Consider the following 110,900-nt stretch of genomic DNA (forward strand, 5'->3'; position numbering starts at 1 on the left):
CTGGACCTGCTGTTCCTGGCCAAGGCGATCGAGCGCATCGGTGACCACTCGAAAAACGTTGCCGAGCTCATCATTTACCTGGTCAAGGGTATCGATGTGCGCCACACCACCATGCAAGAAATCGAATCGAGTGTTTTGTAGAGTCTGAGTTATGAAAAAACTGCCACGCGTACTCATTGTCGAAGACGAGCCCGCGATTGCCGAGCTGATCGCGGTGAACCTGCGACACAACGGCTGCCTGCCGATCTGGGCAGAGGATGGTGATGCCGCACAGCGCGAATTGGACGCGGTGCTGCCCGATGTGATCTTGCTGGACTGGATGCTGCCGGGCCAAAGCGGCCTGTCGCTTGCGCGCAAATGGCGTGCGGATGCCCGCGTCAAGGGCATTCCCATCATCATGCTGACCGCCCGCGGCGACGAGCCTGACAAGATCGCCGGGCTCGATGCCGGTGCCGATGACTACATCACCAAGCCTTTTTCCACGCAGGAATTGCTGGCCCGCATCCGTGCGGTGCTGCGCCGGCGCATTCCCGAGCAGGTCAACGACAGTGTGACGATTGGTGAGCTGGTGCTGGACGCGGCCACGCACCGTGTCACGTTCCAGGGTGAGCTGCTCAAGCTCGGCCCCACCGAGTTCAAGCTGCTGCACTTTTTGATGAAGCATGCCGAGCGTGTGCACTCGCGCTCGCAGCTGCTCGACAAGGTCTGGGGCGACCATGTGTTCATCGAGGAGCGCACCGTGGACGTCCATGTCAAGCGTCTGCGCGAGGCCTTGGGCGCTGCCAATGTGATGGTGGAGACCGTACGTGGGGCCGGCTACCGCATCACCGGCCAGCCCCAGGCGCTGCAGCGCGCTTAGCTTGCAGCCTGCCTGTGATGCGGGGATACTTCCGCATTCGGGCAGCTTGCTCTTTTTTGTAGGCTGCGCTGGTCGCAGCTTTTTTTGTTTTTGAGCGTTAGGCCTGCATGCTGTTTCGCATTGTCAGTTTTTTGTTTTTTCAGGCCCTGGGCGCGGCCCTGGGCTGGTGGCTGGGGCAGTTGCCCGGCGCACTGTTGGCGGCCATCTTAGGCGCCTGGTGCTGGTTTGTGGTGGATGTGTGGCGCGGCAACAAGGTGGTGGGCTGGCTGCGGCATGGCGACGCGGACAGCGCCCCGCAGCTGATGGGCATGTGGGGCGAGGCGGCCGACCGGGCGCGGCGCCTGGTGCGCCAGCTGCAAAAGAACGAGGCGCAGTCCGATGACCGGCTGCACCAGGTGCTGACGGCCATCCAGGCCTCGCCCAATGGCGTGGTGCTGCTCGACGAGCACAGCCATATCGAGTGGTGCAACCAGACCGCGTGCGACCACTTCGGCTTCAACCTCGAGCGCGACCATATGCAGGTCATCACCAACCTGGTGCGCGCGCCGGAGTTCATCGGCTATTTCAACGCCAACAACTTCAGCAAGGATGTGGTGATGGTCAGCCCGGTAATGCGCGCGGCCAGCCCGATGCGCATGTCGGTGCAGATGTTCCCCTATGGCGGCAACCGCAAGCTGCTGCTCTCGCGCGATGTCACCTCGCTGGAGCTGGCCGATGCGATGCGGCGCGACTTTGTGGCCAACGTCTCGCACGAGATCCGCACGCCGCTGACGGTGCTGACCGGCTTCATTGAAACGCTGCAGACCCTGCCGCTGAGCGCAGAGGAGCGCACCCAGTACTTGGCGCTGATGTCCAACCAGGCCCACCGCATGCAGGGGCTGGTGGTCGATCTGCTGACCTTGTCGCGCCTGGAGGGCAACCCGCCGCCCAGCCTCAACGAATGGGTCAGTGTGGGCAGCCTGCTCAAGCGCTGCGAAGAAGATGCGCATGGCCTGGCACGCATGATCGCCAAGGATGGCGACAAGCCCTTGCAGCTGTTCTTTCCGCAAGAAGATGCCGATGCCGGCCACTACGAGCTCGCCGGTGCCGGCAATGAGCTGCAAAGCGCGCTGTCCAACCTGGTCAACAACGCCGTGCGCTACACGCCGGCGGGCGGCGAAATCCGTGTGCAGTTCACGCGCCAGCCCGATGGCTCGGGGCGGGTCAGTGTGACCGACACCGGCCCGGGCATTGCGCCCGAGCATATCCCGCGCCTGACCGAACGTTTCTACCGCCTCGACCGCAGCCGCTCGCGCGATACCGGCGGCACGGGCCTGGGCCTGGCTATCGTCAAGCATGTGCTGCAGCGCCACGGCGCGCAGCTGCAGATTCGCAGCACGATCGGCAAGGGGTCGGAGTTCAGCGTGGTGTTTCCACCATCGCGCGTGCGCAAGCAGCTGACCGAGGAGCTCGTTTAGGCGCTTTGCCGCACCGCGTTTTTGGTGACGCGCTGCAGCAAGACCAAAAAGCAGGCCGCTGCCAGTACCAGCGCATAGGCCGCACACATCCAAAAAGCGATGGGGGAGTCCATCGCCGGGCGGCCGGCGATGCCGTGGTAGGCCAGCTGAAATCCACCCCACAGGCCTACGCCCCAGAGCAGGCTGCAGTACACCAGCAAGGGCATCACGGTGATGCGGTAGCTGCGCAGCACAAAGATGGACACGGTCTGGCTGGCATCGGCCAGGTGGTAGAGGCTGACCCAGCCCAGCAGGCCCAGCGCGATGGCCGCGACCTCGGGCGTTGCGGTGTAGATGGGCACAATCCAGCCTTTGGCGAGCCAGACCAGCAGCGCCAGTGTGGTGGCCAAGCCCATTGCGGCAAACAGGCCCAGAAACACCACCTGGCGCGCCCGCGCCTCATCGCCCGCGCCGCGCCAATAGCTGGCGCGCGCGCTGGTCGCAATGGCGAGTGACAGCGGCACCATGTACATCAGCGCCGTGACATTGGCCGCAATCTGGTGCGCGGCCGACGAAGCCGTGCCCATGCGTGCCACGTAGAGCGCCATCAGCGTGAACGAGGTGATCTCGACCAGGATCGACAGGCTGGCCGGCACGCCCAGCTGCGCAAACTGCGCCAAGGTGGGCCAGTGCGGGCGCTCCAGTGGGCGCCAGATATCGGCAGGCGCATAGACGGACTGGCTGCGCAGCAGCCACCAGCCCAGGCCGCAGAGCAGGAAATTGACCAAGAACGTGGCCCAGGCGCAGCCCAGCACGCCCATCGGTGCCAGGCCCAGGCCGCCAAAGGTGAACCAGATGGACAGCGGCAGCTTGACGAGCAGGCACATGGCCTGCAGCCAGGTGACCATCTTGGGTTTGCCCAGCGACTGGCTCAAGGTGCTGAAAATGCGGAACAGCAGCGCGGCAGGCAGGCTCCAGCCGATGATGGCCAGGTAGCTTTTGACCAGCGACTGCAACTCCTGCGGCACCTCGGTCCAGCGCAGGATGGGCGCGGGATTGAACAGCACGGCCCAGCCCAGCAAGGTGGCGGCCAGGCAGATGTAGAGAGACTGGCGCAGCGATGCGCCAATGTCGCCGTGGCGGCGCGCGCCGTGCATCTCCGACCAGATCGGCATCAGTGCCTGCAAAAGGCCCATCAAAGAGACATAGACCGTCACAAAGATCGCCGAGCCCACCGACAGCGCGGCCAAAGACGCCTCGGCATGGCGGCCGGCAACGATGGTGTCGACCACGCCAAAGCCCATCACGGCGATCTGGCCGACAAACACCGTGCCCGCATGTTTGGCCAGCACCCGCATATCGCGGCCTGCCAGCAGGCGCGTCAACATCTCCCGCATACGCGCCTTCAACCCGGTTGACGACGGTAGATGACGATCTCCGCGTTCTTGTCGGTCGGGCGGGCAACGGCCGCCAGCCGCGTCCACTCAGGGCCCAGCACCTCGTTGCTCGGGGTGCGCTGTGATTCGAGCGGCATGGCCAGCCAGTTGCACGATGCGCTGGTGGGGTCGGTCAAGGTCTTGAGCTGCCAGCCGCCCTGGGCCTGCATGGCCACAATCTGCGAGCGGCTCAGGCCCCAGGCGGCCACGCAGCCGGCCGATGCGGGGGCGGGAAGCACCTTGCCCAGCGCCTGCACCTGGGCGGTGTAGCTGCGGCCATAGTCCAGCATCGGCATCCAGATGCTCATCAGCAAGATCCAGCTGAGCACGGTGCCGCCCGCAGGCAGCACCAGGCTGCGCCAGATCTCGGGCCGGTTGCGGCGCGCGCGCCAGAAGGCCAGTGCGCACCAGGCCAAGGTCGCCAGCACGGCAATGACAAACTGCGGCAGCGAGAACTGCGCGACAAAATCAGGGGCAATGCGGGCCACATTGGCCGCTGGCTTGGCTGGGGTGCCGGTGTAGACCGCCAGCCAGATCACCCAGATGGTGATGGCCGCAGCGCTGAAAAAAAGCAGGGTGAACCAGTCGATCAGCGCCGCCATGGCGCGGCGGAAGGTGGGCAGCGCAAAAGCGGCCAACGCGGCAAACGCGGGCAGGCCCAGCAGCAACGCGCGATCGGACGGGGTGGTGATGACGGTGTTGACCAGCGCCAAGGCGCCCAGCAGGATGGGCAGCCACAGATGGCGGTGCACAAAGCGCCAGTCGGCCACCTGGCGGCGCCAGATCCACAGCGACCACAGCGCCAGCGGCCAGGCCGGCCACACATACCAGACCACCAGCTCAAACAGCGGGCGCAACTGGCGGAAATGCTCGGCCGGCAGGATGCGCCATTGCCACTGGTGCAGGTAGACGGCTAGCAGCAAGGCGGCCACGCCCAAAATGGCAAAGACGCCTGCGGCCTGCAGGCTGCGCGCGCGCAGCTTGGCATCGACGGGGGTGAGCGCCAGGATCAAGGCCACGCCCAGACCCAGGCAGACCGCATAGGTGGGCGCGCCGCTCAGCGCCAGCATCACCAAGCCTACCGCGCCTATGCACAGCGGCGTGCCAAAGCGGATGGGAATACAGGCAGCCGCATAGAACACAAAGCACACGCCCGACAGCTGCACCACGTAGCTGCTGGCCTCGTGCGAGGGCTGGGCCAGGCCCAGGCAGGCAATCAGCGCCAGCAGGCCACCATCGGCCATCGCGCGCGCATAGTCAATCTCGTTGGCTTCGCCGCCAAAGGCAAAGGCCACGGGGCCCGCTCCAGGGCTGCGCGCCAGGTAGTACACGGCATACCAGGTGGCCATCAAGGCCAGCCAGAGCAGGGCGGCAAATGGCAGGCGGCTGGCCAGCTCAGGCGAGATGAAGTCGCCAAAGGCCTGGATGGCCCAGGCGCCCAGCCAGTAGGGGATCAGACCCTCGGTGTCCGGGCTCAGGCCCAGAATCTCCGGCGCCAGCCAGGGGGTCCGGCCTTCTGCCAGCGCCAAGGCGTAGCCATAGCTGGTGATGTCCAAGGTCTTCCAGGGTGCGCGGGCGATAAAGCCGGGCACCACATAGGCCAGGCACAGCAGCAGCAGGAGTGCACGCGGCAGAGGGCGTACAGCGGCTTGGGAGACGATGGCTGGGGTCGGAAAATTCACACGGGCTTACCAAAGGGAGCAAGGCTCAGCAGCTTATCAGGCCCTGCACCAGAAATGTAGGAGAACCGCGCATTGTCTGCGGGTCCGCCAAGCGGGTCAATAAAAAAAGGCAGTACGGTGTCGCACTGCCTTTGGATTGCACAGACAAAAAGGGCGCCAGGCCTTGCGGCCCGCAGCCCTTTTGCCAAGCAAATTACTTCTTGCCGAAACGGTTGCGGAAACGCTCCACACGGCCGCCCATGTTGTCCACCGACTTTTGGGTGCCGGTGTAGAAAGGGTGCGACTCAGACGAGGTATCCAGCTTGAACAGCGGGTATTCCTTGCCTTCGAAGGTGTCGGTTTCCTTGGTGTTCACGCACGAGCGGGTCACAAACTTGAAGCCGTTGGACAGGTCCACGAACAACACTTCGCGGTAGTCTGGGTGAATGCCTTCTTTCATGATTCTTCCTTAGGTCAAGTGCGGGAGCCGTGCCAAGCCGGATGCAACCTTTGCATCCCAGTAAACTGGGCGTACTTTCCGCAATAAAAGCCCTCCATTATTGCATAGGATGGGTTTGTTTTCAGCAAAACCTGGGGTTTCAGTCGGCTGATGTCCATTTGCGGGATACGCGACGCCATGGCAAAGCCTTGATGGGAAGGCCTTTAGCCCGGCTTGCGCCCCGCATGCAGCCAGACGGGCGCCATCGGGAAATCCAGCCGTCCCAGCGCCTGGGCCTCCTGGCCTGGTGTGATCGAGCCTGCCCGTGCAACCGGGCCGTGGTGTGACCTGGACGGTAGCGGGCACGCACAGGCCAGCGCAGGCATGAAAAAACCCTCCGTGTTGAGCGGAGGGTTGGCAGGCCGGTGGGCGCAGGGCGGGGTTTAGCCGCCGCGGCGCATCATGTCGAAGAACTCGACATTGCTCTTGGTCTGCTTCATGTTCTTGATCATCAGTTCCATGGACTCGATCTCGTCCATGTTGTACATGAACTGGCGCAGGATGCGGGTCTTTTGCAGGATCTCGGGCGCCAGCAGCATCTCTTCGCGGCGCGTGCCGCTCTTGTTGAGCTCGATGGCCGGGAAGACGCGCTTTTCATACAGACGGCGGCTCAGGTGCAGCTCGCTGTTGCCCGTGCCCTTGAATTCTTCAAAGATCACTTCGTCCATGCGGCTGCCGGTGTCGACCAGTGCGGTGGCGATGATGGTGAGCGAGCCACCTTCTTCGACATTGCGGGCCGCACCAAAGAAGCGCTTGGGGCGCTGCAGCGCATTGGCGTCCACACCGCCGGAGAGCACCTTGCCCGACGAAGGCACTACGTTGTTGTAGGCGCGGGCCAGGCGGGTGATGGAGTCGAGCATGATGACGACATCCTGGCCCATTTCCACCAGGCGCTTGGCGCGCTCGATGACCATCTCGGCCACGTGCACGTGGCGGGCGGCGGGCTCGTCAAAGGTCGATGCAATGATCTCGCCCTTGACCGAGCGCTGCATTTCCGTCACTTCTTCCGGACGCTCGTCGATCAGCAGCACCATCATGTGCACATCGGGGTAGTTGGCGGTGATGGCGTGTGCAATGCTTTGCATCATCATCGTCTTGCCGCTCTTGGGGGCCGCGACGATCAGTGCGCGCTGACCACGGCCAATCGGCGCGATGATGTCGATCAGGCGGCCGGTGATGTTTTCCTCGGCCTTGATGTCGCGCTCCAGACGCATCTGTTCCTTGGGGAACAGCGGCGTCAGATTCTCGAACATCATCTTGTGCTTGTTTTGCTCGGGAGGCAGGCCGTTGACCTTGTCGAGCTTGGTCAAGGCAAAGTAACGCTCGCCATCCTTGGGGGTGCGCACTTCGCCTTCGATCATGTCGCCGGTGTGCAGATTGAAGCGGCGCACCTGGCTGGGGGAGATGTAGATATCGTCGGTGCTGGCGGTAAAGCTGGTGTCGAGGCTTCGCAGAAAGCCAAATCCGTCGGGCAGGATTTCCAGAACGCCATCGGCAAAAACCTGTTCACCGGCCTTGGCTCGCTTCTTGATGATCGCAAACATCAACTCCTGTTTGCGCATGCGGCCAGTATTTTCAATTTCAAGCTCTTCTGCCAGCTTGAGGACTTCAGACACATGCAGTGCCTTGAGCTCATTTAAGTGCATGGATAGACTCCAGAACGGAGTAACTGTTAGAGGTAGGGGGGATGCAGAGCCGGTGCAATAAGCGGGAGACCGCGAAGCCGGAGACCATGCTTGATCTATTCTTGGTCGGAATACGATCGGTGATCTAAATGTCGATTATAGACAGGTTGCTGCAGGATCATCCTGCCTGAATTATCAACTATATGTATCAGGCGGGACAGAGAGCGGCTAGGATTTTTGATTTTTTTATAAAAATACAGAAAAATCAAATGCTTGAAAAATGCAAAAAGCACGGCCAAAACCGTGCTTTGTAGGCGATGGCCGCCAGATCTGGCCAGCCATGCCGGGATGCAGACGCGCTGGCTGCGCATCCAGCGGTTCGATTTAGGCCAGTTGCTCGTCCAGGAAGGCCGTCAATTGGGCCTTGTTCAGTGCGCCCACCTTGGTGGCAGCCAGTTCGCCGTTCTTGAACAGCATCAGCGTGGGGATGCCACGGATGCCGAACTTGGCCGAGATGGCGCGGTTTTCATCGACATTGACCTTGGCAATCTGCAGCTTGTCCTTGTAGCTGACCGACACTTCTTCCAGCACGGGAGCGATCTGCTTGCAAGGGCCGCACCATTCGGCCCAGAAGTCCACCAGAACATTGGTGTTGGGTTGCAGAACATCGCCTTCAAAGCTGGCTTCGTTGGTGTGCTTGATCAGGGATTCCGACATGGCAGGTTCCTCGTTAAATTTTGGGTTTTTTGGCGCCAGGGGTTGCGCCATGGACAAAAGTTGAGGCCATTGTGACAGAAAGCAAGGCCGGGTGCAGGCAGCGCGCGCCGCATCTGACGCGTTGTGGGGGCGCCAGATGTCAAGCACAATGCACTCTCAGAGGGACGAGAGGGTCCAGGCATGCACAGCTGCTATGCCGGAGTTTGAAACTATCAATCGCTGCTGCCGCTTGCAAGCGACGGCGGCAAGAGGAGAGGCCATTGGCACTGCTGAACAGGGACAGCGCGTCTGTCTATGACACACCACCGCACGGCGACTTTGTGCGCTATGTGGACCAGCTCATCGCCCGGCAGAACTCCGGTGCCGCTCATACCATGGGCAGCATGCAGCGCCCGGCGCGGCCCGGCCACGGCCAGGCGCCATTGCCATCGGCTGCATCCAGCCACGCGAGCAGCAACCCGATCGCCGACCAGGCCCAGGAGCTGCTCGACCGCATCCGCCAGATGGACCAGACGCGCAAGGGCAGGCGCCAGGGCGCGGCGCAGACGCTGACCACCACAACGCGCAGCAGTTCAGGCGCATCTACCACATCGATTTTTACCTCTGCCGGCAGTGGTACGGCCAGCAAGAAGTCGTTCAGCGGCTTCAAGCTCATCGGGGTGCTGATTGCCGCGATCCTGGGCATCATGTTTCCGCCGCTGGGCATCGTGATGCTGATTGCGGCCTTCAAAAAGGGCTGGTCCCAGAAAGACTAAGCGGCATCCCAGGGCCCGCCAGAATGCGGTCACGGTCTGGGGCGGCGGGTTGCTTGGCGGCTGTGGCTGCAAATCCTTGCATTTGTATGCATACGGTAAATGGCTGTAGGCCGGTGCACCAACTGCGCTGGCGGGCGTTGTGTATATGCTAGCCTTCGCTGCATTGATAGCTGAACCACCACCATGATTGTTGACCTGAAGATTCTCGACCCCCGCATGCAAGCGCAGCTGCCCCAGTACGCCACCCCTGGTAGCGCCGGCCTGGACTTGCGCGCCTGCCTCGATGCCCCCCTGACCCTGGAGCCCAACGCCTGGCAACTGGTGCCCACCGGCCTGGCCATCCATCTGCGCGACCCTGGTTACGCGGCGATGATCCTGCCGCGATCGGGCCTGGGCCACAAGCATGGCATCGTGCTGGGCAACCTGGTTGGCCTGATCGACAGCGACTACCAAGGCCAGCTGATGGTCAGCGCCTGGAATCGCAGCAGCCAGCCCTTTGTGCTGGAGCCGATGGAGCGCCTCGCGCAAATGGTGATCGTGCCCGTGGTGCAGGCGAGCTTTCAGGTAGTGGAAGATTTTGGCGATGTGTCCGAGCGTGGCGCCGGGGGCTATGGCTCCACCGGCACCAAATAGGCCGCCCCACCGTATTGAGACTGGCAGGGCCACGATGGCCTTGACCGCAACGTCATTTTTGTGATCTGAAAGGAGAGCGCAATGTCCCCATCGAATTCAAGCTCGCGCAGCTTGCTGCAACGCGCCAGCAAGCTGGGCCTGGCCCTGGCGGCTACCTCGGTGCTCGCCGCCTGCGTCCAGGCACCGCCCCGTTATGACAACCGCTACCCGCAAGGCCCGGCGCCCCAGCAACAGGGCAGCTACCCGCAGCAGGGCGGCTATCCGCAGCAAGCGCCTTACGGCATGGAATATGGCACCGTAGGCAATATTGAAGAGCTGCGCTCGCAGTCGCGCAGCACCTCTGGCGTAGGCGCCATCTTGGGTGCCGTGGTTGGCGGCGTGCTCGGCAACCAGGTGGGCGGCGGCTTTGGCCGCATGGCCGCCACCGCAGCGGGTGTGGCCGGTGGTGCAGCGGCCGGCAATGCGCTGGAGCAGTCGTCGAGCAGCGGCCGCAGCACCGTCAGCGGCTACCGCATCCATATCAACTTGCAAAACGGCGGCCAGCGCATTTTTGATGTGCCCAACCCCGGCGATCTGCGCCCGGGCGACCGCGTGCAGATCAACCAGGGCCAGATCTCGCGCTATTGATCGGCGCAGCGCCTGCCAGGTTTGGGTGAACCCCGATGGGCAGGCGGCTGGCGCTGGGACACAATGGCGCCGCGTGTCTCAAAAAGCGTGTACACCGCAACGGTGTGCACGCTTCTTTTGCGTGATCTTCCCTCCCGATAGTTGACCCCACCAAGGTGCCACCATGTTCCAGAAGACAACCAACACTCTTGCCGCCATGGCCGTCAGTGCGACGGCGCTTGCGGCCCTGTCGCTGCCTGCCCAGGCGGGCCCCCGGCTCGATGCCATCATGCAGGCCAAGGTGCTGCGCGTGGGCACCCCGGGCGACTACCGCCCCTTTGCAATGAAGGCCGATGGCAAATACGCCGGCCACGATATCGAGGTGGTCGAGGCCATGGCCAAGGAGCTGGGAGTCAAGGTCGAGTATGTGGACACCAGCTGGCCCAAGCTGATGCAGGACCTGCAGGACAACAAGTTCGATGTGGCCGTGGGCGGCATCACGCGCAATGTGGCGCGCCTGAGCAAGGTGCAGATGCTGCCGGGCTACGCGCCGTTTGGCAAGGTGGCCCTGGTGCGTGCGGCTGACAAGGACAAATTCACCACGCCCGAAAGCCTGAACCAGGCCAGCGTGCGCGTGATCAAGAACCCTGGCGGCACCAACGAAGCCTATGTGCTGCAGAACCTGAAGAACGCCCAGGTCAGCACGCATGACAAGAACGCCGAGATTCCGGGCCTGATCGCCGAGGGCAAGGGCGATGCGATGATCACCGAGACCTATGAGGCGCTGCACTACAGCAAGGCCGACCCGCGCCTCTACGCCGCCTACCTGGACAAGCCGCTGACCCCCGTCAACCAACTGGGCTTTATGCTGCCGGTGGACGATGCCGACTACCAGCGCGTGATGCAGTTCACCTGGGATGTGCTGGCACTGCGCGGCGTGCTGCAGCAAGAGGCGCAGAAGTGGCTGAAGTAATCAGCTAGGTGACCTCCACGCTAGCCGACAAGGCACCATAGGGCAGGGCCTGGCCGCTGTTGGTATGAAACCGAGTGGGCCAAGGCCCACTGATTCTTTGGCGGTAGGGTTGGGCCTATTCCAGCGGCTCGTCTTCGGGCGTGCACTGGCGCTTCAAGCTCTGCGCCTCATAGTCCAGCGTCTGCTTCATCGCGCCGCCCAGCAGTGCTGCATCGATGTGCAGATGAAAGTTGTCACCGGTATTGGTTTGCTTGGCCTGGGCGGTCAGCATCTTGCCGCAGGTCACCGTCCAGCTCTTGTTGTTCTTGTCCAAGAGCTTGCTGTCCTTGATGCGGCACTGGCTGAAATGCTTGGACAGGATCAGATCGGGATAGAGAAAGCCGTCCTTGTCCACCAGTTCCGGGCCGATGCAGCGGTCCTTGGTACGCGGGGCCTTGGCGGGTTTGTTACCGATGGCCGATTTGGTCTCGGTCACGGAAAAAGCGCCCGGCTGGGCGGCTTGGGCGGACAGGGCGGCCAGCAGCGCGGCACAGAGGCCGGCGCTGGCGATCCAGGTCAATGTTGTGTTCATGCTTGAACTCCTGAGCGGCGGCCCATCCACACGGGGCCGTGATCGCTTGGTTATAGCAGGCGCGCATGCGGCCTGCTGTAAAGCTGTGCGAAGCAAGGGTAACGTTGCGCATCCCTACCGCGCAGCGTTAGGCAATAGCCAGGGGCCGTGTTGGGCAGCGATTTGCAGCGATCGGCAGCGCGCCGCTCACTCGTCCTGCTTCAGTCCCTGCATCACCACGGCGGCAATCTCCTCGATGGACTTGTGCGTGGTCGACAGCCACTGGATGCCGGCGCGGCGCATCATCGACTCGGCCTCGGCCACTTCCATGCGGCAGTTTTGCAGGCTGGCGTAGCGTGAGTCGGGGCGGCGCTCATTGCGGATCTGGGACAGGCGCTCGGGTGCAATGGTCAGGCCAAAGATCTTCTTTTTATAGGGCAGCAGGGCCGGGGGCAGCTGCTGGCGGTCAAAATCCTCGGGGATCAGCGGGTAGTTGGCGACCTTGAGGCCAAACTGCATTGCCAGGTACAGGCTGGTCGGGGTCTTGCCGCTGCGGCTGACCCCGACCAAAATCACATCGGCACCGGCCAGGTCATGGTTGGTTTGGCCATCATCGTGCGCCAGGCTGAAATTGATCGCCTCCATGCGGTCGAAATATTCCTTGCTCTCGCTGATGTCGGTAAAGCGGCCGATGCGGTGGTGCGACTTGGCGCCCAGCTCGTCTTCGAGCGGCTGCACAAAGGTGGCAAACATGTCCATCACCAGGCCCTTGCAGTGCTCATGCACTACTTTGACGGTCTCCGGTTCGACCAAGGTGGTGAACACAATGGGCTTTTTGCCCTCTTTCTCGGCTGTGTGGTTGATCTGGTGCACGGCCTGGTGGGCCTTGTCGACCGTGTCCACAAAGGGCAGACGCACCGCACGGGTGGTGATGTCGAACTGCTTCATGATGGCGCGGCCAAAGGTCTCGGCTGTCACGCCGGTGCCATCAGAGATAAAGAAAATGGTGCGTTGGTGCATGGTGGTACATCGGCGGTAACGGGCGAATTCTGGCGCAGGCTGCGCACAGCTGCGTGCGGGGTTTGTCATTGTTGACCACGGTGTTCAGCAAGTCGCAAGCAAAATGGCAGCAGCACGCCTACAATGACGCCCATTATTCACATTTCCCGCATGTACTCCGGCCTACCAGTACAAATACAAAGCCAGATGTCCGAGCCCGCAGCGGCCCGGCAGGAGTCTATGCGTGCGTGCCATTGCCCCCACTGCGGCCATGGGCGCCCGAGCCAGTTTTTAACTTCCGGAGCTTCACCATGTCCAACCTCTACAGCGCGACCGCCCTGGTCGTACCGTTTGAGAACCTGAGAATGACCGACGTCGAGGTCGTAGGCGGCAAGAACGCCTCGCTCGGCGAAATGATCTCGCAATTGCCGCAAGGCGTGCGCGTGCCGACCGGCTTTGCCACGACGGCCCATGCGTTTCGCGAGTTCCTGGCCCACGAAGGCCTGGCTGACAAGATCAGCGCCAAGCTCGCGGCGCTGGATGTGGACGATGTGCGCGCGCTGGCTCAGGTCGGCGCCGAGATCCGTGCCATGGTCGAGGCCCAGCCTTTCCCGCTCGATTTGCAACAAGCCATTGCCGAGGCCTTTGTAACCTTGCAAGCGGGCAATACCGAGGCCTCCTTTGCCGTGCGCTCGTCGGCCACCGCAGAAGACCTGCCCGACGCTTCGTTCGCTGGCCAGCAAGAAACCTTCCTGAACGTGGTGGGCATCGACGATGTGCTGCACAAGATGAAGGAGGTGTTTGCCTCGCTCTACAACGACCGCGCCATTTCCTACCGCGTGCACAAGGGCTTTGCCCACGACGTGGTGGCGCTGTCGGCCGGTGTGCAGCGCATGGTGCGCTCGGATAAAGGCGCTGCTGGCGTGATGTTCACCATCGACACCGAGTCGGGCTTTGACCAGGTGGTCTTCATCACCTCCAGCTACGGCCTGGGCGAGACCGTGGTGCAAGGCGCCGTGAACCCGGACGAGTTCTATGTGCACAAGCCCATGCTCGAAGCGGGCAAGCAGGCCCTGATCCGCCGCAACCTGGGCTCCAAGCTGGTGCAGATGGTATTTGCCACGCCCGAAGAAAAGGTGGCATCGGGCAAGCTGGTGGCCACCACCGATGTGAGCCCCGAGCTGCGCAACCGCTATTCGCTCACCGATGCCGAAGTGCAAGAGCTGGCGCAGTACGCGCTGGTGATCGAGAAGCACTATGGCCGCCCGATGGATATCGAGTGGGGCAAGGACGGCACCGACGGCAAGCTCTACATCCTGCAGGCACGCCCTGAGACGGTGAAGAGCCAGTCCAAGGGCCAGGCCGAGCAGCGCTACAAGCTCAAGGGCAGCGGCACCGTGCTGGCCGAAGGGCGCGCGATTGGCCAGAAGATCGGCACCGGCCGCGTGCGCCTGGTCTCCGACATCTCGCAGATGGACCAGGTTGAAGCCGGCGATGTGCTGGTGACCGACATGACCGACCCGAATTGGGAGCCGGTGATGAAAAAGGCCGCGGCCATCGTCACCAACCGCGGTGGCCGTACCTGCCACGCCGCGATCATTGCGCGCGAGCTGGGCATCCCTGCCGTCGTGGGCTGCGGCAATGCCACCGAGCTACTCAAGAACGGCACCCTGGTGACGGTGAGCTGCGCAGAAGGCGACACCGGCCGCATCTATGACGGTCTGCTGGAAACCGAGATCACCGAGGTCAAGCGCGGCGAGATGCCACCCATCAAGACCAAGATCATGATGAACGTGGGCAACCCCCAGCTGGCCTTTGATTTTGCCCAACTGCCCAACGATGGCGTGGGTCTGGCACGTCTGGAATTCATCATCAACAACAACATCGGCGTGCACCCCAAGGCCATCCTGGACTACCCCGCCGTCGATGCCGATCTGAAGAAGGCCGTCGAATCCGTCGCCCGGGGCCATGCCTCGCCGCGCGCTTTCTACGTCGACAAGATCACCGAAGGTGTGGCCACGATTGCGGCGGCTTTCTACCCCAAGCCCGTCATCGTGCGCATGTCGGACTTCAAGTCCAACGAGTACCGCAAGCTGATCGGCGGCAGCCGCTACGAGCCCGATGAAGAAAACCCGATGCTGGGCTTCCGGGGTGCGGCGCGCTACATCTCCAAGGATTTTGGCGAAGCCTTCAAGATGGAGTGCGAAGCGCTCAAGCGCGTGCGTAACGACATGGGCCTGACCAATGTCAAGATCATGATCCCCTTCGTGCGCACCCTGGACCAGGCCAAGCGCGTGACCGAGCTGCTGGCGGCCAATGGCTTGAAGCGCGGCGAGAACGGCCTGGAAGTCATCATGATGTGCGAAGTGCCCTCGAACGCCATCCTGGCCGATGAGTTCCTGGAGTACTTCGATGGCTTCTCGATCGGCTCGAACGACCTGACCCAGCTGACGCTGGGCCTGGACCGTGACTCCGGTCTGGAGCTGCTGGCTGCCGACTTTGACGAGCGCGACCCTGCCGTCAAGAAGATGCTCGAATGCGCCATCACGGCCTGCCTGGCCCAGAACAAGTACGTCGGTATCTGCGGCCAGGGCCCTTCGGACCATCCGGACTTTGCGCAGTGGCTGGCGGACAAGGGCATTGCCTCGATCTCGCTGAACCCCGACAGTGTGATCGACACCTGGCAGCGCCTGGCCGCCAAGTAAGCGGCACTCCCCTGCCACCGCTGTGGTGGCAGGCACCCCACCAGGCGCCAAAATCAAAAAGCCAGTCAGGACCTCTGACTGGCTTTTTTGCGTTCTAAGACTGCTGCAGCCGGCCAGGCCGGCTAAAGGCTAAAGGCTCAGGCGCTCAGCTTGGCAGCAAGTGCAGCAACCTTGGCGCCCTGGGCAAAGGCCAGTTCCAGCTCGGGGGCGGAGGGCTGGCGCGAGCCATCGGCACCGGCCAGGGTGGCTGCGCCGTAGGGCGAGCCGCCCTTGGCCTGCGACAGGTCAAACTGCGAAGGCAGGCCAAAACCGGCGGGCACGATCACCATGCCGTGGTGGGCCAGGGTGTTCCAGAACGAGGTCACGGTGGTTTCCTGGCCGCCCAAGGTGCCCGTCGACGTGAACACGCTGCCGACCTTGCCCGACAGCGCGCCCTTGGCCCACAGGCCCCCAGTCTGGTCGAGGAAGCTGCGCATCTGGCCGCTCATATTGCCAAAACGGGTGGGAGTGCCAAAGATGATGGCGTCGTACTCTGCGAGCTCGGCTGGCGTGGCCACAGCGGCTGCCTGGTCCACCTTGCCGCCAGCGGCCTGGAAAGCCTCTTGCGGCATGGTCTCGGGTACGCGCTTGATGACCACCTCGGTGCCGGCGACACTGCGTGCGCCTTCGGCGATCTTGCCGGCCATAGTCTCGATGTGACCGTACATGGAATGGTAGAGAACCAGAACTTTAGCCATGGTGAATATTTCCTTTGTCGATGAAGAGGGACCGCTACAGCGGTGGGAGCGTCTCCAGAACCGGTATGCGATCCGTTCTTGGCGCCTGGATCTACTGTAGGGCGTCTGCGCCTGTTTGGGGTGCCCCGGGTTTGAACGCAGCGTTGCATGGATTTGAACAATCGCCGCCAGCCGGCATGGCGCGCCAGAGCCTTCCTGGGCTGGTGCGATCACCAGGCGCTGCGCGCCAAGAGCAGCTGGCACAGCGCCTGCACCTTGGGTGAGGCATGGCGCGTGCGCGGGTAGACCACGGAGAGCGCGCGGCTGCGGCCTTCCAGCGCGGGCAGCAGCCGCTCCAGCCGGCCATCGGCCAGCGCATCGCGCACCGCAAACCCCATCACCTGGGCCACGCCCAGGCCGGCAATCGCGCCTTCGATCAACGGGTCACCACTGTCGAATCTGATCGCGTGGGGCGCGGGCCAGTCGATGGTGCTGCCGTCGGGGTGGCGAAACTGCCAGGGCACGGCAAAACCCCGGTAGTGGTTGTAGACCGACAGGCAGCGGTGCGTGGCCAGCTCTTGCAGGTTTTGCGGCCGGCCGTGGCGGGCGGTATAGGCCGGTGAGGCGACCGTCACCCAGTGCAGCGGCGGCAGCGGCCGGCCGATCATCCGGCTGTCGAGCAAGGGGCCGATGCGCACCGCAGCGTCAAAACCCTCGTCCACCATGTCCACCAGGCGGTCGGTGAAGCTGGCCTCGATCTGCAGACCCGGGTGCTGCTGCAGCAGCTGGCCCAGCAGGGGTGTCAGCACCATGCGGCCGAGCACCGAAGGCGCCGTCATGCGCAGCACGCCGGTGGGCTCGCAGCGCCGGTCCAACAGCTGCTGCTTGGCATCGTCCAGCCCGGCGATCAGCGCGGCACTGCGGTCGACCAGCAGGCAGCCATCGGGGGTCAGCGACACATTGCGGGTATTGCGGTGCAGCAGGCGCGTGCCCAGGTCGGCCTCCAGCTGCGCAATGGCGCGGGAGATGCGCGACTGCGTGGTGCGCAGGCTGTGCGCGGCCTGGGTAAAGCTCTTGTGCTCGGCCACCTTGATCAGCATCTGTACCGCGTTCAAATCCATGGATGGCTCCGGCAAGGGTATTGATTCATTTTTGCATAAGTAAAAGATATTTTTGCTATTTATCTTCGTTATTGATTTAAATACCATGGCGCCATGACCGGTCATCACCCGCCTGCAGGCACCCAGTGCTGCAGGTTTTCTGCGCGCAGACCGCGCCGCATGCTTTTTCCCTTGTCGGAGTGATGACGTGACCCTTGAAGAACCCCTGCGCCAGCCTGCTTTGCTGCGCCATCCGCGCGCCGCGCTGGCCTTGCTGTCGTTTGCGCAACTGCTGATTGCGCTCGACGCGACGATTGTCTTTGTCGCGCTGGATGCCATGGGCCAGCAGTTGCAGCTCGATGCCCGCCACCTGCAATGGGTCATCAGCGGCTACAGCGTGGCCTTTGGCGGCTGCCTGCTGCTGGGCGGGCGCTGCGCTGATCTGCTGGGCCAGCGCCGCATGTATGTGGCAGCGATGGCGCTGTTTGGCCTGGCCTCCTTGGCTGGCGGCTTTGCGCAGCTGCCCTGGCAGTTGGTGGCAGCGCGCGCCGGGCAGGGGGTGGCAGCGGCGCTGCTGTTCCCGGCCACCTTGTCGATGATCAATACCTTGTATGCCGCAGGCGCTGCGCGCAACCGTGCGCTGGCCGTGTGGAGCATGGCCAGTGCCGGCGGCCTGGCGGCTGGCGCCTTGCTGGGCGGCCTGCTCACCCAGACCCTGGGCTGGCACTGGGTGCTGTGGGTGCTGGTGCCGATTGCCTGGCCCTGCGCGCTCGCCGCTGGCCGCTACCTGCCTGCGATGCCAGCAGTGCCGGCTGCACAGCGCCGCTTTGACCTGCTGGGCTGCATCAGCGTGACCGTCGGTACCAGCGCCTGGGTGGCGCTGCTGGTGCAGGGCCCGCAATGGGGTTGGGCTGACGGGCGCACACTGGGCCTGCTGCTGCTGGCGCTGGCCGCGCTCGGTCTATTCTGGCGCACCGAAGCGCGGGTGGCTGCGCCCCTGATGCCGCTGGCCATGCTGCGGGTGGGCAGCTTGCAGACCAGCATGCTGCTGGCCATGCTGTTCATGAGCAGCTACGGCGTGCAGTATTACTTTCTGGGTCTGTATTTTCAGCAGGTGCTGGGCTGGAGCCCGCTGCAGGCCGGCCTGGCCTTTGTGCTGCCGACGGCGGTGTGCACCTGGGGCATACGCCTGGCCGAGCGCGGCCTGGCGCAGCAGGGCACCCGCAGCGTGCTGCTGCGGGGCTGGGCCGCCGGTGTGCTGGGCATGGTCTGGATAGCTGCGGTGCTGCCGCTGGCCGGCAACTATGCCGGGCTGGTACCCGGCTTTGTGGTGATGAGCCTGGGCCAGGGTGCGAGCTGGACCGGCATGTGGGTGCTCGTGGGCCAGGGTATTGCGCCGGCGCGCCAAGGCGTGGCGTCCGGTGTGGCTGCCACCGCGCAGCAGGTGGGCGCGGCGCTGGGCCTGGCCTTGCTGGTGATGCTGGCGGCCGCGCCGCTGGCTGGGCTGGAAGGAGCCAGCGCCGAGACCCTGCGCCAGGCCAATGCCCAGGGTCTGCAGCATGCGCAATGGGGCGCGGCGGGCCTGGCCTTGCTGGCCTGGCTGGTCTGCCTGCGCATGGCCAGGCCGCAGGCCCTGTCGCGTACGGATACCCCGCCGGTGGGCGAAGGCCGTGGCGTCTCCGTCTGAGCGGGCCCTGAGCTGCTATAGCGGCTGTACCAGGTAGACGCAGCGCTGGCCGCCGTCAAGCAGGTACTCGCTGCGCTCCAGCGTGGCCAGATCCCGGACCACCTCCTGGAACAGTCCTTGCTCGGAACGGCAAAAGCCCCGGCAGCTTTGCGCAGCCGCGCAGATCGGGCAGTGGTGCTCCACCAGCAGCCAGCCTTGCGGGTGGGGCTCGACATGGGCCATATAGCCCTCCTGGGTGCGGACCTGGGCCAGCTGGGCCAGGCGCTCAGGCAGGCCGGGGGCGGTGCAGGCCTGGCGGTAGCGGCTGCGTGATTGTGCTTCGCGCTCGCTGATCAAACCCTCCATGCCTTGCTGGCCAAACAGCTTTTCGATCGCGCCAATCAGCTGCACCGTGAGCTGGGCATGGGCATCGGGAAAGTAACGCTGGCCCGCTGGGGTCAAGGTCCACAACTGGCGCGGCCGGCCCGCGCCCGCCGGCTTTTGCAGATCGGCCTGCACGAGGCCCTGGTCGGCCAGCTTGTTGATCTGCTGGCGGGCGGCCTCGGCCGTCATCTGCAGCGTGCGCGCCAAGTCGGCGGTGCTGGCCGGGGCCTGGCGCTTCAAGGCTTCGAGCATGCGCATGGTAGAAGAGGGGTCGATGGGGAGCGATGGCATTTATTTATACAAGTCATAGCTTGTTTTATTGCTGAGAGCGGGGAATTATCAAAGACAATACTTGCATTATTTCACAACCAGGAATGGCATGGCATCCTCAACTTCATCACCCCTCACCACAGGCGCCGCGCCCGTGCCCGAAGCGCCTGCCGGCTGGGCCCAGCTGCTGGGCCGGCCCCATGGCCTCAAGGCGCTGGCGCTGACCGGCGCGGTGGCCATGCATGCGATCAATGTGCATATCGTCACCACCATCCTGCCCTCGGTGGTGCAGGAGATTGGCGGCCTGGCCTGGTATGCCTGGAGCACCACCTTGTTTGTTGTGGCCTCGATCATTGGCGCGGCACTGGCGGTGCGCATGCTGGCCCGCTGGGGCGCACGCGGCGCCATGCTGGCAGGCCTGCTGGTGTTTGGCCTGGGCAGCTTGCTGTGTGCAACGGCGCCATCCATGCCGATGCTGCTGCTGGGCCGCGCGGTGCAGGGCCTGGGGGGCGGCGCGGTGGGGGCGCTGAGCTATACCTTGATCCGGCTGGTGTTTCCGCCCGCGCTGTGGCCGCGCGCGATTGGGCTGATCTCGGCCATGTGGGGTGTGGCGACGCTCAGCGGCCCAGCCGTGGGCGGCCTGTTTGCCCAGGCTGGCCAATGGCGCCTGGCCTTTGGCGCCTTGTTGCCCTTGCTGGTGCTGCAAATGCTGCTGGTGCAGCGCCAACTGGCCCCGCAGCGCCTGCTGCGCAGCACACCCGCGCAGGACGGCCGCATTGCCGGGCTGCAGATTGTGCTGCTGGCGCTGTCGGTGCTGTTGGTGGCGGCGGCCAGTGTGGTGACTGCACCGCTCTGGCAATGGCTGCTGGGCGCGGCAGGCTTGCTGGCCGGGGCGGCCGCGATCTGGCATGAGCGCCGCGCCAGCCGCCGCCTGCTGCCCCAGGGCAGCACGGCGCTCGGCCAGCCGCTGGGCATGCTGTACGCCGCCGTCGCCCTGCTGCTGGTGGGCACGATGACCGAGGTGTTTGTGCCCTATCTGCTGCAGCACTTGCATGGCTTGCAACCGTTGACGGCGGGCTATGTGACGGCTTTGCTCGCCGGCGGCTGGTCGGTGGCGTCGGTGTTGTTCTCGGGCAAAAGTGGCCGGGCCGGCAGGGCACTGATGCTGATCGGCCCGGTGCTGTGCACGTTGGCCCTGGTGGCCTTGGCGCTGACCATGCCCTGGCAGGGGATGGCGGCGCTGGTGGTCTGTGGCCTGGCGCTGGCTGTGCTCGGTCTGGGGGTGGGCATGGCCTGGCCCCATGTGCTCAATGCCATCATGCACAGCGCCAGTGCCCAGGAGGCCGACAGCGCCGCATCGGGCATCACGACGGTGCAGCTCTATGGCATGGCGGTCGGTGCGGCGCTGGTGGGCCTGGTGGCCAATGCGCTGGGGTTGACCGCGCTGGGCGACCCGGCAGCGCTGGGCCGCTCGGCGCTCTGGTTGTTTGCCGTGTTTGCGCTGTTCCCTGCATTAGCGGCCTGGTCGCTGCGGCGATTTTTGCGCCGTGCTGCAGCGCTCTGAGGCATAAAAAAACAGCGGAGCCACCTGCGTGGTCTCCGCTGTTGTGGCGGTGCAGGAGCGGCTGTTTAGCCCAGCAGCAGCGCATCATCGGCGAGTTTTTCGCCGCGCACCTTCTCGAACATCTGCAGCAGATCGGGCACGTCCATCTTGGCGCGTTCCTCGCCGCTGACATCGAGCACCACCTGGCCCTGGTGCAGCATCACGGTGCGGTCGCCCACATCGAGCGCCTGGCGCATGCTGTGGGTGACCATCATCGTGGTCAGTTGGCCTTCTTCGACGATGCGGGCGGTGAGTTTGAGCACAAAGTCGGCGGTGCGCGGATCGAGCGCCGCGGTGTGCTCGTCGAGCAGCAAAATGCGCGAAGGCTGGAGCGCTGCCATCAGCAGGCTTACGGCCTGGCGCTGGCCTCCCGAGAGCAGGCCGATGCGGTCGGTCAAACGGTTTTCCAGGCCCAGGCCCAGGGTGGCGAGCTTTTCGCGGTAGAGCGCACGGTTGGCTTGCTTGACGGCCTTGGACAGGCCGCGAAAGTTGCCGCGCTCATGCGCCAGGGCCATGTTCTCTTCGATCGACAGGTCTTCGCAGGTGCCGGCCATCGGGTCCTGGAACACGCGGGCCACTTTGTGCGCGCGGTCCCAGACGGGCTTGCGCGTCATGTCTTCGCCGTCAATGACGATGCTGCCCGAGTCGACCATCAGGTCGCCGGAGATGGCGTTCAAAAAGGTCGATTTGCCCGCGCCGTTGGAGCCGATGACGGTGACGAACTGGCCGGCGGGAATATCCAGCGCCATGCCGCGCAGCGCGCGGGTTTCGATCGGGGTGCCGGGGTTGAAGGTGATCTTGAGGTCTTTTGCGCTCAGCATGTCTCTCTCCTTGTCAGTGCTTTTTCGCAAAACGACGTTTGAGCTGGGGGATGACCAGCGCGATCGTGACCAGCAAGGCGGTGACCAGGTTCAGATCCTGGGCCTTGAGGCCGATGAAGTCGCTGTTGAGCGCCAGCGCAATGAAGAAGCGGTAGACGATGGCGCCGAGGACCACGGCCAAGGTGGCCCAAATCAGCTTGCGCGAAGGCAGGATGGACTCGCCCACGATCACTGCTGCCAGACCGATCACGATGGTGCCGATGCCCATCGAGCTGTCGGCGCCGCCCTGGGTCTGCGCAAACAGCGCGCCGGCCAGGCCGACCAGGCCGTTGGAGACCGCCATGCCCAGCAAGATCATGCCGCCGGTGTTGACGCCTTGCGCGCGGGCCATGCGGGCATTGGTGCCGGTGGCACGAATGGCCAGGCCCCGCTCAGTCAGGAAGAACCAGTCCATCGCCAGCTTGGCGAGCACCACAATCGCGCACATCAGCAGCGGACGGAACACATAGTCTTCAATGCCGGCCGGTTGCAGCTGGTTGAAGAGCGTGGGGTCGTTGATCAGCGGCACATTGGGGCCACCCATGATGCGCAGATTGATCGAGTACAGCGCGATCATCATCAGGATCGAGGCAAGCAGGTCCATGATCTTGAGCTTGACGTTGAGCCAGCCGGTGATCAGGCCAGCGACCGCACCAGCCAAGGTGGCACCGATGGTGGCCAGAAAGGGGCTGTAGCCGCCGGTGATCATCACCGCGCAGACGGCGGCGCCCAAGGGAAAGCTGCCATCGACCGTCAGGTCAGGAAAGCGCAGCAGGCGAAAGGAGATGAACACACCGAGCGCGACCAGCGCAAAGATCAGGCCGATCTCGATGGCTCCCAAAAATGAAAATAAGGTCATGGAGTTTTCTTATCAGAGCTAGTCCGGATAACAAACAAGCCCCGCTTCTGGCGGGGCTGCGTCTTGTCACCCCCTGCGCTGTGCGGGTTGCACAGCCACAGGTGAGGCGGCATCCATCACTGAATGACTTTGGCAGCCGACTTGACCAGCTCGTCGGACAGCTTGATGCCTTGCTTTTCGGCGGCACCGGGGTTCACATGCAGCTCCATCTTGCTCGAGACTTCGGTCTTGATGTCGCCGGGCTTTTCACCCTTGAGGATGCGGGCCACCATGCGGCCGGTCTGCTCGCCCAGATCGCGGTAGTTGATACCCAGGGCTGCCACGGCGCCACGGGCGACGGAATCGGTGTCCGAGGCGACCAGCGGCAGCTTGGAGTCCTGGCCGACCTTGACCAGCGCTTCATAGGACGACACCACGTTGTTGTCGGTGTTGGTGTAGATCACATCGGCCTTGCCCACCAGCGAGCGCGCTGCGCTGGAGACATCGACGGAGCGGGGCGCTGCGGCTTCGACCAAGGTCATGCCCATCTTGGGCAGCAGCTCCTTGAGTTCCTTGACCACCACGGCAGAGTTGGCCTCACCGGGGTTGTAGACCATGCCCACGCGCTTGGCGTTGGGCACCACTTTCTTGAGCAGTTCCATCTGCTTGTCCAGCGCCAGCAGGTCGGAGACACCGGTCACGTTGTTCTTCGATGGCTCCCAGCTGGGCACCAGCTTGGCGGCCACGGGGTCGGTCACCGCGGAGAACACCACGGGCACGGTCTTGGTGGCAGCCACCACAGCTTGTGCCGAAGGCGTTGCGATGGCCACGATGGCATCGGGCTTGTCACCGACAAACTTGCGGGCGATCTGCGCGGCGGTGCCAGGATTGCCCTGGGCGCTTTGGTACTGCCACTTGAGGTTCTTGCCTTCTTCAAAGCCCTCGGCCTTGAGTGCCGCCTTGACGCCGTCGCGCACTGCGTCCAGCGCAGGGTGCTCCACGATGGCCGTCACAGCTACAGATTTCTGGTCTGCTGCCTGTGCAGGCGCGATGGCCGCGATTGCCAGTGCCACTGCGCCCAAGGGGGCCCAAGCCAATTTCTTCATGCGTATATCTCCGCCAGGTTTGTTGAATAGCCTGCGGTAGTGCCCCAGAGCCACTACCGCTTCATCTGCCCCAGTAACAACAGGTGGCAAACAGGTAGCAGCAGTCTACACTCCAGCACCCATGGGATGACACATTTGTGATCTATGGGATTGCCCTAGTTGCAGCCCTGCCTGAGAAGCTGTGCTGGCTTGCGCAAGTGGCCACATGATCACAGTAATATTTCTCAAAATAGTCTTTTTGATCAATAAAAATGTGTTTGGCCGAGAAATATGCAGCGCTGTGGCAATAAAACTGTGCGTGGAATTTGGCCTGCCGCAAAGCCAGCATGCGGCGATTTCGCGCACTGCGGGTAATCACCGAGGCGCAGATTCCTGATCGGGGCCGGCCCACTGCAAGGCGGCCTTGAGCAGGTTCTGGCGCGTCGCCAGCTGCTCGAGCGACGTGCGCATCTCCGGCTCGAGCTCACTGCGGCGGCTCAAGATCGAAAAGGATTTGGGGCCGGGTCCGGCCACCATCGCCCATTGGTAGTAAGGGTCGAGCGCCACGACGTAGTAGCTGACACCAAAGGGCCCGAAGCGGCTGATGCTGAAATGCACGGGTATCGGCAACTGGTAGTGGCTGCTCAGCGCCGCGCCCTTGGCATCGACCGGCGCCATGTAATCCTGCCGGCGGTCCCAGCGGTTGGACAGGGGGTCGTACGAGGTCGCTATCACCCGCACGCCACCGTCGTAGCGCTGCAGAAACTCATAGCGCTCCCGGGTGCGCAGCGCGTCCTGCGGCTCCTCGACCTTGGCGACCTTGTACCACAGCCCCATGAAGCGCTCCAGATCGAGGTTGGCAGCCGATACCAGGGGGGCAGGGGCAGGGGCCACCGCCGCAGCATGCGATGGCGCGGCAGCCTTGGGTGCCGCAGCAGGAGGGGGGCGCTTGGCGCGTTTGCTGGATGCAGCGGGCGCCGCATCCGCCGCGGGGGCGGCCATGCTGCCACCGGCCCAGAGCACGCCGGCCAGCAGTGCGCTTACCAGCTGGAGCCAAGGATGGGTCCGAGCATTGCCCGCCGGCACCCGGCCCTGGCAGGGGCTGGGTTGAACTGAAAGGCGTGGGAAGCGTGACCAGACAAACATAGGACCATTGTCTGCACGCCCGTCAGGGCGCGCTTGTCGGCCAAGTTCGGCAATCGATCGCGGGCCGGCCCGTGTTTGCCCTGCCATGGAAACCCGCAAGAAGCAGTGCTAACGGCGGTGTTTACATGCCCGTGTAGTTGGGGCCGCCGCCGCCTTCGGGCGTGACCCAGACAATGTTCTGGGTCGGGTCCTTGATGTCGCAGGTCTTGCAGTGCACGCAGTTTTGCGCATTGATCTGCAGGCGCTGGGCGTTGCCGCCCTGGCTTTCATCTGCCACGAACTCATAGACCCCTGCCGGGCAGTAGCGCTGCTCGGGGCCGGCGTACTGGGCCAGGTTGATCTGCACCGGCACGCTGGCATCTTTCAAGGTCAGGTGGGCGGGCTGGTCCTCGGCGTGGTTGGTGCCGCTGATGAAGACGCTCGAGAGCCGGTCAAAGGTCAGCTTGCCATCGGGTTTGGGGTAGACGATGGGCTTGCATTCCGACGCGGGCTTGAGGTAGGCGTGGTCGGGCTTGTCGCGGTGCAGGGTCCAGGGCATGTTGCCACGCAGCACAAACTGCTCGAGGCCATTCATGATGGAGGCGGTGACCAGGCCCTTCTTGAACCAGCTCTTGAAGTTGCGGCTCTTGTTGAGCTCGTCGTACAGCCAGCTCTTTTCAAAAGCGGCAGGGTAGGCACTCAGCTCATCGCCCTGGCGGCCCGCGGCAATCGCCTCAAAGGCCGCTTCTGCGGCCAGCATGCCGGTCTTGATCGCGGCGTGGCTGCCCTTGATGCGGCTGACGTTCAGGAAACCGGCATCGCAGCCCACCAGCGCGCCACCGGGGAACACGGTCTTGGGCAGGCTCATCAGGCCGCCGGCGGTGATGGCGCGCGCGCCATAGCCAATGCGCTTGGCCGGCTTGATGCCCTTGGACTCGTCGCCTTCGAGGTAGTAGCGGATGTTGGGATGGGTCTTCCAGCGCTGCATCTCCTCGAACGGAGACAGGTAGGGGTTCGAATAATCCAGACCGGTAATGAAGCCCAAGGTGACCTTGTTGTCGTCCAGGTGGTAGAGGAAGGCGCCACCATAGGTGTCGTTGTTCATCGGCCAGCCGGCGGTGTGCATCACAAAGCCGGGCTGGTGGCGCTGGGGATCGATCTCCCACAATTCCTTGACGCCCAGGCCATAGGTCTGCGGGTCCTTGCCTTCGTCGAGCTTGAACTTGGCGATCAGTTGCTTGCCCAGGTTGCCGCGCGAGCCTTCGGCAAAGATGGTGTATTTGCCATGCAGCTCCATGCCCAGCTGGAACTCGCCGGTGGGCTCGCCGTTCTTGCCGACGCCCATGTTGCCGGTGGCCACGCCCTTGACCGAGCCGTCGTCGTTATAGACCACTTCAGCGGCGGCAAAGCCGGGGAAAATCTCGACGCCCAGGGCCTCGGCCTGCTCGGCCAGCCATTTGACGACAAAGCCCAGCTGGACGATGTAGTTGCCTTCGTTGTGAAAGCAAGGGGGCAGCAGCCAGTTGGGGGTGCGCAGACCGGATTTTTCGCTGAGGAAAATCATCGCGTCTTCGGTCACCGGCTGGGTCAAAGGCGCGCCCTTGGCTTTCCAGTCGGGGATCAGCTCGGTCAGCGCGCGCGGATCCATGATGGCGCCCGACAAGGTGTGCGCGCCAGGCTCCGAACCTTTTTCCAGCACGACGACGGAGACATCGCTGCCTTTTTCCGCTGCCAGCTGCTTCAAACGGATGGCTGTGGCCAGGCCGCCTGGGCCGCCGCCGACGATGACGACGTCGTACTCCATCGACTCGCGGGGACCATATTGGGCCAGTATTTCTTCGTTGGTCATCGGGGCTCCGTACAAATTCTTTTCAAGCGGGTGGCAGGCATGCGGCAGATCTGAGCCTGGGTTGCATGCAGTGCCATGGATTTTATGAGGATGTTGCAGTGCGGTAACCGCCCTGATCCTAGGGTTAGCCCTAGATTTGGGCGCTTCTCCGCTCTGATTTCTGAGACAGGGGCTTTGTGCCTGTGAAAGTCGGTGACAAGGCTGGGGCGTGGACGCCTGCCACCTCACCGTAAGATGACAGTCTATGAAAATCTTGCTGCCTGACCACAAACGCTGGGTTCATGACTCGGTGATGGACGTTCGCTGGGGGGATATGGACAGTCTGGGCCATGTCAACAACACCGTGTATTTTCGCTACATGGAAAGCGCGCGCGTGGAGTGGCTGCGCTCTTCGCGCGACACGCCCCATGGCGAGGGGCAGGGCCCGGTGGTCGTCAACTGCTTTTGCAACTACCTGCGGCAGATCGAGTACCCGGCCCAGCTCGTCGTCAAGATGTATGTCAGCGATGCGGCGCGCACCGCCTTTGAGACCTGGTACCACATCGAAAGGCAGGATGCGCCCGGCGAGGTCTACGCCAGCGGCGGCGCCACCGTGCTATGGGTGGATTTTGCGCGCCAGAAGGCGGTGGATCTGCCGGGCTGGATGCGCGGCATGGTGGAAGGCTGATAACACCGGATTTTGCTGCGTTTCGCTGGTTTGCTATGCAATATATAGCAAATCAAGACCTGTGGCAGTTTTGAGGTTGGCCGGTACCTGGCGTCATGCGATGCATCGCGCGCAGACATGAAAAAGCCCGGTGAAAGCCTTCCCTGGCGGGAAGTCTTGCACCGGGATGAACACCTCAGGGCGAATCCGCGCGGGTCAGCCCCGATCAGTGGCGCGGCAGCGCGTAGGCGATCACATAGTCGCCCCGGTCGGGCGAGTTGCGTGCGCCACCGGCCGAGACCAGCACAAACTGCTGGCCCGTCACCGGCGACTGGTAGCTGATGGGCGTGCCCTGGCTGCCCACGGGCAGGCGGGCTTTCCACACTTCCTGGCCGGTGCCGGTTTCATACGCGCGCAGGTAGTAATCCTGCGTGGCAGCGATAAAGACCAGGCCGCCTTGCGTGGCCATGGTGCCTCCGATGGTGGGCATGCCAATGGGGATGGGCAGGCCCATCTTGATGCCAAAGGGCCCCGTGTCCTTGACGGTGCCCACCGGCACTTGCCAGGCGATCTGCTGGGTCTTGAGGTCCACGGCGGTCAGCGTGCCAAAAGGCGGCTTCTGGCAAGGGATCTCCAGCGGCGACATGAAGCGCACCTTGGCGTTGATTGCGTAGGGCGTGCCATCGAGCGGCACCGGCTTGGTGATCGCAGCGGCCTCGTTGCCGTCGGACTTGGCGCCGGCGTCGGCCGGGTCGGCCTTGATCAGCTGCACTTCCAGGCCCACGCGCATGTCATTGATGAACAGGTAGTTGTTGGTCGGGTCGACCGAGATGCCCCCCCAGTTCATGCCGCCCAGCGAGCCGGGCAGGTTCAGCGAGGCATCGGTGCCCGGTGGCGTGAACAGGCCGGTGTAGCGCTTGGACTTGAACTTCAGGCGGCATAGCAGCTGGTCAAACGGGGTCGCACCCCACATGTCGGATTCGCGCATGTCATCGGCACCGATATTGGGCATGCCCACCGAGAAGGGCTGCGTGGGCGAGTAGGTCTCGCCGTCGATCTTGCCAGCGGGCACGCGGCGCTCTTCAACGGCGGTCAGCGGCTGGCCGGTCGCGCGGTCCAGCACAAAGATCTGGCCGGCCTTGGTGCCGAACACCAGCGCGGGCGTGGTCTTGCCGCCAGCACCGGGGAAGTCCACAAACGAGGGCTGCATCGGCACATCGAAGTCCCAGAGGTCATCGTGCACGGTCTGGTAGACCCATTTTTCCTTGCCGGTGCTGGCATCGACGGCCAGCATCGATGCGCCGTACTTGCGGTCCAGCGCGGTGTGCTTCACACCCCAGAGGTCGACTGCTGCGCTGCCCACGGGCATGAACACGGTGTTGGACTGCGGGTCGTAGGACATCGGTGCCCAGACATTGGGGGTCGAGCGCACATAGGTCTTGCCGTCGGCAGGGGCGGCCTGGTCCTCGGGGTTGCCCGGGTCAAAGGCCCAGCGCAGCGCGCCCGTCACCACGTCAAAGCCACGCACCACGCCACCAGGCATGTCGGTGCTGACGTTGTCGGCCACGCGGCCACCAATCACGATGGTGGTGCCCGCCAGGGTCGGGGCGGAGGTGGGGTAGTACTCGCCCTTGTCGGCGCCCTTGCCCATGCCGTTGCGCAGGTCCACGCGGCCATGGGTGCCAAAGTCTTCGCAGAAGGCGCCGGTGTCGGCGTCAAGCGCGATCAGCTCGGGCGCGACGCTGTTCATCAGAATGCGGCGCTGGCAAGCGGCGCCGGGCGCCACACTCACGGCCTGCACTGGCGTTGCGCCGGCCATGCTGGGCTGGCCGAGCGGCTGGGCCGCATCAAAATAGGCCAGGCCACGGCAGCGCATCCACTTTTTCTGCTTGGCATTGATCTCGGTCTTCCATAGCTCTTTGCCGGTGGTGGCGTCCAGCGCAATCACATTGTTGTGCGGGGTGCAGACAAAGACCTGGTTGCCAATCTGCAGCGGGGTCAGCTGGTCTTCAGCGCCGCCGCCGCCAGGGCTCACCGGCACATCGCCGGTCTGGTAGCGCCAGGCCTCTTGCAGATCCTTGACATTGCTGCGCGTGATCTGGTCCAGCGCCGCAAAGCGGGTGCCCCCTGGCGTGCTGCCATAGTGCGCCCAGTCGGCAGCTGCCTGGCCCTTGGCCACCGGTTGGAGCACGGTCGCATCCGATTTGGCCGACACCGAGGCGTGGGGCAGGAACATGCCGCCCACGGTAGCGAGGCAGGTCAGCAGCAGCAGGCCTGCGACCACGGTGGAGCCAGACTTGCCGGGCGCCTGGCCGCGCGCGCGGCGCAGCAACGGGAAGGACAGTGCCACCAGAATGCCGATACCGGCGAGCAGCAGCAGGCGCGAGACCAGGGGCCAGAAATCCAGGCCCACATCGGCCAGCGCCCAGACGGCGGTGGCCAGCAAGGTCAGCGCATAGAGCCAGGCGCCGCCGGGGCGCGCAGCGGCAATCAGCAGGCCCGAGAGGATCAGTGCAATACCGCTGATCAAAAAGTACCAACTACCCTGCAGTGCCACCAACTGGTAGCCATAGATAGCAAAGAACAGGCCTGAGGCCAGCAGGCAAAGGCCCAGGAAAAGCAGCCAGGCCTTGGAAGCCAGGCTGGGTCGCTTGTTATGTTTATCCATTGTCACTATTAGGTTATGCGAATCGCCGCATCGCCGTGGGTAGGCGGATGGCGGGCCTGGGCCGCAAAGCCTGGCAGGCCCATCGCATGGGCTGGAGAGAGGCGCGGCTTGATCTATGTCATGTCCGCGACAGCGCATTATCGGCGCGGAGCAAAGCCGGGGAGGGCGGTAGGTGCAATTTTTGCCGGCGAGCTAAGTCCCAGCACTTGCAAGCAAACACCAGTGCATCGTGGTGTGACCCAGCGACCGGTATCCGGTCGGCCCGATTAGGCTCAAGAAGCGTCGGCCTTGGGCGGCGGCGCCTGCCAGCGCGCGATAAACCAGAAATAAAAGCCCGCTGCTGCAAAGATGGCCGCCATCACGCCCAGCAGCAGCTGCATTTCGGGGTTGTGGGCATAGGGCCCCCAGATGACCCGGCCCAGCAGCACAGCCACGACCACGGCCGAAATCACTGCGCAACGCCGGTTGCGTGCCAGCACCCGTTTCTCGGCCTGCGCAATGAACAGCTCGGCGTGCTCGCCGCTAAAGCCCGCCGCGTCGAGTTTGGCCAACAAATCTTCGCGCGACTTGCCTTTGAGGATGTCGCGTGCCAGCAGAAAACGAAGAAATTTGTTGGATGCGGAATCGGCCATGGTGTGAGGAGAAAACAGCAGGAAGGAGCGTAGAGCGCGCGCAGGCGCAGGCCGCCCATTGTGCCTGCCTTGGCGAAGCCCTGGATAAAGCGGGCTTGAACCTAGGGTAAACCATGTATTTCGTCAATAGATATGTAATTTATGACTAAATGACTAGTTAAAAGGAATAATATGACGCTTTAATATATTCATTTTGACAATGCTTGGTTGTAACATTTGTCCATCATCCACCCTGATCAGAGAGCCTGACATGAGCGACAAATCCAGCAAAAAGACCGCCCAAACCTCCCCCGCCAGTGCCAACAAGGCCGCTGCTGCCGACAAGAAAGTCACGATTTTGGGCGCCGGCAAAATCGGCTTTGCGATGGCCGTGCTGCTGCAGGCAGCTGGCGGCTACCAGCTGCGCATTGCCGACCAGTCCAAGGCGCAGCTCAAGGCCGCTGCGGCGCTGGGCCTGGAGACCGTGCATATCGGCAAGGGTGGTGACCTGTTGCCTGCGGTGCAGGGTCAGTTTGCCGTGCTCAATGCGCTGCCTTTCCACATGGCCACCGAGGTGGCCGGCATCGCTGCCGCCCATGGCGTGCATTACTTCGATTTGACCGAGGATGTGCAGTCCACCCACGCAATCCGCAAAATCGCCGCCAAGGCCGGCAGCGTGCTGATGCCCCAGTGCGGCCTGGCTCCCGGCTTTATCGGCATTGTCGGCAACGACGTGGCCAAGCATTTCGACACCTTGCACGACCTCAAGATGCGCGTGGGTGCGCTGCCGCGCTACCCGCAGGGCAGCCTGCGCTACAACCTGACCTGGAGCACCGAAGGCCTGATCAACGAGTACATCAACCCCTGCGAAGCGCTGGTGGATGGCCAGCCGCTGACGGTGCATGCGCTCGAAGGTCTGGAGACCTTTGCGCTGGACGGCATCGAGTACGAGGCCTTCAACACCAGCGGCGGTCTGGGCACCTTGACAGAGACCTGGGCGGGCAAGGCGCGCAATGTGGACTACAAGTCCATCCGCTACCCCGGCCACTGCGCCATCTTGAAGATCTTGCTCAACGAGCTCAAGCTGCGTGACAAGCGCGAGCTGCTCAACGAGATCTTCGACAACGCCATTGCCGCCACGCGCCAGGATGTGATCGTGGTCTTTGCCAGCGCCACCGGCTACAAGGGTGAGCGCCTGATGCAGGAGTCCTACTCGGCCCGAATCGTGGGCACCACCGTCGCTGGCCATGCACTCACTGCCATCCAGCTGACCACCGCTGCTGGCATCTGCTGCGCGCTGGACCTGGTGGCCAGCGGTGTGCTGCCGCAAAAGGGCTTTATCGCGCAAGAGTCGATCGAGCTGGCGGACTTCATGGCCAACCGCTTTGGCCAGTACTACCGCGTGCAGGATCTGAATGCATCGCTGGCAGCCTGAGCACTGAGGGCAGGGCCGCGCCCCTCGCAGCTCGCCCGGCGAGCGGCTGCCAACTCCTGCGCAAAGGCCTGGCGACAGGCCCGGCGACCGGGCGCTCTCCGGTGTGGGGTGCATACATCTATCCGCTAAAAAATGGCTGCTTTCGTCGCTGCAAGGGGACGAAAGCAGCTATTATTTTTGTAGTTTCAGAAAGTATGTGCTGTGACTAAATGCTAGTCATCGCCCACTTCTGTACTGCGCGATAGATGACTTGTATCAAGCAATGTCTCTGCGGTGATCGATAGCGATTGCTTTGTTGCGCAAGCCAAGATAGATTGCGTCGGCTCCTCACACAAGTTGTGACGTTAGTGACCAAATAAATCGAATGGCACGGTTGCTGAAAGCGCCGCATGGTTTGTCATGCGGCTGCGTGCAGCGTTTTGCTCTTTGTGGGGCTTTTCAGTACACATGCGGCCTGCAGTACCCTGGGGAATGGGAATGCCTGGCTCAGATACCAAGGAATCGTCATATGGCAGATCACAACTCCAACGAAACGCTTGCCAGTCCGTCCCGGCGCAAAGTGCTGGCCCGCATGGGCCTGGCGGCAGGCTCGGGAATGGTCTTGTCGCTGCCGCATATCGCCAGCGCGGCAGCGACGCCGCTCAAGTGCGCCGGCGCCTATACCGACACGCTGTTCCACACCCGCAATCTGACGCAGTTTGCGCGTGAAGCCAATGGCCTGAGCCAGGGTGGTCTGCAGATCGAGGTGGTCTCCAATGCCAAGCTGATGCCGATGAACCAGGTCATGCCTGCGCTCAGCAAGGGTGATCTGGCGATCGGCGAGATCTTCATGTCGAACTTCAGCGACCAGTACCCCGCCTTTGCCATCGACTCGCTGCCCTTTATCGTGCGCAGCTTTGACGATGCCAAGCGCCTGTGGGCGGCCACGCGCGAGCCGATCGAGGCGCTGCTGAAAAAGCAAGGCATTCGCCTGCTCTACACCGCACCTTGGCCGGGTCAGGGCCTGTTCTCGCGCACGGCGGTGAACAAGCTCGACGACGTCAAGGGCCAGAAATTCCGCGTCAACAACGTCGCCTCCAAGTACATTGCCGAGGTCGCCGGTGCGACCCCGGTCGACACCCCGGCCAATGACCTGGCCAAGGCTATCCAGGCGGGCAAGGTTGATGTGATGCTGACATCGAGCACCACCGGCGTGGACAGCCAGTCCTGGAACGCGATGGGCATCTTCATCGACATGCGCGCCTGGATTCCGAAGAACCTGATCCTGATGAGCGAGAAGAGCTGGTCGGGCCTGACCGACGGCGCCAAGACGGCGCTGGACACTGCCGCCAAGCAGGCCGAGGCGCGCGGCTGGCAGTTGGCCAAGGATGCCGACGATGCCGCGCAGAAGGTGCTGGTCGAGCATGGCACCAAGATCAGCCAGCCGTCCTACGAGCTGCGCCGTGCGCTGGACTTGATGGGCGAGAAGTTCGCCCGCGAGTGGTCGTCCAAGGCCGGTGTCGATGGTGCTGCCGCCTTGCTGAACTACTACTTCCCCAAGAAGTAAACCCTTGGCATGTGCCTGCGGGCCTGCATGCCTGCCCCGGTGCACCAGAGATCAAAAAACCGCCGATGCGCCTGTCAAGGGCAGCGGCGGTTTTTGCATGCTGGCGCTGCGATTTACTTGGCGTAGATATGCGCAATCTCGGTGGCGAACTTCTGCATGAGCTGCGGGCGGCGCAGCTTGAGCGTAGGCGTCATCAAGCCGTTGTCGATGGTCCAGGGTTCGGTGACCAGGTAGATGGCGCGCGGCACCGCATACTTGGCAAGGCCCTGGCACTGCGCGGCGATGCGCTCCAGCGCGATCTTGCGCACGGCGCTGGCCTGCAGGCTGACGCTGTTGTCCGGGTCCAGACCCAGGCTGGTGGCCAGCTGCTTCCATTCTTCGCGGTTGACGACGGTGACGCAGGCGATAAAGGGCTGGTGCTCACCGACGACAAAGCTTTGCTCGAACAGCGGATCGGCGCAGAGCGCCTGCTCGATATCCGAGGGCGGCACCTTCTCGCCGGTGGCGGTGACGATGATCTCCTTGATGCGGCCCACGATGCGCACTTCGCCACCTACCAGCTCGGCCTGGTCGCCGGTGCGCAGCCAGCCGTCGTCAGTAAAGGCCTGGCGCGTGTCTTCCGGGCGGCCCCAGTAACCCATCATGATATTGGGGCCGCGTGCCTGCAGTTCCTTGTTCTCGCCAATGCGCACTTCCATGCCATCGAGGGGCTTGCCCACCGTGGATGGGTCGTTGTGCTGCAGCGAGTTGGCGGTCAGCACCGGCGAAGTCTCGGTCATGCCAAAGCCCTGCAGCACATTCAGGCCCAGGCCCAGAAAGCTGTGCGACACCACCGAGGGAATGGCCGCGCCGCCGGTCACGGCAATGCGCAGCCGGCCGCCAAACAAATCCAAAATGGGCTGGGCCACTTTTTTCTGCAGCAGCGACCAGGGCAGCCAGCGCGCCCAGCCGCCTTGCGGTGCATCGGTATTGGCCAGGCCATGGGCCTGGCAGTGGCGCGCCCAGCCTTTGGAGACGGCTGCGGCAAAGAGCGCGCGCTTGAGGGCCGACCTGGTGAGCTTTTCCTGGATCTTGGCGTAGATGCGCTCGTAGATGCGGGGCACGGACACCAGGATGGTGGGGCGGATGCTGAGCATGTCCTCGGCCAGCAGCGCGACCGAGCGGGCATAGACCACCGTGCTGGCGACTGCCATCGGCAGGTAGTAGCCGCAGCTGCGCTCAAAGGTGTGCGATACCGGCAGAAAGGACAGAAAGACATCGTCCTGCGTTGGCACGACACGGCCGAGCACCGCCTTGACGTCGCTCAGCACATTGTGGTGGCTCAGCATCACGCCCTTGGGCTTGCCGGTGGTGCCGCTGGTGTAGACGATGGCGGCCATATCCTGCGCTTCTGGCGCCTGGTGGGTCTGTGATGGGGTGCTGTTGCCATCGGCCTCGGCCAGCCAGTCCTGCAGACGGACCAGGCGCGGCAGACCTTCGCTGCTGGCCAATACCGGGATCGCTGCTTGCTGCGGGTCATCGATCACCACGCAGCGCAGCGCGGGCAGCGGCGTGCCAGTCGCCACGATCTGCTCCCAGGTCTCCAGGCGGTTGATGAGCAGCAGCGAGGCGGCCGCATCGGCCAGGATAAAGGCGATATTGCCGGGGTTGTCATTGGCATGCAGCGGCACGGTGGCGCAGGCCTGGGCCATGCCGGCCTGGTCGATACAGATGGCGTGCACGCTGTGCGTCAGCAAGGTGGCAATGCGTGCGCCTCGCGCCAGCTGCAGGCCTTGCAGCGCCTGGCCCCAGCGTGCGACCTGGGCCTGCATATCGGCCCAGCTGAACGATTGCCAGGCATCCGTTGCGCTATCAAACCAGCGGTAGGCTTCGCGCTCAGGGCTGTGGTTGCAGCGGTAGGCAAACAGCGCGGGCAGGGTGGTCAGGGCGCTAAGCTCAGGGGCCAGCGGCGCTGGAAGTTGGGCGTTCATATCTCTGTCGTTCTCCTCGGGTGTCATCATCGCATTGGCGCGCCGTGGTTTGGGCCATGTGCGGGCCGGATGGCCTGCGGGCTTGCTGCGATTTGCAACGAGGCGATTGTCTGCAGCGCGCGGCGGCAGACGCCGAAATTTGGAAGCGTATGCGATTTTTATACCTCAGGGGTATCAATATTTGATACTTCTATCGCGTGCAGAGCTTGGAATGCGCTCGTACAGGCACGGTGCAGCGGTCGCCGTTCAGCGGCTGCTGGATGGCGCTGCCCGCTGGCCTCCGCTGCTGGCAGATGCGGCATCCGGCGCCTGCTGTGACTGGTCTGCAGCGCCGGTACTGCCCGCAGAATCGGCCTGGGGCACGCCACCGAGCAGGTAGTGCAGGCACAGGGCCAGCAGTGCTGCGCCAGCGGCCCACCAGCAGGGGTACCAGCGCGCGGCGTCGCTGTAGCCGTCGGGGTTGCTATCCCGGCGGGCGTTGGCGCCTTCGCGTGGATCGCAGGCCAGGTCAAAGCGCGGGTCATGGGCGGGCCCAGGCTGCGGCTGCTCGGGCAGGCTGGGGTCGGCCCGGGCCAGCTCGGCATCGTCGATCAGTGGCGCGCGCTCCCATTGCTCCAGCGCGCGGCGTGCGGCGGCCCAGTCGGCATCGTCCACCAGCAGACGCACCAGGCTGCCGGCGGGCAGCTCGCCGATCGCGCCTTGCAAATGCTCGCCACTGACAAAGCTGGTGATGCCGTGCTGGCGCAGCACGTCTTGCAGAACATGGGCTTGTACGGCACTGGCCGGTTCATAAACAGTGCGCATCTTGGGTCTCCTGTTGCGGCTAGGGATCCTCTGCAAAATCCTCGCCCAATGGGATGGACGCGGATCGCCCGAGTCCGCGTCTACACCACGGCAGGGAGTTTTGCAGAGGGTCTCTTGGTCATGCAAATACTATAGCGTCTGTTGCTTTGTGGCTATGGCGGCATGACCTGCATCAAGCAAAAGTAGGCCGATCGGCAACCGGCCTGGTGGGCTGCGCGCTTTCCCTAGTCAGGGTGGGCAAAGCGGGTGGTATGTTGGTGCCTGGGGCGGTTTTTTTGGCCGCATTCAGAACCCGTTTTTGGAACAGGAGACTTTGGATGATGCACCCTGCTTGGCGTTTTCGTCTCTCCCCCCTCTGGCTGGCCGCTGGCCTGGCTGCTGGCAGTGGCATGGCCCAGGCCGCTTGCCTCGATGACGCCCAGGTCGCGCAGTGGCTGCAGGCCTATGAGGCCAAGCAGCCCGTGCCTTCGGCCGCCGCGATGACCGAGGCCGATGGCAAATGCAGCCGCAACAAGCTCAACGCCGCCTGGCTGGCCCAGGGCAAAAAGCCCATTGGCTACAAGGCGGGGCTGACCAGCGCGGCGATGCAAAAGCGCTTTCAAACCGACAAGCCGGTATGGGGTGTGCTCTACGAGGGCGCGCTGCTGCCCAACCGCAGCACCGTGCCTGCCGCCTTTGGCGCGCGCCCGATGTTTGAGGCGGATATGCTGGTGCGCGTCTCCAGCAGTGCCATCAACCGCGCGACTACGCCGCTGCAGGTGCTCAACAACATCGACCGCATCGTTCCCTTTATCGAGTTGCCCGACCTGGTCGTGGAGAACCCCGCACAGCTCGATGGCGCGGCCGTCGAGGCGATGAATGTAGGCGCGCGCATGGGCGTGATGGGCAACGCCATGCCCGTGCCACAGTTTCGCGCCGAGCGCTATGCGCTGTTGAATGCACTGCAGAGCATGCAGGTCGATATCACCGACCAGAGCGGCGCGCGGCTGGGTGGCGGGCGCGGCGGCGACCTGATGGGCCAGCCGCTCAATGCCGTGGTCTGGCTCGCGCAAGCCCTGCAGGCCGAAGGCCAGCGCCTCAAGGTGGGCGACTGGATCAGCCTGGGTTCGTACTCGGCCTTGATGCCGCCCCAACCCGGGCAGCAGATCCGCGTGGATTACAAGGGCCTGGTCGGGGCGCAGCCGGTAGAGTTGCGCTTTGAGTAACCAAGCTCGGCATCAGGCCTATGCGAAGGAAGGCTCTGCCAAGTTGGCAGGGCCTTTTTTCCTCGGGATGCTCTGCAAAACCCTCGCCAAGCGGGATGGACGCGGATCGGGATGAGCAGCAACGCGTCTTTTGCAGTCAATAGCGAGCTATTGACAAGGAGGACAACGTAGCGGATCGCCCGAGCCCGCGTTCAGACCACGGCAGGGAGTTTTGCAGAGGGTCCCTAGGTGACCGACATGCCCCGTTGTGAATGGGCAATGGCTGATAATCAGCCGGCCCTGTCCCCCAATTGCGCCCATGCCGGCTGGCTGGGCAACGATGTATGTCTGACGCCTCACCCCGCTCCAAAGCCCATCTCCCCGCCGAATTGTCCATGCCTGCCGATGTGATCGCCGAGCTGACTCCCACGATGCGCAGCGTGGTTGAGCGCATGGCCCGCGCCCAGCACACCCCCATGTGGGAGATGACGGTGCAAGAGGCGCGCCAGGCCTACGGCATTGGCGCCGGGGTGCTGGAGATTGCCAAGCCCGCACTCGCACGCGTTGAGGACTTGCACATTCCGGCGCGCGATGGTTTTCAGATCCCGGCGCGGCTCTACGCCGCCAGCTGTGACCCGCTGCAGCCGGTGTTACTCTTTACCCATGGCGGGGGCTTTACGATCGGCAGCGTGGACACGCATGACACGCTGTGCCGCGAGCTGGCCCACCTGGCTGGCTGCATGGTCGTCTCGGTGGACTACCGCCTGGCGCCCGAGCACCGCTTTCCGACTGCCAGCAATGATGCCTGGGATGCCTTGCAGTGGCTGGCGGCCGAAGGCATGGCGCTGGGGGCCGATACCGGCCGCCTGGCCGTGGGCGGCGACAGCGCAGGCGGCACCTTGGCGGCAGTCAATGCGATTCTCGCGCGCGATGCCGGTATCGACCTGGCCTTGCAGCTGCTGATCTACCCCGGTTGCGCGGCGCACCAGGATACGCCCTCGCATGCGCGCTACAGCCAGGGGCCCATTCTGACCAAGCCGATGATCAGCTGGATGTTCAGCAACTACCTGCGCACGCTGACCGACCGCGACGACTGGCGCTTTGCGCCCTTGCTGGCGCCGGATCTGCGCGGCCTCGCGCCTGCCAGCATCCATCTGGCTCAATGCGATTCACTGGTCGATGAGGGCGTGATGTATGCCGAGCGCCTGCGTGCTGCCGGTGTCGACGTGGACCTGCACACCTATGCCGGCGTGGCGCATGAATTTGTCAAGATGGGCCGCGCGCTCAAGGAAGCGCGGGCCTGCCATGCGCAGATGGCCCAGGCGCTGCGTGCGGCCTTTGACTGAGCGCGGCCCTGCTGCCGAACCGCCTCTAGATTGACCATATTGTGAGTACAGAAAAGACCATGAGCACCTCTTCCCAGACCCTGTTTGACACCCCCGCCCGCAGCCTGGCCGATTTCCGCTGCCGCAGCCGCCAGCGCGTGCGCTGGTCCGAGGTCGATCTGCAGAAAGTGGTCTTCAACGCCCATTACCTGAGCTATGTGGATATTGCCATGTCCGAATACTGGCGCCAGCTGGCCGTGCCTTACGAGGAGGGCATGCAGCGCCTGGGCGGCGAGCTGTTCCTGCGCGCCTCGCAGCTGGAGTTCCATGCCTCGGCACGCCTGGACGATGTGATCGACATCGGCCTGCGCGTGGCCAAGCTGGGCAATACCTCGGTGCAGTACGAGGCGGCGATCTACTGCGCTGGCACTTTGCTGGCCACGGCCACCATGGTCTATGTGTTTGCCGACAGCGCCCAGCAGCCCCAGCCGCTGCCCGAGGCCTACCGCCGCATGGTGCAGCGCTTTGAAGCGGGCGAAGAGATGGTGGAACTGAAGACCGGCAGCTGGAATGTACTGGGCCAGGAGGCGATGCGCCTGCGCATGCAGGTCTTTGTGCGCGAGCAGGGCATTCCTGCCGAGATCGAGGCCGATGCCTTTGATGTGAGTGCGCTGCATGCGGTCGCGCTCAACGGCCTGGGCATGTGCGTGGCCACCGGCCGCATGCTGCCCAGCGCGCAGGAAGAAAACCGGGCCGATGCGATGCGCATTGGCCGCATGGCCGTCGCCAAGCCGCTGCGCGGTGGCAGTCTGGGCCGCCAGGTGCTCGATGCCTTGGTCGATGCCGCTGCGCGCCAGGGCAAGCGGCAGGTGGAGCTGCATGCGCAGCGCACAGCGGAGAACTTCTACCGCCGCGCTGGCTTCAGCGTTGTGGGCGAGCCCTATGAGGAAGCAGGCATTGCCCATATCTCGATGCAAAAAACGCTGCGCTGATCAATGGCGGGCCGCTTGTCTTGCCAATGGGGCTATGCAGCGGTTTGATAACTTGACCAATAAAAAGCCGGGTCTGGTTTCCCAGACCCGGCAAGTGTGATGGTCAAGATGCGCTTGAGTAGTTGTTCCGTCATGCTTGCAGGGGCTGCTTGAACGGCTCCTGCTTGCAAAGTCCCGCAATTTTAGCAAATTGCAGCGCAAATGCCATAAAAATTCTGTAACGGCTGCCGGGGGGCCTTTTTTGACTGAGAAATTGTCGTATTTGTGATGAAGCAGACAGTTACCACTGTCGTGGGACATCACAAATAGGCGATCAGATGTCTTCCTTGAGCGTATAGGGCAGGCTCAGTAGCTGCAAGGCCGCGCCGGTGCTGCTGCCCAGGTGCAACGGCTCGCTGGCGGCCGTAATCTGCATCGATACCAGGGCCTCAAAGCCCGATGCGCTGGCAGCGGCCTGCACCACGGTGCCCACCGGCTGGCTGTCGTCGCTGGCGGCAAAGACCTCCTGGCCCGGCTGGGGCTGCGCGGCCGAGGCGAGCCGGTACATGCGGCGCTTGAGCGTGCCGCGGAACTGGCTGCGTGCGACGACCTCCTGGCCGGGGTAGCAGCCTTTTTTGAAGCTCACGCCATCGACCGATTCAAAGTTCAGCATCTGGGGCACAAAGGCATCGACCACCGGCGTGGTGATCAGCGGCACGCCCGCCTGCACCATCGACAGCTGCCAAGCCTGCGGCGCAATGGCCGGGCTGCCTGAGATTTGCGTGGGCAGGGCGCTGGCGGCGGGGGCGGCGAGCAGTGCGCGGCTCTCGCCTTCGGCGGCATAGAGGCGCACCATCGACGCATCGCCCAGCGCCAGCACCTGCCAGGGCGCCAGGCTGCGGGCCTCGGCGGGCACAGCATCACCGGCCAGGCCCAGCAGTTGCACGGCCTCGGTCGCGTCGCTCAGCTTGCACTTGGCGCGCAGCACAAACATCGACAGACGCTTGAGCGTGGCGGGCAGCACATCGCGGCTGGTGATGAGCCAGAACTCGTCTGCGCTGCGTTTGATCACGATAAAGCTGGCCTGCATGCGGCCCTTGGCCGACAGAAAAGCCGCCAGCCGTGCCTGGCCCACGGGCAGCAACTGCACATCATGGCTGAGCTGGCCCTGCAAGAAGCTGGCGGCATCGGCGCCCTCGGCGCGGATCACGCCCAAATGCTGGAGCGAAAGGTGTCCCTGTAATGCTTGAGTCATGGGGTGAATTATGATGCTCGCTCCATTGCACGGAGGCGGTAGGGTTGTGAAGCGTTTATTCAAGTTGATTGTTGTGCTGGCACTGGCCGCTGCCGGTGCGGGCTATGTCTGGCTGAACCAGCCACTGGTCCTGGGCAAAGGCGGCGCCACCGTGGAGCTGGAGATTGAGCCGGGCACCTCGCCGCGTGCCGTCGCCCAGGCGGTGCGGGCCGTGGGAATCGAGGTGAACCCCGATCTGCTGTACTGGTGGTTCCGCCTCTCGGGCCAGGACCGCAAGATCCGCGCGGGCAACTACGAGATACCCGCCGGCACGTCGCCGCGCAGCCTGCTGGCGCGCCTGGTGCGCGGTGAAGACAGCCAGCGCGTGCTGACCATTGTCGAAGGCTGGAACCTGCGCCAGATGCGTGCGGCCATGGCCAGGGAAGAGCACCTGCGCCACGACACGGCAGCGATGACGCCCGAAGAGATCATGGCAGCGCTGGGCCGGCCCGATATGCCGGCCGAAGGCCGGTTTTTCCCCGACACCTATGCATTTTCCAAGGGCAGCAGCGACCTGGCCTTGATGCGCCGCGCGATGCTGGCGATGGACAAGCGGCTCGAAGCGGTCTGGTCGCTCAACCCCTCGGACAGCCCGCTCAAGAGCCCGCAGGATTTGCTGACGCTGGCCAGCATTGTTGAGAAGGAAACCGGTAAGGCAGAGGACCGGGCGATGGTGGCGGGGGTTTTCATCAACCGCCTGCGCATCGGCATGCTGCTGCAGACGGACCCGACCGTCATCTACGGCCTGGGTGAAAAATTCGATGGCAATCTGCGCAAGCGCGACCTGCAGACCGATACGCCCTGGAACACCTATACCCGCGCTGGCTTGCCACCCACACCGATCGCCATGCCCGGCAAGGCCTCGCTGATGGCCGCCATCCAGCCTGAGAACACCAAGGCGCTGTACTTTGTCGCCAAGGGCGATGGCAGCAGCCATTTCAGCCAGAGCCTGGACGAGCACAACCGTGCGGTAAACACCTATATCCGCGGCAAGTAGTCGCGGGCACTGGCGAAAGCCGGACTGTTGAGCAAAGCCAGCCATAGCGCTGGCTTTTTCGTTTCAGCGCGGGCAGGGGGGCCGGCGTGTTATGGGCTGCCGCTGCCCAACGCCTCGGTGTAGAACGCGTAGCGCCCCCGGCCCTGCTGCTTGGCCTGGTAGAGCGCCCTGTCGGCCTTGCGCAGCAGGCCGTCCGGGTCTTGCGTGTCAGAGGGCTGGGTCAACAGGGCAATACCCACGGACACGCCGATGCTGACGCGCTGGCCTTCGATCACATAGTCGGCGCTGAGCTTGTCGATCACCCGCTGGGCCAGGCTGGCAGCGGCTTGCGCCGAGGAGGCGTTTTGCACGATGCAAAATTCGTCACCGCCCATGCGCACCACCAGGTCGGTGTCGCGCAGCAGCTCACGCAAGCGCTCGGCCACCGCGCACAACAGCGCGTCGCCAGTGGCGTGGCCGAGGGTGTCATTGACCTGTTTGAAGCGGTCCAGGTCCAGATACAGCAAGGCGCCTGCGGTGCCGCCCGGCGAGCAGATCGGCTTTTGCAGCAGACTGCGGTTGGGCAGGCCGGTGAGCGGGTCATGCAGCGCCAGGTAGGCGACCTCGGCCTGCGCACGCTTGCGGTCATCCACATCTTCGAGCACGCCCAGCCATTCGCTGATGCGCTGCTGCTCGTCCACAATGGCGGCGCCCCGGGCGCGCATCCAGCGCCAGGCGCCGTCCTGGGTGCGCAGGCGCAACTCCACATCCAAGGTGTGGCGGGGGTCCGTCAACAGCGGCACCGCCTGGTTTTGCAGCTGCGCGGCGTCCTCGGGGTGCACATGGCGCAGCCAGCCCAGCTGCAGCGCCTGCGCATCGGGCGTGCCACCCAGGGCCTGCCAACCGACGATGGACAGCGCGCGGCCTTTGGCATCGAGGCTCCACTGCACCGACGCACCGGCATGGGCCAGGGTGCGCGCGCGCTGCTCGCTGGCGGCCAGCGCAGCGGCTGCCTGCTTTTGCGCAGCCAAGGTCGACTCGATGCGCGCGCGTGCGCGGCTGAGGCTCTGGCGCAGGATCTCGTACTCCTGCACCACCAGCACCTGGCCGCCACCGGTGGCCGCGGCATAGGAGGCGCCGGTGCGCGTGCTGATGGTCAGCTGGCGGATGGGGCGCAGCAACTGGCGTGAGACCCAGGCGCACAGCAGGCCCGCAATGGCCAGCGCAAAAAGGCTGGCCAGCACGATATGGGTGACCGGTGTTTGCCAGCGGGCGTTGAAGGCTTCCAGTGGCTCACCGGCCACCACCACCCAGCCGGGCGTCTTGGGCAGCTGGTAGAAGCTGAAGATCACCTGGCCGCCATCGGCCCGCAGGGCCTCGAAGCTGCCCCGGTTGGCACCCACGGCCTGCAGCCTGGCCCAGTCGGGCACGGTGGTGCCGATAAAGCGCTCGGCCTGGGCCGAGCGCGCCAGTATCCGGCCCTCGCCATCGGTGATGGCTATCAGCACACTGTCGCTGGCCTGGCTGGGCGCGATGCTCACCATCTCAGCCGGTGGTGTGGTCAGCACCAGCACCTGGGGCGATGCAGCGCCCAGGGGCACGGCCATCGCCACTGCGGCCTGGCCGTCCTGGAAAAAAAGCTGTGAAAAAGCCGGCGCACTGCTGCGCAGCGCCTCCTGGGCCAGTGCCAGCTGCACGGGCAGCAACGCAGGCGCTGCCGTCGAGGCCATGTCCGCTTGGGTCTGGCCGGGGCGCAGCAGCACCAGGCTGCTGGGCGCGGCCATGCCGGTCAGCCGCAGCCAGCGGTCCAGCGTGCGGGGCGATGAGAAGTCGCCGTCCGCCGCAAAGGACTGCAGCATGCCGGCGCGGTTGAGCAGATCAGACTCGGCCGCCTGGCCCAGGTTGCTGGTGATGTCCAGCATGCGGTTGAGGCTGCTGTCTCGGTAGGACTGGGCCACATGCTGCACCGTGTAGATGCCCGCGGCCAAGATGGGCAGCGCTGCTGCCAGCATCAGCAGCACCAGGTAGGTGCTCAGCGAGCGCGCACCGGCCACCATGGGCTCCAAGGCAGGGCCATTGGTGTCCATTCCTTCAGCGGGCAAAAGGGTCTGGGCAGATGATGCGGGCATGGGTGGGGCTGGACCCTTTCCCACGGCGCTGGGCCGGAGGCGGACACGGGTGCAGCTGGGGGCTGGAAAGAGGCCGACTGGATTATCGGGGGTGGTCCGGGGCTTTTTCAGCGCCAGCGAGTGACTCTGACAATTGTTATAGGAGTGGTTTGCCTCTGCCTCAGCAGCCTCACGAGGGCGATGCCGGGTCTGTCACTTATTCACAACGGTCCAAGCCAAGTCAAGCCCAGTTGGAGGCCAGCATGGCCAAGCCCGCCAGGGTCAGCAGGCCCAGCACCACGCGCTTGAAGGCCACATCGCTGATGCGTTCATACAGGCGCGCTCCCCACAGCGAGGGCAGCACCATGGCCGGCAGCGCCACCGCCAGCTGCGGCAGCATGCGCTGGCTCACCAGCCCGGTGGCCACATAGCTGGCAAAGGTGACGGCCAGCATCGTGAGGTTGAAGTTCTGGATCACCTGGCGCTGGGTGTCGCGCGCCATGCCGGTGATCTGGCACCACAGGGTGGGCACCACGCCCGAAAAACCACCCAGCGCCGCCATGGCCCCACCGGCCAGCCCCGCCAGCCCATTGGCCAGCGCACGCCCAGGGCCTCGGCTGAGCCGCCCCGATGCGATGCCGCCCAGCCGGTGGGAGAAGGCCATCAGCGGGCAAAAGATGACCAGCAGCGCGCCCAGCACGGTCTTGAACAGCTGGGCATCGAGCATGGGCAATAGCTTCAATCCCAGCGGCAGGCCGCACAGCCCACCCAGCACAAACGGCCACAGCATGCGCCCGTCAAAGCCGCGCCGCACCTTGAGCGCCTGGATGATCTGCCCGCACAGGCCGCCAAACACCGCCAGCACCGCCGCGAGCGCGGGCTCCAGGGTCCAGGCCCACAGGGCCATGGCCGTCATGCTGTAGCCAAAGCCCGAGAGGCCCTGCACAAAGCCGGCGAGCGCTGCGCCCATGGCGATGACGAGGATGCTGTCCATGCCGAGAAGTCTCCGCGCTCGGGTGCAGTCCCGGGCTGATTTTTGCTGATGGAGGAAGAGGCGTAAAAAAGCGACCCGGTGGGTCGCTTCGGAAGAAGCCCGAGGGCTATCTTAAGACTTAAGCTGAGGTGCCGTAGCTGTCCAGCGGCACGCAGCTGCAAAACAGGTTGCGGTCGCCATAGACGTTGTCGACGCGGCCCACGGGGCTCCAGTACTTGGCGCGGCGCAGCGCAGGCACGGGGTAGGCGGCGGCTTCACGGCTGTAGCTGTGGCTCCATTCGCTCGCCAGCAAGGTCTCGGCGGTGTGGGGCGCGTTCTTGAGCAGGTTGTCATCCTGCGCGGCACGGCCCGCTTCAATGTCGGCGATCTCGCCACGGATGGCGATCATCGCTGCGATGAAACGGTCCAGCTCGTACAGGCTCTCGCTCTCGGTGGGCTCGACCATCAAGGTGTTGGGCACCGGGAACGACAGGGTCGGCGCGTGGAAGCCGTAGTCGATCAGGCGCTTGGCGACGTCCTCGGCCATCACGCCGCAGCTGTCCTTGAAGTGGCGCAGATCCAGAATGCATTCATGGGCCACATGGCCGTGCTCACCGGCGTACAGCGTTGGGAAGTGGGCTTCGAGGCGCTTGCTGATGTAGTTGGCGTTCAGAATCGCCGTCTCGGTGGCGCGCTTGAGGCCGGCCTCGCCCATCATGCGGATGTACATCCAGCTGATCGGCAGCACGGCGGCATTGCCCAGCGGCGCGGCGCTCACGGCGCCCACCTTGCCAGGGACACCCGCCGTGGCATGGCCGGGCAGGAAGGGCACCAGGTCTTCGACCACGCAGACGGGGCCGACGCCGGGGCCGCCACCGCCGTGGGGGATGCAGAAGGTCTTGTGCAGGTTCAGGTGGCTGACATCGCCGCCAAACTCGCCCGGTGCGGCCAGGCCGACCTGGGCGTTCATGTTGGCGCCATCCACATAGACGCGGCCGCCATGGCTGTGCACCAGCTGGCACAGCTCCTTCACCTGGGTCTCGAACACGCCGTGCGTGCTGGGGTAGGTGATCATGATGCAGGCCAGGTTGGCGCTGTGCTTTTCGCAGGCCAGTTGCAGGTCCGCCATGTCCACATTGCCGTTCTCATCGCACTTGGTGACCACCACCTGCAGGCCCACCATCTGCGCGCTGGCCGGGTTGGTGCCGTGGGCGCTGCTGGGGATCAGGCAGATATTGCGGTGCGCCTGGCCCTTGGAGGCGTGGTAGGCCTTGATGGCCAGCAGGCCGGCGTACTCGCCTTGCGAGCCGGCATTGGGCTGCAGGCTGATGCCGGCGTAGCCGGTGGCCTGGCACAGCCATTCGCGCAGCTGGGCATCGAGCAGCGCATAGCCTTGCAGTTGCTCGGCCGGTGCAAACGGGTGCATGTTGGCAAACTCGGGCCAGGTGATGGGGATCATCTCGCTGGTCGCGTTGAGCTTCATCGTGCAGCTGCCCAGCGGGATCATGCTGCGGTCGAGCGCCAGGTCCTTGTCCGACAGGCTGCGGATGTAGCGCAGCATCGCGGTTTCGGAATGGTGGGTGTTGAAGACCGGGTGGGTCAGGTAGGCGCTCGTGCGCTGCAGGCCTTCGGGGATCAGCGAGGTGCTGCCTTCGTCCATCGCCTCGATATTGGGCAGGGGCTGGCCGGGCTGGGCGAAGATGCTCCAGATCAGTTCCACATCGGCGCGGCTGGAGGTTTCATCCAGGCTGATGCACAGGTACTCGCCCCAGGCCTTGCGCAGGTTGGCGCCCTGGGCCAGCGCGCGCGCCAGGATGGCGTCGGTGGCGTCCTTGGTGTGCAGCGACAGGGTGTCGAAAGCGCTGTCATGGTGCCGGGCGCTGAAGCCCAGCGCCGCCAGGCCACGGCTCAAGATGGCGGTGAGGCGCGCCACGCGCTGGGCAATGCGCTTGAGGCCGGCCGGGCCGTGGTAGACCGCGTACATGCTGGCGATCACCGCCGGCAGCACCTGGGCGGTGCAGATGTTGGAGGTGGCTTTTTCGCGGCGGATGTGCTGCTCGCGCGTTTGCAGCGCCAGGCGGTAGGCCGGGTTGCCATGCACATCGACGCTGACGCCGACCAGGCGGCCTGGCAGCGAGCGCTTGTAGTCGTCGCGGCAGGCCATGAAGGCGGCGTGCGGGCCGCCGGCGCCCATGGGCATGCCAAAGCGCTGGCTGTTGCCCACGACGATGTCGGCACCCCATTCACCAGGCGGGGTGATCAGCGTCAGCGCCAGCAGGTCGGTGGCCACAATCGCGGCAGCCTGCTTGGCGTGGATGGCATCAACGTCGGCCTTCCAGTCGACGATCCAGCCGCTCGAGGCCGGGTACTGGATGACGGCGGCAAAGAGCTCACCGGCCAGCGCAGATTCCCATTCGTCCTTGCTGTTGGCCACCAGCACTTCCAGGCCCAGCGGCTGGGCGCGCGTCTGGATGACCTCGATGGTCTGGGGATGCAGATCGCCTGCCAGCACGATGCGGTTGCTCTTGGACTTGACCGAGCGCTTGGCCAGGGTCATGGCCTCGGCAGCGGCCGTGGCTTCGTCGAGCATCGAGGCGTTGGCGATGGGCATGCCGGTCAGGTCGCAGACCATGGTCTGGAAGTTGACCAGTGCTTCCATGCGGCCTTGCGAGATTTCGGCCTGGTAGGGGGTGTAGGCGGTGTACCAGGCGGGGTTCTCCAGGATGTTGCGCAAAATCACGCCCGGCGTGAAGGTGCCGTAGTAGCCCTGGCCGATAAAGCTCTTGAGCACCTGGTTCTTGCTGGCCAGGGCCTTGAGCTCGGCCAGCGCGTCCGCTTCGGTCACGGGCTCGGGCAGCTCCATGGGCTTGCTGCGCACGATGGAGGCGGGCAACACCTTGTCGATCAGCGCATCGAGCGAGGGCAGGCCCAGTGCTGCCAGCATGCTGGCCTCGTCGGCGCTGCCGGGGCCAATGTGGCGGGCGATGAATTCACTGGCGTTTTCCAGCGCGGCGAGGGGCTCTTTGGAGGGCATCAGCATGGTCCGAAGCGGTGTAGTGGGAGAGGGTGATGGCTGGCGCCGTATCAAAGAGCGCGGGCAGCGAGGAAAAAAGTGGGTCAGCCCGAGGGCTGGCCTGCTGGTGGCCTGCAAAATGTTCAGTGGCAGACCAGCAGCATGGCCAGGTCGTCAGGCGTTGGCGGCGAAGTCGTTGTAGGCGGTCTCGTCGAGCAGCGCGTCGAGCTGGGACACATCGCTCAGCTTGACCTTGAAGAACCAGCCGCTGTTGAGCGGGTCGGAGTTGGCAAGCGAAGGGTCATTGCGCAGTGCTTCGTTGACTTCGACGATCTCGCCGGTCACGGGCATGAAGACGTCGGCAGCGGCCTTGACGGACTCGACCACACCGGCCACATCGCCCTGGTTGAACGAGGCGCCGACTTCCGGCAGGTCGACAAACACCACATCGCCCAGCGCGTCTTGCGCATGGACGGTGATGCCGACGATGGCGGCGTTGGTGTCGGCGCTGTTGATCCATTCGTGGTCGCGGGAGAACTTGATCGTCATAGGAATACTCCAGTTTTGTAGGCGTGAATTGTGCTCGGGCGGGTGCAGAAAGCCGCACCCAGCAGCTACTTTAGCCGCGGAAATAGCGGGGAGGGACAAAAGGCATGGCTGCCACCTCGACCGGGACGGGTTTGCCGCGCACCATCGCATGCAGCTGGGTGCCGATGGCTGCGAGGGCTGGCTCCACATAGGCCATCGCAATGGGCTTGTCGATGGTCGGGGCCAGCAGGCCGCTGGTGGTCACACCCACGACCTGGCCAGCCAGGCTGCGAATCTCGACCTGCTCGCGCACGGGGATGCGTTCTTGCGCGACCAGGCCGACGCGCTTGCGCGTCAAGGTGGCCGGGTTGTCGATCTGGGCGAGCACCTTGTCAGCACCGGGAAAGCCGCCTGCGCGGGCACCGCCCGTGCGGCGCACTTTCTGGATCGCCCAGTTGAGGCCGGCTTCGGGTGGGGTGGTGGTGGCATCGAGGTCGCTGCCGTAGAGGCACAGGCCCGCTTCCAGGCGCAGCGAGTTGCGCGCGCCCAGGCCAATGGGCTGCACCTCGGGCTGGGCCAGCAGCTTGCGCGCCAGCGCCTCGGCCTCATGGCCGGCCACCGAAATCTCGAAACCGTCCTCGCCGGTGTAGCCGCTGCGGGTGATAAAGCAGGCAATGCCGTCCACGTCGAAGTCGCCACCGGTCATGAACACCGGTTGCTCGACGCCGGGCGCCAGACGGGCGAGGGCCGTGGCCGCCTGGGGGCCTTGCAGCGCCAGCAGGCCCTGGTCGGGCAGTGGCAGCACCTGGCAGCGCTGGCCGATGCGTTCGCGGATCAGCGCCATATCTGCCACCTTGCAGGCGCCGTTGACGATGACGAACAGCTCTTGCTCCGAGACACGAAAGAACATCAGGTCATCGACAATGCCGCCTTCGTCATTGAGCAGCAGGCCGTAGCGCTGCTTGCCAATGGCCAGGTCGATCACATCGACAGGCACCAGGGTCTCGAAGGCAGCGGCCGCGTCGGGGCCGATCAGGCGCAGCTGGCCCATGTGCGAGACATCAAACAGGCCCGCTGCCGCGCGGGTGTGCTTGTGCTCGGCGATCAGGCCTTGCGGGTACTGCACGGGCATGGAATAGCCGGCAAAGGGCACCATGCGGGCACCCAGCTCGATATGCAGGGCGTTCAAAGGGGTGGACAGCAGGGCGGATGCGTTGGCGGACATGGACTCTCCAGGGCAAATAACAGGGCATGCAGCCGTTGCCGGTTGCACGCTGTTTGCCCTGCTGTCCGCTTTACCTGAGAGATTCACCCGCCGCTTTGAGGCCTGGGGGCTTGCTCCTTCGGTGGATGGCGTCCAGGCGCCATCTCTCTCCAGCTGGGAACGCCGGCAGGCTCATGCTGCGCGGCGGGCGCCAGTCCTTTTGCCTGAGCGTTCAGCAGCTGCATCTGCAGTAGCCTGCGCCTTCGGCGGCCGCGCTGCGCGTTGGGAACCAACGGGGGCGACTCTCTCCTGACTGCCGCGATTCTAGCGGGAACTGACCGCCCGTGCCTGTAAAAGGCTGCGCCAACCCACAAAAAAGCCACCGGCAGGCGGTGGCTCAGCGTTGGCAGCAAGCCCGATCAGCGGTAGACCAGATCGCGCAGCCCCAGCGATATGCCCGGCACATAGGTGATCACCATCAGGCACAGCAAGATCACCGCGACAAAGGGCAGCAGGTGTTTGATGATCTGGTCCAGCGATATGCGGGCTACGGTGCAGGCGGCAAACAGGTTGACGCCAAAGGGCGGCGTGATCATGCCCAGCGCCAGGTTGACGACCATGATGAGGCCGAAATGCACCGGATCAATGCCAAAGTGCATGGCCACGGGCGCCAGAATCGGCGCCAGCACGATGATGGCCGCGCTGGTCTCGATGAACATGCCGATGATGAACAGCGCCGCGTTCACGCCCAGCAGGAACATGGCCGGGCTTTGCAGCACTTCTTCGAGCCAGTGGCCAATCGCATCGGGCACGCCTGCACGGGTGATCAAAAAGGCGAACAGGCCGGCATTGGCGATGATGAACATGATGATCGACGAGGAGATGGCCGATTTGCGAAGAATCGCGTACAGGTCCCGGATCTTGATCTCGCGGTAGATCAGCACGCCCACGACCAATGCATAAAACACGGCCACAGCCGACGCCTCGGTAGGGGTAAAGACGCCGCCATAGATGCCGCCCAGGATGATCACCGGCATCAACAGCGCCCAGCCTGCCTGCAACAAGGCCTTGCCAAAGCCCAGCCGGCCTTCGCCATCGGTCTTGCCCCAGCCCTTATATTTGCAGTAGGCCCAGACAAAGAACATCAATGCGGCGCTGATCAGCAGGCCCGGGCCAAAGCCGGCGATGAACAGCTCACCAATGGACACCTCGGCGCTCACGCCATAGAGAATCATCGGAATGGAGGGCGGGATGATCACGCCCAGCTCGGCGCTGGTGGCCTGCAGTGCGGCCGCATAACTCTTGGGGTAGCCGTGCTTGATCAGCGCCGGGATCAGGATCGCGCCAATCGCAAAGGTGGTCGCGACCGAGGAGCCCGAGACCGCTGCAAAGATCATGCAGGTGAGCACGCAGGTCATCGGCAGGCCACCCTGGACGCCGCCGACAATGCTCTTGGCAAATTCCACGAGGCGGCGCGAGATGCCACCGGTCTCCATCAGGTTGCCAGCCAGAATGAAAAAGGGAATCGCGGCGAGCGGGAATTTGTTGATCGCGCCAAACATCTCCTTGACCGAGATGAGCATGTTGGCATTGCTGGCCTGGATGCCCAGCACGGAGGCCAGGCCGATCGACACGGCGACGGAGACAGTGAGCGCAAAGCACAGCACCATCGTGGAAAGCATCACGGCGGTCATTGCGCGTTCTCCAGTTCGGTATTTTGGGGTTCAAGCAGGTTGCCGATGACGCCGAGCACGGCAAACAGCGCGCCGACGGGCACAGCCAGGTAGGCCCAGAACATGGACAGCGATTCGAGCCCGGCCATGGTCTGCACGCCGCCGCGGCGGGCATAGTCCCAGCCCCACCAGATCAGCACGGCCAGCAGCGCCAGCGTGGCGATGCAGACAAAACCACTCAGGAGGCGGCGCATTGCCGGCGGTGCCCAGCGCTTTAAAACGTCCACACTGACCATCGCGCCTTGGCGGAAGGCCATCGGGATCGCGAGAAACACCATCCAGATCAGGCTGAAGCGGATCAGCACCTCGGTCCATTCGGCGGGCTCTTCGAGCACAAAGCGGGTGATGATCTGGAACATGCCCAGCGTGGATGCGATGGCCAGCATCAGGCAGGCGCCAGCCATGGCGATGCCCGATGTCCAGCGCTCGAAAGCAAGAAAAGCGTTTTTCATGGTGACCGGGGTGGGCAGGCGCATCAAGAGCCGCCTGGCGCCACCGTCCTTGCGCGAGTTGACACAGCAACTGCTGGCGCCTGGCCGGCGTCAGCAGCGATGGGGTACCAAAGGAGGAGCTGCGCCGGAAAGGTGCAAGCACCTTTCCTGGCGCAGGGCTTATTGGAAGTTGCGGATGCGGTCGAGGTTGGCCTTGCCGAACTGCTTTTCGAAGTCGGCATTGGTCTTGGTCAAGGTGGCGACAAACTTGGCTTTGTCGACGTTTTCGACCACCTGCATGCCCTTGGCGCGCAGCTCGGCCACGCCATTGGTGTCGTCCTGGTCCACACGGGCACGGTTGGCCTTGGTGGCAGCCTGGGCGGCCTGCACAAAAGCGGTCTTGTCGTCTGCGCTCAGCTTGTCGTAGGCGGCCTTGTTCATCACCAGGATGCAGGGCGAGTAGACGTGGCCGGTCAGGCTCAGGTGCTTTTGCACCTGGTCAAACTTGGCCGAGGTGATGACGGGCAGCGGGTTCTCCTGGCCATCAACCGTGCCCTGCTGCAGCGCGGTGAACACCTCGGGGAAGGCCATCGGCGTGGTGATGATGCCCAGCGCCTTGTAGGCCTGGATGTGGACCGGGTTCTCCATCGTGCGCATCTTCAGGCCCTTGGTGTCATCGGGGCTGTTGATGGCGCGCTTGGAGTTGGTCATGTGGCGGAAACCGTTCTCCGCCCAGGCCAGGGCCTTGAAACCCTTGCTGTCGAACTTGGCCAGCAGCTCGTTGCCGATGGGGCCATCGAGCACCGCGCGTGCATGGGCCTTGTCGCGGAACAGGAAGGGCACATCGAGAATCTTGGTCTCCGGCACAAAGTTGGGGACTGGACCGCTGGAGCTGAAGGCCAGCTCCTGGGTGCCCAGCTGCACCGCTTCGATCGACTCGCGCTCGCCACCCAGCGCGCCGTTGTAGAAAGTCTGGATTTTGTAGCGGCCGCCAGTGCGCTGCTCCACCTCTTTGGCAAAGGTGTCGATGGCCACGCCCTGGTGCGAGTTCTGGGCCACCGAGATGCTGATGCGCATGGTTGTCTGCGCCAAAACAGGGCCTGCGGCCATCAGACCCATTGCTAACCCCATACCCCAGGCCAATTTCTTCATCTGCATGACGTGTCTCCCCGGCTGTGCCGAATGGTTTTGTAGGCGCCTGCGGATGCCCGCATGCGCTTTGCATTGTGGGCAAGACGGGGCCATTCGGTATTGGGGTTTTTATGATGTCAGGCAGGCGGGCTTTTCTGTTTTCTGCAGCTTTCTATCTAAGTATTTGATAAATAAATAATGTTGATGAGTAAGGCTGCAAGCAAATGTCGCCGCCTCTGTCACCGTGTGGACAGAGTGCTGGGTCTCCATCCCATCTCCCGCCACCCTGCCAGGGCATTGTGTTTGGCAGATGGGCACCCGTCAGTCTGTGTGCGGGTTCAAGGGTTGAGCGCCTGCAGGCGCTCGGCGGTGCCCACATCCACCCAGCGCCCGTCATAGCGGCTGGCGCTGCAGCGGCCCGCCTGCATCGCAGCGCGCAGCTGCTGCACCAGCGGCATCTTGGTGCCCTGCGGATTGCCCGCAGGGATATCGCAGTAGGGCGCGCTGAACAGGGTTTTTTTCAGCAGCGCGACCGAGCAGTAGGTCAGGCGCGGGCGCGGGTCGTCAGCGGCAGGGTTCTGGGCCCGGCCCTCGGCCGTCAGCACAAAGTCGCCCTTGGGGTGGTGGGACGCATTGGGCACCAGCCAGAGGTGGGCCAGGTCATCGCTGTGCGCAAAGCGCTGGCGCAGGGCCTCGTCAAACGGAAAGCCGGGGATAAACACATCGCCCGAGACCAGCCAGAAGGCATCGTCGAGCAGCGGCAGCGCGCGGCTGATGCCGCCGCTGGTCTCGATGCCGCCACCAAAATCCAGGTCCTCGCGGGAGTAGGCAATCTGCAGCTGCGCGCTGCCCAACTGGGCAAGGGCGGGCGCCGCGGGCCAGGCATCTGCCACCTGCTGGCCCAGCCAGCCGGTGTTGATCACCAGGCGCTGCACGCCGGCGCGGGCGAGCTGCTCCATGCTGTACTGCATCAGCGGTTTGCCTTGTACGGGGAGCAGGGGCTTGGGCGTATGGTCGGTCAGCGGGCGCATGCGCTCGCCACGGCCTGCGGCCAGCACCATGGCCTGGGCGCGAAAATCAAGAGGAAATGACATGGGTGATGGAGGCAAAGGGGTCGGGCGTCCAAGTGGAGAGAACCGTGCTCAACCTTTCCAGGTGAAGGGAAACTTCAGCTGTTTGAAAAAGCCATTGGGCACATAGTCGCCGAGCACGCCGTAATCTGTGGGCCAGACTTTATCGCTCTTGACGGCGGTGCCAAACATATAGTCCAGAAAGGCGAAATGGGCGGCGTAGTTCTTGTCCAGCGCCTCGGCATCCTGGCTGTGGTGCCAGTGGTGGAAGTTGGGCGTGACGATGATATAGCGCAGCGGGCCCAGCCGCACACTGACATTGGCGTGGTTGAACACCGCCTGGAAGCCGACGATGATGATGTAGGCATCGATCACTTCCTTGCTGAAGCCCAGCACATAGATGGGCGCGAGCACCAGGGTGCGGGTGATCAGCAGCTCCAGAATGTGCTGGCGCGAGCCGGCCAGCCAGTCCATGCTCTTGACGCTGTGGTGCACCGCGTGGATGCGCCAGAGCAAGGGCACCTCATGGTAGGCGCGGTGCGTCCAGTACTGCACCAGATCAGCGACGAGAATGATCAAAAACAGCGCAACCCAGAAGTTCAGATTGGCGACCCAGCCCCGGATGCCGTCATGGGCGGCCCAGCCAAAGAACTGGTGCACCATCAGGTTGGTGGCCAGCAGCACAAAGCCGACCACCATGTGGTTGACCAGAAAGTGGTGAAAGTCGGTTTGCCACTCGGGGCGGAAGACCGGTTGGTTCTTGCGCAGCGCAAACAGCTTTTCGATAAAGATGAAGATCAGCGCGCTGCCCAGCAGGTCGAGAATGAACCAGTCCAGGCCGATATAGGGTGTGTTGGTGGCAAAGCTGCCTACGGGCACCTTGTGGCCGCCCAAGAGCGCTGACAGCACCACCAGGCCAAAGGCCGAGGCGGCCAGCCAGCGCACCCGGCCCAGCACGATCAGTGCGACCGACAGGCCCCCGGCAATCACCATGCTCCAAAACAGCAGCTGGCGCATCACATCGACGTTGTAGCTGCGGCGCAGCTCAGGTGTGGTGAGGTACTGCGGAAAGTGAAAGGCCAGCACACCCAAAAAGCACAGGGCCGCCAAGATCAGCGCAATGACGCCGGCCACCATGCCCTGGCCCGCGCGCAAGGCGCCATGGCTTTCAGACAGTTCGTTGAGTCGCTTAAACATAGGTGCTTATTGACCGGTCGTATGCGCTGATCTCCAAACTCTTAGGCGCATCCAGGGCGGTCTGTTGTCGTTGTTCCAGGGCGCCACTATGCCATGGCGCAGGCGCCGGGCGCGCAGGGAAACGGGCGCACAAATGCAATAGTTTTGTTACATAAGACGCGAGCGAGGGAGTCTCTGCATCACCGCTTGCCAAGCGGCATGGATGCGGATCGGGATGAGCCGCTAGGTGTGAACTGTCAAGAGGTTGTTTGCAGATTTGAGCCTGGCCATCGGGGTAATTCGACCAATGCCGCTGTGAGGCCTGTGCCAGTTGTAGTAATGCTGCCAGCGATGTAAGGCTTGTGTTCGCTCAGCTGAATTCTGGTATGTCCAACCATAGGCCCACTCGCGCAGCGCCGATTGGATGAATCGCTCGGCCTTGCCGTTGGTCTGTGGCCGGTACGGCCTGGTGAACTTGTGCTGCACGCCCAAGGCGTTGCAGGCCGCAGCGAACTCCCTTGAGCGGAATGCCGCACCGTTGTCGGTCAGCAGGCGTTTGATGCTCACTCCAAGCCCCGCGTAGTACGCCACGGCGTTGCGCAGAAAGGCGACGGCTTGCGGCGTTTTCTCGTCCGGATGCATAGCGGTAAAGGCAATGCGTGCGTGGTCGTCAATGGCCACGAACAGTGTCTCCCATCCCGCACCATCGACCGAATCGCGCCGATTGCCTGTGACGCGGTGGCTGGGCCGAACGATGCGCCCGAGCTTCTTGGTATCGATGTGCAGCATGTCTCCAGGCGCATCGTGCTCATAGCGAACCACGGGCTCGGACGGCTGCAGATCGCTGAGTCGAGACAGGCCCGCACGGGCCAATACCCGGCTCACGGTGGACGCCGAGACGCCTGCGTAGCTGGCAATGCGCGACTGCAGCATGCGGCGTTTGCGTAGCTCAACAATGAGTAAGGCCTTGGACTCGCAGATGGCTTTGGGAGAGCAAATGGGCCTGGAGGAAGCATCGGCCAGGGCTGCTTCGCCGCCCGAGAGGTAGCGGCCCAGCCACTTGCGAGCGGTCTGTGCGGTGACGCCTTGAAGGGCTCCGGCCTGAGAGGCATCCAGGCCTTGCAAGGTCATCTGTTTGACCATCTCCAGTCTCCGGGCAAAGGTAAGTCGGGCATGCTTATGAGTGTTCATCCGGTTGGCTGTCCTGAGTGGGTTGGGTGTTTGGCGACTTCCAGTCTCTCAAATCCAACCCGGATGAACACCGGATACAACCTATTGAACCTTCACAGCTAGGCGTCGTTTGACGGCGCGCCGCAGCTATTGCCGAGGACGACAACGCAGCGGATCGCCCGAGACGGCGTTTAGGCCACGGCAGGAAGTGGAGCGGAGGGTCCGTGAGGGCCCCGCAATGCAACAACCCCCATGGCAGCGGTAACTGCCTGGGGGCTGGTGGAGAGAGGGGCTGCCGGTAAGCAGGCTCTGCCAGAAAGAGACTTCGGTAAAAGTGTTTCGATGCAGAAAGTATGCAGGCCGGTAAGGCAAAAAATATTTTGTTTTTCTGGGTTGCTCGTCTTAATATAGAAAAATATTCTAAATTTATGGCTGGTGCAGAAAATCATGCTTCTCGATACGTTGGACCGAAAAATTCTTCGCCAGCTGCAACTCAACAGCCGCGCCAGCCTGCAAGACATTGGCCAGGCGGTGGGCTTGAGCGCCTCGCCCTGCTGGGGACGCATCAAGAAGATGGAAGAGGCCGGCGTGATCCAGGGCTATTCGGTGCGCTTGTCGCCCCAGGCGCTGGGCCTGGGCGATACGGTGCTGGTGATGGTCACCCTCGACAGCCACAGCGACAACACTCTGGAAAAGTTTGGCGAGCTGCTGGCCACCATCCCCGAGGTGGTGGAGGCGCACCTGGTCTCGGGCGAGTACGACTACCTGCTGCGCGTGGTCGTCAAGGACACCCGCGACTATGAGCGCCTGCTGCGCGAGAAGCTCTACAAGATCAAGGGCATACGCCACAGCCAGTCAAGCTTTGTGCTGCGCACGCTCAAGCACGCGGATTTGCCGCTGGGGGTGTAGCGAGCCTCCTGCATCGCAAACCCGGTGCGCATAAAAAAGCCAACTTGCAGGAGTTGGCTTTTTGCTGGGCAGGTAGCGGGGTGCTTGCCCCGGCCTATAGGGAAGGGGGAGGGCAGCAAACTGGAACTGGTGGGCTTGCTTACTTGGTCAGGATCAGCTTGCCCAGCTTGGTGGTCTGCAAACGGTAGATGGCGCCGTTGTGCACGATGGATACCGCTTTGGCGCCTTGGAGCAGCTCACTGCTCTCCAGCGCGGCCGATTGCGTGGCATGGCCTTGGGACGCGCTGGCACTCTTGCTGGCAGCGGCAAGCGGGGTGGCGGGTAGGGCGATGGTTTGCATGGCAGTGCTCACAGGGATAAAACTGAAGCAAATGATAACGATTCGTATTCGTGAAGTCCAGTGTTTATTTGAAATTTGCCATGGTAAAAGGCAAAAAGCCACGGTCGCGGCGTTGGCGACGTGGCGGGGGCAGGCTTGTGCGGCCTGAAGGCGCGGATGGAGGCGCGAATCCCGGCGCGAATCCGGGCGCTTGTCGAGGCACCTATCAGGGTGCCGCCAGGCATGAAGATGCGTCAACAGGCGCTCAGGTTGGCTGCACACCCGCATCGGCCAGCAGCTTTTTCCAGATCGGTAGCTCACGCTGCCAGTCGTCCTGAAAGCGCGCCGGGCTGTCATCGGTCAAGGGCACAAAGCCGGCCACCAGTACGCGGGCATTGACCTCGCGCGTTTGCAGTGCCTTGCGCACCTGGGCGCCCAACTGTTCGACCACGGGCGCCGGTGTGCCGCCAGTGGCCGCAATGCCCAGCCAGCCGGAGATCGTGAACGCGTCTTCCTTGTGGCCTTGCTCGGCAAAGGTGGGCACATCGGGCAGCGCGGGCACGCGGTTGGGGCCGGTGAAGCTGATGGCGCGCAGCTTGCCGCTGTCGATATGCTGCTTGAGCGAGAGGATGCTGCCGATGCCCATCATCAGCTGGCCGCCCACGAGGTCTTGCACCATCGGCGCCTCGCCCTTGTAGGCGATGTGGCTCATGTCGGCGCCCGTCATGTTGCTCAGACTCGCCAGCACCAGATGGCCTTGCGAGCCAATGCCATAGCTGCCGTAGGAGAGTTTGCCCTTGTTGGCGCTGATGTAGGCGATGAGCTCTTGCAGATTGCGCACGGGCAGCTGGCTGTTGGTCACCAGCACAATCGGTGCCCAGCAGATGCGCACCACCGGCACCATGTCCTTTTGCGGGTCGTAGGAGATCTTTTTGAACATGAACTGGTTCGACAGCATCGTGCTGGTCGTCCCCAGGGTCAGCGTATGGCCATCGGCCGCTGCCTTGGCCACGGCATCACAGGCGAGCAGGCCCGCCGCGCCGGGGCGGTTGTCGACGATGGCCGGTTGGCCCAATTGCTGGCCCAGCCGGTCGCTGACGCTGCGCGCCAGCACATCGGTGGCGCCACCTGGGGCAAACGGCACGATCACGCGCAGGGGCTTGGTCGGGAAGCTGGCCTTGTCGCTGGCTGCGCGCGCGACCGTGGCGAACGGCAGGCCACTGGCAGCGGCTGCGCTGGCCAGCGCCAGGCGCAGCATCTGGCGCCGGCGCAAAGGTTTTGGGAACAGGGATGGCTGGGTGCGGGACGTCTGCATCAATCGGTGTCTCCTCAATCTAGTGATAGTTGGGGGAGGCGCTGGTGATGGTCGGTTTGCCCGCCGCTGCTTCGGCCAGTACAGGTCGCCACGGCGCTTGTCCTGCGGTCCAGTTTAGGCAGGGCAAGCGGGCTGCTGGCGTCGCTTGGGCGTCACTGCGGGTAAACCTGATCCGGTCTGCATCCGCCATGAAAAAAGGGCTCCTGCTGGAGCCCTTGCCGGGAAGGTGGGCAGTTTACTCGCCCACCTGGTCGGTGATAAAGCCGATTTTCTTCAAGTTGCTGCGCTGGGCAGCGGCCATGGCCTGGGCCACTTTCTCGTACTTCACATCACGGGCACCGCGGATGTGCAGCTCGGGCTGGGGCTCCTTGCGGGCCTCGGCCTGCATATTGGATTCCAGCTCGGCGTCGGTCACGGCCTTGCCGTTCCAGTTGTACGTGCCATCGGGCAGGATGGCCAGCTGGATGGTGTCGGGCTTGGCGTCTTCCGGCGTGTTGACGGCACGCGGCAGGTCGATGTTGACCGAGTGCTTCATCACCGGCACGGTGATGATGAAGATGATGAGCAGCACCAACATGACGTCGACCAAGGGCGTCATGTTGATCTCGTTCATGACCTCATCGGCATCGTCTTGCGTTCCAAAAGCCATGATCAGGCACCTTTCTTGAGCGGCGTGACCACGGCGCCGGGCTTGCTGGAGTCCACATTCAGGCGGGTGCCGGTCACGAAGAAGGCATGCAGGTCATGGGCAAAGCTGTTGAGGCGGTTGAGCACCGACTTGTTGCCACGCACCAGTGCGTTGTAGCCCAGCACGGCAGGGATGGCCACAGCCAGACCCAGTGCGGTCATGATCAGCGCTTCACCGATTGGGCCGGCGACCTTGTCGATCGAGGACTGGCCCGACATGCCGATGGCCACCAGCGCGTGGTAGATGCCCCAGACGGTGCCGAACAGGCCGATGAAGGGGGCGGTGGAGCCCACCGATGCGAGCACGGCCAGACCCGATTGGGCGCGCGCGGTGAACTCGTCGATGCCATTGCGCAGGCAGCGCGTGATCCAGTCGCTGACGTCCAGCGAGTCATGCAGGTGCTCGGCCGTCTTGCGGTGGTGGGCGGTGGCTTCGCGGCCTTCGATGGCCAACTGGCGGAACGGGTTGTCGCCTTGTTCGCCCAGCTTGCTCAGGCCGGCTGCGAAGTCAGCGCTGTGCCAGAAGTCCTGGGCATTGCGGGCGTACTTCTTGAAACGCATGATATCGAGCGCCTTGATGACGATCACGATCCAGGAAGCGAGAGACATGGCCACCAGAATGACGGCGACCGTCTTGGTCACGAAATCTCCCTGAGCCCAGACGTGGGCGATGCCGAATTGCGAGTCCATAACTGATCCTATTTCCGTTCGATTTAATTGAGTTCCCACTTGATGGGCACGTTGACCCACATGGGCCGGGGAGTTCCGTTGGAGGTGCCTGCCTTGAAGCGCCATTTGCGCACCGTGTCCATGGCGGCCTGGTCCAGGCGGTCATAGCCGCTGGACTGCTTGAGCTGCAGCTCCTGGGGCTTGCCTTCTTCGTCGATGTAGGCGCGCACGATGGTGGTCCCGGTCTCGCCCATACGGCGGCTGATGGCCGGGTACTGCGGAGCGGGGTTGTTCAGGTAGGCGGCATTGCTCGATGGCAGCTGGATCACCGGTGGCGGTGGAGGCGCTGGCGGTGCGGGCGGAGCCGGTGGAGGAGACGGCGGAGCGGGCGGCGGTGCCTCGATGGGCGGTGCCGGTGGCTGGGCCTCGGTGGTGCCGGTCACTGCATTGGGTGCAGGCGTCGGATCCTTGATCGCCTGGGGCTTGGGCGCAGGTTTGGGGACGGGCTTGGGCGTGGGCTTTGGCGGCGGCTTCGGTGCGGGCGGCGGCGGCTTGGGGGTCGGAGGAGGGGGCGGCGCAACCACCGGCATCGGCTCGGGCGCAATCAGCTGCACCATGACCGGTTCGGGCTTGGGCATCTCGATGGCTGCACTTTTGAGCAGGCCCGCCTGCAAGGCCCAAAGACCTGCGACGTGCGCTGCCAGCACCGAACCCGTAACCACGATATTGCGCCCCATTTTTTTGGAGGGGCTGTAAGGGTCTGGTGAGAGCATAAGGGCAATAAAAAATGCTGCAGCCTGAAGCCGCAGCACGGCATATCAATGCGTTGGTGGCTTATTTCTGAAAGACCCACCAGAGAGAGGCAGCGACCAGAATCAGGCTACCGAGGACAGCGGCGAAGAGTTCCATGCTTTGCTTTCCATGATGGTGGTGGCAAGCTGGACCGGGTGCACTGCGGCTTCATTGCGCAAGGCGGCAACCGGACGGGACGCGCTGCATTGCTCGACCACATCGCGGGCACAACCTTCGCAGCAGCCGCATTGCAGTCCAACACCCAGTTCGAACTGGATCTCATCGAACGACATCCCCGCATGCGCGTGGCGAGCAATCTCTTTGTCCGAGACTCGGCGGCAAACACAAACGATCATGGTCAGATAAGCAGCGTGGTGGCTGGCTAGTGAATAACTGATGGGGATTATAAATAAGAATTTGTCGCATTCGCAATAAACTCCTGAGCGCAATAGGGGTGCTGTGGCCCATAGGTAGGCGATAGCCTGTGTATCTGGACCAGATTGTGAGTATTTATTGTTATGAATCAATAGTCTGTGCCATCCGCTGTTGGAAGCATGCTTACACAAAAAATAGCGGGCCTTGGCGGCTTCACACAGATCTGCCAGGCCGCGACAGCGGGCGAAGAGCGGTTGAATGCTGCATGAGGAGGGCGAATGCGGGCAGAAAAGGCTCCTATCGCTGCCCGAGGAAATGTCCCTTTGCGCGCTTTGCACGGCCCTTGCCATCCATCCATAAAGGCCACGGCGCCATGGCGCAGCGCTTGGGAGGTCACTGCCTGTGAAGAAAAGGCGTAAAAAAACCAGCATGGCGGATGCTGGTTTCTGGTCTGCAGCGCAAAGGAGTGCGCTGAGGAAAGTCGGCAGGACTTACTTGACGTGCTTGCCGATCAGGCCAGCCATCTCGAACATCGACACCTGGGGCTTGCCAAACACCTTCTTGAGCTTGTCATCGGCGTTGATCATGCGCTTGTTGGCGGCGTCTTGCAGGTTGTGGGCCTTGATGTAGACCCACAGCTTGCTGATGATTTCCGTGCGTGGCAGCGGAGCGGTGCCCACAACGGCGCCCAGTTCTGGGCTTGGGGTCAGCGGCTTCATGAAGGCTGCGTTGGGGGTGCGCTTCTTTGCAGGCGCTGCGGTCTTAGATGCGGTTGCCATGTTTTGGTTTCCTTGTGTCAATATCTCTATCGCCAGCCAGAGTTTCCCTCCGCTGGTTACGGCCATGCTAACGGCAAAAAAACCGCTTTCCAAGGGAGCGGCGCATTTTTTTGCCTCGAAATGTTGCTTGTTTTAGCTTTGCTAACCTTTGTTGATGGATCAAAGCTATCAACGAGCAGCTTAGGGCGTTGATTCTTGTCAGATTGGGGCCTGTTCCCCTCGGAGCATGGTACTGGCTCCCAAGGCGGTGTCAATCGGGGTCGCGTTGCAAAACTGTCTTCCCTCTGCCACGCTGGGGCACCGGCAAGGTCGTCAGCGCCAGGCTGGAGACGGCAATGGCAAAGGCCAGCATCTGTAAGCCGCTCAGGGTTTCGCCCAGAAACACCACGCCCACCAGTGCAGTCGACAGCGGCAGCATCACCGTGAACACCGCGCTTTGCGAGGCAGGAACGACCTGCAGCCCGGTCATCCACAGCCAGACAGTGACCATGCAGGCGGCCAACGCATAGCCGACCAGCAGCAGCCAGGTGGCGCCACCCACCTGGGCAAACTCAAAATGCCAGGCCAGGTACAGGCCAAAAGGCAGGGTCAGCACAAAGCCCCAGAGGTTGATGAGCGCCGCAATGCGCTTGGGGCTCAAGCTGCTGGTGAGCTTTTTGCCGATGACCGCATAGCAGGCCTCACAGAACACGGCGCCCACCAACAGCCATTGCCCCAGCCAGTGCTTGCTCGGGTCTGTCTCGGTGACAGCGCCTGCAGCCGCGCCCGCGTGTGCGCTGGCGCCAGGCTTGGCAAAGGCCAGCAGCGCAATGCCCAGCACGGCCAGGCTGATGGCGATCATCACCCGCCCGCTGATGCGCTCCTTGAGCACCAGCCAGCTGAGCAGCGCAATGGCTGCCGGGATCGTCGCCATCGTGACACTGGCGGTGACCGCACTGGTCATCGACACGCCAGTGATCATGCACAGCGTAAAGAGGAAGTTGCCAAAAAAGGATTCGAGAAACAGCAGCCCCTTGGCCTTGGCGGGCAATGGCGCCTCTTTGGCCGGGCGTTTGAGCCAGCCCAGCATGGCCACCCCGCCAATGCCAAAACGCAGCCAGGCCAGCAGCAAGACCGGAAAAGTGGCGGCCAGCGGCTTGGAGAGCGCGACATAGGCGCCCACCAGCGACATGCTGAGTGCCAAATACAGATAGGCCAGAGGCTTGCTATGGATGCGCATGGTTGCAAAGACTAAAAGGGGAGCGGGGCGATCGGGGCAGGCGGCGCCAGGCGCAAGCAAGCTGTCATATCCGCTTTGCACAATGGGCTATGCGCATCATGCCGCAATTGGCCAGCCTCTGGCAGGCAGCGCTGCTGCAGCCTGGACAGCAGTGGTTCTGAAAACGGATTCTCATATTATGAAATATGCTGATATTGCAGTGCGTCAATATTTCTCAATACGAGAAATTGCATTTCTCAATGCGAAATAGTATTAATAGGATGTTGATTTTTAACGATTAAAAATAAGTCTTATATAAGACATAAGACAAAAATATGCGGCGAGGCAGGCGTACAGTTAAGGCCATGGACAGACGGTATCTGTCCACCGGTTTTCGATCCGTTAGTTCCACCCACTTGACCACAGGAGTCCCCCATGTCTCAGAAACTGAACCAGCAACTCAGCCGCGAACAGCAAATTGCCGCCCTTGAATTGGATTGGGCGCAGAACCCCCGCTGGAAGGGCGTCAAGCGCGGCTACTCGGCTGCTGACGTGGTGCGCCTGCGCGGCAGCGTGCAGCCGGAGTACACCTTGGCCCAGCGCGGCGCCCAGGTGCTGTGGGACAAGATCAATGGCGGGGCCAAGAAGGGGTATGTGAATGCCTTCGGCGCCATCACCGCAGGCCAGGCGATGCAGCAGGCCAAGGCGGGGCTGGAAGCGGTGTACCTCTCGGGCTGGCAGGTGGCAGCGGACGGCAACACCTCGGAGACCATGTACCCCGACCAGTCGCTCTACGCCTATGACTCGGTGCCCACCATGGTGCGCCGCATCAACAACACCTTCAAGCGCGCTGACGAGATCCAGTGGGCCAAGGGCGTGAACCCGGGCGACAAGGAGTTCATCGACTACTTCCTGCCGATCGTGGCCGATGCCGAAGCGGGCTTTGGCGGCGTGCTCAATGCCTTTGAGCTGATGAAGAACATGATTGCCTCGGGCGCTGCCGGCGTGCACTTTGAAGACCAGCTCGCTGCCGTCAAGAAGTGCGGCCACATGGGCGGCAAGGTGCTGGTGCCCACGCATGAAGCCTGCGAGAAGCTGATTGCCGCGCGTTTTGCGGCCGACGTGATGGGTGTGCCCACGATTGTGCTGGCCCGCACCGATGCCGAAGCGGCCAACCTGATCACCAGCGACCACGACGCCAACGACAAGCCCTTCTTGGTGGGCGAGCGCACGCAAGAAGGTTTTTACCGCGTCAAGAACGGTTTGGAGCAAGCGATCAGCCGTGGCGTGGCCTACGCGCCGTATGCCGATCTGGTGTGGTGCGAAACCGGCACGCCGGACCTGGGCTTTGCCCGCGAATTTGCCCAGGCCGTGCATGCCGCCAGCCCCGGCAAGCTGCTGAGCTACAACTGCTCGCCATCGTTCAACTGGAAGAAGAACCTCGACGACGCGACGATTGCCAAGTTCCAGGACGAGCTGGCAGCGCTGGGCTACAAGTACCAGTTCATCACCTTGGCTGGTATCCACAGCAACTGGTACAACACCTTCAAGTTCGCCCACGCCTATGCCCGTGGCGAAGGCATGAAGCACTATGTGGAGATGATCCAGGAGCCCGAATTCGCTGCCCGCGAGCAAGGCTACACCTTTGTCTCGCACCAGCAGGAAGTGGGCGCAGGCTACTTCGACGATGTGACCACGGTGATCCAGGGCGGGTCGTCCAGCGTCAAGGCGCTGACCGGCTCGACCGAAGAAGAGCAGTTCCACTGATCTGCGACGTCTGCATGCGCTGCAGGCGAGACGGCCTGCAGGCGCAGCAGATGCAGCAAGGCGGCACCAGGGGTGCCGCCTTTTCTTTGGCTTTTCATCCCAGAGCTGAGGCGCTGCGCAGCAGCACTGCCAGATAATCGCTGCTTGCGCATTTGCACCGCTTATCGATCACTGCCATGTCCACTACTGCCGCTGGCACCTCTGCCACGCCCGCCGAACCCGCCGCTCCCAAGATCTCCATCATCCACTGGCCCGCCAAGACCCTGGTCAATCCCGTGATCGGCAAGCCCAGCCGCCCGATCAGCGGCGATACCGAGTACCAGACCATGAATGTGTTCGAGGGCCTGGGCGGCAAGGTGAGTTCGGGCACCTGGCAGTCCAGTGCGGGCCACTTCAGCTCCAATGTGCAGGGCTATATCGAGTTTTGCGTCATTGTCGAAGGCGACTGCCGCCTCGTCGACCCCGATGGCACCGTGCACCGTTTTGGCGTGGGCGACCATTTCATCATGCCCGAGGGCTGGACCGGCCACTGGGAGGTGGACAGCTTTGTGAAGAAGGTCTATCTGGTGGCCGAGGCCTAAGAACCTGTTCAAAGTCTCTACGCAGCCGCGTTGGAGTGCAATCGGGATGAGTTCGAAGGGCTGGTTCGCAGCTTGCACCGGGGTGCAAGCAAGGGCCAGCGCGAAGAAATCGCCCGATTTCACTCCAACCCACAGGGACAGTGGCTTTGCGCTGCCCGGGAAGGGGCGCCCGGCTAGGGAGCGGTCTGCGTCGTTGCAAATCCTCGCAATAGCTGGGCTATTGCTGCGGTATTGCGCGGCTGGGCGCCCCCCTCGCATCCGATCTCGCAAAGACACTGTCGCGGCGCGAGGAGACTTTGAACAGGTTCTAAGAGCGCCGCTCTCGCGCCGCATCCAGACGATAAAAAACCGCTGTGGCCTGGGCAGGCACACAGCGGTTTTTGCTGAATGGAAGGATTCCGCTGGGGGAATTACTTCTTGTCGTTGCCCAGCTGGGGCAGCGCGTGGCTGCCGCTGGCGGTCAGCAGGCCGGTCTGGGTGTAGATGGCCAGCTTGTCGCGGGTGTCCATCAGGTCCAGGTTGCGCATGGTCAGCTGGCCAATGCGGTCGGCGGGGCTGAATGGCGCGTCTTCCACCTTTTCCATCGACAGGCGCTCGGGCTTGTAGGTCAGGTTGGCCGATTCGGTGTTCAAGAGCGAGTAGTCATTGCCACGGCGCAGTTCCAGCGTCACGGTGCCGGTGATGGCACGGGCCACCCAGCGCTGGGCGGTTTCGCGCAGCATGATGGCCTGTGGGTCAAACCAGCGGCCTTGGTAGAGCAGACGGCCCAGGCGCAGACCGTTGATGCGGTACTGCTCGATGGTGTCTTCGTTGTGGATGCCGGTGACCAGGCGCTCGTAGGCGATGTGCAGCAGCGCCATGCCGGGGGCTTCGTAGATGCCGCGGCTCTTGGCTTCGATGATGCGGTTCTCGATCTGGTCGCTCATGCCCAGGCCGTGGCGGCCGCCGATGCGGTTGGCTTCCAGGAAGAAGGCGACCGGGTCTTCGATGCGCTGGCCGTTCAGGGCCACAGGGCGGCCTTCTTCAAAGGTGACGGAGACTTCCTCGGCCTTTACGTCGACCTCGGGCTTCCAGAACGCGACGCCCATGATGGGGTTGACGATGCGGATGCCGCTGTTCAAGAACTCCAGGTCCTTGGCTTCGTGGGTGGCCCCCAGCATGTTGGAGTCGGTCGAGTAGGCCTTCTCCGCGCTCATCTTGTAGCCAAAACCTTCCTTGGTCATGAAGGCGGACATCTCGGCGCGGCCGCCCAGCTCGTCGATGAAGGTCTGGTCCAGCCAGGGCTTGTAGATCTTCAGCGCAGGGTTGGTCAAGAGGCCGTAGCGGTAGAAACGCTCGATGTCATTGCCCTTGAAGGTCGAGCCATCGCCCCAGATGTTGACGTCGTCTTCCTTCATCGCGGCCACCAGCATGGTGCCGGTCACGGCGCGGCCCAGCGGCGTGGTGTTGAAGTAGGTGATACCGCCAGTGGAGATGTGGAAGGCGCCGGCCTGAATGGCGGCGATACCTTCGTTGGCCAACTGGCTGCGGCAGTCGATCAGGCGGGCCTTCTCGGCACCGTACTCCATGGCCTTGCGCGGGATCTCGTCGTAATCGGACTCATCGGGCTGGCCCAGGTTGGCCGTATAGGCGTAGGGCAGGGCGCCCTTGTTCTTCATCCAGCGCAGCGCTGCGCTGGTATCGAGGCCGCCGGAGAAGGCGATGCCGACCTTCTGGCCGACGGGAACATGTTGCAGGATGGTTTCCATGGTGTGGCTTTTCTCTAAAAACAGGCGCTGCTGCGATGCTGTCTGAGGATTCAGTGATGCGCCAGACAAGCGGCGTGCAGCGGGAGGCGTGCGCCAGCTGGCCCGGCGCAGGCCCCAAAAATCAGGCGTAGTGGCAGATGTAGTGGTAGGCCTCGGCCACGCGGATATCGAACTTGCTGTTGGCCGGAACGCTGAACTTGTCGCCAGGGCCGGACTTTTTCCATTCGTCGCTGCCGTCGAGCTTGTACTCGCAGGCGCCGGCAACGCATTCCATGATCTCGGCAGCGGCCGTGCCAAAGGTCAAGGTGGCTGCAAGCACCACACCGACCGATTGCTTGGTGCCGTCGGCCAGCTGGTAGCTGTGGCTGACGCACTTGCCATCAAAATAAACATTGGCCTTGGTGGTGAGGCGTACGCCGTCGATGCTCTCAGTGATCATGGAAGACAACAGGTAAAAGGAGGAAAACCGCCATTGTAGGCGAGGCCTTTGCCCGTCTCTGAAACATGGTGGGGCAGTTGAGCGGCAGGGCAGGCATAAAAAAGCAGCAGTGCGTCTGCACTGCTGCTGGCTGTCATGCCAGGATGCGTGGCATGGGGAGGCGCTTGGCGCTCCGATTTAACGCCAGTGGCCGCGGTGGCCGCCCCAGTAACCGCCCACGCCAATCTGCACCGAAGGCTGCAGCATGACGGGCGGCGGCGCATAGTACACAGGCGCCGGCGCGACATAGACCGGGGGCGGCGCCATATAGACGGGCTGTTGGTAGACCGGCTGGCTGCTGACGACAACGCCGGGCTCAGGTGCCGCGGGGGCATAGTCCTGTGGAGGAGAGTTGTCGTAGGCCGAAGCGGCAGGCTGCACGCTCAGCGGCAGCCATTCGCCCGGTGCCGTGGCCGTGCGCGTGCTGTAGCGGCGGCCGGCGTATTCATACTCCACGTTATAGCCATCGGGCTGGTTTTGCGTGGTGTACTGGTTGGCGCATTGCCGCACCGTCTGGTAGCTGGGGGTGCCGCCTTCGAGCTGGTTGCCGATGGCCGAGCCGGCAATGACACCGGCGCCGGTGGCTGCTGCGCGGCCAAACCCATGGCCAATGCCGTTGCCCAGCAAGCCACCGACAACGGCGCCAGTAATGGCGCCCACGCCGGAGGTGCGCTGGCCGGCATACACCTGCTGGTCATTGCAGACGGTTTGTGGCGTGTTGACCTGGCGGTAGGCCGGTGTGACCGACAGTACCCGGCCATAGGGCTGCTCGCCCGCAGGCAAGGGCGGCTGCGCGCCGGGGGCCTGCTGCGGCAAAAAGGGATCGGAAGAGGGTGAGTAATTTTGGGCCCAGACCGAGGGGCTGGCTGCCGCCAAGGTGGACAGCGCAGCCAGCACGATCAGGCGGGCTGAGAGCAGATGTGGCATGAATGCCTCCAAAAAAGCGATAAGTTGCTGGGTGCTCAACGCGCCAGTACAGAGTCTGGGCGACACGCTTTACACCGCCTGCACAAATATCTAAGACTGTGTGGGCGACATAAAGTTCAGCATGCCCCCATGCTGCCCCGGGCGTGTATCTGCACCATGTCGCAGCGTAAAGCGCCGGTCAACACCGCCCAGACATATCCGCAGAGGGCCCTCAGGCGATCTTGCTGCTCCAAACCGCCTCATCAAAGCCCACGGTGACGGAGCCATCGGCCCATTCGACAACCGGGCGCTTGATCACGCTGGGGTTCGCAATCATCAGCGCACTGGCGCTGTCGGCGTCTGTCACGGCTTGTTGTACCGTGGGGTCCAGCTTGCGCCAGGTGGTGCCTTGGCGGTTGACCAGCTTTTCCCAGCTGGCCTTGGCGATCCAGTCGGGCAGATGGCTGGCGGGCACACCCGCTTTCTTGAAATCATGGAATTGGTGGTCGACGCCCTGCGCCTCCAGCCAGGTACGGGCTTTTTTGACAGTGCTGCAGTTGGGGATGCCGTAGACGGCGATGGTGTGGTTACTCATGGGCAGCAATGATGACACAGCCGCAATTACGCGACAATCTGGCCCCATGCAAACCCGTTTCGATACCTTGGAGCAGTGGCTCTCCCACTGCGAGCAGATTCATCCCAAAACCATTGACATGGGGCTGACCCGCGTCAAGGCCGTGGCCGAGCGCCTGGCGTTGCGCTTTGCCTGCCCGGTGATCACGGTGGCGGGCACCAATGGCAAGGGCTCGACCTGCGCCATGCTGGAGGCTGTGGCGCTGGAAGCCGGCTACCGCCCCGGGGTGTTCACCTCGCCCCACCTGGTGCATTTTGAAGAGCGCTGCCGCGTGCATGGCGAGATTGTCTCTGCCGCCGATCTGTTGCCGCATTTCGAAGCGGTGGAAGCGGCCCGCCTGCAGGCGCCCGAGGTCTCGCTCAGCTATTTCGAGTTCACGACGCTGGCGATCCTGCGCCTGTTGAGCCAGGCCAGGCTGGATGTGGCGATCCTGGAAGTGGGGCTGGGTGGCCGGCTCGATGCCACCAACATCATCGACACGGACTGCGCGGTCATCACCAGCATCGACCTGGACCATATGGACCTGCTGGGTCCGGACCGTGAATCGATCGGCCGGGAAAAGGCCGGCATCATGCGCCCGGGCAAACCGGCTGTTGTCAGCGACCCGGTGCCGCCGCAAAGCGTGATCGACCACGCGCAGAGCATTGGCGCGGATCTGTGGCGCTTTGGCCGCGATTTCAACTACGAGGGCGACAAGCAGCAGTGGAGTTGGGCGGGGCGCGGCCGGCGCTATGCTGGCATGGCCTACCCGGCGCTGCGCGGTGCCAACCAGCTGGTCAATGCGTCTGGCGTGCTGGCCGCCTACGAGGCCCTGCGCCAGGTGCTGCCCGTCACGGCCCAGGCCGTGCGCAATGGGCTGGCGATGGTGGAGCTGCCCGGGCGCTTTCAGATCGTGCCCGGCCAGCCTGCGGTGGTGCTGGATGTCGCGCACAACCCCCATGCGATTGCCGCGCTGACGGCCAATCTGGATGCGATGGGCTACTTTCCAACCACCCATGCGGTCTTTGGAGCGATGCACGACAAGGACCTGACGCCGATGCTGCGCAAGCTGGGCCCCTTGGTGGACCGCTGGTATTTCTGCGACCTGCCCACGGACCGGGCCGAGAAGGCGGTGGACCTGCAGTCCAAATGGAATGCCGTGCACCTGCTGTCCGAGCAGCGGCGCGAAGTGGCTACAGCTTGTTACCCGGACCCGATGTCCGCATTCCAGGCGGCCGTCGAAGCGGCAGGGCCCGCTGATAGAATCGTCGTTTTCGGCTCGTTCTTTACGGTGGGCGGGGTGTTGAAGCACGGTGTGCCACGGCTCGATGCCAAGCACCTGAACTAAAAGCAGCCCCCCGATGGGGCCGCTCCCAGCGACCTGTTTTCAAGCTCCACCTCCAATCGTTCATGGCAATTTTCAATCTTCGATGGCCCGGTAAAAAGCAACAGGAAGCGGAGAGCCCGCGCGTGATTCGCGCGCCGCGCAGCAATCCCGCCGAGAGCGTGGATGCCATGCGCCGCCGCGCGCGCCACCGCCTGATCGGTGCCACCGTGCTGGTGCTGGCGGCCATCATCGGTTTTCCGATGCTGTTCGACACCCAGCCGCGCCCGGTGCCTGTCAATGCCTCGATTGAAATACCGGACCGCGAACGCGTGGCCGCCCTGGCCGTGCCGCCCGCGTCGAACGCCGCAGCGCCGCACGGCAGCCGTTCGGGCAATGACAATGGCCTGGATGCGGGCGAAGAGATTGTCGGCGCAAGAAGCAATGCAGCCAGTCCGGCCGCCACGGCACCGGTCGCCGCTGGCGCCAGCGCTGCTGCCTCAGCTGCTGCAGCAGCAACTGCTGCCGCCAGCAAACCCGCCGACAAGCCAACGGCCAAGCCCGAGCCCGCTGCGAAACCAGAACCCAAGCCCGAGTCCAAGCCGGCCCCCAAACCCGAACCTAAACCTGAACCCAAGCCTGAGGCCAAACCTGAGCCCAAACCGGAAGCCAAGCCCAAGGAAGAGCCCAAGCCCAAGCCGGCAGAACCGGCCAAGCCCAAGCGCGATGACGAGGCCGAGCGCGTGCGCGCGATGATGGAAGGCCGCACCGCCAGTGCGACTGCCGCAGCGCCTGCCGCTGCCCCCGCCGCCAAGCCGGCGGCCGCTGCCAGCCGCTATGCGATCCAGGTGGGTGCGTTTGCCGAAGAGAGCAAGGCGGCCGAGGTGCGTGCCAAGTTGCAGATGGCCGGTGTGCCCGCCTATACGCAGTCGGTCAAGACGGCCTCGGGCAACCGCATCCGTGTGCGGGTGGGGCCTTTCAACAGCAAGGAAGAGGCCGACAGTGCCGCAGCCAAGGTGCGCGCCCAGGGCCTGCCCGCTGCGCTGCTGCCGATGTAGGACTGACGCCGCAGCCATGTGCCTGAAGTTGTGACACCTATCTACCGCGCCTTGTCATCGCCATGCCCCCCTTGCCGGGCGCGGGCCTTGGCAGGCGCTCCCTGGCCCCTGCGGGCGGAGCTTTGACATGTCGGCGCTGGATTGGGTGTTTGTCGTGATCCTGGTGGGATCGGTGCTGATCGGCGCCTTGCGCGGTCTGGTGTTCGAGGTGCTGTCGCTGATCAGCTGGGTGCTGGCCTTTTTTGCGGCCCGCCTGTGGGGCGCTGAGGTCGGCATGTGGTTGCCGATGCAGGAGATGGACGAGGGTGTGCGGATCGCCGCAGGCCTTGTGATCGTCTTTGTTGTCGCCATCTTTGCCTTGGGTCTGGTGATTCGCATCATCGGCAAACTGGTTCAGATTGTGGGTTTGCGGCCTTTTGACCGCACGCTGGGCGCGCTTTTTGGCGCCTTGCGTGGGGTGTTACTACTTGTGTTGATCGCTCTGGTTTTTATGCTGACATCGATGCGGGAATCGCAAATCTGGAACACTTCAGTCTTCGCACCGCATCTGGTGTCGGCAGTGTCAGTGTTGCGGCCATGGATGCCGCAAGAAATGGGAAGACATTGGTCTTCGCTGGTGGACCAGCTCACCGAGGCTGGTTCACGCATCGCGGCAGAGCCGCGTTAACGTTTTTGGAACGCTCAATATGTGTGGAATCGTCGGAGTCGTCAGTAGCACGCCGGTCAATCAATTGATCTATGACGCGCTGTTGCTGCTGCAACACCGTGGACAGGATGCGGCAGGCATTGCAACCCAACAGGGTCGCAAGTTCTTCATGCACAAGGCCAAAGGCATGGTCAAGGATGTGTTCCGTACCCGCAATATGCGGGCTTTGCCGGGCAATGTCGGCCTGGGCCAGGTGCGCTACCCCACGGCAGGCAATGCCTACAGTGAAGAGGAAGCCCAGCCTTTCTACGTCAATGCGCCTTTTGGCATCGTGCTGGTGCACAACGGCAACCTGACCAATGCCGTGCAGCTGCGCAAGGAGCTGTTCTCCACCGACCACCGCCACACCAACACCGAGAGCGACTCGGAAGTGCTGCTCAACGTGTTCGCCCATGAGCTGGAACGCGCCACGCACGGTATCCCGCTGCAAAAGCAGGATGTCTTCAATGCGATCCGTGCGGTGCACAAGCGCGTGCAGGGCTCCTACGCGGTCATCGCACTGATCGCCGGCCACGGTGTGGTGGCATTCCGCGATCCAAACGGCATCCGTCCGCTGTGCATTGGCCGTGGTGCCGATGGTACGGTGATGGTGGCCAGCGAATCGGTGGCGCTCGAAGGCACGCTGCAGCAGCTCGAGCGCGATATTGCACCGGGCGAAGCGGTGTTCATCGGCGACGACGGCTCGCTCACGTTTGAGCAATGCGCCGAAAGCCCCAGCCTGCACCCCTGCATTTTTGAGTTTGTCTACCTGGCCCGCCCGGACTCGGTGCTCGATGGCATGTCGGTCTACCAGGCGCGCCTGAACCTGGGTGAATCGCTGGCCACGCGCGTGATCTCGATGGTGCCGCCCAACGAAATCGATGCGGTGATTCCGATCCCCGAATCGAGCCGCCCCAGCGCGATGCAACTGGCCCAGCTGCTGGGCAAGCCCTACCGCGAAGGCTTCGTCAAGAACCGCTATGTGGGCCGTACCTTCATCATGCCGGGCCAAGGCGCGCGCAAGAAATCGGTGCGCCAGAAGCTCAATGCCATCGGTAGCGAGTTTCAGGGCCGCAATGTGCTGCTGGTCGATGACTCCATCGTGCGCGGCACCACGTCCAAGGAGATCGTGCAGATGGCGCGCGACGCCGGCGCCAACAAGGTCTACCTGGCCAGCGCTGCGCCACCGGTGCGTTTCCCCAACGTCTACGGCATCGACATGCCCACCGCCAAGGAGCTGGTGGCCCATGACCGCAGCCTCGAAGAGATTCGCCAGTACATCGGCTGCGACGCGCTGATCTACCAGGACGTCGATGGCATGAAAAACGCCGTGGGCAAATTGAACACCGGTGTGCATGGCTTTGAGGCCTCGTGCTTTGACGGTGTCTATGTCACCGGCATCACGCCCGAAGGCATCTCGCAGGTCAACGAAGGCCGTGTGTCCACCGAAGAGGATGATCTCGATACCTCGCGTCTGTCGCTGCGCAACGCAGATGTGACGGATGCGGCTTGATGGCGGTCTGCGTACTGCTTGGGAAGAAGAATGACTGATAAGAAATTGCCGCCGGGCCTGCATCCCGATACCTTGGCGGTGCGTGAGGCGGTGGAGCGCAGCCAATGGGGCGAGCACAGCGAAGCCCTGTACCTGGCCAGCAGCTTTGTGCAACCCAATGCCGAGACGGCCGCGCGCCGCTTTGCCGCGCTGGAGGAGGGCTATACCTACACCCGCACCGGCAACCCGACGGTGACCAGCTTTGAGCGCCGCCTGGCCGCGATGGAAGGCACCGAGTGCGCCATCGCCACCTCGACGGGCATGTCTGCCATTTTGCTGGTGGCACTGACCGTGCTGAAGACTGGCGACCATGTGATCTGCTCGCAGTCCATGTTCGGCTCGACGATCAAGCTGCTGGGCACCGAGATGGCGCGCTTTGGCGTGGAAACCAGCTTTGTGTCGCAAACGGATGTGGAGGCCTGGAAGGCCGCCATCCGGCCCAACACGCGCATGCTGTTTGCCGAGACGCCGACCAATCCGCTCACCGACCTGTGCGACATTGCCGCGCTGGCCGAGCTGGCCCATGCGCATGGCGCCTTGCTGGCCGTCGACAACAGCTTTGCCACGCCGGTGCTGCAGCAGCCAGCCAAGCTGGGCGCTGATCTGGTCGTGCATTCGGGCACCAAGTTCCTCGATGGCCAGGGCCGCGTGATGGCCGGCGCCGTCTGCGGCACCGTCGCGCTGGTCGACAAGGTCATGGGCACCTTCTTGCGCAGTGGGGGTCTGAACCTCTCGCCGTTCAACGCCTGGGTGGTGATGAAGGGAATGGAGACCCTGTCCTTGCGCGTCAAGGCCGAAAGCGCCGCCGCGCTGGAGCTGGCACGCTGGCTGGAAGGGCACCCTAAGGTGGCCCGGGTCTACTACCCTGGCCTGGAAAGCCACCCCCAGCATGCGCTGGCGATGCGCCAGCAAAATGGCATGGGCGGCGCTGTGCTGGCCTTCGATGTGGTGGGCCAGGGCGCTGAACAACTGCGCGCCAATGCCTTCCATGTGGTTGACAGCACCTTGCTGTGCTCGATCACGGCCAACCTGGGGGATGTGAAGACCACGATCACCCACCCGGCCAGCACCTCGCATGGCCGCCTGACCGAAGAGCAGCGCCAGTCCGCTGGCGTGGGCCAGGGCCTGATCCGCATTTCCGTCGGTCTGGAACACCTGGATGATTTGAAAGCCGACCTGTTGCGCGGCCTGGATACCCTGACATGAGCACCAAAGTACGTACCCGTTTTGCCCCGTCGCCTACCGGCTTTATCCATCTGGGCAATATCCGCTCGGCCCTCTACCCCTGGGCCTTTGCACGCGCCAACCAGGGCGATTTCATCCTGCGCATTGAAGACACCGATCTGGAGCGCTCCAACCAGGCCTCCGTTGATGTGATTCTGGAAGGCATGGCCTGGCTGCAACTGGACCCCAACGAGGGCCCGTTCTACCAGATGCAGCGCATGGACCGCTACAAGGAAGTGCTGGCCACCCTGCAAGAAAAGGGCGCCGTCTACCCCTGCTACATGAGCATGGAAGAGCTGGACGCGCTGCGTGAAAAGCAGATGGCCAACAAGGAAAAGCCGCGCTACGACGGCACCTGGCGCCCTGAAGAGGGCAAGGTGCTGCCGCCGGTGCCCGAAGGCGTCAAGCCCGTGCTGCGCTTCAAGACACCGCTGACGGGCGTCGTGGCCTGGGAAGACAAGTGCAAGGGCCGCATCGAGTTCCAGAACTCCGAGCTCGATGACCTGGTCATCGCCCGTCCCGATGGCACGCCGACCTACAACTTCTGCGTCTGCGTCGATGACATGGACATGGCGATTACCCACGTGATCCGTGGTGACGACCATGTCAACAACACGCCGCGCCAGATCCACATCTTTGAAGCGCTGGGCGCCGATGTGCCCGTGTTTGCCCACCTGCCCACCGTGCTCAATGAGCAGGGCGAGAAGATGAGCAAGCGCAATGGCGCCAAGGCCGTCACCCAGTACCGTGACGAAGGCTACCTGCCCGATGCGATGGTGAACTACCTCGCGCGCCTGGGCTGGAGCCACGGCGATGACGAGATTTTCTCGCGCCAGCAGTTCCTCGATTGGTTCAACCTGGACCACCTGGGCCGCAGCGCGGGCCAGTTTGACGAGGCCAAGCTGCGCTGGGTCAATGCCCAGCACATGAAGCTGACGCCCGATGATGAGCTCGCTGCCATGCTGACCCCGTTCATGAAGAACCTGGGTCTGGACAGCATCACCGTGGGTGATGGCCGCCTGCCGCGCATCTGCGCGCTGTTCAAGGACCGCTGCGATACCTTGGCGGACCTGGCGCAATGGGCCCGCGTCTTCTACCAGGACGTGCAGCCCAGCGCGGAAGACCTGAGCTCCCATGTGACGCCCGAGATCATCCCGGTGATCGACGAGTTGCTGCAGGTGCTGCAAGAGGGCGATTGGAGCAAGGAGGCGATCAGCGCCGGCTTCAAGCAGGTGCTCAAGACGCACGGTATCAAGATGCCGCAACTGGCCATGCCGGTGCGTGTTTTGGCCGTCGGCACAGCCCATACGCCATCGGTGGACGCGGTGCTTGCATTACTCGGTCGTGAAAAAATTATCGAAAGACTGCAAAAGCGCTGAAATACACCCTATAATTCGAGTCTTCGGTGAGCAGCAACAAGTAAATTGTAAAACTTGCCGATACGGGGGTATAGCTCAGCTGGGAGAGCGCTTGCATGGCATGCAAGAGGTCATCGGTTCGATCCCGTTTACCTCCACCAAAGATTATCGGAAACGAGAAATCGGTTCTTAGGTTTTGACCCTATCGTCTAGAGGCCTAGGACATCACCCTTTCACGGTGAGTACCGGGGTTCGAATCCCCGTAGGGTCGCCAAGTTTGAAGCGCTTGATGCTATATAATAGCTAGCAAAGCTTCCTGCCAGGAGTGGTAGTTCAGTTGGTTAGAATACCGGCCTGTCACGCCGGGGGTCGCGGGTTCGAGTCCCGTCCACTCCGCCAGTTTGGTCAGTCGCTCGATGAGAAGCGCCTTTGATTAAGAGGGCGCTTTTTTAATCGATGGCCGCAAGGCAAGTCCAGGTTTTGACCCTATCGTCTAGAGGCCTAGGACATCACCCTTTCACGGTGAGTACCGGGGTTCGAATCCCCGTAGGGTCGCCAAGTTTGAAGCGCTTGATGCTATACAATAGCTAGCAAAGCTTCCTGCCAGGAGTGGTAGTTCAGTTGGTTAGAATACCGGCCTGTCACGCCGGGGGTCGCGGGTTCGAGTCCCGTCCACTCCGCCACAGTTTTAAAATTTGTTGAGATCGTTTCAGGACGCGAAGGCATCGCGAAGCTGTACTCAGGTACAGCGAGTGGTGGCGACAAAGTCATGGAGCGATATCAGCAAATTGGGGGTATAGCTCAGCTGGGAGAGCGCTTGCATGGCATGCAAGAGGTCATCGGTTCGATCCCGTTTACCTCCACCAATTAAACTTGTCTGAGGCATTGCACCAGCAATGCAGCGCAGGCAACGTTCTAGGATTGACCCTATCGTCTAGAGGCCTAGGACATCACCCTTTCACGGTGAGTACCGGGGTTCGAATCCCCGTAGGGTCGCCAAGTTTGAAGCGCTTGATGCTATACAATAGCTAGCAAAGCTTCCTGCCAGGAGTGGTAGTTCAGTTGGTTAGAATACCGGCCTGTCACGCCGGGGGTCGCGGGTTCGAGTCCCGTCCACTCCGCCACAGTTTTAAAATTTGTTGAGATCGTTTCAGGACGCGAAGGCATCGCGAAGCTGTACTCAGGTACAGCGAGTGGTGGCGACAAAGTCATGGAGCGATATCAGCAAATTGGGGGTATAGCTCAGCTGGGAGAGCGCTTGCATGGCATGCAAGAGGTCATCGGTTCGATCCCGTTTACCTCCACCAATTAAACTTGTCTGAGGCATTGCACCAGCAATGCAGCGCAGGCAACGTTCTAGGATTGACCCTATCGTCTAGAGGCCTAGGACATCACCCTTTCACGGTGAGTACCGGGGTTCGAATCCCCGTAGGGTCGCCAAGTTTGAAGCGCTTGATGCTATATAATAGCTAGCAAAGCTTCCTGCCAGGAGTGGTAGTTCAGTTGGTTAGAATACCGGCCTGTCACGCCGGGGGTCGCGGGTTCGAGTCCCGTCCACTCCGCCAGATTCCAAAAGCCTTCTTGTCATGCGGCAAGAAGGCTTTTTTCATGGCGGCGGCCTGTGCGCAGCGCCCAAGAAAAAGCCGATCAGCGGGTTGCGTCGCAGATCGGCTTTTTACATGCCAAGGCCCGCAGGCCTGTGGGATTACTTGGGTGCCAGGCGAATGGCGCCATCGAGGCGAATCACTTCGCCATTGAGCATGTCGTTCTCGACAATGTGCTTGACCAGCTTGGCATAGTCCTCAGGGGTGCCCAGGCGGCTGGGGAAGGGCACGCCGGCGGCCAACGCATCCTGCACCTCCTGGGGCATGCCAAACAGCATGGGGGTGCCGAAAATGCCGGGCGCAATCGTCATGTTGCGGATGCCGCTGCGCGCCAGATCGCGGGCGATGGGCAAGGTCATGCCGACGACACCGCCTTTGGAGGCGGCATAGGCGGCCTGGCCAATCTGGCCGTCATAGGCGGCCACGCTGGCCGTCGAGATCAACACGCCGCGCTCGCCCGTGAGTTCCGGCTCATTCTGGGCCATGGCTTCGGCACAGAGGCGAATCATGTTGAAGCTGCCAATCAGGTTGACCGTGATGGTCTTGCTGAACAGCTCGAGCGAATGGGCACCTTTTTTGCCCACGGTCTTTTCGGCCGGTGCAATGCCTGCGCAGTTGACCAGGCCAAACAGCTTGCCCAGCGATACCGCCTTGGCAACCACCGCCTGGGCTTGCTCTGCATTGGACACATCGCATTGCACAAAGGCGCCGCCCAGCTCCTGGGCCAGGGACTGGCCTTTTTCTGCCTGCATGTCGGCGATGACGACCGTGGCACCCTCGCGGGTCAGCATGCGGGCCGTGCCTTCGCCCAGGCCCGAAGCGCCGCCTGTGACGATAAATACCTTGTTGGCGATGTGCATCGCTATGTCTCCTGGTTGTTGGATCGCTGCATCTTAGCCCAGAGCGGGGCGGCGAGCGGTCACAAAAAAAGCCCGCGAACGGGCTTTTCGTGACAGTGTGCGGGGCTTACTGGAAGCCGGCGCGGTCCAGCATCTGCTGCACCTTTGGCATGTTGCTGCCCACGGCGCTGATCGGGATGGTCTCGCTCTTGAACGGCTTGTTCTGGGTCATCGTCTTGAGTGCGGGGTTGTCGGTCTGCACATTCTTGGCAGCAGGCCACTCGTTGTTGCCGTTGGCAAAGTAGGTCTGCGCTTCCGGGCTGGCCAGGTACTCCAGGAACTTGACGGCATTGTCCTTGTTCTTGCTGTACTTGGCGACGGCACCACCGGCGATGTTCAGGTGCGTGCCCCAGCTGCTCTGGTTGGGAAACACCACGCTCACCTTGTTGGTGATCGCGACATCGTCAGGGTTGCTCGAACGCATCAGGCGGGCAAAGTAGTAGCTGTTGGTGATGGCGATATCGCATTCACCGGCGGCCACGGCCTTGATCTGGTCGGTGTCGCCACCCTTGGGTGGGCGTGCCAGGTTGTCCTTGACGCCCTGCAACCATTGCTGGGCCTTGGCCTCGCCGATGTGCTCGGTCACCGCGCCAAACAAGCTCAGGTTGTAGGGGTGCGAGCCCGAGCGGATGCAGATCTTGCCCTTGTTCTTGGGATCGGCCAGCTTTTCGTAGCTGTCGACATCTTCCAGCTTGACCTTGTCCTTGTTGTAGGCGATCACGCGGGCACGGGTCGAGAGGCCGAACCAGGTGATGCCGCCGTCCGCTTCGGGCTGGGCGCGCAGGTTGGCGGGGATCACTTCCTCCAGTTTGGCCGAGCGGATCGGCAGGAACAGGTTGTCCTTCTCGCCGCGGTACAGGCGCGCGGCGTCCACCATCAGCACCACATCGGCAGGGGAGGCGGCGCCTTCTGCCTTGAGGCGGGCCACAATGCCTGCGTCGTCCGAGTCCACACGGTTGATCTTGATGCCGGTCGCTTTTGTGAAGTTGTTATAGAGCGCCTCATCAGTGGCGTAGTGGCGGGCAGAGTACAGGTTGACCACTTCCTGGGCATGTGCTGCGGCACCTGCCGTGATGGCGCAAGCCAGTGCAAGGAGTTTGAAAGAATGCATAGGGCAAAACGTCTCTGTAAAGTTGGAGCAGCGATCTTAATTGAAACAAGAATTGTTTCTATTTAAACCATTGCGTTGCTTGTGCTTATTCAGATCGTCTTAAGTGCGGCCCTGTGGATGGCGCGCCAGCTCAGGCACAAAGCGGGCGGACAAAAAAAAGCCCAGCAAGGCCGGGCTTTAAAAGGATCCCAGAAACCAGGTTTCGAAAAGATCCAAGGAGACAACTGGGTGTGTTGAAATTTTCAACACCATGGGTAAATTATAGGGTTTACCCTTGAGTCTGTCCAGCGCGCTGGCGAATATTTGACCAAACTGTAGGTCTTGGGCAACGGCAGTGCGCTAAAGAGGCTCGCTAGTTAGCGCTTGCGGGCGGTGGCGGCGCTGACGGTGCCAGCAGCCTTGACGGCATTGTTGGTGATGGTGTTGAAGTTGGTTTCAGCCACTTCACCGGCTTGCTTGACCGCCTTTTGCACGGAGTCATACGCATTGTTGGCAGCAGCAACAGCGGTCTTCATCACGGCCACAGCGCTTTCGGAGCCAGCCGGTGCGTTCTTGGCAGCGGTGTCGACAAATTCGTTGAACTTGGACTGGGCTTCGACGGCCTTGTTCTCGAAGGCCTTGCTGAATTCCAGGCTGGTAGCAGCAGCGATTTCGTACAGGTGACGGCTGTAGGCAGCGGTCTTTTCGGCCATGGGTTGCAGCAGGCCGCTTTGAACGCTCAGCAGGTCTTGGGCGTTCTTGGCATCCAGTACAGCCGAGGTGTTGGCCGACACGTCGGACAATGCAGCGCGGGTCGCGGCCACATTCAGTTCCACCAGCTTTTCCACGCCTTCGAAGGCCTTGTTGGTCAGGCCCATCAGGGTTTCCAGATTCGCTTTGTGTGCAGCCAGGATTTGGTCAGGGGTCAATGCCATGTTCATACTCCGTCTCGTTAGAAGTGTTGAAGGTACAAATTCGGGCACGTGCTGTGCGCCGGGGGTTTGTGCATTGCTGTGAATTTGCTGCACTGCACAATGACTCTATTGTTGGGCATCTGCGCGCCTTTTGCAAGCCTTTTTTGTGCAGTGCAGCAAAAAAATCTTTTGGTTTGATTTCAATCATTTACCATTTGTTTAATTGGTTGATAGGGTAACGAATTAATCGTTTGGCAATCAGCTGAAATCGGCTTGCTCTGACGTTGTAATTGCCCCATGTGTCAGCACGATGGCAATGCCTTTGATGGCCTGCCATCGCCTGTCTCCGACGTGCAGCGACGCCCGGCACCAGCACTTCTACAATGCCTGCGAACTTTGTGACCAGGATGGCCAAGATGTCTTCTATGCAGCAGCACGCCGAGCGCCCCCAGCCCCAGCCCCGATCGGCCTATGCGCAGTTTGTGCGTGTGACCACCCGCTGGGCCGACAACGATGCCTATGGGCATGTCAACAATGTCGTGTACTACAGCTGGTTCGACACCGCCGTGAACCGCTTGCTGATCGAAAAAGGCGTGCTCGATATCGAAGCGAGCAGCAGCATTGGCCTGGTGGTGGAGACCCAATGCCACTATTTTGCGCCGGTGTCCTATCCGCAGGACGTGGACGTGGGCGTGCGCGTGGCGCATCTGGGCAAGAGCAGCGTGCGCTATGAACTGGCAATTTTTGTCGCCGGCCAGGCGCAAAGCGCTGCATGCGGGCATTTTGTTCACGTGTATGTGGACCGCAGCAGCCGCCGCCCGGTGGCGCTGCCCGATGCCACACGCCAGGCACTGGAGAGCTTGGAGCTGCAGTAAATAAGAGGCTTGCCCTGCCTGGCAGCAAGGCAGCGGGCAATCGCCTACACTTGCCGCTGTTGCGACCTTATGAAATAGGCGCTGGGTTGTGGATATGAGACATGGCGTCTGCCGCCAGCAGCCAAATAGGCTGCTGCATGGGTTGGCGCGCAACCCTGTGCTGCCAACCATGATTATCCAAAGCCTGCTGGACACCGACCTGTACAAGTTCACCATGATGCAGGTGGTGCTGCACCAGTTCCCCGGGGCCCAGGTGGAATACAAGTTTCGCTGCCGCAACCCCGGTGTGCAACTGGCGCCGTATGTGGACGAGATTCGCGCCGAAATCCAGCACCTGTGCAGCCTGCGTTTTGCCGATGACGAATTGGCTTATCTGCAATCGCTGCGTTTTATCAAAAGCGACTTCATCGATTTTCTGCGGCTCTACCAGCTCAAGGAAAAATACATCACGGTGCTGCCGCTGCCCAGTGGCGAGATCGACATCACGATCACCGGCCCCTGGCTGCATACCGTGTTGTTCGAGATCCCGGTGCTGGCCATCGTCAACGAGGTCTACTTTCGCAATACCCAGCCAGAGCCCGACTGGGCTGAAGGACGCCGGCGCCTGGCAGGCAAGATCGAGGCCATGCGCGGGCCGGGGCTGGAGGCGCTCAAGATTGCCGACTACGGCACGCGCCGGCGCTTTAGCCATCGCTGGCAGCGCGAGGTGCTGGGCAGCCTGGTGGGGGGGCTGGGCGTGGCGACCCATCCGGCAATGCCCGGTGAGCGCCTTGGCCAATTGGCTGGCACCAGCAACACCTTGTTTGCCAAACAGCTGGGCCTGACCCCGCTGGGCACCATGGCCCATGAATACCTGCAGGCCTGCCAGGCGCTGGGCCCGCGCCTGCGCGAGAGCCAGATCTATGGCTTTGACATGTGGGCCAAGGAGTACCGGGGCGACCTGGGCATTGCGCTGTCCGACGTCTATGGCATGGATGCCTTTCTGCGCGACTTTGACCTGTACTTCTGCAAGCTCTTTGATGGCGCGCGCCATGACAGCGGCGACCCTTTCAGCTGGGGCGAGCGCCTGATCGCGCACTACAAGCTGCACAAGGTCGATCCGCTGACCAAGATCCTGATCTTTAGCGATGCGCTGACGATACCGCGCACCATTGCGTTGTTCGAGCGCTTTGAGGGCCGCTGCCAACTGGCCTTCGGCGTGGGCACCAACCTGACCAATGACCTGGGCTACGAGCCGCTGCAGATCGTCATCAAGATGACGCGCTGCAATGGCCAGCCGGTCGCCAAGATCTCGGACACGCCGGGCAAGAGCATGTGCGACGACGAAAAATACCTGGCCTACCTGCGCCAGGTGTTCAACCTGCCCCCCAGCCAGCACATCCCCCCGCAAGGCGTGGCCCCCGCCCCCGCACGTGCGGGTTAATCGGGATGGCTGCCGCCTGCCGCAGCCTGCATTGGGGCTTGGCCGCTGACTAAAATCACCGGGCTGCGTGCGCCTGCCGGACGGTGTTGGGCTGCCATGCATGAATAAGCACAAACACAAGGAGCAGGTTATGGGGCAGCAGTATGGGGTCTGGGGCAGGGCGGCGGTGGGCGCTGCGGTGCTGGCGCCCGGGTGGGCCGGGGCGGCCACCATCAACGGGGCCGAACTCTCTGTTTTCTGGGGCATTCCCTTTGCCGGAATTTTGCTGTCGATTGCGCTGATGCCGCTGTTTCTGCCCAGCTTCTGGCACCACCATTTTGGCAAGGTGGCCGCTTTTTGGGCGCTGGCCTTTTTGCTGCCCTTCGCAGCGGTCTTTGGCCCGGGGCTGGCCGTTGGCAACCTGGCCCATGCACTGGTGGCTGAATACATTCCCTTTGTGATCTTGCTGACGGCCTTGTTCACCGTCTCGGGTGGTATCTATATCCGCGGCAATCTGCATGGCTCGCCGGGTTTGAACACGGCCATCCTGGCCATTGGCGCAGTGCTGGCCAGCTTCATGGGCACGACCGGCGCGTCCATGCTGCTGATCCGCCCGCTGATCCGGGCCAACGATGCCCGCCGCAGCTGCGCGCATGTGGTGGTGTTTTTCATCTTCATCGTCTCCAATGCCGGTGGCTCGCTCACACCGCTGGGTGATCCGCCGCTGTTCCTGGGCTTTTTGAAGGGCGTGGATTTTTTCTGGACCGTGCGCCATATCTTTGCCGAGACCCTGTTCCTCGTCGGCGCGCTGCTGGTCATCTTCTACCTGCTGGACCGCTATATGCTGCGCTTTGATGCGCAAAAGCCCCGCAGCGATCCGACGCCCGACACCCACAGCCTGGGCTTTGAAGGCAAGATCAATTTTGTGCTGCTGGGCGCTGTCGTGGCCCTGGTGCTGCTGAGCGGCTTTTGGAAGTCCGACCTGCAGTGGGACATTGCCGGCGTGGCCGTGGGCTTGCCGTCCGTCGTGCGTGATCTGGGCCTGATTGCGGTGGCCGTGCTGTCCTACAAACTCACGCCCGCGTCGGCCCATGCGGCCAACCAGTTCGACTGGGGCCCGATGCAGGAAGTGGCCAAGCTGTTCGCCGGCATTTTTCTCACCATCATCCCCGTCATCGCGATGCTGCAGGCGGGCGCCAACGGTCCCTTTGGCGCGGTGGTGCGTGCGGTAACCCGGCCCGATGGCTCGCCCGACCCGGCGATGTACTTCTGGGCTGCGGGCCTGCTCAGCAGCTTTTTGGACAATGCGCCCACCTACCTGGTGTTCTTCAACACCGCCGGGGGTGATCCCCAGGTGCTGATGACCTCGATGGCGACCACCTTGGCCGCGATTTCGGCGGGTGCCGTCTTCATGGGCGCGAACACCTATATCGGCAATGCACCCAATATGATGGTCAAGGCCATTGCCGAAAGCCGTGGAGTGCGCATGCCCAGCTTTTTTGGCTACATGGCCTGGTCGTGCGCCATCCTGGTGCCGCTGTTTGTCGTGATGACTTTTATCTGGTTCCGCTGAACCCCCGAGGAAACTGCCGATGTCCCGCCCGAAAATTCTGATTGCCCGCGCCATTTCGCCCGAAGTGGTCACCGTGCTCGAGCAGCACTTCGATGTCCGCTCCAACCAGGACGACATCGCCTGGTCGCCCGCCGAGCTGGCCGAGCGCCTGCAGGGCATGGATGGCGTGCTGACCACCGGCTCGCAGCGCATCGATGCGGCCTTGCTGGCCGCCTGCCCGCAGCTGCAGATCTGCGCCAACATGGCCGTGGGCTACAACAACTTTGATGTGGCCGCGATGACGGCAGCCGGCGTGCAGGGCACGAATGCGCCCGACGTGCTGACCGAGACCACGGCCGATTTCGGCTTTGCGTTGCTGATGGCCACGGCCCGCCGCATCACCGAGAGCGAGCATTTTCTGCGTGCCGGCCATTGGAAGGACTGGCGCTATGACCTGTTTGCCGGCGCCGAAGTGCATGGCAGCACCCTGGGCATTCTGGGCATGGGCCGCATCGGCCAGGCCATTGCCCGGCGCGGCGCGCATGGCTTTGGCATGCAGGTGGTCTACCACAACCGCTCGCGCCTGTCTGCCGAGCTGGAGGCCGATTGCAAGGCCCGCTATGTGAGCAAGCAAGAGCTGCTCAGCACTGCTGACCACCTGGTGCTGGTGCTGCCCTACACCCCCGAGGCCCACCACACGGTTGGCGCAGCCGAGATCGCCAGCATGAAGCCCAGCGCCACGCTGATCAACATCGCGCGCGGCGGCATTGTGGATGATGTGGCGCTGGCCAAGGCGCTGGCGAGCAAGCGCATTGCCGCCGCCGGCCTGGATGTGTTCGAAGGCGAGCCTGCGGTGCATCCCGATCTGCTGGCGCTGTCCAACGTGGTGCTGACGCCGCACATCGCCAGCTCCACGATGGGCACGCGCCGGGCCATGGCCCAGCTGGCGGCTGACAACCTGATCGCCTACCTGGGCGGCCAGGCGCCGGTCACACCCGTCAACCGCCTGGAGCACAGCCGCCGCAGCGCCGCCTGAACGCAAAATATTTCAATAAACATGGCTGTTTGTGCCCACCAGACGGGTGCAAGCAGCTATTATTTTTGCAGTCTTCTCAAACACGGGGAACGGTTGTGAATCTGGATCTGGATCGGTCGCTGCTCAGCCTGGTGCTGCTGGCCTTGGTACTGCTGGCGGTGCTGGCCAACCTGCTGGTGCTGCTGTTGCGCCGGCCCAAAGCCGATCTGGGGGAGGCCTGGCTGCAGCAGCAGGAGCGCCAGGCCCGCGACCAGCAGCAGACCGTGCAGGCGCTGGCGCGCAGCGAAGGCGCGCTCAGCCACCTGTCGCAGCACCTGAGCCTGCAGTTGCGCGAGTTGAACCAGGGCAGCCAAGATGTGATGGGCGAGTTCCGCGAATCGCTGGAAGCGCGCATGGCGCAAAGCCTGGCTGAATCGCGCCTTGGGCGCCAGGAGCTGGCCCAGGCGCTGGCCGGGTTCGAAACCCAGCTCGCCCAGCGCCTGGCCCACCTCGATGCGGCCATCAACCAGCGCCTGTCGGTGCTCGATACCTCGCTCACCCAGCGCGTCGATGCGCTCACCCGCGCCAACCACCAAAGCCTGGCCACCCTCAAGACCGATGTGCAGTCGCACCTGGCGGGCATGCAAGATGGGGTGGGGCGCCAGCTGGCGCAGCTGCTGCAGGCCAACCAGCAGCAGGCCGAGCAGCTGCGCGGCACGCTCAACGAGCGCCTGGCCAGCATCCAGAGCGACAACGCCAGCAAGCTCGAAGAGATGCGCAAAACGGTGGATGAAAAGCTGCATGCCACCTTGGAGCAGCGCCTGGGTGAATCCTTCAAGCTGGTGAGCGACCGGCTCGAACAGGTTCACAAGGGCCTGGGCGAGATGCAGACGCTGGCGGGCAGCGTGGGTGATCTCAAGCGCGTGATGACGAATGTGAAATCGCGCGGTACCTGGGGCGAGCTGCAGCTGGGCATGATCATCGACAACGTGCTGACGGCCCAGCAGTACGCCAGGAACGTCAAGACCGTGCCGGGCAGCGACGAGATGGTGGAGTTCGCCATCCGCCTGCCGGGCCACAGCGATGACAAACCGGTGTGGTTGCCGATCGATTCCAAGTACCCGGTCGAGCACTACCAGCGCCTGATGGATGCGCAAGAAAGCCTGGACAAGGCGGCGATCCAGTCGGCCAGCATCGGCTTTGAAAATTCGATCCGGCTGGAGGCCAAGAAGATCTACAGCAAGTATGTCTCGCCGCCCAACACCACCGATTTTGCGGTGCTCTACCTGCCCACCGAGGGGTTGTTTGCCGAGGTGATGCGCCGGCCGGGTCTGGTGGAAGCCTTGCAGAACGACTGCCGGGTCATGGTCTCGGGCCCAGCCAACCTGGCGGCGATGCTCAGCAGCCTGCAGATGGGCTTCAAGACGCTGGCCATCGAAAAGCGCAGCTCCGAGGTGTGGGCGGTGCTCGGCCAGGTCAAGACCGAGTTCAACAAGTTTGGCGATGTGGTGGAGGCCACGCGCAGGTCGCTGGACCAGGCGGCCAAGAAATTCGAGCAGGTCGATGTGCGCACGCGCGCCATCCAAAAACGGCTCTCGCATGTGCATGAGACACCCGTCGCTGGCGAGCTGGGCCCGTTGACCACCGATACGGACGAAGGCGACAGCGCAGCGGCCCTGACTTAGCCGACAATGCAGGCCAAGCAAGTGCCAGTTGCCCACGGTGCTGAAGGGAACGCGTGAATCGCGAGTTGATACGGCTGATCATCGGCCAGTTTTTTGTCCATACCTGTATGACAGGTACGCGCTTGGCAGCCCCGCTGCTGGCCCTGCGCGATGGCCATACCCCCGGCGCGGTGGGGTTCTTGCTCAGTCTGTTTGCGCTGACCCAGGTGTTCCTGGCGCTGCCGGCGGGCCGCTACGCAGACCGGCATGGCTTCATGAAGCCGATGCTGGCCGCCATTGCGCTGGCCTTTGCCGGCACTGCCATTGGTGTCGCTTTTCCCCGTTTTGAAGTCCTGTGCGTCGCGGCGCTGCTCACGGGGGCGGGCTGCGGCATCTCCATCATTGCGCTGCAGCGCCATGCGGGCCGCGTCGCCCATGAGGCCAGTGAGCTGCGCCAGATCTTCAGCTGGCTGTCGCTGGGCCCGGCGATTGCCAATTTTCTGGGGCCGATGGTCACCGGGCTGATCATTGACCACTCGACCGGCCAGGCCGGCAACAACCTGTCCTACCGCATCGCTTTTGCGGTGCTGGCGCTGTTCTCGGTGGTGGCCTGGTGGTGTGTGCGCAGCGCCCAGGAGATGGAGCCCGCGCCCGCCAAAAGCGATGGCCAGCCCCACCATGCCTGGGACCTGCTGCGCGAGCAGTCCTTCCGCCGCTTGCTGATTGTCAACTGGTTGGTCGCCTCTTGCTGGGATGTACACACCTTTGTCGTGCCGCTGCTGGGCCATGACCGGGGTCTGTCGGCCTCCGAGATCGGTGCCGTGCTGGGCGTGTTTGCGTTGGCGGCCTTTGTGATCCGGGTGCTGCTGCCCGCCATCTCGCGCCACCTGCGCGAGATGACCGTGGTGATGGCCGCGATGGTGCTCACGGCTGCGATTTTTGCGATCTACCCGCTGATGCCCAATGCCTGGGCGATGGCTTTTTGTTCGGCCTTGCTGGGCATCGGCCTGGGCAGTGTGCAGCCGATGGCCATGAGCATGCTCCACCAGATCACCCCCGAGGAGCGCCACGGCGAGGCCGTGGGCCTGCGGCTGATGCTGATCAATGGCTCGAGCGTCTGCATGCCGCTGATGTTTGGCGCCGCAGGGGCGGCCATTGGGGTGGGCGGGGTTTTCTGGGTAATGGGCGGCTTGGTGGGCGCGGGCTCGCGCATGGCCTGGGTGCTGGGCAAAACGCCCTTGCCCAACTTCCGGGTGCTCGACAGCAGCCACAGCGCAGAACCGGCCAGCCATGCGCTGGGTGAGAAACAGGCCCAGCCGCCCCGCGAGCCCTGATCTTGGCGCACGACTCGCCTCTGGTGGCCGCCCAAGCGGCTAAACTGCAAGGCTTGTATGGGGGGATCAAAGCATGATGGATGGATTGGTATCCGGGCGCATACTGGGTCAGCCGGTCGAGCGCAGCAGTAAAACCGGCAAGCCGTATGCACTGGCCAAGGTGCGTGCCAATGCGGGCGCGGGCGATGGCGAGATGCTGATTGTCAACGTCATCGCTTTTGACGATGCGCCGGTCGCAGCGCTTTTGGGCCTGGGCGACGGCGACAGCATCTGCCTGTCGGGCAGTCTGACCCCCAAGGTCTGGGTCGACCGCGATGGCGTGACCCGCCCCAGCGTGGACATGGTCGCCCACCAGGTGCTGACCGCCTACGGCGTGGCCCGCAAGCGCGGCGTGGCCGGTGATGCGGACTTTGACCCTGCCGCCTGAACCCATCAGGGGTGTGGGCGGGCACGTACAATCTGGCGCAGCATGACTCCATCTTCTCCCGCATCTTCTCCAGCTGCTTCGCGCGGCCTGTTTATCAGCTTTGAAGGCATTGACGGCGCCGGTAAATCCTCGCATATCCAGGGCTTGCACGATGCCTTCCTGGCCGCAGGCCGCCACGTGGTGAGCACGCGCGAGCCCGGTGGCACGCCGCTGGCCGAAAAGCTGCGCGCGCTGTTCCTGCAAGAACCCATGGATGCCTTGACCGAGGCTTTGCTGGTGTTTGCGGGCCGGCGCGACCACCTGCAGCAGGTGATCGAGCCGGCGCTGGCCCGGGGCGATGTGGTGCTGTGTGACCGTTTTACCGATGCCACTTTTGCCTACCAGGGCGCCGGGCGCGGCTTTGACCTGCAGGTGCTGCAGGTGCTCGAGCGCATGGTGCAGGCCCGGCCCGAGCTGGGTGAGGGCGCGCTGCGCCAGCCTGACCTGACCATCTGGTTTGATCTGCCCACCGAGGTGGCCGCCGAGCGCCTGGCCGGTGCACGTGCCCCCGACCGTTTTGAGGCCGAACCCCAGCAGTTTTTTGCCCGCGTGGCCGCCGGTTATGCCGAGCGCGCGCTGGCGCAGCCCGCGCGGTTTGCGCGCATCGATTCGCACCAGCCCAAGCCGGCGGTGTGGCAGGCGGTGCGCCAGGCCGTAGCAGCCCAGGGTTGGCTGCCGGCCAGCAAAGTGGAGGGCTGATATGGCCACCGCCAAGAACACTGCAGCAGCCGAGCCCGTAGCCGCAGCACCGGCGCCCACCGCGCCCTGGATTGCCCAGCAACGCGAGCAGCTGCTGGCCCAGCGCGGCCATGCCTGGCTGCTGCAAGGCCCCTCGGGCCTGGGCCAGTTCTCGCTGGCCATGGGCCTGGTGCGGGCCTGGTTGTGCGATGCACCGACGCCCCAGGGCGCCTGCGGCCACTGCGCCAGCTGCCATGCGATCGATGTGCATGCCCACACGGACCTGTGTGTGCTGATGCCCGAGACCGAGATGCTGGCGCTGGGCTGGCCGCTGCCCGAAAAGGCCCAGGCGGACATTGACGACAAAAAGCGCAAGCCCAGCCAGGAAATCCGCGTCGATGCGATGCGCGATGCGGTGGAGTTCACGCAGCGCACCTCGGGCCGGGGCAAAGGCAAGGCGGTGCTGGTGTTTCCGGCGGAAAAAATGAATGCGGTCACTGCCAATGCGCTGCTCAAAACGCTGGAGGAGCCACCGGGCGATGCCCGCTTTGTGCTGGCGACCGAAGCCGCGCACCAGCTGCTGCCCACGATCCGCAGCCGCTGCCTGGCGCACACCATGCAGTGGCCCGATACCGCATCGGCCCGCAGCTGGCTGGTGGCGCAGGACGTGCCGGCAGACCAGGTCGACGCGCTGCTGCAGGCCGCAGGCGGTCGCCCCGACGATGCGCTGGATCAGATGCATGCCGGCCGCTCGCCCCAGGTCTGGAGGAAGTTGCCCAAGGATTTGGCCAATGGCCAGCCCGGTGCCTTGTCCAGCCTGTCGGCGCCCGAGGTGGTCGATGCGTTGCAAAAGCTCTGCCATGATTTGCTGATGCTGCGTGTGGGGGCCGCGCCACGGTTTTTTGACGCGGCCGATTTGCCTGCGCCCCCGGCGCTGGCGGTGCTGGCGCGCTGGAGCAAGGCTTTGACGCAGTCGATGCGCACGGCGGCGCACCCCTTCAACCAGGGGCTGATGCTCGAAGCACTGGTCGCGCAGGCGGCCAGCGTGCTGCAGTCGCGGCGCTAAGCGGGGTCCATCTGCCGGTGTAACAGGCCGCTGATGTGGCCTGTGTTTGCGCTGGCATCTGGAAATAGGCAGCAAAATTTGGTTATCCTTGGAATCTATGAACAGTCCTACCCCTGTACCGGGCACGGCCAGCGCTCGCCCAAGCGTGCTGCAATTGGCCATCAAGGAAAAGGCCGCGCTCTATGCCGCCTACATCCCCTTATTCAAGGAAGGGGGCATCTTTGTCCCCACGCCCAAGGACTATGCACTGGGCGACGATGTCTACCTGCTGCTGACCTTGCCCCAGGATCCGCAGCGCTACCCCATTGCCGGCAAAGTCGGCTGGGTGACTCCGGCAGGCGCCGGTGGCAACCGCACCCAGGGCATTGGCGTGCGCTTTCCCAAAGATCCCAAGACGGATGAGCTGCGTTACAAGATTGAACAGATCTTGGGCACGGCCTTGCAGGCTGACCGCGCCACGCAGACCATCTAAGAACCTGTTCAAAGTCTCTACGCAGCCGCGTTGGAGCGCAATCGGGATGAGTTCGAAGGGATGGAACGCAGCTTGCACCGGGGTGCAAGCAAGGGCCAGCGCGCAGAAATCGCCCGATTTCACTCCAACCCGTAGGGACAGTGGCTTTGCGCTGCCCGGGAAGGGGCGCCCGGCGAGGGCCGCCCGGGCAGGGGCGGTCTGCGTTGTTGCCAATCCTCGCAATAGCTGGGCTATTGCTGCGGTGTTGCGCGGCTGGGCGCCCCCCTAGCATCCCATCTCGCAAAGACACTGTCGCGGCGCGAGGAGACATTGAACAGGTTCTAAGCACTGGATTCGACCCTGTCCCACCCCGATTTCTTAGCCGGGCTGACAGGGTTTTACGGTGGTCGCGACCGTCGGAGCAGCCGGAGCGGGGACAATGGCAGCAGTTCTTTGTATTTGGACTGCGGCGCTTTGAGCGTCTGCAGCGTTGACGATTGATGTTCACCGACTCCCACTGCCACCTCAACTTTCCCGAGCTTGTTCAGGACCTGCCTGCCATCCGCGCCAAGATGGACGAGGCGCGGGTGACCCGCGCGCTGTGCATCAGCTGCACGATGGAGGAGTTTCCCGACGTGCATGCGCTGGCGATGCGCTATGACAACTTCTGGTGCAGCGTGGGTGTGCACCCCGATACCGAAGGGCTGACCGAGCCCAGCGTGCAGGACCTGGTCGAGCGCGCGGCGCTGCCGCGCGTCGTGGCCATTGGCGAGACAGGCCTGGACTACTACGGCATGGAAGACCGCAAGGGCGGCCGCACGGTGGCTGATCTAGAGTGGCAGCGCGAGCGCTTTCGCACGCATATTCGCGCGGCCCAGCAGGTACGCAAGCCGCTGGTGATCCACACCCGCAGCGCATCGGATGACACCTTGCGTCTGCTGCGCGAAGAGGGCGAGACCGGTGGCGCCCATGCCGCAGGCGGCGTGTTCCACTGCTTTACCGAGAGCATGGAAGTCGCCCGCGCGGCGCTGGACCTGGGTTTTTACATCTCGTTCTCGGGCATCATCACTTTCAAAAAGGCGCAGGATCTGCGCGATGTCGCGGCCTTTGTGCCCGAGGACCGGCTGCTGATCGAGACCGACAGCCCTTATCTGGCGCCGGTGCCGTTTCGGGGCAAGACCAATACGCCCGCCTATGTGCCGCATGTGGCCGCGCAGATTGCGCAGGTGCGCGGCACCAGCGTGGAAGCGGTGGCCGAGGCCACCAACCGCAATTTCGATCGACTCTTCAGCGGAGTGCTGTCATGAAGCTGCCTGCTACACCTGGTTCTTTGTCTGTGCTTCGAGCGGCCTGCGCGGCGGCCCTGTGGCTGGCCTGCGCGGCCGCGCAAGCGGGCTCGTATGACGATTTCTTCACCCGCATCATCCGCGATGACGCCAAGGGCATCGAGGCGCTGGTGCAGCGCGGCTTTGACCCCAACACCGTGAGCGAGAAGGGCGAAACGGGCCTGACGCAGGCCTTCAAGCTCGACTCCTACCGCGCGGCCAAGGGCATGATTGCGCTGCCAACCACCAATGTGAACCTGGCCAATGCCAAGGGCGAGACACCGCTGATGATGGCTGCCATCAAGGGCCAGGTCGATCTGGCCAAGGCCTTGATTGCCCGGGGCGCCGATGTGAACCGCGAGGGCTGGACGCCGCTGCACTATGCCGTCTCGGCCCCGAGCGAAGATGGCTCCGACCTGCAGATGGTGGCGCTGCTGCTGGAGCACCACGCCTATATCGATGCCGCATCGCCCAATGGCACCACGCCGTTGATGATGGCCGCCCAGTACGGCACACGCAGCGCCGTGCAACTGCTGATCAAGGAAGGCGCCGACCCCAAGCTGAAAAACCAGCAGGGACTGACGGCGAGTGACTTTGCCACCCGCGCCGACCGCTCGGAAGTGGTGACCTGGCTGAGCCAGGCCGGCGCCGCAGCGCCAGGCGCGGGTGCCAGCGCAGGGACAGGCGCAGGTGCAGGTGCAGCCGCTGCAGGCAGCACGGCCGCGCCCAAGCCGCAGCCCGGCGCCTATGTGCCGCAAAAGCCCGCATTCCCGCAGGAAGGCCGGCGCAAGATCCAGAGCAACTGGTAAGGCTGCGGGCGGCGCTGCCCCCGTTGCCCATGTCGTGTTTGCACCCGCTGTGGGCAGGGGCTTGACATTCACACCATGGCAATCTTTAGAGTTCCTGCCATGGATAGAAAGACTCCCGCCATGACTGCCCAAACCACCCCATCCGCCACCCCGCTGCTGCAACTGCCGATCGAGGGCATGACCTGCGCCTCCTGCGTCGGCCGGGTCGAGCGCGCCTTGCAGGCCGTGCCCGGCGTGCAAAGCGCCCATGTCAACCTGGCCACCGAGCAGGCCAGCCTGCAACTGGGCGACCAGGCCCCCGCCGCCCAGGTGCTGGAGCAGGCGCTGGCAGCGGTCCACAAAGCCGGCTACAGCGTGCCTGTGCATGCGCTGGAGCTGGAAGTCGAAGGCATGACCTGCGCCTCTTGCGTGGGCCGCGTGGAGCGCGCGTTAAAAGCCGTGCCCGGCGTGCAGACCGCCGCCGTGAACCTGGCTACCGAACGGGCCACGGTGCAGCTGACGGCGGGCGTGCATGCCGAGCAGCTGATGGCTGCTATTGCTAAGGCCGGCTATACCGCCCGCACTGTGCCGCAGGTGGGTGAGGCCAGCGAGGCGGCCGATGCCCATGATGCGCAGAGCCAGCGCCAGCAGCAAGCGCAAAACGGGCTGCTGCGTGACCTGTGGCTGGCGGCCTTGCTGGCCGCGCCGGTCTTTGTGCTGGAGATGGGCGGCCACATGCTGCCGGGCTTTCACCACTGGGTGGGCCAATGGCTGCCCCAGCAGAGCAACTGGCTGCTGCAGTGGGTGTTGACCAGCCTGGTGCTGGCCGGGCCGGGCCGGCGCTTTTACCGCCTGGGCCTGCCTGCGCTGGCGCGGGCCGCGCCCGATATGAACTCGCTGGTGGCAGTGGGCACCTTGTCGGCCTATCTCTATTCGCTGGTGGCCACCTTTGCGCCTGGCGTACTGCCAGCGGGCACCGTGCATGTCTATTTCGAGGCCGCGGCGGTGATCGTAGTGCTGATTTTGCTGGGCCGCTGGATGGAGGCACGCGCCAAGGGCAATACCTCGGCGGCGATCAAGCGCCTGGTGCAGCTGCAGGCCAAGACGGCCTGGGTGCTGCGCGATGGCGATTGGCAATCACTGGCCATTGATGCGGTGCAGCCCGGCGATACCGTGCAGGTGCGCCCCGGCGAGCGCATCCCGGTCGACGGCCGGGTGACAGATGGCGAGAGCTATGTCGACGAATCGATGATCAGCGGTGAACCCGTGCCGGTGCACAAGACCAGCGGCGCCCTGGTGGTGGGCGGCACCATCAACCAAAAGGGCGCCTTGACCCTGAAGGCCACCGAAGTGGGCGGCAACACGGTGCTGGCGCAGATCATCCGCATGGTGGAGCAGGCCCAGGGCGGCAAGCTGCCGATCCAGGCCGTTGTGGACCAGGTGACCATGTGGTTTGTGCCCGCCGTGATGGCCGCTGCCGTGCTGACCTTTGTGCTCTGGCTGTTGCTGGGCCCATCGCCCGCGCTGAGCCTGGCCCTTGTCAATGCGGTGGCTGTGCTCATCATTGCCTGCCCTTGCGCGATGGGCCTGGCGACGCCCACCTCGATCATGGTGGCCACCGGCCGCGCCGCCCAGCTGGGGGTGTTGTTCCGCAAGGGCGAGGCGCTGCAGCTGCTCAAGGACGCCCAGGTGGTGGCCGTGGACAAGACCGGCACCTTGACCGAGGGCCGGCCCGCGCTGACCGACCTGGTGCTGGCCCCCGGCTTTGAACGCGCGGCCGTGCTGGCGGCGGTGGCCGCCGTTGAGAGCCAGTCGGAGCACCCGATTGCGCAGGCCATTGTGCAGGCTGCCCAGGCCGAAGGCCTGCAGTTGCTGCCGCTGTCCGGCTTTGAATCGGTCACCGGTTTTGGCGTGCGTGCCCAAGTGGGCGCTGCGCGGGTCGAAGTAGGTGCAGACCGCATGATGCGGCAATTGGGCGCTGATGTGGCGGTGTTTGCTGACGAGGCTGCCCGTCTGGGCGCCGAAGGCAAGACGCCGCTGTATGCCGCCATCGATGGCCAGCTGGCCGCCATGATCGCCGTGGCCGACCCGATCAAGCCCACCACACGCGCTGCGATTGAGGGCCTGCATGCGATGGGCCTCAAGGTAGCGATGATCACCGGCGACAACCGCCGCACCGGCGAAGCGATTGCCCAGCAGCTGGGCATTGACGAGGTGGTGGCCGAGGTGCTGCCCGATGGCAAGGTGGCGGCCGTCAAGCGGCTGCGGGCTGCGCATGGTGCGCTGGCCTATGTGGGCGATGGCATCAACGATGCGCCTGCCTTGGCCGAGGCCGATGTCGGCATTGCCGTGGGCTCGGGCACCGATATCGCCATCGAGTCGGCCGACGTGGTGCTGATGGGCGGCGACCTGCGCGGCGTCGTGACTGCCATCGGGCTCTCGCGCGCCGCCATGCGCAATATCCACCAGAACCTGTTCTGGGCCTTTGCCTACAACGTGGCGCTGATCCCGGTCGCCGCGGGCCTGCTGTACCCGGTCAATGGCACCCTGCTGTCGCCGGTGTTTGCGGCAGGGGCGATGGCGCTGTCGAGCGTGTTTGTGCTGGCCAATGCCTTGCGGCTGCGCCGTTTTAGCGTCTAGATAAGGCTGCTAGACATGAAAAAACCCCGCAGACACCAAGCCTGCGGGGTTTTTGTCTAAGCGTTGAAGCTTAGACCTGGTCGGCCGACAGACCAGCCGTTTGGCTGAAGCCACCGTCCACATAGGTGATCTCGGCGGTCACGCCCGAGGCCAGATCGCTCAGCAGGAAGGCGGCGACATTGCCCACGTCTTCGATGGTCACATTGCGGCGCAGCGGTGAGGCGTCGGCCACGCGGCCGAGCAGCTTGCCAAAGTCCTTGATGCCCGAGGCAGCCAGGGTCTTGATCGGGCCGGCAGAGATGCCGTTGGCGCGGATCGCGCGGCCGTCTTCGGTGCGGCCCACGGCCTCGGCCAGGTAGCGCACGGAGGCTTCGAGCGAGGCCTTGGCCAGGCCCATGGTGTTGTAGTTGGGGATGGAGCGCAGGGCGCCCAGGTAGGACAGGGTCAGCAGGGACGACTTGTCGTTGAGGTAGGGCAGGGCGGCCTTGGCCAGCGCAGGGAAGCTGTAGGCGCTGATGTCATGCGCAATGCGGAAGCCTTCGCGCGAGAGGCCATCCAGGAAGTTGCCGGCAATCGCCTCGCGCGGCGCAAAGCCGATGGAGTGCACAAAACCATCGAACTTGCCCCAGGTCGCAGCCAGGTCGGCAAACATTTTCTCGATCTGGGCGTCATCGGCCACATCGCAGTCGAACACCAGCTTGGAGTCGAACTCGGCGGCAAACTCGCTGATACGGTCCTTGAAGCGTTCGCCCACATAGCTGAAAGCCAGCTCGGCGCCTTGCTGGTGGCAGGCCTTGGCAATGCCATAAGCGATAGAGCGGTTGGACAGCACGCCCGTGATCAGCAGTTTCTTGCCGGTCAGAAAACCCATTGTTCTTCTCCTGATAAGTGCCACGCCATAAGGGCATGGCCAAAAAAGACTTGGGCACCGGCGCAAAGCGTTTCTCGGGGGTAAACGCTTGCACAGGTGGCCAGCTAGGGCAGAATTGTCGCATGCGATTCTGCCTTCCGCTGATTTTGTGTGCTGCCGCGGCAGCGCCTGCCTGGGCCAGCCATGCCTACGCCCTCTGGGGCGAGCCGCGCTACGCGGCGGATTTCAAGCATTTTGCCTATGCCAACCCCGAGGCGCCCAAGGGCGGTGAGCTGCGCCTGGTCAGTGCGCTGCGCTACTCGACGTTTGACAAATACAACCCCTTTACGATCAAAGGCTCGCCCCCGGCCTACCTGAGCGACATGCTGTTTGACAGCCTGCTGATCGCCAGCCTGGACGAGACGACAACCGGCTACGGCCTGTTGGCCGAGGACATCGATGTGGCCGCCGATGGCATGTCCGCGACATTCAAGATGCGCAAGGCGGCGCGCTTTCACAATGGCAAACCGGTGCTGGCCCAGGATGTCAAGCACAGCTACGAGGCGCTGATCAGCCAGTACGCCACGCCCGGCTACAAGACCTTGCTGGCCGATGTGGAGGGCTGCGATGTCATCGACGACCGCACGGTGCGCTTTCGCTTCAAGAAGCCCAACCGCGACCTGCCGCTGACCGTGGGCAGCCTGCCGGTCTTCAGCCGCGACTGGGGCCTGGGCGCCGATGGCAAGCCCAAGCGCTTTGACCAGATCGTGACCGATATGCCCATTGGCAGCGGCCCCTACAAGATCGGCCCGGTGGTGTTTGGCCGCGACATCACCTACGTGCGCGACCCCGACTACTGGGCCAAGGACCTGCCCGTGCGCGTGGGCAGCGCCAATTTTGACCGGGTCACGGTCAAGATCTACAAGGACAACACCGCCAAGCTGGAGGCGCTCAAGGCCGGCGAGTTCGATGTGATGCGCTTTTTCAGCGCCGGCGACTGGGCGCGCCGCCTCTATGGCAAGCGTTTTGACCGGGGTGAGCTGCGCAAGGGGGACTTCGCCAACAAGCTGCCCTCGGGCTTCCAGAGCTACTTTTTGAACCTGCGCCGCCCAGTGCTGCAGGATGTGCGGGTGCGCGAGGCCCTGGGCCTGGCGTTTGACTACGAGTGGATGCAGCGCCAGCTGTTCTACGGAGCCTACGAGCGCGTGCATGGCCTGTTTGGCAACACCATGTGCGAGACGCATGGCAGCCCCAGCGACGCCGAGCTGGCCCTGCTCAAGCCCTTTGAGAAAGACCTGCCCGCCGGTACCTTGGGGCCGCTGCAGGATCCCCCCCGCACCGACCAGGGCAGCAGCCTGCGCGACAACCTGCGCAAGGCGCAGGCGCTGTTGGCCGATGCCGGCTGGAAGGTGGACAGGAATGGCGTGCTGCGCAATGCCAAGGGCCAGGCGCTGGAGCTGGAGTTTCTCGACAGCAACGAGGGCGGCATTCGCACCGTGTCCACCTGGATGCGCAACCTGGAGAAGCTGGGCATCAAGCTCCGGCTGCGGGTGGCCGATTACGCGCTCTACCAGCAGCGGGTCGACAAGTTCGACTATGACCTGATATCGGTCAATGTGCCGGGCACCAATATCCCGGGCCAGGAATACGCCGAGCTGTTTGGCAGCGCGGCGGCGGAGCAGGAGGGCTCGGGCAATTTCATTGGCTTGAAGAGCCCTGCGGTCGACGCGATGATTGCCCAGATGGCCAGCGCCAAGAGCGAGCAGGAGCTGCTGCCCGCCTGCCATGCGCTCGAGCGCATCATTGTGGCGGGCCACTACCTGATTCCGCAGTGGTATGCCGCCAGCCACCGCGTGGTGTATGACGCCTGGCGATTGGTGGAGCCCCCGCAGGTGCCCGCCTATGTGCCGGGCGAGACCTGGGTGATGTACTACTGGTGGGCGCGCATGCCGCCGCTCACAGCCGCAACCGCCAAGCCATGAGCTGCTCTGATGCCGGGCCCAGCCGTTATATGATCCCTCTGACCGCCCCAGCGCGCCTGCCGCGCTGCCCCGGCATTTTCTGCCACAGTGCCACGGCGTTTGCCCGCCCGTGCTGACATTGGAGCCCACCCCGCATGTTTGCCTATATCCTCAAACGTCTGCTGCTGATGATTCCCACGCTGTTCGGGGTCTTGCTGCTGACCTTTGTGGTGATCCAGTTCGTGCCGGGGGGCCCGGTCGAGCAGTACCTGGCAGAGGCCAAGGCCGGCAACCGGGGCGCGGAGGGCGCGGGCATGGGCTACCGGGGCGCGCAGGGCATTGACCCCAAGCGGCTCGACGAGATCAAGGCCTTGTACGGCTTTGACAAGCCGCCCATCGAGCGCTTTGTGCAGATGCTGGGCCAGTTCGCCCGCTTTGATCTGGGCAACAGCTTTTTCCAGAACAAAAGCGTCTGGCAGCTGATCAAGGACAAGCTGCCCGTCTCCATCAGTCTGGGGCTGTGGACCTTTTTCATCAGCTACCTGATTGCGGTGCCGCTGGGCATTGCCAAGGCGGTGCGCGCGGGCAGTCGGTTTGACATGGTCACCACGGTGATCGTGCTGGTGGGCTATGCGATACCCGGCTTTGTGCTGGGGGTGGCGCTCTTGGTGATCTTTGGCGGGCAGCTGCAGTGGTTTCCGCTGCGCGGGCTCACCTCATCGGGCTGGGAAGAGATGGGCTGGGCCGCCAAGCTGGTCGACTACCTCTGGCACATCACCTTGCCAGTCACCGCCATGGTGGCCGGCAGCTTTGCGGTGACGGCCATGCTCACGAAAAACGCCTTTCTTGAAGAGATCCGCAAGCAGTATGTGGTGACGGCCAAGGCCAAGGGTCTGAGCGAGCGCCAGGTGCTGTGGCGCCATGTGTTTCGCAATGCCTTGCTGCCCATCGTCACCGGCTTTCCGGCGGCCTTCATTGGCGCCTTCTTTACCGGGGCCTTGTTGATCGAGACCTTGTTCTCGCTCGATGGCCTGGGCCTCTTGAGCTATGAGAGCGTGATCCGGCGCGACTACCCGGTCGTGCTGGGCACCTTGTACCTGTTTACCTTGATCGGTTTGCTCACCAAGCTGGTGAGCGACCTGTGCTATGTCTGGGTGGATCCCCGTGTCAAGTTTGACTGAGTCGCGTATGCCCGCATTGGCCAGCCCAGCACCTGCGGCATGGCGCCGCGCCTCAGGCCTTGCGGCGCAGCTGCAGGCGCCGCAGCAGCACAGCCACGACGACGATGTTGAGCAGCAGCACCAGCGCGCCTTGCCAATGGCGGTGCGCCAGCAGGTGCTGCACTTCGAGCGGTATGTACAGCCCCGAGGACAGCGCGCCCAGCCATTCGCCCCAGGCCTTGTCCTGCCACAGGCCCCAGGCCTCCAGCCAGCGCACAGCGATATAGGTCCCGCCCAGCAGCACCAGCGTATGGATGGGGGTGGCATTGATCTTGTCCACCCAGCCAATCAGCACGGCCGGGTAGCGCGCCTCGGGCGAGAGGCCAACGTGGCCGATCAGCTCCAGCGCGAGGCGGTGCAGATCGTGGTGCAGCAGGCTGAGCAGTCCCAACAGGCCCAGCAGCGCGGCAAAGCCTTTGAGCGCTTCAAAAATGGCAATGCTTTTGAGCGCGGTGCGCAAGGCGGAGGGCGTGTGGGTGGCAGGCATGGCGCAGAGCATGGCCGATGGCGCGCCGTTTGGCTGTCGGCCAATGGCGACAGCGCAGCACCCCGTGCCCTCGCCGCCACCGTTGCCAACGTCGGCCCCAGGCCGCCCTATTCAGTGACAGGAGGGGGACGGTGCCCACACCGTCTCTGCAGACCATAACGATGACCGAGCCTGTTTCCCCACTTCCCCCCGGCCGCTCGCCTGCGGCCCGCGCCTGGCGCCGCTTCAAGTCCAACAAACTGGGCTTTTACAGCCTGCTGCTCTTTGTGGTGCTGGTGGTGCTCAGCCTGTTTGCCGAGCTGATCAGCAACGACAAGCCGCTCGTTGTGCGCTATGAGGGGCAGACCTATTTCCCGCTCGCCAAGGACTACCCGGAGACCAGCTTTGGTGGCGACTTCCACACCGCCACCGATTTTCTCGACCCCTTCATCCAGCAGCAGCTGCGCAAGGATGGCAACTGGGCGATCTTTCCGCTCAACCGCTATGGCCCCAACACCATCAACTACTTTGCCAAGTCGCCCACGCCTTCGGCACCCTCGGCGGACAACTGGCTGGGCACCGATGACCGGGGGCGTGACCTGCTGGCCCAGCTGATCTACGGCTTTCGCGTCAGCGTGCTGTTTGGCCTGGCGCTGACGGCCGTCGGCACGCTGATCGGCATTCTCACCGGTGCGATACAGGGCTTTTTTGGCGGCAAGGTGGACCTGGTGTTTCAGCGCTTTACCGAGATCTGGAGCGCCATGCCGATCCTGTACCTGCTGATCATCTTCAGCGCGGTGCTGGCGCCCAGTGCCGGCTTGCTGTTGGTGCTGCTGAGCCTGTTTGGCTGGATGGCGCTGTCCGACTATGTGCGGGTGGAGTTTTTGCGCAACCGCCAGATGGACTATGTGAAATCGGCGCGGGCGCTGGGCGTGCCGAGCTGGAAAATCATATGGCGCCATATCCTGCCCAACAGCATGACGCCAGTGGTCACCTTTTTGCCGTTCCAGATGAGTGCCGCGATCCTGACCCTGACATCGCTGGATTTTCTGGGCCTGGGCGTGCCCCCGGGCACCCCCAGCCTGGGCGAGCTGTTGAATCAGGGCAAGAACAGCATCGATGCCTGGTGGATTTCGCTGTCGACCTTTGCGGTGCTGGTGACCACCTTGCTGCTGCTCACCTTCATGGGCGATGCATTGCGCGATGCGCTGGACCCGCGCAAGCAGCTGAATTCGCCGCGCGCTGGCGCAGCGCCTGCTGCGCTTTCGGCTCAGCCAGCGCCGTCAGCCAGCGCAGATGCCAAGGAGACCCGCCATGCGTGAGCAAGCACAATCCCCGGTGGCCGTGCCCGCGCCGCTGCTCCAGGTCAACCACCTCCATGTGGGCTTTGGCGGCCAGGATGTGGTCAAGGACCTGAGCTTTTGCATACAGGCCGGCGAGAAGCTGGCGCTGGTCGGCGAATCAGGTTCTGGCAAGACAATCACCGCGCTGTCGCTGCTGCGCCTGGTGGGCGAGGCCCAGTTGCGCGGCGAAGCGCTGATGGGCGGGCGCAACCTGCTGCAGATCTCCGAGCGAGAGATGCAGGCGGTGCGTGGTGATGAGATTGCGGTGATCTTTCAGGAGCCGATGACGGCGCTGAACCCGCTGATGACCATGGGCGCGCAGATTGCCGAGGTGCTGCAGCTCAAGCAAGGCCTGGACGACAAGGCCGCCTGGGAGCAGGCGGTGCAGCTGCTCGCCACAACCGGCATCCCCGAGCCGCAGCGGCGCGCCGGCAGCTACCCGCACCAGCTCAGCGGCGGCCAACGCCAGCGCGCGATGATTGCGATGGCGCTGGCCTGCCGGCCCAAGCTGCTGATTGCCGATGAGCCCACCACGGCGCTCGATGTGAGCCTGCGCGGCCAGATCCTGGAGCTGCTGAGCGACTTGCAGCGCCAGACCGGCATGGCGGTGCTGATGATCACCCATGACCTGCCGCTGGTGCGCCATTTTGCCGACCGGGTCGCGGTGATGGAAAAAGGCCGGCTGGTGGAGCAGGGGGCTGTGGCCGAGGTGTTTGCCGCGCCCCAGCATGCCTACACCCAAAAGCTGCTGGCCAGCACGCCCCAGCGCCAGGTGGTGGCCCGCCAGCCTGAGGCACCCACGGTGCTGCAGACGCGCGATTTGCAGGTGGCCTATGCCACGCCGCTGCCGGGCATAGCGGGCTGGTTCCGCAAGGGCCGGTTCGACGCGGTGCGCGGCGCCAGCCTGGCGCTGGGCCGGGGTCAGACCTTGGGGGTGATTGGCGAGTCGGGCTCGGGCAAATCCACCTTGGCCCAGGCGATCCTGGGCCTGCTGCCCAGCCAGGGCGAGCTGCGCATTGGCCAAGAGACCTGGCAGTTGCCAGCCCAGCGCAACAGCGCGGCCAACCAGCAGCTGCGCCGCAAGGTGCAGGTGGTGTTCCAGGATCCGTTCTCGTCGCTGTCGCCGCGCATGACGGTGCAGGAGATGGTGGGCGAAGGCCTGCAGCTGGCGCAGCCCCAGCTGGCTCCAGCGGATCTACAGCAGCAGGTGCTGGCGCTGCTGCAGGAAGTGGGCATGACCGAGGCCCAGTTCCCGGGCCTGCTCGAGCGCTATCCGCATGAGTTCTCCGGCGGCCAGCGCCAGCGCCTGGCCATTGCCCGCGCGCTGATCGTGGACCCCGAGATCCTGGTGCTGGACGAGCCCACCAGCGCGCTCGATGTCACCATCCAGCAGCAGGTGCTGGCCTTGCTGCAGCGCCTGCAGCGCGAGCGCGGCCTGAGCTATGTGCTGATCACGCACGATGTGGCGGTGATCCGGGCCATGGCCCATGAGGTGCTGGTGATGAAGGATGGCGAGGTGGTGGAGAGCGGCGAGGTCATGCAGGTGCTCGATGCGCCGCGCCAGGCCTACACGCAGCGCCTGATGGACGCCAGCCTGGAGCTGGGCTGAGCGGGCAGCGCCCGGCAACGACTTTATGAGCGGAATAGGGCCGCAGGCAGTGCGCAAGCTGCCTGCGGCATCAACGGGAAATCCATGACAGAACTGCTGCAAGTGACCGGTTTGGGCAAGCGCTTTGGCGGCGTGCAGGCCGTGGCCGATGTGAGCTTTGCCTTGCGCCGGGGCGAAGTGCTGGCGCTCATTGGCCCCAATGGCGCGGGCAAGACAACCACCTTCAACATGCTGGGCGGGCAACTGGTGCCCGATGTCGGCAGCATGCTGCTTCAGGGCACGGCCCTGGGCGGCAAGCGGCCCCGCGAGATATGGCGCCTGGGCGTAGGGCGCACCTTCCAGATTGCCGAGACCTTTGCCTCGCTGACGGTGGCCGAGAACGTGCAGATGGCCTTGCTGTCGGCCGCTGGCCGCGTCTTTGGCCTGTGGCAAAAAGCCGCCCGCTTTCAGCGTGATGAGGCGCTGGCCTTGCTGGCGCTGGTGGGCATGCAGGACCAGGCTGACCGTGCTTGCAGCGCGCTGGCCTATGGCGATGTGAAGCGGGTGGAGCTGGCCATCGCCATGGCCCACAAGCCTGTGCTGCTGCTGATGGATGAGCCCACTGCCGGCATGGCCCAGGCTGAACGCCTGCAGCTGATGGCGCTCACGCGGCAACTGGCCCGTGAGCGCGACATGGCCGTGCTGTTTACCGAGCACAGCATGGATGTGGTGTTTGCCTATGCCGACCGCATCATTGTGCTGGCGCGGGGCCGGCTCATTGCCGAGGGCGCGCCGGAGGCCGTGCGGCGCAACCCCGAGGTGCAGGCGGTCTACCTGGGCAAGGGCAGCACCTATGACAGCCAGGAACCAAGTCAGGAGCCTGCCGTATGAGCGCGCAGATAACCGATGTGCACGCCGAGCTTCTGCTGCAGGTGAGCGCGCTCAACGCCTGGTATGGCGAAGCCCATATTCTGTTTGATGTGGGGCTGGAGGTGCGGCGCGGTGAGGTGGTGGCCTTGATGGGGCGCAACGGCGCGGGCAAGTCCACCACGCTCAAGGCCATCATGGGCCTGGTGGAGCGGCGCAAAGGCACCGTGCAGTTCATGGGCCAGAACATTGCGCAGGCAGACCCCTGGCGCATTGCGCGCCTGGGCCTGGGCTATGTGCCCGAAGAGCGGCGCATCTTCAGCGACCTGACGGTACTCGAAAACCTGGAGGTGGGCCGCCAGCCCGCCCGCCGCTGGGCCGATGGCAGCCTGGCCAGCGAGTGGACGGTGGATGAGCTGCTCGCCTTTTTCCCGAACCTGGCGGCCATGCCGCAGCGCGCTGGCGGGCAGATGAGTGGCGGCGAGCAGCAGATGCTCACCGTCGCCCGCACCCTCATGGGCAATCCCTATCTGGTGCTGCTCGATGAGCCCTCTGAAGGGGTGGCGCCTGTTATCGTCGAGCAGATGGCGCAGATGATTGTGCAACTCAAGCAGCGCGGCGTGAGTATTTTGCTGTGCGAGCAAAACCTGCACTTTGCGCGCCTGGTGAGCGACCGGGCCTATGTGCTGGAGAAGGGCGCGATCGCGTTTGCTGGCAGCATGCAGGCACTGGTCGACGAAGAGCGGGCTGGCGCCAAGCGGATCGGCGTCTAAAGCGCCATCAGACAAAGCAAAGCCTGCACGCATCGCGCGCAGGCTTGGGTGTCCCTCCGGAAATAAAAGGGACTGCGGCTTACCAGTGGCCGGTAGGGTTGATGCCGTCCTGCATCACCCAGTGGATGCGTGAGGTCTCCACGCCCATCAGTGCAGCCTGGTGGACCAGCATATCGGTGGTCTTGCCATCGAGCACGGGCTGGCGCGAGAGCAGCTTGAACGAGTCGGTGGTGTCGCCCATCAGCATGGCCCAGCGGTAATCGGGGTCAATGGCGACGACATGGTAGCCCTCGTGGAAGGGGCCCATGAACGAGGCCTTCATGGCGCCAAAGTTGGGCGCGCCGACAAAGCGGGCAATGCCATGGCCCTCGACCCAGCGGTGGGTGCCGGCATGAAAGCCCCGGGTCGTGATGCCCAGGCTGCCATCGCTCAGCAGCTCATATTCGACGCGTGAGCGCGTTAGCGGCTTGCCGATGCCGCGCTCGATGCGGGCGATCTCATACCAGTCGCCGACAAAGCGTTCTGCATCAAAGTCGGCGACGGGCTCAATCAGGTCGACCGGCACGACTTTGCGGGATTTGTTGCTGGTCCACCAGTAAACGGCCAAGGCGGCCACACCGGCTGCCAGGGGGAGCCAGAGAGAGCGCTGTTGCGGTCGTTGTTGATGATCGAGCTCTTGCATAAGAAATTATTCCTTGTTTTGTTTTATGAATCCTAACCAGATAGGCGTAATTTACAAGCTGCCAGCGTGGGCCAAATGTAAGCAAAGCGCCTGATTTGCGCTGTCGCCTTGCGGCTTGCATGCCTAATTTCGCACCAAGGCACGGGAATTAGCAGGTATTTTTATCTGCTCGCTTGGCATCTGTGGCCTAATGTCGGTTTTGTTTATCGCGAGGTCCCAGGATGGGCAACAAAATCGTTACGGAAGCTGACCGCAAGTTCACCCCTCAACCGGCCCTGCCTAACGGCAAGAGCCTGCCTACTGCTGGCCGCGGCCAACAGGTCAGCCGTGCCCGTGGCACTGCTACCCGTTCCAAGAAGAACCCAGGCAAGCGTACGCACAAGGGCGGTTAATACCGCCTACCGGTTTGCCCCGTCCGCATGCCGCGCTTGCCACGATCAGGCGCGGCATGCGGATGGTGCTTTTTCGGTAAGGATGAGCCCGCATCAGCGGGCTTTTTTGCGTCTGTCTGAAAGATCCGTCAGCGATGCAAGCGGCGGCGCAGCTCCAGCACCTCTTCCATCAGGTCGACGGTCAGTGCGGCCAGTTGGGGGTCGGCATCATAGGTGTGCTCCAGCAGCGCCACACGGCGCGCGCGCACGATGCAGGTGGCCGCAAAGCGCCAGCTGGTGACGGCTTCGGGGTTGCGTGTGCCAGTGCTGGGGGTGAGCACGCCATCGACGACACGGGCCTGCACCCAGTCCAGGTTGCGCTGGCAGGCCTGGGCCAGACTGGCCGCATCAAGGCTGTCGTCGTCAATGATCTGCAAGCTGCTGGTGTGTACTGTCGTGTAGTGGGGCATGGTCACACTCCTTGGCGAGGCTGGTAGTGGGGAAAGGCCTTGGCAAAGGCCGCGTAGGCCTCGCGCTCCTGCTCGGTCGTGGCCGGTGGTATGTGCAGTTGTAGCTCCAGGTACAGATCGCCAGGCGTGGCAGCGGGCAGGCCTTTGCCCTTGATGCGCAGCTTGCGCCCGGCCGACCAGCCTGCAGGAATAGTCACTTCCAAGGTGCCGGCCGGCGTTTTGACCTCCGCGCTGCCGCCCAAAGCCGCTTCCCAGGGGCTGACGGGCATTGGCATATAAACATCCTTGCCTTCGGCACGCCAGCGCTTGTCGGGGCGAAAGTGCACTTCGAGCAAGAGATCGCCCGCTGGCCCGCCCTGGTAACCGGGCCCGCCCTGGCCGGCCAGGCGAATCATCTGGCCCTCGCGCACCCCGGCAGGAATCTTCACCTGCAGCTGGCGCTCCTGGCTGCGTACTTCGCCATCCTCGGTCACGTCCTGGCCATGCAAGGTCAGCATGCGTTCGCTGCCCTGGTAGCTGTCGGTCAGGTCCAGCTCGATGCTGGCGTGCTGGTCCTCGCCCCGGATCGCCGCACGTGGCCCGCCGCCGGCATGGCCACCGCGCTGGGCGCGCGCCGCGTCGCCAAACATCTGGCGAAAGAAATCGCTGTAATCGGCATCGCCCCCCATGCTCTGGCGGCGAAACTGGAAATCGCCGCTGTCAAAGCCTTCGGCGCTGCGGAAGGGCTTGCCCGCGCCTGACGCAAAGCCGCGCGGGGCGTCGAGCATGGCGTCGTATTCGGCACGCTTTTGCGTGTCCGACAGCACTGCATTGGCCTCGTTGACCTCGGCCATGCGCTGGGCGGCGTCTTTTTCCTTGCTCAGATCCGGGTGGTATTTGCGGGCGAGCTTGCGAAATGCCTTTTTGATCTCGTCTGCGCCGGCCTTTTTGTCCACGCCCAGAACGTCGTAGTAGTTTTTGGAATCCATGCCTGCTCCCGAAGATATGGCAGTTTGCTGTTGTACAGGCAACTGCCCAATGGATGATGACTTCCTAGAACTTAGTTGCTTTTGGGTCTGATTCAAGTCAGAGAAGCGCGTATTCTCAAAGGCACCGGAGCCCTGGGATACCGCAATGGTGGTACAAATACGCCTTTGTGTGCGGGATGGGCTGTGTATGACCGAGGCTGCGAGTGCGCCCTGGCTGGTGGTGTGTTTGTGCGCGCAGTGGTGCGGTACCTGTGGCCAGTACCAGCCTGCCTTTGATGCGCTGGCCAAGGAGTGGCCGGACATGGCCTTTGTCTGGCTCGATGTCGAGGACGAGGAAGAGGCGCTGGGCGAGCTCGATATCACCACCTTCCCCACCGTACTGCTGGGGCGCGGCACCGAAGCCATGTTCCTGGGCCCCGTTCTGCCCCAGTCCGGCGTGCTGCAGCGCATGCTGGAGCGTTTTTCGCAAGGCGACGCGCAGGCCTTGCCCGATGGCGATGAAGCCCATGCACTGTTGCGGCGCACTGCGGCTATCGTGCAGGCGCGCAATGCGCAGACTTAGTCGTTCGCACGCCTAAAAGCCACTGCGCATCATTGCATCGATACTGGTTTGCCCCTATAATTGATGTCTACACGACCAACTGGGCGGTGCCAACCGCCCATTTTTTTTGGTCGCATGTTTTTCAGCTCGATGCTGCGGAATGTGTAACATTCCGTGGTTCTCGGGTTTTTTGTATTTGCGGGATAAATAGCACACGTGAGCTTGCAAGAAACCACCCTACAAACGGTGAGCGGCCTGGGCTACGACTTGGTGGAGATCGAACGCTCTGCCAGCGGCCTTTTGCGCATCACCATCGACCTGCCTTGGAATGCGGATGACGTCCGTCCGGAAGGCGTGCCAGAGCAGTTTGTGACGGTGGAGGATTGTGAGAAGGTCACCCGCCAGCTGCAGTTTGCGCTGGAAGTCGATGGCGTGGAATACAAGCGCCTGGAAGTGTCCTCGCCCGGTATTGACCGTCCATTGCGCCATGAGCAGGATTTCATCCGCTTTGCCGGCGCGGTGGTGGACCTGACGCTGAAGGAATCCATCGGTGCAGCTGCCGAAGGCACAACCATCAGCGCCAATCGCAAGAAATTTCGGGGCACGCTCGAGCGTACCGAGGCAGGTGGCTGGCAGATCGTCTGGAGCGATGCGCCGCCTGTCAAACCCGGTGCCCGTGTGAGCAAGAAGCGCCCACCCGCACCGCTGCAAAGCCTGGGTTTTACGCTCGATGAGTTGCGTGAAGCGCGTCTGGCACCCATCGTGAGCTTCAAGGGCAGGGCGGCAGCAGGTGCTGCCGACGAACCCCAGGCCTGAAGTGGCCCCGCACATGGTGGCGCTGATGATGCCGCCTTCTGGTTAAAGATTGAAATAGGAGAGTCGTCGCATGAATCGCGAATTGTTGATGCTGGTGGATGCCATCGCGCGCGAAAAGAACGTAGAGCGCGATGTGGTGTTCGGCGCTGTGGAATCTGCCCTGGCCCAGGCTACGAAGAAGCTGTATCCCGGCGAAGTGGATGTGCGTGTGGCTATCGATCTCGATACCGGCGACTACGACACCTTCCGCCGCTGGCTGGTGGTGCCCGATGATGCGGGCCTGCAAAACCCGGATGCCGAAGAAATGCTGATGGATGCCGTTGACCGCAAGGCAGACGCGCAGGTGGGCGACTACATTGAAGAGCAGATCGAATCCGTGCCTATCGGCCGTATCGGCGCCATGGCGGCCAAGCAGGTGATCCTGCAAAAGATCCGTGACGCCGAGCGCGAGATGCTGCTCAACGACTTCATGGCACGCGGCGACAAGATCTTCAACGGCACCGTCAAGCGCATGGACAAGGGCGACATCATTGTCGAGTCCGGCCGCGTGGAAGGCCGCTTGAAGCGCGGTGAAATGATTCCGAAGGAAAATCTGCGCAATGGTGACCGCGTTCGCGCGATGATCATGGACGTGGACCTGACCCTGCGCGGCGCGCCCATCCTGCTCTCACGCTCCGCGCCCGAGTTCATGGTCGAGCTGTTCCGCAACGAAGTGCCCGAAATCGAGCAAGGCCTGCTGGAGATCAAGAGCTGCGCCCGTGACCCTGGCAGCCGCGCCAAGATTGCCGTGCTTAGCCACGACAAGCGCATTGACCCGATCGGCACCTGCGTCGGTGTGCGCGGCAGCCGCGTGAACGTGGTGACCAATGAGCTCGCTGGCGAGCGCGTGGACATCGTGCTGTGGTCTGAGGACCCCGCCCAGTTCGTGATCGGTGCGCTGGCGCCGGCCAATGTGTCCTCGATCGTC

At 63.5% G+C, this 110,900-nt stretch carries 100 protein-coding genes, 11 tRNA genes and 2 riboswitches (2 of these 113 cut by a window edge); of the genes, 60 read left to right on the forward strand and 51 right to left on the reverse strand.

Going from position 1 to position 110,900, the window contains the following annotated elements; translation table 11 throughout:
• The 3 genes from phoU to phoR all read left to right on the forward strand — a co-directional run.
• On the forward strand, positions 1-141 hold the final stretch of the coding sequence (gene phoU / locus ACPEE1_RS10205) for a phosphate signaling complex protein PhoU (protein WP_116924178.1). Its footprint begins 561 nt before the window's first position; 141 of the gene's 702 nt are visible here — the last part of the coding sequence; the start codon falls outside the window, past its left edge; its stop codon occupies positions 139-141.
• Between the two features lie 10 nt (positions 142-151).
• Positions 152-859 carry a phosphate regulon transcriptional regulator PhoB gene (gene phoB, locus ACPEE1_RS10210; protein WP_021026591.1) on the forward strand — a complete coding sequence of 236 codons (708 nt, stop codon included), beginning with the start codon at positions 152-154 and terminating at the stop codon, positions 857-859.
• Positions 860-966: 107 nt separating this feature from the next.
• Positions 967-2,316, forward strand: coding sequence for a phosphate regulon sensor histidine kinase PhoR (phoR, locus tag ACPEE1_RS10215; protein WP_182342152.1), 1,350 nt, complete (start codon positions 967-969; stop codon positions 2,314-2,316).
• Here the strand turns inward: phoR and ACPEE1_RS10220 are convergent.
• The 5 genes from ACPEE1_RS10220 to trxA all read right to left on the reverse strand — a co-directional run bounded on the left by ACPEE1_RS10220 (position 2,313) and on the right by trxA (position 8,233).
• Positions 2,313-3,683 (reverse strand): MATE family efflux transporter, encoded by a 1,371-nt coding sequence (locus tag ACPEE1_RS10220; protein ID WP_423936261.1) that lies wholly within the window; start codon positions 3,681-3,683, stop codon positions 2,313-2,315. The two genes, phoR and ACPEE1_RS10220, sit on opposite strands and share 4 nt — an antisense overlap.
• A gap of 17 nt (positions 3,684-3,700) precedes the next feature.
• A complete protein-coding gene (locus ACPEE1_RS10225) occupies positions 3,701-5,413 on the reverse strand; it encodes a hypothetical protein (protein ID WP_116924175.1) in 1,713 nt (570 codons plus the stop codon).
• A gap of 193 nt (positions 5,414-5,606) precedes the next feature.
• Positions 5,607-5,852 (reverse strand): type B 50S ribosomal protein L31, encoded by a 246-nt coding sequence (locus ACPEE1_RS10230; RefSeq protein ID WP_116924174.1) that lies wholly within the window; start codon positions 5,850-5,852, stop codon positions 5,607-5,609.
• A gap of 422 nt (positions 5,853-6,274) precedes the next feature.
• On the reverse strand, positions 6,275-7,537 hold the full coding sequence (gene rho / locus ACPEE1_RS10235; RefSeq protein WP_021026598.1) for a transcription termination factor Rho: 1,263 nt from the start codon (positions 7,535-7,537) through the stop codon (positions 6,275-6,277).
• 363 nt (positions 7,538-7,900) lie between these two features.
• A complete protein-coding gene (trxA, locus tag ACPEE1_RS10240) occupies positions 7,901-8,233 on the reverse strand; it encodes a thioredoxin TrxA (RefSeq protein ID WP_027010832.1) in 333 nt (110 codons plus the stop codon).
• Positions 8,234-8,493: 260 nt separating this feature from the next.
• On the opposite strand from trxA, the gene ACPEE1_RS10245 reads away from it, so the two are divergent.
• From ACPEE1_RS10245 to ACPEE1_RS10260, 4 genes are all read left to right on the forward strand, one after another.
• Entirely contained in the window at positions 8,494-8,988 is a 495-nt protein-coding gene (locus ACPEE1_RS10245) for a hypothetical protein (RefSeq protein ID WP_116924173.1), read from the forward strand.
• A gap of 183 nt (positions 8,989-9,171) precedes the next feature.
• The gene (gene dut / locus ACPEE1_RS10250) at positions 9,172-9,621 is read left to right on the forward strand and encodes a dUTP diphosphatase (RefSeq protein WP_182342149.1); all 450 of its coding nucleotides are present in this window, start codon (positions 9,172-9,174) and stop codon (positions 9,619-9,621) included.
• 81 nt (positions 9,622-9,702) lie between these two features.
• Positions 9,703-10,248 carry a glycine zipper 2TM domain-containing protein gene (locus tag ACPEE1_RS10255; protein ID WP_116924171.1) on the forward strand — a complete coding sequence of 182 codons (546 nt, stop codon included), beginning with the start codon at positions 9,703-9,705 and terminating at the stop codon, positions 10,246-10,248.
• 163 nt (positions 10,249-10,411) lie between these two features.
• Positions 10,412-11,200 (forward strand): transporter substrate-binding domain-containing protein, encoded by a 789-nt coding sequence (locus ACPEE1_RS10260; protein WP_116924170.1) that lies wholly within the window; start codon positions 10,412-10,414, stop codon positions 11,198-11,200.
• A 115-nt stretch (positions 11,201-11,315) separates the two neighbouring features.
• Here the strand turns inward: ACPEE1_RS10260 and ACPEE1_RS10265 are convergent, their stop codons facing one another.
• Positions 11,316-11,771 carry a hypothetical protein gene (locus ACPEE1_RS10265; RefSeq protein ID WP_423936266.1) on the reverse strand — a complete coding sequence of 152 codons (456 nt, stop codon included), beginning with the start codon at positions 11,769-11,771 and terminating at the stop codon, positions 11,316-11,318.
• 186 nt (positions 11,772-11,957) lie between these two features.
• The gene (gene ppsR / locus ACPEE1_RS10270; protein ID WP_116924168.1) at positions 11,958-12,770 is read right to left on the reverse strand and encodes a posphoenolpyruvate synthetase regulatory kinase/phosphorylase PpsR; all 813 of its coding nucleotides are present in this window, start codon (positions 12,768-12,770) and stop codon (positions 11,958-11,960) included.
• Between the two features lie 290 nt (positions 12,771-13,060).
• Between ppsR and ppsA the strand changes: the two genes are divergently transcribed.
• Positions 13,061-15,454: a phosphoenolpyruvate synthase gene (ppsA, locus tag ACPEE1_RS10275; protein ID WP_423936268.1), complete on the forward strand. Its 2,394-nt coding sequence runs from the start codon at positions 13,061-13,063 to the stop codon at positions 15,452-15,454.
• Between the two features lie 137 nt (positions 15,455-15,591).
• Here the strand turns inward: ppsA and wrbA are convergent, their stop codons facing one another.
• Positions 15,592-16,191 carry an NAD(P)H:quinone oxidoreductase gene (gene wrbA / locus ACPEE1_RS10280; protein WP_116924166.1) on the reverse strand — a complete coding sequence of 200 codons (600 nt, stop codon included), beginning with the start codon at positions 16,189-16,191 and terminating at the stop codon, positions 15,592-15,594.
• A gap of 209 nt (positions 16,192-16,400) precedes the next feature.
• Entirely contained in the window at positions 16,401-17,291 is an 891-nt protein-coding gene (locus tag ACPEE1_RS10285; protein ID WP_423936271.1) for a LysR substrate-binding domain-containing protein, read from the reverse strand.
• A gap of 187 nt (positions 17,292-17,478) precedes the next feature.
• Between ACPEE1_RS10285 and ACPEE1_RS10290 the strand changes: the two genes are divergently transcribed.
• A complete protein-coding gene (locus ACPEE1_RS10290; RefSeq protein WP_423936273.1) occupies positions 17,479-18,957 on the forward strand; it encodes an MFS transporter in 1,479 nt (492 codons plus the stop codon).
• A 15-nt stretch (positions 18,958-18,972) separates the two neighbouring features.
• Here ACPEE1_RS10290 and ACPEE1_RS10295 read toward each other — a convergent pair whose 3' ends face one another.
• Entirely contained in the window at positions 18,973-19,611 is a 639-nt protein-coding gene (locus tag ACPEE1_RS10295; RefSeq protein WP_423936275.1) for a helix-turn-helix transcriptional regulator, read from the reverse strand.
• A gap of 88 nt (positions 19,612-19,699) precedes the next feature.
• Between ACPEE1_RS10295 and ACPEE1_RS10300 the strand changes: the two genes are divergently transcribed.
• Entirely contained in the window at positions 19,700-21,154 is a 1,455-nt protein-coding gene (locus ACPEE1_RS10300; protein WP_116924163.1) for an MFS transporter, read from the forward strand.
• Positions 21,155-21,219: 65 nt separating this feature from the next.
• On the opposite strand, the gene ACPEE1_RS10305 is transcribed toward ACPEE1_RS10300, so the two are convergent.
• The 5 genes from ACPEE1_RS10305 to ACPEE1_RS10325 all read right to left on the reverse strand — a co-directional run bounded on the left by ACPEE1_RS10305 (position 21,220) and on the right by ACPEE1_RS10325 (position 26,950).
• Positions 21,220-22,014: an ABC transporter ATP-binding protein gene (locus ACPEE1_RS10305; RefSeq protein WP_116924162.1), complete on the reverse strand. Its 795-nt coding sequence runs from the start codon at positions 22,012-22,014 to the stop codon at positions 21,220-21,222.
• Between the two features lie 13 nt (positions 22,015-22,027).
• Positions 22,028-22,912, reverse strand: coding sequence for an ABC transporter permease (locus ACPEE1_RS10310; RefSeq protein WP_021025995.1), 885 nt, complete (start codon positions 22,910-22,912; stop codon positions 22,028-22,030).
• A gap of 116 nt (positions 22,913-23,028) precedes the next feature.
• Positions 23,029-23,997 carry an ABC transporter substrate-binding protein gene (locus tag ACPEE1_RS10315; RefSeq protein ID WP_116924161.1) on the reverse strand — a complete coding sequence of 323 codons (969 nt, stop codon included), beginning with the start codon at positions 23,995-23,997 and terminating at the stop codon, positions 23,029-23,031.
• Positions 23,998-24,351: 354 nt separating this feature from the next.
• Positions 24,352-24,978, reverse strand: coding sequence for a lipocalin family protein (locus tag ACPEE1_RS10320; protein WP_165841092.1), 627 nt, complete (start codon positions 24,976-24,978; stop codon positions 24,352-24,354).
• A 265-nt stretch (positions 24,979-25,243) separates the two neighbouring features.
• Positions 25,244-26,950, reverse strand: a complete 1,707-nt coding sequence (locus tag ACPEE1_RS10325; RefSeq protein ID WP_116924158.1) for an electron transfer flavoprotein-ubiquinone oxidoreductase — start codon at positions 26,948-26,950, stop codon at positions 25,244-25,246.
• Positions 26,951-27,194: 244 nt separating this feature from the next.
• Here ACPEE1_RS10325 and ACPEE1_RS10330 point away from each other — a divergent pair, with 244 nt between their 5' ends.
• Positions 27,195-27,617, forward strand: a complete 423-nt coding sequence (locus ACPEE1_RS10330) for an acyl-CoA thioesterase (RefSeq protein ID WP_116924157.1) — start codon at positions 27,195-27,197, stop codon at positions 27,615-27,617.
• 205 nt (positions 27,618-27,822) lie between these two features.
• Here ACPEE1_RS10330 and ACPEE1_RS10335 read toward each other — a convergent pair whose 3' ends face one another.
• Positions 27,823-30,264: a membrane-bound PQQ-dependent dehydrogenase, glucose/quinate/shikimate family gene (locus tag ACPEE1_RS10335; protein WP_116924156.1), complete on the reverse strand. Its 2,442-nt coding sequence runs from the start codon at positions 30,262-30,264 to the stop codon at positions 27,823-27,825.
• 272 nt (positions 30,265-30,536) lie between these two features.
• Positions 30,537-30,896, reverse strand: coding sequence for a hypothetical protein (locus ACPEE1_RS10340; protein WP_423936279.1), 360 nt, complete (start codon positions 30,894-30,896; stop codon positions 30,537-30,539).
• Between the two features lie 250 nt (positions 30,897-31,146).
• Between ACPEE1_RS10340 and ACPEE1_RS10345 the strand changes: the two genes are divergently transcribed.
• Entirely contained in the window at positions 31,147-32,310 is a 1,164-nt protein-coding gene (locus tag ACPEE1_RS10345; protein WP_423936281.1) for a saccharopine dehydrogenase family protein, read from the forward strand.
• Positions 32,311-32,818: 508 nt separating this feature from the next.
• Complete coding sequence (locus ACPEE1_RS10350) at positions 32,819-33,856, forward strand: TRAP transporter substrate-binding protein (RefSeq protein WP_116924153.1); 1,038 nt, start codon at positions 32,819-32,821, stop codon at positions 33,854-33,856.
• A gap of 113 nt (positions 33,857-33,969) precedes the next feature.
• Here the strand turns inward: ACPEE1_RS10350 and ACPEE1_RS10355 are convergent, their stop codons facing one another.
• Together ACPEE1_RS10355 and ACPEE1_RS10360 are read right to left on the reverse strand one after the other, a co-directional pair.
• Positions 33,970-35,826, reverse strand: a complete 1,857-nt coding sequence (locus ACPEE1_RS10355) for an AMP-dependent synthetase/ligase (RefSeq protein WP_423936284.1) — start codon at positions 35,824-35,826, stop codon at positions 33,970-33,972.
• Between the two features lie 246 nt (positions 35,827-36,072).
• A complete protein-coding gene (locus tag ACPEE1_RS10360) occupies positions 36,073-36,630 on the reverse strand; it encodes a DUF2007 domain-containing protein (RefSeq protein ID WP_423936286.1) in 558 nt (185 codons plus the stop codon).
• Between the two features lie 317 nt (positions 36,631-36,947).
• On the opposite strand from ACPEE1_RS10360, the gene ACPEE1_RS10365 reads away from it, so the two are divergent.
• From ACPEE1_RS10365 to ACPEE1_RS10375, 3 genes are all read left to right on the forward strand, one after another.
• Entirely contained in the window at positions 36,948-37,835 is an 888-nt protein-coding gene (locus ACPEE1_RS10365) for a 2-keto-4-pentenoate hydratase (RefSeq protein WP_232539369.1), read from the forward strand.
• A gap of 374 nt (positions 37,836-38,209) precedes the next feature.
• The gene (locus ACPEE1_RS10370) at positions 38,210-39,160 is read left to right on the forward strand and encodes an alpha/beta hydrolase (RefSeq protein WP_423936428.1); all 951 of its coding nucleotides are present in this window, start codon (positions 38,210-38,212) and stop codon (positions 39,158-39,160) included.
• Between the two features lie 59 nt (positions 39,161-39,219).
• Positions 39,220-40,131 (forward strand): YbgC/FadM family acyl-CoA thioesterase, encoded by a 912-nt coding sequence (locus tag ACPEE1_RS10375; protein ID WP_182342118.1) that lies wholly within the window; start codon positions 39,220-39,222, stop codon positions 40,129-40,131.
• A gap of 313 nt (positions 40,132-40,444) precedes the next feature.
• On the opposite strand, the gene ACPEE1_RS10380 is transcribed toward ACPEE1_RS10375, so the two are convergent.
• Positions 40,445-41,365 carry a YgfZ/GcvT domain-containing protein gene (locus ACPEE1_RS10380; RefSeq protein WP_116924149.1) on the reverse strand — a complete coding sequence of 307 codons (921 nt, stop codon included), beginning with the start codon at positions 41,363-41,365 and terminating at the stop codon, positions 40,445-40,447.
• 10 nt (positions 41,366-41,375) lie between these two features.
• Between ACPEE1_RS10380 and mltG the strand changes: the two genes are divergently transcribed.
• Entirely contained in the window at positions 41,376-42,401 is a 1,026-nt protein-coding gene (gene mltG / locus ACPEE1_RS10385; protein ID WP_165841091.1) for an endolytic transglycosylase MltG, read from the forward strand.
• Positions 42,402-42,490: 89 nt separating this feature from the next.
• Here mltG and ACPEE1_RS10390 read toward each other — a convergent pair whose 3' ends face one another.
• The 11 genes from ACPEE1_RS10390 to ACPEE1_RS10440 form a co-directional block, all read right to left on the reverse strand.
• Positions 42,491-44,467, reverse strand: coding sequence for a diguanylate cyclase domain-containing protein (locus tag ACPEE1_RS10390; protein ID WP_423936289.1), 1,977 nt, complete (start codon positions 44,465-44,467; stop codon positions 42,491-42,493).
• Between the two features lie 262 nt (positions 44,468-44,729).
• Positions 44,730-45,482, reverse strand: a complete 753-nt coding sequence (locus ACPEE1_RS10395) for a sulfite exporter TauE/SafE family protein (protein ID WP_182342112.1) — start codon at positions 45,480-45,482, stop codon at positions 44,730-44,732.
• A 118-nt stretch (positions 45,483-45,600) separates the two neighbouring features.
• Positions 45,601-48,501 carry an aminomethyl-transferring glycine dehydrogenase gene (gene gcvP / locus ACPEE1_RS10400; RefSeq protein ID WP_260719718.1) on the reverse strand — a complete coding sequence of 967 codons (2,901 nt, stop codon included), beginning with the start codon at positions 48,499-48,501 and terminating at the stop codon, positions 45,601-45,603.
• Between the two features lie 147 nt (positions 48,502-48,648).
• The gene (gene gcvH, locus ACPEE1_RS10405) at positions 48,649-49,023 is read right to left on the reverse strand and encodes a glycine cleavage system protein GcvH (RefSeq protein ID WP_021028599.1); all 375 of its coding nucleotides are present in this window, start codon (positions 49,021-49,023) and stop codon (positions 48,649-48,651) included.
• A 70-nt stretch (positions 49,024-49,093) separates the two neighbouring features.
• Entirely contained in the window at positions 49,094-50,227 is a 1,134-nt protein-coding gene (gene gcvT, locus ACPEE1_RS10410; protein WP_182342105.1) for a glycine cleavage system aminomethyltransferase GcvT, read from the reverse strand.
• 51 nt (positions 50,228-50,278) lie between these two features.
• A riboswitch (glycine riboswitch) is annotated at positions 50,279-50,390 on the reverse strand.
• 18 nt (positions 50,391-50,408) lie between these two features.
• A riboswitch (glycine riboswitch) is annotated at positions 50,409-50,528 on the reverse strand.
• A gap of 97 nt (positions 50,529-50,625) precedes the next feature.
• Positions 50,626-51,900, reverse strand: coding sequence for a TRAP transporter large permease (locus ACPEE1_RS10415; RefSeq protein WP_116924144.1), 1,275 nt, complete (start codon positions 51,898-51,900; stop codon positions 50,626-50,628).
• Positions 51,897-52,391 carry a TRAP transporter small permease gene (locus tag ACPEE1_RS10420; RefSeq protein ID WP_116924473.1) on the reverse strand — a complete coding sequence of 165 codons (495 nt, stop codon included), beginning with the start codon at positions 52,389-52,391 and terminating at the stop codon, positions 51,897-51,899. The genes ACPEE1_RS10415 and ACPEE1_RS10420 overlap by 4 nt, the downstream gene beginning before the upstream one ends.
• Before the next feature lie 159 nt (positions 52,392-52,550).
• Positions 52,551-53,528 (reverse strand): TRAP transporter substrate-binding protein, encoded by a 978-nt coding sequence (locus ACPEE1_RS10425; RefSeq protein WP_116924143.1) that lies wholly within the window; start codon positions 53,526-53,528, stop codon positions 52,551-52,553.
• Between the two features lie 311 nt (positions 53,529-53,839).
• Positions 53,840-54,595: a nucleotidyltransferase family protein gene (locus ACPEE1_RS10430; RefSeq protein WP_260719716.1), complete on the reverse strand. Its 756-nt coding sequence runs from the start codon at positions 54,593-54,595 to the stop codon at positions 53,840-53,842.
• A gap of 48 nt (positions 54,596-54,643) precedes the next feature.
• Entirely contained in the window at positions 54,644-55,768 is a 1,125-nt protein-coding gene (locus ACPEE1_RS10435) for a sterol desaturase family protein (protein WP_116924141.1), read from the reverse strand.
• A gap of 222 nt (positions 55,769-55,990) precedes the next feature.
• The gene (locus ACPEE1_RS10440) at positions 55,991-56,938 is read right to left on the reverse strand and encodes an IS481 family transposase (protein ID WP_423933322.1); all 948 of its coding nucleotides are present in this window, start codon (positions 56,936-56,938) and stop codon (positions 55,991-55,993) included.
• A gap of 426 nt (positions 56,939-57,364) precedes the next feature.
• Here ACPEE1_RS10440 and ACPEE1_RS10445 point away from each other — a divergent pair, with 426 nt between their 5' ends.
• Entirely contained in the window at positions 57,365-57,826 is a 462-nt protein-coding gene (locus tag ACPEE1_RS10445; protein ID WP_116924140.1) for an Lrp/AsnC family transcriptional regulator, read from the forward strand.
• A gap of 139 nt (positions 57,827-57,965) precedes the next feature.
• Here the strand turns inward: ACPEE1_RS10445 and hemP are convergent, their stop codons facing one another.
• From hemP to ACPEE1_RS10485, 8 genes are all read right to left on the reverse strand, one after another.
• Positions 57,966-58,166 (reverse strand): hemin uptake protein HemP, encoded by a 201-nt coding sequence (gene hemP / locus ACPEE1_RS10450; protein WP_021028607.1) that lies wholly within the window; start codon positions 58,164-58,166, stop codon positions 57,966-57,968.
• A gap of 244 nt (positions 58,167-58,410) precedes the next feature.
• A complete protein-coding gene (locus ACPEE1_RS10455; protein ID WP_182345738.1) occupies positions 58,411-59,460 on the reverse strand; it encodes a Bug family tripartite tricarboxylate transporter substrate binding protein in 1,050 nt (349 codons plus the stop codon).
• A 235-nt stretch (positions 59,461-59,695) separates the two neighbouring features.
• Positions 59,696-60,109: an ExbD/TolR family protein gene (locus tag ACPEE1_RS10460; protein ID WP_116924138.1), complete on the reverse strand. Its 414-nt coding sequence runs from the start codon at positions 60,107-60,109 to the stop codon at positions 59,696-59,698.
• Positions 60,110-60,111: 2 nt separating this feature from the next.
• The gene (locus tag ACPEE1_RS10465; protein ID WP_021028610.1) at positions 60,112-60,837 is read right to left on the reverse strand and encodes a MotA/TolQ/ExbB proton channel family protein; all 726 of its coding nucleotides are present in this window, start codon (positions 60,835-60,837) and stop codon (positions 60,112-60,114) included.
• Between the two features lie 23 nt (positions 60,838-60,860).
• Entirely contained in the window at positions 60,861-61,589 is a 729-nt protein-coding gene (locus ACPEE1_RS10470; protein WP_116924137.1) for an energy transducer TonB, read from the reverse strand.
• A 102-nt stretch (positions 61,590-61,691) separates the two neighbouring features.
• Positions 61,692-61,964 carry a (2Fe-2S)-binding protein gene (locus ACPEE1_RS10475; RefSeq protein WP_021028611.1) on the reverse strand — a complete coding sequence of 91 codons (273 nt, stop codon included), beginning with the start codon at positions 61,962-61,964 and terminating at the stop codon, positions 61,692-61,694.
• Positions 61,965-62,474: 510 nt separating this feature from the next.
• Positions 62,475-62,762 (reverse strand): SWIB/MDM2 domain-containing protein, encoded by a 288-nt coding sequence (locus ACPEE1_RS10480; protein WP_021028612.1) that lies wholly within the window; start codon positions 62,760-62,762, stop codon positions 62,475-62,477.
• A gap of 250 nt (positions 62,763-63,012) precedes the next feature.
• Positions 63,013-63,981 carry a DMT family transporter gene (locus ACPEE1_RS10485; protein WP_116924136.1) on the reverse strand — a complete coding sequence of 323 codons (969 nt, stop codon included), beginning with the start codon at positions 63,979-63,981 and terminating at the stop codon, positions 63,013-63,015.
• On the opposite strand from ACPEE1_RS10485, the gene ACPEE1_RS10490 reads away from it, so the two are divergent.
• The 3 genes from ACPEE1_RS10490 to ACPEE1_RS10500 all read left to right on the forward strand — a co-directional run bounded on the left by ACPEE1_RS10490 (position 63,980) and on the right by ACPEE1_RS10500 (position 66,308).
• Positions 63,980-64,231, forward strand: coding sequence for a hypothetical protein (locus ACPEE1_RS10490; protein WP_133247971.1), 252 nt, complete (start codon positions 63,980-63,982; stop codon positions 64,229-64,231). The two genes, ACPEE1_RS10485 and ACPEE1_RS10490, sit on opposite strands and share 2 nt — an antisense overlap.
• Before the next feature lie 164 nt (positions 64,232-64,395).
• The gene (gene aceA, locus ACPEE1_RS10495) at positions 64,396-65,727 is read left to right on the forward strand and encodes an isocitrate lyase (protein WP_116924135.1); all 1,332 of its coding nucleotides are present in this window, start codon (positions 64,396-64,398) and stop codon (positions 65,725-65,727) included.
• Positions 65,728-65,903: 176 nt separating this feature from the next.
• Positions 65,904-66,308, forward strand: coding sequence for a cupin domain-containing protein (locus tag ACPEE1_RS10500; RefSeq protein ID WP_116924134.1), 405 nt, complete (start codon positions 65,904-65,906; stop codon positions 66,306-66,308).
• A gap of 410 nt (positions 66,309-66,718) precedes the next feature.
• Here ACPEE1_RS10500 and argG read toward each other — a convergent pair whose 3' ends face one another.
• From argG to ACPEE1_RS10520, 4 genes are all read right to left on the reverse strand, one after another.
• Positions 66,719-68,056, reverse strand: a complete 1,338-nt coding sequence (gene argG, locus ACPEE1_RS10505; protein WP_021028617.1) for an argininosuccinate synthase — start codon at positions 68,054-68,056, stop codon at positions 66,719-66,721.
• A gap of 121 nt (positions 68,057-68,177) precedes the next feature.
• Positions 68,178-68,495 carry a pyrimidine/purine nucleoside phosphorylase gene (locus tag ACPEE1_RS10510; RefSeq protein WP_021028618.1) on the reverse strand — a complete coding sequence of 106 codons (318 nt, stop codon included), beginning with the start codon at positions 68,493-68,495 and terminating at the stop codon, positions 68,178-68,180.
• Positions 68,496-68,672: 177 nt separating this feature from the next.
• Positions 68,673-69,461 carry a glycine zipper 2TM domain-containing protein gene (locus tag ACPEE1_RS10515; RefSeq protein ID WP_116924133.1) on the reverse strand — a complete coding sequence of 263 codons (789 nt, stop codon included), beginning with the start codon at positions 69,459-69,461 and terminating at the stop codon, positions 68,673-68,675.
• A gap of 211 nt (positions 69,462-69,672) precedes the next feature.
• Positions 69,673-70,035 carry an ArsC family reductase gene (locus ACPEE1_RS10520; protein ID WP_116924132.1) on the reverse strand — a complete coding sequence of 121 codons (363 nt, stop codon included), beginning with the start codon at positions 70,033-70,035 and terminating at the stop codon, positions 69,673-69,675.
• 46 nt (positions 70,036-70,081) lie between these two features.
• Between ACPEE1_RS10520 and folC the strand changes: the two genes are divergently transcribed.
• From folC to ACPEE1_RS10605, 17 genes are all read left to right on the forward strand, one after another.
• On the forward strand, positions 70,082-71,401 hold the full coding sequence (gene folC / locus ACPEE1_RS10525; protein WP_423936298.1) for a bifunctional tetrahydrofolate synthase/dihydrofolate synthase: 1,320 nt from the start codon (positions 70,082-70,084) through the stop codon (positions 71,399-71,401).
• A gap of 62 nt (positions 71,402-71,463) precedes the next feature.
• Positions 71,464-72,435 carry an SPOR domain-containing protein gene (locus tag ACPEE1_RS10530; RefSeq protein ID WP_116924130.1) on the forward strand — a complete coding sequence of 324 codons (972 nt, stop codon included), beginning with the start codon at positions 71,464-71,466 and terminating at the stop codon, positions 72,433-72,435.
• Between the two features lie 127 nt (positions 72,436-72,562).
• Complete coding sequence (locus tag ACPEE1_RS10535; protein ID WP_116924129.1) at positions 72,563-73,102, forward strand: CvpA family protein; 540 nt, start codon at positions 72,563-72,565, stop codon at positions 73,100-73,102.
• A 19-nt stretch (positions 73,103-73,121) separates the two neighbouring features.
• On the forward strand, positions 73,122-74,633 hold the full coding sequence (purF, locus tag ACPEE1_RS10540; RefSeq protein ID WP_116924128.1) for an amidophosphoribosyltransferase: 1,512 nt from the start codon (positions 73,122-73,124) through the stop codon (positions 74,631-74,633).
• Positions 74,634-74,663: 30 nt separating this feature from the next.
• A complete protein-coding gene (locus ACPEE1_RS10545; protein WP_182342082.1) occupies positions 74,664-75,878 on the forward strand; it encodes an O-succinylhomoserine sulfhydrylase in 1,215 nt (404 codons plus the stop codon).
• Entirely contained in the window at positions 75,875-77,275 is a 1,401-nt protein-coding gene (gene gltX / locus ACPEE1_RS10550; RefSeq protein WP_423936301.1) for a glutamate--tRNA ligase, read from the forward strand. Before ACPEE1_RS10545 ends, gltX begins: the two co-directional genes overlap by 4 nt.
• A gap of 64 nt (positions 77,276-77,339) precedes the next feature.
• Positions 77,340-77,415 (forward strand) — tRNA-Ala (locus tag ACPEE1_RS10555).
• Positions 77,416-77,452: 37 nt separating this feature from the next.
• Positions 77,453-77,528: transfer RNA gene (locus tag ACPEE1_RS10560), tRNA-Glu, on the forward strand.
• 48 nt (positions 77,529-77,576) lie between these two features.
• Positions 77,577-77,653, forward strand: a tRNA-Asp gene (locus ACPEE1_RS10565).
• A gap of 83 nt (positions 77,654-77,736) precedes the next feature.
• Positions 77,737-77,812 (forward strand) — tRNA-Glu (locus ACPEE1_RS10570).
• 48 nt (positions 77,813-77,860) lie between these two features.
• Positions 77,861-77,937, forward strand: a tRNA-Asp gene (locus ACPEE1_RS10575).
• Positions 77,938-78,044: 107 nt separating this feature from the next.
• Positions 78,045-78,120: transfer RNA gene (locus ACPEE1_RS10580), tRNA-Ala, on the forward strand.
• 57 nt (positions 78,121-78,177) lie between these two features.
• Positions 78,178-78,253, forward strand: a tRNA-Glu gene (locus ACPEE1_RS10585).
• A gap of 48 nt (positions 78,254-78,301) precedes the next feature.
• A tRNA-Asp gene (locus ACPEE1_RS10590) sits at positions 78,302-78,378 on the forward strand.
• 107 nt (positions 78,379-78,485) lie between these two features.
• Positions 78,486-78,561: transfer RNA gene (locus ACPEE1_RS10595), tRNA-Ala, on the forward strand.
• A 57-nt stretch (positions 78,562-78,618) separates the two neighbouring features.
• Positions 78,619-78,694, forward strand: a tRNA-Glu gene (locus ACPEE1_RS10600).
• Between the two features lie 48 nt (positions 78,695-78,742).
• A tRNA-Asp gene (locus tag ACPEE1_RS10605) sits at positions 78,743-78,819 on the forward strand.
• 140 nt (positions 78,820-78,959) lie between these two features.
• On the opposite strand, the gene ACPEE1_RS10610 is transcribed toward ACPEE1_RS10605, so the two are convergent.
• The 3 genes from ACPEE1_RS10610 to ACPEE1_RS10620 all read right to left on the reverse strand — a co-directional run bounded on the left by ACPEE1_RS10610 (position 78,960) and on the right by ACPEE1_RS10620 (position 81,782).
• Positions 78,960-79,718 carry a 3-hydroxyacyl-CoA dehydrogenase gene (locus ACPEE1_RS10610; protein WP_116924125.1) on the reverse strand — a complete coding sequence of 253 codons (759 nt, stop codon included), beginning with the start codon at positions 79,716-79,718 and terminating at the stop codon, positions 78,960-78,962.
• Between the two features lie 106 nt (positions 79,719-79,824).
• Entirely contained in the window at positions 79,825-80,868 is a 1,044-nt protein-coding gene (locus ACPEE1_RS10615) for an extracellular solute-binding protein (protein ID WP_116924124.1), read from the reverse strand.
• Between the two features lie 356 nt (positions 80,869-81,224).
• Positions 81,225-81,782, reverse strand: a complete 558-nt coding sequence (locus ACPEE1_RS10620; protein ID WP_116924472.1) for a phasin family protein — start codon at positions 81,780-81,782, stop codon at positions 81,225-81,227.
• 395 nt (positions 81,783-82,177) lie between these two features.
• On the opposite strand from ACPEE1_RS10620, the gene ACPEE1_RS10625 reads away from it, so the two are divergent.
• The 13 genes from ACPEE1_RS10625 (at position 82,178) to ACPEE1_RS10685 (ending at position 97,017) form a co-directional block, all read left to right on the forward strand.
• Entirely contained in the window at positions 82,178-82,636 is a 459-nt protein-coding gene (locus ACPEE1_RS10625; RefSeq protein ID WP_232539367.1) for an acyl-CoA thioesterase, read from the forward strand.
• Between the two features lie 169 nt (positions 82,637-82,805).
• Complete coding sequence (gene pncB, locus ACPEE1_RS10630; protein ID WP_182342079.1) at positions 82,806-84,059, forward strand: nicotinate phosphoribosyltransferase; 1,254 nt, start codon at positions 82,806-82,808, stop codon at positions 84,057-84,059.
• A 130-nt stretch (positions 84,060-84,189) separates the two neighbouring features.
• Positions 84,190-85,611: a sodium:proton antiporter gene (locus tag ACPEE1_RS10635; protein ID WP_116924123.1), complete on the forward strand. Its 1,422-nt coding sequence runs from the start codon at positions 84,190-84,192 to the stop codon at positions 85,609-85,611.
• Between the two features lie 19 nt (positions 85,612-85,630).
• Positions 85,631-86,626: a 2-hydroxyacid dehydrogenase gene (locus ACPEE1_RS10640; RefSeq protein ID WP_116924122.1), complete on the forward strand. Its 996-nt coding sequence runs from the start codon at positions 85,631-85,633 to the stop codon at positions 86,624-86,626.
• A 176-nt stretch (positions 86,627-86,802) separates the two neighbouring features.
• Entirely contained in the window at positions 86,803-88,290 is a 1,488-nt protein-coding gene (gene rmuC, locus ACPEE1_RS10645) for a DNA recombination protein RmuC (RefSeq protein ID WP_420093986.1), read from the forward strand.
• 53 nt (positions 88,291-88,343) lie between these two features.
• Positions 88,344-89,603, forward strand: a complete 1,260-nt coding sequence (locus ACPEE1_RS10650) for an MFS transporter (RefSeq protein ID WP_116924120.1) — start codon at positions 88,344-88,346, stop codon at positions 89,601-89,603.
• A 73-nt stretch (positions 89,604-89,676) separates the two neighbouring features.
• Positions 89,677-90,030, forward strand: coding sequence for a single-stranded DNA-binding protein (locus ACPEE1_RS10655; protein ID WP_116924119.1), 354 nt, complete (start codon positions 89,677-89,679; stop codon positions 90,028-90,030).
• A 42-nt stretch (positions 90,031-90,072) separates the two neighbouring features.
• Complete coding sequence (tmk, locus tag ACPEE1_RS10660) at positions 90,073-90,768, forward strand: dTMP kinase (protein ID WP_116924118.1); 696 nt, start codon at positions 90,073-90,075, stop codon at positions 90,766-90,768.
• Position 90,769: 1 nt separating this feature from the next.
• A complete protein-coding gene (locus ACPEE1_RS10665) occupies positions 90,770-91,813 on the forward strand; it encodes a DNA polymerase III subunit delta' (protein ID WP_182342070.1) in 1,044 nt (347 codons plus the stop codon).
• A gap of 97 nt (positions 91,814-91,910) precedes the next feature.
• On the forward strand, positions 91,911-92,285 hold the full coding sequence (locus ACPEE1_RS10670; RefSeq protein WP_182342068.1) for a PilZ domain-containing protein: 375 nt from the start codon (positions 91,911-91,913) through the stop codon (positions 92,283-92,285).
• A gap of 479 nt (positions 92,286-92,764) precedes the next feature.
• Complete coding sequence (locus tag ACPEE1_RS10675) at positions 92,765-93,571, forward strand: TatD family hydrolase (RefSeq protein ID WP_182342066.1); 807 nt, start codon at positions 92,765-92,767, stop codon at positions 93,569-93,571.
• 29 nt (positions 93,572-93,600) lie between these two features.
• Positions 93,601-94,398, forward strand: a complete 798-nt coding sequence (locus ACPEE1_RS10680) for an ankyrin repeat domain-containing protein (protein ID WP_313900089.1) — start codon at positions 93,601-93,603, stop codon at positions 94,396-94,398.
• Between the two features lie 120 nt (positions 94,399-94,518).
• Entirely contained in the window at positions 94,519-97,017 is a 2,499-nt protein-coding gene (locus tag ACPEE1_RS10685) for a heavy metal translocating P-type ATPase (RefSeq protein WP_182342063.1), read from the forward strand.
• 70 nt (positions 97,018-97,087) lie between these two features.
• On the opposite strand, the gene fabI is transcribed toward ACPEE1_RS10685, so the two are convergent.
• On the reverse strand, positions 97,088-97,888 hold the full coding sequence (gene fabI, locus ACPEE1_RS10690; RefSeq protein ID WP_021027875.1) for an enoyl-ACP reductase FabI: 801 nt from the start codon (positions 97,886-97,888) through the stop codon (positions 97,088-97,090).
• Between the two features lie 122 nt (positions 97,889-98,010).
• On the opposite strand from fabI, the gene ACPEE1_RS10695 reads away from it, so the two are divergent.
• Entirely contained in the window at positions 98,011-99,849 is a 1,839-nt protein-coding gene (locus tag ACPEE1_RS10695; RefSeq protein ID WP_182342058.1) for an extracellular solute-binding protein, read from the forward strand.
• A 134-nt stretch (positions 99,850-99,983) separates the two neighbouring features.
• Positions 99,984-101,009, forward strand: a complete 1,026-nt coding sequence (locus tag ACPEE1_RS10700; RefSeq protein WP_116924112.1) for a microcin C ABC transporter permease YejB — start codon at positions 99,984-99,986, stop codon at positions 101,007-101,009.
• Positions 101,010-101,061: 52 nt separating this feature from the next.
• On the opposite strand, the gene ACPEE1_RS10705 is transcribed toward ACPEE1_RS10700, so the two are convergent.
• Entirely contained in the window at positions 101,062-101,535 is a 474-nt protein-coding gene (locus ACPEE1_RS10705) for a DUF2127 domain-containing protein (protein ID WP_116924468.1), read from the reverse strand.
• 161 nt (positions 101,536-101,696) lie between these two features.
• Here ACPEE1_RS10705 and ACPEE1_RS10710 point away from each other — a divergent pair, with 161 nt between their 5' ends.
• The 4 genes from ACPEE1_RS10710 to ACPEE1_RS10725 all read left to right on the forward strand — a co-directional run bounded on the left by ACPEE1_RS10710 (position 101,697) and on the right by ACPEE1_RS10725 (position 106,085).
• Positions 101,697-102,836, forward strand: a complete 1,140-nt coding sequence (locus tag ACPEE1_RS10710) for an ABC transporter permease (RefSeq protein WP_423936308.1) — start codon at positions 101,697-101,699, stop codon at positions 102,834-102,836.
• Positions 102,829-104,466: an ABC transporter ATP-binding protein gene (locus tag ACPEE1_RS10715; RefSeq protein WP_182342055.1), complete on the forward strand. Its 1,638-nt coding sequence runs from the start codon at positions 102,829-102,831 to the stop codon at positions 104,464-104,466. Before ACPEE1_RS10710 ends, ACPEE1_RS10715 begins: the two co-directional genes overlap by 8 nt.
• Before the next feature lie 84 nt (positions 104,467-104,550).
• Positions 104,551-105,336, forward strand: coding sequence for an ABC transporter ATP-binding protein (locus ACPEE1_RS10720; protein WP_423936310.1), 786 nt, complete (start codon positions 104,551-104,553; stop codon positions 105,334-105,336).
• Positions 105,333-106,085, forward strand: coding sequence for an ABC transporter ATP-binding protein (locus ACPEE1_RS10725; RefSeq protein ID WP_116924108.1), 753 nt, complete (start codon positions 105,333-105,335; stop codon positions 106,083-106,085). The genes ACPEE1_RS10720 and ACPEE1_RS10725 overlap by 4 nt, the downstream gene beginning before the upstream one ends.
• A 79-nt stretch (positions 106,086-106,164) precedes the next feature.
• Here the strand turns inward: ACPEE1_RS10725 and ACPEE1_RS10730 are convergent, their stop codons facing one another.
• The 3 genes from ACPEE1_RS10730 to ACPEE1_RS10740 all read right to left on the reverse strand — a co-directional run bounded on the left by ACPEE1_RS10730 (position 106,165) and on the right by ACPEE1_RS10740 (position 108,576).
• A complete protein-coding gene (locus ACPEE1_RS10730) occupies positions 106,165-106,767 on the reverse strand; it encodes a lipocalin family protein (protein WP_116924107.1) in 603 nt (200 codons plus the stop codon).
• A gap of 520 nt (positions 106,768-107,287) precedes the next feature.
• Positions 107,288-107,608, reverse strand: coding sequence for a MerR family transcriptional regulator (locus tag ACPEE1_RS10735; protein ID WP_116924106.1), 321 nt, complete (start codon positions 107,606-107,608; stop codon positions 107,288-107,290).
• Between the two features lie 2 nt (positions 107,609-107,610).
• Entirely contained in the window at positions 107,611-108,576 is a 966-nt protein-coding gene (locus ACPEE1_RS10740; protein ID WP_182342044.1) for a DnaJ C-terminal domain-containing protein, read from the reverse strand.
• Positions 108,577-108,763: 187 nt separating this feature from the next.
• On the opposite strand from ACPEE1_RS10740, the gene ACPEE1_RS10745 reads away from it, so the two are divergent.
• The 3 genes from ACPEE1_RS10745 to nusA all read left to right on the forward strand — a co-directional run.
• Complete coding sequence (locus ACPEE1_RS10745; protein WP_116924104.1) at positions 108,764-109,138, forward strand: thioredoxin family protein; 375 nt, start codon at positions 108,764-108,766, stop codon at positions 109,136-109,138.
• Positions 109,139-109,333: 195 nt separating this feature from the next.
• A complete protein-coding gene (gene rimP, locus ACPEE1_RS10750; protein WP_116924103.1) occupies positions 109,334-109,933 on the forward strand; it encodes a ribosome maturation factor RimP in 600 nt (199 codons plus the stop codon).
• A gap of 70 nt (positions 109,934-110,003) precedes the next feature.
• Positions 110,004-110,900: the 5' portion of a transcription termination factor NusA gene (gene nusA, locus ACPEE1_RS10755; RefSeq protein WP_021027864.1), read on the forward strand. Its footprint extends 588 nt past the window's final position; the window shows 897 of its 1,485 coding nt (coding positions 1-897); the start codon lies at positions 110,004-110,006; the stop codon falls past the right edge of the window.

The organism is Comamonas sp. 23 (assembly GCF_049601575.1).
Classification (GTDB): Bacteria; Pseudomonadota; Gammaproteobacteria; order Burkholderiales; family Burkholderiaceae_C; genus Comamonas; species Comamonas squillarum.

What these genes read in the sequence shown, in the direction of transcription:
- ACPEE1_RS10370 (WP_423936428.1), top strand. Translation starts at nt 38,210, where the DNA reads ATGCCTGCCGATGTGATCGCCGAGCTGACTCCCACGATGCGCAGCGTG.
- ACPEE1_RS10735 (WP_116924106.1), bottom strand. Translation starts at nt 107,608, where the DNA reads ATGCCCCACTACACGACAGTACACACCAGCAGCTTGCAGATCATTGAC.
- gcvH (WP_021028599.1), bottom strand. Translation starts at nt 49,023, where the DNA reads ATGACGATCAAGTTCTCCCGCGACCACGAATGGATCAACAGCGCCGAC.
- purF (WP_116924128.1), top strand. Translation starts at nt 73,122, where the DNA reads ATGTGTGGAATCGTCGGAGTCGTCAGTAGCACGCCGGTCAATCAATTG.
- ACPEE1_RS10330 (WP_116924157.1), top strand. Translation starts at nt 27,195, where the DNA reads ATGAAAATCTTGCTGCCTGACCACAAACGCTGGGTTCATGACTCGGTG.
- ACPEE1_RS10260 (WP_116924170.1), top strand. Translation starts at nt 10,412, where the DNA reads ATGTTCCAGAAGACAACCAACACTCTTGCCGCCATGGCCGTCAGTGCG.
- ppsR (WP_116924168.1), bottom strand. Translation starts at nt 12,770, where the DNA reads ATGCACCAACGCACCATTTTCTTTATCTCTGATGGCACCGGCGTGACA.
- ACPEE1_RS10720 (WP_423936310.1), top strand. Translation starts at nt 104,551, where the DNA reads ATGACAGAACTGCTGCAAGTGACCGGTTTGGGCAAGCGCTTTGGCGGC.
- ACPEE1_RS10425 (WP_116924143.1), bottom strand. Translation starts at nt 53,528, where the DNA reads ATGCAGATGAAGAAATTGGCCTGGGGTATGGGGTTAGCAATGGGTCTG.
- ACPEE1_RS10285 (WP_423936271.1), bottom strand. Translation starts at nt 17,291, where the DNA reads ATGGATTTGAACGCGGTACAGATGCTGATCAAGGTGGCCGAGCACAAG.
- ACPEE1_RS10535 (WP_116924129.1), top strand. Translation starts at nt 72,563, where the DNA reads ATGTCGGCGCTGGATTGGGTGTTTGTCGTGATCCTGGTGGGATCGGTG.
- argG (WP_021028617.1), bottom strand. Translation starts at nt 68,056, where the DNA reads ATGGAAACCATCCTGCAACATGTTCCCGTCGGCCAGAAGGTCGGCATC.
- ACPEE1_RS10470 (WP_116924137.1), bottom strand. Translation starts at nt 61,589, where the DNA reads ATGCTCTCACCAGACCCTTACAGCCCCTCCAAAAAAATGGGGCGCAAT.
- ACPEE1_RS10295 (WP_423936275.1), bottom strand. Translation starts at nt 19,611, where the DNA reads ATGCCATCGCTCCCCATCGACCCCTCTTCTACCATGCGCATGCTCGAA.
- ACPEE1_RS10485 (WP_116924136.1), bottom strand. Translation starts at nt 63,981, where the DNA reads ATGCGCATCCATAGCAAGCCTCTGGCCTATCTGTATTTGGCACTCAGC.
- ACPEE1_RS10315 (WP_116924161.1), bottom strand. Translation starts at nt 23,997, where the DNA reads ATGAAGAAATTGGCTTGGGCCCCCTTGGGCGCAGTGGCACTGGCAATC.
- ACPEE1_RS10705 (WP_116924468.1), bottom strand. Translation starts at nt 101,535, where the DNA reads ATGCCTGCCACCCACACGCCCTCCGCCTTGCGCACCGCGCTCAAAAGC.
- ACPEE1_RS10610 (WP_116924125.1), bottom strand. Translation starts at nt 79,718, where the DNA reads ATGCACATCGCCAACAAGGTATTTATCGTCACAGGCGGCGCTTCGGGC.
- ACPEE1_RS10305 (WP_116924162.1), bottom strand. Translation starts at nt 22,014, where the DNA reads ATGCTGAGCGCAAAAGACCTCAAGATCACCTTCAACCCCGGCACCCCG.
- ACPEE1_RS10695 (WP_182342058.1), top strand. Translation starts at nt 98,011, where the DNA reads ATGCGATTCTGCCTTCCGCTGATTTTGTGTGCTGCCGCGGCAGCGCCT.
- phoB (WP_021026591.1), top strand. Translation starts at nt 152, where the DNA reads ATGAAAAAACTGCCACGCGTACTCATTGTCGAAGACGAGCCCGCGATT.
- ACPEE1_RS10395 (WP_182342112.1), bottom strand. Translation starts at nt 45,482, where the DNA reads ATGGACAGCATCCTCGTCATCGCCATGGGCGCAGCGCTCGCCGGCTTT.
- ACPEE1_RS10380 (WP_116924149.1), bottom strand. Translation starts at nt 41,365, where the DNA reads ATGACTCAAGCATTACAGGGACACCTTTCGCTCCAGCATTTGGGCGTG.
- ACPEE1_RS10665 (WP_182342070.1), top strand. Translation starts at nt 90,770, where the DNA reads ATGGCCACCGCCAAGAACACTGCAGCAGCCGAGCCCGTAGCCGCAGCA.
- wrbA (WP_116924166.1), bottom strand. Translation starts at nt 16,191, where the DNA reads ATGGCTAAAGTTCTGGTTCTCTACCATTCCATGTACGGTCACATCGAG.
- ACPEE1_RS10310 (WP_021025995.1), bottom strand. Translation starts at nt 22,912, where the DNA reads ATGACCTTATTTTCATTTTTGGGAGCCATCGAGATCGGCCTGATCTTT.
- ACPEE1_RS10500 (WP_116924134.1), top strand. Translation starts at nt 65,904, where the DNA reads ATGTCCACTACTGCCGCTGGCACCTCTGCCACGCCCGCCGAACCCGCC.
- ACPEE1_RS10480 (WP_021028612.1), bottom strand. Translation starts at nt 62,762, where the DNA reads ATGGCAACCGCATCTAAGACCGCAGCGCCTGCAAAGAAGCGCACCCCC.
- ACPEE1_RS10360 (WP_423936286.1), bottom strand. Translation starts at nt 36,630, where the DNA reads ATGCGCACTGTTTATGAACCGGCCAGTGCCGTACAAGCCCATGTTCTG.
- ACPEE1_RS10655 (WP_116924119.1), top strand. Translation starts at nt 89,677, where the DNA reads ATGATGGATGGATTGGTATCCGGGCGCATACTGGGTCAGCCGGTCGAG.
- ACPEE1_RS10730 (WP_116924107.1), bottom strand. Translation starts at nt 106,767, where the DNA reads ATGCAAGAGCTCGATCATCAACAACGACCGCAACAGCGCTCTCTCTGG.
- hemP (WP_021028607.1), bottom strand. Translation starts at nt 58,166, where the DNA reads ATGCAAACCATCGCCCTACCCGCCACCCCGCTTGCCGCTGCCAGCAAG.
- ACPEE1_RS10325 (WP_116924158.1), bottom strand. Translation starts at nt 26,950, where the DNA reads ATGACCAACGAAGAAATACTGGCCCAATATGGTCCCCGCGAGTCGATG.
- ACPEE1_RS10510 (WP_021028618.1), bottom strand. Translation starts at nt 68,495, where the DNA reads ATGATCACTGAGAGCATCGACGGCGTACGCCTCACCACCAAGGCCAAT.
- ACPEE1_RS10420 (WP_116924473.1), bottom strand. Translation starts at nt 52,391, where the DNA reads ATGAAAAACGCTTTTCTTGCTTTCGAGCGCTGGACATCGGGCATCGCC.
- ACPEE1_RS10465 (WP_021028610.1), bottom strand. Translation starts at nt 60,837, where the DNA reads ATGGACTCGCAATTCGGCATCGCCCACGTCTGGGCTCAGGGAGATTTC.
- ACPEE1_RS10320 (WP_165841092.1), bottom strand. Translation starts at nt 24,978, where the DNA reads ATGGCCGCCCCCGCGGCGGATGCGGCGCCCGCTGCATCCAGCAAACGC.
- ACPEE1_RS10490 (WP_133247971.1), top strand. Translation starts at nt 63,980, where the DNA reads ATGGTTGCAAAGACTAAAAGGGGAGCGGGGCGATCGGGGCAGGCGGCG.
- gltX (WP_423936301.1), top strand. Translation starts at nt 75,875, where the DNA reads ATGAGCACCAAAGTACGTACCCGTTTTGCCCCGTCGCCTACCGGCTTT.
- ACPEE1_RS10530 (WP_116924130.1), top strand. Translation starts at nt 71,464, where the DNA reads ATGGCAATTTTCAATCTTCGATGGCCCGGTAAAAAGCAACAGGAAGCG.
- ACPEE1_RS10460 (WP_116924138.1), bottom strand. Translation starts at nt 60,109, where the DNA reads ATGGCTTTTGGAACGCAAGACGATGCCGATGAGGTCATGAACGAGATC.
- ACPEE1_RS10455 (WP_182345738.1), bottom strand. Translation starts at nt 59,460, where the DNA reads ATGCAGACGTCCCGCACCCAGCCATCCCTGTTCCCAAAACCTTTGCGC.
- ACPEE1_RS10435 (WP_116924141.1), bottom strand. Translation starts at nt 55,768, where the DNA reads ATGTTTAAGCGACTCAACGAACTGTCTGAAAGCCATGGCGCCTTGCGC.
- ACPEE1_RS10345 (WP_423936281.1), top strand. Translation starts at nt 31,147, where the DNA reads ATGAGCGACAAATCCAGCAAAAAGACCGCCCAAACCTCCCCCGCCAGT.
- ACPEE1_RS10355 (WP_423936284.1), bottom strand. Translation starts at nt 35,826, where the DNA reads ATGAACGCCCAACTTCCAGCGCCGCTGGCCCCTGAGCTTAGCGCCCTG.
- ACPEE1_RS10640 (WP_116924122.1), top strand. Translation starts at nt 85,631, where the DNA reads ATGTCCCGCCCGAAAATTCTGATTGCCCGCGCCATTTCGCCCGAAGTG.
- ACPEE1_RS10440 (WP_423933322.1), bottom strand. Translation starts at nt 56,938, where the DNA reads ATGAACACTCATAAGCATGCCCGACTTACCTTTGCCCGGAGACTGGAG.
- gcvT (WP_182342105.1), bottom strand. Translation starts at nt 50,227, where the DNA reads ATGTCCGCCAACGCATCCGCCCTGCTGTCCACCCCTTTGAACGCCCTG.
- ACPEE1_RS10670 (WP_182342068.1), top strand. Translation starts at nt 91,911, where the DNA reads ATGAACAGTCCTACCCCTGTACCGGGCACGGCCAGCGCTCGCCCAAGC.
- ACPEE1_RS10700 (WP_116924112.1), top strand. Translation starts at nt 99,984, where the DNA reads ATGTTTGCCTATATCCTCAAACGTCTGCTGCTGATGATTCCCACGCTG.
- ACPEE1_RS10710 (WP_423936308.1), top strand. Translation starts at nt 101,697, where the DNA reads ATGACCGAGCCTGTTTCCCCACTTCCCCCCGGCCGCTCGCCTGCGGCC.
- fabI (WP_021027875.1), bottom strand. Translation starts at nt 97,888, where the DNA reads ATGGGTTTTCTGACCGGCAAGAAACTGCTGATCACGGGCGTGCTGTCC.
- ppsA (WP_423936268.1), top strand. Translation starts at nt 13,061, where the DNA reads ATGTCCAACCTCTACAGCGCGACCGCCCTGGTCGTACCGTTTGAGAAC.
- ACPEE1_RS10340 (WP_423936279.1), bottom strand. Translation starts at nt 30,896, where the DNA reads ATGGCCGATTCCGCATCCAACAAATTTCTTCGTTTTCTGCTGGCACGC.
- ACPEE1_RS10520 (WP_116924132.1), bottom strand. Translation starts at nt 70,035, where the DNA reads ATGAGTAACCACACCATCGCCGTCTACGGCATCCCCAACTGCAGCACT.
- rho (WP_021026598.1), bottom strand. Translation starts at nt 7,537, where the DNA reads ATGCACTTAAATGAGCTCAAGGCACTGCATGTGTCTGAAGTCCTCAAG.
- folC (WP_423936298.1), top strand. Translation starts at nt 70,082, where the DNA reads ATGCAAACCCGTTTCGATACCTTGGAGCAGTGGCTCTCCCACTGCGAG.
- ACPEE1_RS10415 (WP_116924144.1), bottom strand. Translation starts at nt 51,900, where the DNA reads ATGACCGCCGTGATGCTTTCCACGATGGTGCTGTGCTTTGCGCTCACT.
- ACPEE1_RS10375 (WP_182342118.1), top strand. Translation starts at nt 39,220, where the DNA reads ATGAGCACCTCTTCCCAGACCCTGTTTGACACCCCCGCCCGCAGCCTG.
- ACPEE1_RS10675 (WP_182342066.1), top strand. Translation starts at nt 92,765, where the DNA reads ATGTTCACCGACTCCCACTGCCACCTCAACTTTCCCGAGCTTGTTCAG.
- ACPEE1_RS10515 (WP_116924133.1), bottom strand. Translation starts at nt 69,461, where the DNA reads ATGCCACATCTGCTCTCAGCCCGCCTGATCGTGCTGGCTGCGCTGTCC.
- phoR (WP_182342152.1), top strand. Translation starts at nt 967, where the DNA reads ATGCTGTTTCGCATTGTCAGTTTTTTGTTTTTTCAGGCCCTGGGCGCG.
- ACPEE1_RS10635 (WP_116924123.1), top strand. Translation starts at nt 84,190, where the DNA reads ATGGGGCAGCAGTATGGGGTCTGGGGCAGGGCGGCGGTGGGCGCTGCG.
- ACPEE1_RS10685 (WP_182342063.1), top strand. Translation starts at nt 94,519, where the DNA reads ATGACTGCCCAAACCACCCCATCCGCCACCCCGCTGCTGCAACTGCCG.
- ACPEE1_RS10475 (WP_021028611.1), bottom strand. Translation starts at nt 61,964, where the DNA reads ATGATCGTTTGTGTTTGCCGCCGAGTCTCGGACAAAGAGATTGCTCGC.
- ACPEE1_RS10255 (WP_116924171.1), top strand. Translation starts at nt 9,703, where the DNA reads ATGTCCCCATCGAATTCAAGCTCGCGCAGCTTGCTGCAACGCGCCAGC.
- ACPEE1_RS10625 (WP_232539367.1), top strand. Translation starts at nt 82,178, where the DNA reads ATGTCTTCTATGCAGCAGCACGCCGAGCGCCCCCAGCCCCAGCCCCGA.
- mltG (WP_165841091.1), top strand. Translation starts at nt 41,376, where the DNA reads ATGATGCTCGCTCCATTGCACGGAGGCGGTAGGGTTGTGAAGCGTTTA.
- ACPEE1_RS10390 (WP_423936289.1), bottom strand. Translation starts at nt 44,467, where the DNA reads ATGGACACCAATGGCCCTGCCTTGGAGCCCATGGTGGCCGGTGCGCGC.
- ACPEE1_RS10265 (WP_423936266.1), bottom strand. Translation starts at nt 11,771, where the DNA reads ATGAACACAACATTGACCTGGATCGCCAGCGCCGGCCTCTGTGCCGCG.
- ACPEE1_RS10725 (WP_116924108.1), top strand. Translation starts at nt 105,333, where the DNA reads ATGAGCGCGCAGATAACCGATGTGCACGCCGAGCTTCTGCTGCAGGTG.
- ACPEE1_RS10545 (WP_182342082.1), top strand. Translation starts at nt 74,664, where the DNA reads ATGACTGATAAGAAATTGCCGCCGGGCCTGCATCCCGATACCTTGGCG.
- ACPEE1_RS10715 (WP_182342055.1), top strand. Translation starts at nt 102,829, where the DNA reads ATGCGTGAGCAAGCACAATCCCCGGTGGCCGTGCCCGCGCCGCTGCTC.
- ACPEE1_RS10300 (WP_116924163.1), top strand. Translation starts at nt 19,700, where the DNA reads ATGGCATCCTCAACTTCATCACCCCTCACCACAGGCGCCGCGCCCGTG.
- ACPEE1_RS10365 (WP_232539369.1), top strand. Translation starts at nt 36,948, where the DNA reads ATGATGCACCCTGCTTGGCGTTTTCGTCTCTCCCCCCTCTGGCTGGCC.
- ACPEE1_RS10220 (WP_423936261.1), bottom strand. Translation starts at nt 3,683, where the DNA reads ATGTTGACGCGCCTGCTGGCAGGCCGCGATATGCGGGTGCTGGCCAAA.
- ACPEE1_RS10335 (WP_116924156.1), bottom strand. Translation starts at nt 30,264, where the DNA reads ATGGATAAACATAACAAGCGACCCAGCCTGGCTTCCAAGGCCTGGCTG.
- ACPEE1_RS10745 (WP_116924104.1), top strand. Translation starts at nt 108,764, where the DNA reads ATGACCGAGGCTGCGAGTGCGCCCTGGCTGGTGGTGTGTTTGTGCGCG.
- trxA (WP_027010832.1), bottom strand. Translation starts at nt 8,233, where the DNA reads ATGTCGGAATCCCTGATCAAGCACACCAACGAAGCCAGCTTTGAAGGC.
- ACPEE1_RS10350 (WP_116924153.1), top strand. Translation starts at nt 32,819, where the DNA reads ATGGCAGATCACAACTCCAACGAAACGCTTGCCAGTCCGTCCCGGCGC.
- ACPEE1_RS10445 (WP_116924140.1), top strand. Translation starts at nt 57,365, where the DNA reads ATGCTTCTCGATACGTTGGACCGAAAAATTCTTCGCCAGCTGCAACTC.
- ACPEE1_RS10620 (WP_116924472.1), bottom strand. Translation starts at nt 81,782, where the DNA reads ATGGCATTGACCCCTGACCAAATCCTGGCTGCACACAAAGCGAATCTG.
- gcvP (WP_260719718.1), bottom strand. Translation starts at nt 48,501, where the DNA reads ATGCTGATGCCCTCCAAAGAGCCCCTCGCCGCGCTGGAAAACGCCAGT.
- ACPEE1_RS10740 (WP_182342044.1), bottom strand. Translation starts at nt 108,576, where the DNA reads ATGGATTCCAAAAACTACTACGACGTTCTGGGCGTGGACAAAAAGGCC.
- tmk (WP_116924118.1), top strand. Translation starts at nt 90,073, where the DNA reads ATGACTCCATCTTCTCCCGCATCTTCTCCAGCTGCTTCGCGCGGCCTG.
- ACPEE1_RS10230 (WP_116924174.1), bottom strand. Translation starts at nt 5,852, where the DNA reads ATGAAAGAAGGCATTCACCCAGACTACCGCGAAGTGTTGTTCGTGGAC.
- aceA (WP_116924135.1), top strand. Translation starts at nt 64,396, where the DNA reads ATGTCTCAGAAACTGAACCAGCAACTCAGCCGCGAACAGCAAATTGCC.
- ACPEE1_RS10615 (WP_116924124.1), bottom strand. Translation starts at nt 80,868, where the DNA reads ATGCATTCTTTCAAACTCCTTGCACTGGCTTGCGCCATCACGGCAGGT.
- pncB (WP_182342079.1), top strand. Translation starts at nt 82,806, where the DNA reads ATGATTATCCAAAGCCTGCTGGACACCGACCTGTACAAGTTCACCATG.
- ACPEE1_RS10430 (WP_260719716.1), bottom strand. Translation starts at nt 54,595, where the DNA reads ATGTCATTTCCTCTTGATTTTCGCGCCCAGGCCATGGTGCTGGCCGCA.
- dut (WP_182342149.1), top strand. Translation starts at nt 9,172, where the DNA reads ATGATTGTTGACCTGAAGATTCTCGACCCCCGCATGCAAGCGCAGCTG.